This is a genomic window from Shewanella sp. SM69, from assembly GCF_025653985.1.
Taxonomy (GTDB): domain Bacteria; phylum Pseudomonadota; class Gammaproteobacteria; order Enterobacterales; family Shewanellaceae; genus Shewanella; species Shewanella oncorhynchi.
The window spans coordinates 1-115,343 of sequence record NZ_JAKKRV010000010.1; the positions used below are offsets into that span (position 1 = coordinate 1).

A 115,343-nucleotide genomic window follows, 5' to 3' on the forward strand; every position below is an offset into this window, starting at 1 on the left:
GCGTCTAAGCATTTTCTTTTTGATTAACTTGCCCGCTTTATCGACGCCAACAGCATGAAAAACAGACTTTGCGATATCTAAACCGATTGTAGTAATCTTCATAGGTGGACCCGTCCTCTTTCTGATGAGTTTTAGCGACTACATCGTGGCCCATTGCGAGGCCGATTTAAAGTGGATGGGTCCATTCCATTATCCATGGCGAGACTCACGCAATTTGTCTATTCGCCCTGCGGCAACTCCGAGGGGATGCGTATTCCGTCGATTTTGAGTTGTCTGATTGGTCACTTAAAGCATTAAAGAGTTGTTGATGTTCTGTTTCACCCCTCAATAAACTCTCATAAGCTCGACATTTATCGATTTTCATTTGAGGTTGTTCATTTTTATCTATTTATTATCCAACCATGCTCCACTAACCCAATCCACATGATCCGGTATCATATTGATTTCAGATGAGGCGTTAAGTACTTTATGTGCTGCTCGCTCGACCAATTGAAACCACTGTTCATTTACGTCTCTGGTGGGGATAACGTTGCTAGTCTCAGCTTCTTCTAAAAACCAGTCACCTAGGATTTTAGGATTCTGATAAACTCGCCCACCCTGAATAAAGAAGGCTGCAAAATCTTGTTTCATGCGTCTTCCATAAACATCTTGCCATCTCAAATTTGCGGTAATAAACGATTCACCACTTAAATTGCGAGCACAAACGGATGCTGTCTTACCTCCGAAGCTAAAACTACATGCTGTTCGAACAAATAGCTGCATTAAAGACGCGTTCATATCCATCATTACCGTGCTCTTGCGACTTCTTGCCATATCGCGGTATACAGTAATATCGAGGGCACTGGATCGAGTTCCTAACTCATTCATGACGCTATCTGGTAACCTCAATTGGAGTACCTTGTCATCATGTATCCGCTTAACTATTTCGATATTTAACTGCTTGCACATTCCTTCAATAAACGACAGTTGATGAGCTGTTGTTATTATTAATTCGTTTGCTAAATCTTCAGGGTTATAGCGCGAAACGTATTTAAATAGATCACGCTGTAAATTTGTCGCATTTTTCGCACGTTCAAGTGCTTCTTTAATCCTTTCCTCAGTGCGTTCAATTCCACCAGCAGAAGCTTGCTCAAGAATTTCCTCTAGGTCCAAAAGATTAGAGACTTCACCGAGAATGTCGTCTTTTAACGCATCATTAAATTCATCACCTTGCACTGCAGCCATGTCACTAACAACCTGTTCAATACGCTGATACATTAAAGCGATAATTTGTTCATCAACAGTTCCCGGTGAGTTTACGTTAAGCACAACGACTTTCTTCTGCTGACCATATCGATACAAACGGCCTATTCGTTGAACAAGTCGCATTGGGTTCCATGGCAAATCATAGTTGACCATGGTGTGACAATGTTGCTGCAGGTTAATACCTTCGCCACCCGCCTCAGTTGAGATTAAGAATTGCACTTCATTATCAAACTGCCAGATAACGTCTCGTCTTTCATCATGAGACATACCACCGTGCAATAGCACAACTTTATCGTCACCAAACTGACCTGTGATAGCTTCTTTGATGTATTCTTGGGTTGCTCTGTATTCTGAGAAAATTAGAATTTTTTCATTCGGATTATCTTTGAGAAGCTGCTTTAACAACGTATCCATAAAGCGCGATAGTTTGTCATCATGATTTATTAACTTTTCAACTCTAGTGATCAGTAATTTTAGAAGCTCAATCTCACCATCAAAGAACTCTTCACGACTATCTTGGTCAGAACTAACTGTAAACTCTTCTAATTCACCTTGAAAACGTTCATCTTCGACAAAATTAGACTGAATAATTTCATCTAAAACATCGTTTTCTAATCGGCTAAGTCGGCGATATAGTGCCCTTCGGATAGCTGCAACACTTGACGCTGCAAGCTTTCGATAAACCGTCATTACAAAGCCAATCGCATTCCCCGAATAGCCCTTATTTTTTCCCGCTTGATAGCCTTTGCGTAAGTAATCTTGCAGCGCCTGATCAAAATCAATAGATTGCTGATTGACTGGCACTTCTAAAGCAATGGTTGATTTGCCGTGGAATACGAAGTTTCCTTCAGCGTCAGTAACATCGGCCTTGTAGTTCCGTATTACCATGTCCTGAAGCAATACAGGTTTTAATGAAAGCAAAGCAAATTCGTTCTTTCTATCTGGTCTTAACAACTCAAGTAAAGAAATGAACTTATCCTGCATGCCTTGGTGAGGTGTTGCTGTTAGCAGTAGTATCGAGCGAGCCTTTTTTGATCTTCTCAAACTATGCGCCAAATTAAAACGTTCAGAAGTGTCATAGTGAAGACCATATTGCCGACGAGAAAGCCGATGCGCCTCATCAAACACCACCAGATCCCAAGCGTCCGCTTGTAGGAGCAATTCCAAGTGTGACTCTTGTTTCAACTTATCAATGGATGCAATTACATGGTCGTGCATTTTCCATTCACGAGGCTCATGAATATGGAAACTATGACCATATATTTGAAAATCTCCCAATCCAAACTTATCGTGCATCTCCTCCTGCCACTGACGAGTAAGACCAGCAGGAGTAATAAGCAAAATTCTTTTGGCTTGTCCTCGCTGTTGTAATGCATACAGCAACATACCTGTTTCAATTGTCTTCCCTAAGCCAACATCATCAGCAATTAGCCAGTCCAAACTTCCTGAATTCAAGATGCGATGCACTAAATGAATTTGATGCGGCAACGGATCAATATCTAAACTAGAAAGTGCACCAGTGTTTTCATTCCAATTGCGCAACGCATGGGCCAAAGTTTTCAACCGAAAACGTTCTGCTACATTTCCTTCTGATTGAGAACCAACGACATATGCATGTTTTACCCCTTTGATTTGTCTCAAGGCAAAATAGGGAAGCCAGCGCCTCTCGTTGCTTTCTGGAAACTCAACCAAATGCTGTGTAGTACCATTAGCACTTCGACTTTGAATAATAACCCCTTCACCAAACGAATAGAGGTCATCAATTGCCAACATCACGTCTGTACCCAGTCTAAAACCCGAATTAACTTCCGCAGGTCGAACAAACGTTCTTTTATGTTCAGGCAACCATAGTACCTTCAATGTAATAAGCTCACCATCAACGGTCTGCTTTTCTACAATGCCAGTTCGAATAGTGCCATTAGGTAATTTTTGACTAACCCAACACCCTGGAGATGGAGCGCAACTGTTCATATTCTGTGTTCCCTGTCAGCTATATCATCAGTCTAATTTCGATTTAGCTGATAATATTCATCATCATAAATAACATCTTGGCAAAAACGCATATTTCTGAATTCACTACGTTCAATTGAATAGCCGTATAATTCCAATTCTCGGATCAATTCTTGGTCATTAAAATCAATATCACCAATGTCAGAAAAATCTAACTCACGCGCAGTACACATTGAGCCAAAACCAGCCTCATACTCATATAAAACATCATCTTTTTCTAACTGATCGAGCGTGGCATTAAGATATTTTGCAAATGCGCGGTAAGAACGCCTCAGTGATTGACTATTGAACCAACGGTCATAAATACTATCCAGATTCTCTAAAAACACATCATCATCAGATAAGCCGTTTTGACATTGTGAAACAATTGTCACAAAGCGCAAACTTTGTGCCCAACTGAAATTGCTGTAATTGGCGTCACTTTCCCCATTACGATAAAAATTAATCCAATATTTGGAAAGCTGCTGCCAAGTATCTCGCAAAAACTTCGCAGATCTTAATACCTCCGGTTGCATCCCTGCATCAGCATAGAAGTTAAGAAATTTCACAACCGCACCATAAGATTTCACCGAGAAGATATCAGTGAGTAAATCCAGTGTTGAATGGGGCCAGTTATGACGAGCAATAAACGCCGCGGCTAGCTGAACAGCGCGTTGCTCTATCGTGATATGGTCTTCAGCGTAAAAGTCAGCTGATTCAGCTTCGCTTTCAATTAAATCATCTGGGTCAATAAAATAGTTGTCATTTACCCCAATAACCAAATCTAATAACAACTCTGCGGCAGGATCTGTAGCAACATCATAAATATCCGAATATCGATCTGCGTCGCTGCACATGTCGATAGTGATTACATCATCCACCGCACTACCAGCGTCGATTTCGGCGCAATCATTAAAAGTGACTTCGTCATTTACTTCGAACGTTACTGTAGAAATTTCATCCTTAATATCATCTTCAACAGGCTGCTCACCGAAGTGTAGTGATACTGCATCCGAAGTGTTTGCTTCCTGAGGAATTGATCCGTTATTAACGTAAATTGACGATGTATGTGGCTGTTCATTAACGAGGCTAGAATGTTCACTTGAAAAAATCGGAGCTACTTGCTCCTCCATACCGTAAACATATTGATCATGTGTATAGTTAAGTTGCTGATTATCAAGGTAATCGAGGTCAGCTGCATGAATGTATTCATCAACAGTTGGTTCGAAAACGAAGTCATCACGCCGTAATTCATCACGACGTAGAAATGCGTCTCTCGCTTTATCCAGTTTTCCAAGCTTTTTTAAAATGTTTCCGTAAAACTCCCAGATTCGAGGAGTTCCAGTTTCTTCATACAAGTAATACTCTAATACCTTCCTAGCACGCTTAAAATCATGGCCAGCGATAGCACTTTTGACTTGTCGGATTAACATCTCGTCCTTGGGGTTACCGCTCTCCATTGCGTTATATCCTTAATCCTAGTCCCGACCAGACTCTTTTTGAACAGGATTAGCTTTATCAGCTTTTATTTGTGTGAGCACCGCGATATGCCGCATTATTATTCACCTAGCTTGAGTAAAGCTTTTATAAGAGTGCATGTTTCGTTTGATGGACAAGATAAACAAACAAGTGATCATACTCTTCGAGAAAACCAAAAATTTAGAACTCTCTGAGTGATGCCACCAGCTCTAATCCTTAGTTTCAGCAAATTAAGTTCATCTTTAAGTTGTCGAGCTCAATCCAACATATTGACTTTATTTTAATCGTTTCACAGTATCAGATTGATTCAGATAGGCAAAGGTGGATCTAATATTTTGAGATGGTGATAACAAATTTTTAACTGATAGATTAGTTATCAGAAAATTTGAATTGATGAATCAAGCTAATCACCAAAAGGTTACTAAAGCGCTTACTCCCGAATTTAACTTCGAAGTGCGACACTCGGCAATTAAGCCTCTTACCACCGCTTAAGCTTAAGATTTAAACACTTTTTGGCCGGAAGATAACTATATTGTTAGTAAATTCAAATAATTACTAGCTTGCCTCAAATTAAACCCTTTTTTACATGCTGCCGGAGTTATCCATTAGCGTTTTCATTCGCCCCACGTTCAGAACGATAAGAGTATACAAAACACACCTGTGTATCTAGCGTCTTTACTAGCTGGCAGAGTTACGCAAAGGTTAATAGGATTAAGCACTATCATGGAGGTGACCGTTGGCGGCATGGATGCCGTCGTCGAGCCCTCAGGGATGAGTTAATGGCGAGTCACTGGAATGACAGTGCTTAATCAATTTAGTCATTACAACTTAAGTGCAAATCAAGGTGTGGCTCTTGTCTTGTGGATCAAACGCGCAGGCGGGTTTTCTTCTGTTATAATGCCTCCTCGATTTTTTGGAGGCGAGAATGGACGTATCTTCTTTACTAGACGGCCTGAATGATAAGCAGCGCGAGGCTGTCGCGGCACCGCAATCTAGCATGTTAGTGTTGGCGGGCGCGGGCAGTGGTAAAACTCGGGTGTTGACCCACCGCATTGCGTGGCTGATGCAGGTTGAACAGCAGAGTCCTTACTCGATTCTTGCGGTGACGTTTACCAATAAAGCTGCGGCTGAGATGCGCGAGCGAGTTGAAAAAGTCGCTGGCACCAATATGGGCCGCATGTGGATTGGGACTTTCCACGGCTTGGCGCATCGCTTGTTACGCACTCACTTCCAAGATGCGGGTTTACCGCAAAGCTTCCAAATCCTCGATTCTGACGATCAAGTGCGCTTGATCAAACGTATTCTTAAAAGCCTGAATTTGGATGAGAAACAATATCCTCCACGCCAAGCTCAGGGTTATATCAATGGTAAAAAAGACCAAGGATTACGCCCTAAACATATCGATGCGGGCGGTTTTCCGCTTGAGCAAAATCTGCTAAAAATCTATCAGGTTTACCAAGAGTCTTGTGACCGCGCGGGTTTAGTCGACTTTGCCGAAATCCTATTACGTGCCCATGAGTTATGGCTCAATAAACCGCACTTATTGGCCCATTATCAAGACAGATTCAAGCATATTTTGGTGGATGAGTTCCAAGATACCAACGCGATCCAATATGCGTGGATCCGCGTGCTTGCCGGTCAAACCGCCAATGTGATGATAGTCGGTGATGACGACCAATCGATTTACGGTTGGCGCGGTGCTCAGGTTGAAAACCTACATAGATTCTTAAAAGATTTCCCGACGGCGACCACGATTCGCCTCGAGCAAAACTATCGCTCGAAGGGCAATATTCTTAAAGCGTCCAACGCCTTGATCGCCAACAACCCAGAGCGTATGGGGAAAGAGTTATGGACGGATGAAGCCGATGGCGATCCGATTTCGCTCTATTGCGCCTTTAATGAAATGGACGAGGCGCGCTTTATCGTCGGTCGAATTAATGATTGGCACGAAAAGGGCGGCAACCTTAGTGATTGTGCGATTTTATATCGTTCTAACGCTCAATCGCGGGTATTGGAAGAAGCCTTGTTACACAAAGGCTTAGCCTATCGCATTTACGGCGGTTTACGCTTCTTCGAACGCCAAGAAATTAAAGATGCTATGGGTTACCTGCGGCTGATTAATAACAAAGACGACGATGCAGCGTTTGAGCGTGTAGTGAATACGCCGCCCCGTGGCATTGGCGATCGCACTTTAGATATTTTGCGCTCCACCGCGCGCCAGCATGAGTTAACCCTGTGGCAGGCGAGTGTGCGTTTACTCGACGAGAAAGTGCTCGCGGGCCGCGCAGCAAATTCTGTGCGTGGTTTCATGGACTTAATCATGACGATGCGTGAAGACACCCAAGATATGGTGCTGTATCGCATGGCCGATACTGTGATCCAAGCTTCGGGTCTTAAGGCCATGTATGAGGCCGAAAAGGGTGAAAAAGCCCACGCTAGAATCGAAAACTTAGAAGAACTCGTCACAGCGGCACGTACCTTCGAAATGCCAGAAGAGCTAGAGGACATGGGCGAACTTAACGGTTTCCTCTCCCACGCGGCGCTCGAAGCGGGCGAAGGCCAAGCCGATGCCTTTACCGATGCGGTGCAGCTAATGACACTGCATTCTGCCAAAGGGTTAGAGTTCACTATGGTGTTCATGGCGGGGGTCGAAGAAGGGATCTTCCCGAGTAAAATGGCGCTCGAAGAGGGCGATAGACTCGATGAAGAACGCCGTCTCTGCTATGTGGGCATGACCCGCGCCATGGAAAAACTCTACATTACCTATGCGGAATCGCGGCGCATTTATGGCCGCGAAGATTACGCTCGGCCGTCGCGTTTTATCAAAGAGATCCCGCCGCAATATGTGGATGAAATTCGTCTTAAGGCGCAGGTTTCAACGCCGATGGCGAATAATCGTTTTAGCGCCCCAAAATCGGCTGCGACAAACGATACCGGTTTTAACGTCGGCCAACGAGTCAATCACCCTAAATTTGGTGAAGGTAAAGTGACCAACTTTGAGGGCAGCGGTGCCCAAGGGCGAGTACAAGTGAGCTTTACTGACTTTGGCAGCAAGTGGTTAGTGGTGGCTTACGCTCGGTTAGAGGCGCTTTAATACCAGCCCTGAACGTGATGAATGTCAGCTTTTTATGACACGCTTTTAGGGCGTAAATTCGCATCGGGAGAAGCATGGGTATATGATGCTAATCCTGAAACCGAGTGGAAACTTGAGGGTATTGGGAGTACCTAGTTAATGAATTTAAAGCAGAAGTGGGATGTCTATTCCCGTCTTACTCGAATCGACCGTCCCATAGGTACGCTATTGTTGATGTGGCCATGCTTGATGGCGCTGATGTTAGCGGCGGGTGGTATGCCCGATTTTAAGGTATTGATCATCTTTATTATTGGCGTGGTGATCATGCGTGCCTGTGGCTGCATTATTAACGACTATGCCGATCGCGACCTCGACTCTTTTGTGGAACGCACTAAATCTCGGCCGCTGGCCAGTGGCGAAATCAGCACGAAAGAAGCCTTGATACTGTTCGTCGTTTTAGGTTTATCTGCTTTTGGTTTAGTCCTATTACTCAATGGATTAGTGGTTAAATTATCCGTTGTTGGTATTATCCTCACGATCATTTATCCCTTCACTAAACGCATCACCAATATGCCGCAGATGTTTCTAGGCGTGGTGTGGAGTTGGTCTATCCCTATGGCTTACGCCGCGCAGACGGGTGAAGTGCCCATCGAGGCTTGGTGGTTATTTGCGGCCAATTGGTTTTGGACTGTCGCCTACGATACCATGTATGCCATGGTCGATAGGGATGATGATTTAAAGGTGGGCATTAAATCCACTGCAATTTTGTTCGGTAAATATGACCGCCAAATCATAGGTTTATTTCAGCTTGCTGCGCTGGCTTGTTTTATCGCCGCCGGTTGGAGTGCCGATCGTGGTTTACTCTATGGCCTAGGTTTACTGACTTTTGTCGGCTTTAGTACTTACCAGCAAATGCTGATCTTTGATCGCGAACGAGCCCCTTGTTTTAAAGCGTTTCTCAATAACAATTGGGCTGGACTCGCATTATTTGTTGGGCTGGGCGCCGATTATTTAGTTTAGTGAGCATCATTTTTGTTGTGGAAGATCCTGATGGATCATCCACTGATTCTGTGGCGCTAATATTTGTTCTAAATCAATCTGGTGGATGTTGTCTTGGGAGATAACCTTGATAACTGGGCTCACTTTGTGGGGATAAGGCGCACCTTCGAGTGCGCGTATTGCGAGATCGATGGCAATCCGAGCCTGCAATACTGGTGAGTCGCTGACCGTCGCGAGTAACTGTTTTTTCTGCACTAATTCTATGGTCTGTGCATTCGAGTAGAACGCGATGACTTTTCCCGTTTTATTCCTACGCCCGTCTAAATAGCGCGCCGCGAAAGTGGCGGCAACTGCATTGGCGATCACATAATCTACGCTTTGTTTTGCAAGTACTTTTCGCACTAAATCCGCTTGAACAAATAACTCAGTCGTGCCGTAACCGCCTTCAATTGTGTCGAACTCTTGTTTAGCTGCCGCCCGCCTAAATCCTTGTTCCGCCGCCATAACCCAAGAGGCGTCCTTAGGCCCTGGAAACCAGGCAACTTTAAGTTTCGCAGGCGCTTTATCGACAGGGTCTCGTTGCTGCGATGCAATATACTCAATCGCTGCCGCAGACATATCTTCAAAGCTGACTAAGGAGCGACTCGTGAGTTTGTCGGTCGCGATACCATTCACTAAATCAATAACAGGAATGCCCGCAGCAGAGAGTTGTTCGATATCCGCAATCAGTCCATCAGCCGTATTCGCAGCAATAATATAGGCTTGAGCTTTGAGGGCTTGGCAATCATAGAGTTGTTGTTTTTGTTGCTCAATATTGTCATATCCTCCAGCATCATAAATGCCGAGAGTTACACCTTGGCGTTCGGCTTCCTGCGATAACCCAAAGGCGACGCCCCACCAATATTGGTCTTTACCATGGGGAAGTAAGGCGCAGATCCGCCATGGTTTATTAGCTTGAGTGAGTGGTGTGTATGCCGTTTTTTTGCCATCAGCAATCACATCGGCGGGATACCAAGTTGCCTGCACTGCAAAGGCGAAACTATAGAGGATTAAGGTGAGGCAAATCCTGAGGGAGTAAGCGAAGAATGCAGTAAAGTGCATAGGATCATCATGTTAAGTTAACAATAGATTAAGCATAGATGAATGATCCATAGTTGCTAAGTCGATGCTAAATAAAGCTGATTTATTCTTAATAACCAGTGCCATGAAGTGTTATGGTACTTTTATGATGGGCTGCAGAGTGGTTGAAATTGTAGGGTCGTCTTACATTAGCAGGCTTTACGCTTTGACTTGTTCACTGAATGCTTAAGTTTACATTTCACGCTTAAGGCTTAATTGCCACAGCTGGTTTTTGCCATAGTGCTTAGTCTATAGTCATTGGCTTATAGTGGTTTTTTATGATCAATTTCATGCTTAGGTAACAAGGAATCGTTATGTTTATTCCGTCAGGATTTGCACGGGTTAGCCCGTATATGATGATCGCTGATGCCGATAGTTTAGTGGTTTTTTTACAGCAAGCCTTTGATGCTAAAGCGCTACATATTTCCCGTCGGGCTGATGGCAAAATAGCTAATGCACAGATGCAAATCGGCGACTGTTTATTTATGTTGAGTGAGGCGAGCGAAGCTTTTACGCCTATGCCCGCATCCTATTATTTATATGTGGAAAATGCTGATAAAACGGTGGCTCAGGCACTCGCCTCTGCGGGTGAATTAGTGATGGAAGTGGCGAATATGCCCTATGGCGATCGCCAAGGTGGAGTGCGGGATCCCGTGGGCAATCTGTGGTGGATCTCCCACCGTTTAGCCGCGGGGCCATATCAGGATTGAGCATCAAGTGATAACAAGTCAAAGGAGGTGATGTATGCCGTGCCAGTTAACCCGATTATTTGGAATCGAATTGCCAATTATTCAAGCGCCGATGGCGGGTGTTCAGGGCAGTGCCTTAGCGATAGCAGTGTCGCAAGCGGGGGCGTTGGGATCTTTGCCCTGCGCCATGTTATCCCTCGAAGCCTTAGATACCGCCTTGACACATATTCGCACCCAGACGACTAAGCCCATCAATGTAAACTTCTTTTGTCATCACGAACCTGAACCGCAAGCAGCGAAACAAGCCGCATGGCTTAATCAACTCGCGCCTTATTTTTCTGAGTTGGGTGTCAATCCTGATAGCCAAACCGTGGGGGCGCAACGCGCGCCATATACCAGCACCCAGGCTGCAGTGTTAGCTAAATTTAAACCTGAGGTGGTGAGTTTTCATTTTGGCTTACCGAATGAAGATTTGTTGCTGGAGATAAAGTCTTGGGGTTCAAAAATCATTTCGACAGCGACAACTGTAGAAGAAGCCCTATGGCTTGAAGCGCGTGGTGCGGATGCCATTATTGCGCAGGGTTTAGAGGCCGGAGGTCACAGGGGGCATTTTTTATCCGATGATTTAACCGAGCAATTAGGCACTTTTAGTCTATTGCCGCAAATCATTACCGCCGTTGATATTCCTGTTATTGCAGCGGGTGGCATAGTCGACGCCAAGACAGTGCGCGCCGCTATGGCGATGGGCGCTTCGGCGGTGCAAGTGGGGACGGCATATTTACTCTGTCCCGAATGTACCACCAGTGATATTCACCGCGCCGCCCTGCAAAGTGAGGCAGCGCAGCATACGGCTCTGACTAACTTATTTACTGGTCGACCCGCCCGTGGAATTATGAATCGTTTTATGGCAGAACTTGGCCCCATCAATAATGCCGCACCGGATTTCCCGCTCGCCTCAAGCGCCGTCGCAGTATTGCGAAGCGCCGCTGAACAACAAGGATTTGGTGATTTTAGCCCACTTTGGTGTGGCCAAAATGCAACCGGCTGTCAGGCGATTCCCGCCGCAGAACTGACGAGGCAATTGGCGTTAGGTTTGATGGTCTAAGATATTGTTGGATAGGTTATTAATACTCATTTTTATGCTCATCAAGGCTTACATTTAATATAGCTAAATTAGCGGCTTGTTAGTTTATACTCGTCGTTTAAAGGTTGGTTGTTGGTGAGATTGCCGCTTCTTTTTAATTATGTTTTTTCTGTACAAATGGCTGCAAATCACTCGCCCCATAGTCGTGGGTGCGAGTGTTCTATAGATTTAAGGAAAACACTATGTTGTTACGTCAAATCATTGTTATGTGCCTTGCCGTTATGAGTTTTGCTACGTTTGCTGGCAATAAAGCCTATCAAGATATCGCACTTAAAACCTATCCAGATCAGCAGCAAGTGACTTTAGCCAGTGTTGCGGGTGACAAGCCGATATACCTAAAGTTTTGGGCGACCTGGTGCCAACCTTGTATGGAGCAAATGCCGCATTTTGAAGCCCTGCAGAAGAAATATCAGGACAAGATTAATATCGTCGCACTGAATATCAATATTAATGAAGAGCAGCCTAAGATTGCTGATGTTATCGCACGTTTCGGGCTCACTATGCCCGTGTGGTTGGATAATGAAGGCGAGCTGGGTGTGGCTTTAGGTTTGGTCGGCACACCCTATAGTGTATTAATCAATCGTGCTGGTGATGTGGTTTACACTAGCCATGAGTCTGATGCCAATTTAGATAAATTTATCGATATGTTGGCGAATGGCCAAGAGTTGACTGCGCAGACAACGGAGGCACCCAGTGCCGAACAAACAGCTAAGTTACTGAAACCTTGGGAACAAGGTGAGCATTTACTTTTTTTTACCGCAACATGGTGTGATTGGTATTTGGCTGATAGCCGCCCAGAAATGTCTAAAGAGTGTATTACCGTTCAAAAAGGTTTAAATAATCTCGCGCAAAAAGTGCCTAATAAAGCGTGGCACGGTGTGGTCAATCATTTGTGGACAGACAATAAAGCGCTCGAAGATTTTAAGCAGCTTTATCAAACTCAAGTCGATTTTAGTATTGATGAATTAGGTGTGTTATTTAATCATTTTAAAATCCGCAATATTCCTACTTTACTGTGGGTTAAGGATGGTAAAGTTATTCAGCGTATTACCGATTTTAGCCAGCCAGAGAAAGTAGTTGAGCAGCTTTCGGCTCAATAAGCTCATTCCAAATGTTAGGCCTTTGATAGATATCCAAAGGCCTTTTGTCTTCAAAGATTGAATAGATACACAGCTCAATATTCGGTGTTAAAGTCATTGCCCATGGGAAGCACTGCGCAATAAACTGATTCGTAGAACGAGTTGGTTAAGCGTTAACCTTGTTTGGTGTAATGCAGAGTGTTTTCCATTTTACCGTTGAATTTTATTGTGGGGGGTTTTAGCACTATGACGCCGATTTTCAGTAATGCCGCTATTGGTCGTAGTTTGTTGGTTTTGCTCTTGTGTGCTGGCGTATTCTTTTTTATCGATTTTTTAGTGCCCGCCTTAGCTGCATTGATTGTGTGTTTTTCAAGTTGGCCTCTCTATCAAAAACTATTGGCAAAATGCGGTGGTCGCTCGGCGTTGGCGGCAACCATTGCCCTGTGTTGTATTGTGCTCGGGCTGATTATTCCGCTGGTGTTTGTATTTTCCTATGCGTTACAAGAGATTAGAACTTGGGTTGATTGGTTGGTGTTTACTAACCAACATGGTTCGCCCGTGCCCTTGTGGATCAAAGACTTGCCTTGGATGGGCGAATGGTTAACCCTGCAATGGCAGCAGTTTATTGGTGAACCCCATGAATTAGGCCAAATTATCAGTGCCATTAGTGGCCAGAATTTGAGTGGCATTTCCCGTTGGGTGCTGCAATTGGGTTGGAATACTTTAGGGTTGTTATTGACCTTACTTTTTATGCTGATCACTTTGTTTTTCCTCTATAAAGATGGTCCGCAAGTGGCTAAACAGTTGGATATCGTGGGTGAGCGAGTGCTGCCTGCTCGCTGGCATAGTTTTTCCCGTGTGGTGCCTGCAACAGTCAGTTCTACCGTGATAGGTATGACGCTTATCGCAATTGGTGAAGGTATAGTGCTGGGGATTGCCTATTGGATTGCGGGAGTACCTTCGGCCGTGGCTTTTGGAGTGTTAACCGCCTTTATGGCCTTGGTTCCCGGCGGCGCGCCAACCATGTTTACCTTGATTTCACTCTATCTTGTCGGCACTGGCGATATGACGGCGGGTGTCGGCTTGTTTCTTTGGGGCAGCATAGAGCTGTTTATTGTCGATAAAACCTTAAGGCCTAATCTTGTCGGTGGGCCGATTAAATTGCCTTTCTTACCGACTTTTTTCGGTCTGATCGGCGGCGTAAAAACCATGGGTTTTGTCGGTTTGTTTGTTGGTCCAGTATTGATGGCCCTGCTGGTGGCCATTTGGCGTGAGTGGTTAAGGGAAGAGCCCGAAACGATACCATTGGATAAACAGGCGGATAGATAGTCGCTAAAGCATCATTTCTCTAAGGTATTTTTGCGCTCATCGGTGTAAAACCACCAAGGTTTAGGATCTTCACCTGCCATAAAACGGGTGATGGAGATAAACACATCGAGCATACAGGGGTCGTGTCTTTTGCCCGTTTTGTCGCACAGCGTTTGATACAGCTCGTAGGGGTTTCTATCTAACAACTGCTCAGGCTTATCTATGCCAAGCAAACGTAAATCCGCCGCACAGGCTTTGCCAATATTTGGTAAATCAGTCAATTGCTTAACCTCAGCACGCACGACTTTTGCTGGATTCATACGGATTGCCTCGTTAAAACACACGCTGAAAAGTCATTACTGCTGGATAATCGCTTAGGCGAGATAATTGCCTTGGCGAAATAAGAGCCTGCAAATAACAGGCTCTTAAAAAAGCTATAAAATCTAGGCTTTAACCAGTGTTGTCAGATCCGCTGGGCGATAGTAAACCGATTTTAGTACCTTGCCTTGGCGAACCACTTTACCTGCCATTTCCACATCTTTAGCGCATTTGGCTATGATGAAATCACCTTGCTGACTACCGACAATTTCAACACCTTGCTTGGCATAGAAGGCAATGGTCTCGGCCAGTTCTTGCTCGTTACGGCACACTTTACTCATATTGCTCGAGTGGACTTCATCCCAGCAGCTAATAAAGTCGATTTCACGGTTTTGAGCCACGCAAAGCAACAAGTCAATCAGGTAACTGATTTCGAGTCTGTCCGTCATTGCTTGCGCGCCTAAGTGCACTAGACGGCCCATTAATACGTATACAGAATCGACTATGGCATCGGCCTGTTCGATACGGCTATCGGCTTCGGCAAGTTCAGTTAACTCCTCAATAATCAGTGAAGTATGTAAGGTATCGGCCTTGTCATCTAAAGAATCAACATCATTAACGGGCAAGTCGAAGGTGCTACGAAACTCACTGATATCACGATATAAGTGGTCATAAATAGGTTGAGTTAAGCGGGTGAGTTTCATCTGATTTGCCTTGAAATAAAGAGTTTGGCGGCAATTTTAAAGAAATGCGTCGCAGAATACAAAGATGGGGCAGAGATAAAAATACCCGCAGCCAAATAGGCGGCAGCGGGTTTCGGTAAATTTTGGCGGATGACCGAATGGAGAAATATATTGTGAGTCTGTGTTACTTGGTGATTATTGGCCGTATTTTGCAATCAGTTGATCAAGATAAGGGCCAACGTCTTTATCAGCCCAATCGAGATATCCCCGCACAAAACCGACAAGATTACCTTTAGCATCAAAAATATAACTGGCGGGTACGACATTCGCGGGAATGATTTGTTCTATGTTTTGCTCCGGGTCAAGCCAAGTGGCATAGCCGCTAAAGCCATGTTGGTTAAGAAAAGGGCGTACATCTTTAGATTCTTCATCGATAGAGATTGGAATGATGGCGATATTCTTCCCTTGATACTGCTGCTTAAGTTTTTGGAGTTCTGGAATTTCCCTTAAACAGGGGGCGCACCAGGTTGCCCAAAGATTGACTAAAACCAATTTTCCTTGGTGCTGTTTTAGGGTTTGAGTTTGTCCTGATTCATCAATAAAGGGAACTTCTGGTACGCCGCGTGCGTGCTGCATTTCTATAAAACCAGTCATCACAAGGGGCTTAGGAAGGGGCTCTCCTGTACTGTAGAGTTTATTGTCTAGTGAGTGGGCTGAGCTGCTATTAGAAAACAGACCCAAACACACGAGTAGAACAAAGGGAAAATAGTGTAATTTCATCTGGTTATCCTTTACTTTTAAATAGTCGTTTGTGTTTTTCTACGGGTTACCAATGCGAGACACAACCCAACACCAAGCACTAATAACAGCAGTGGCCCAAACCAAAGTGCGAAGGTGGAGGCCTTAAATTCAGGTTGATAACGGATTTTTTGACCATAGCGTTGCACCATAAAATCGATAATCTCATCTTGGCTTTGCCCCTGTTCCAGCATCGAGAATATTTGTGCTTTGAGCTCGTGGGCGATTGGCGCCTGTGATTCAAATAGGCTTTGATTCGTCGCCATAGGGCAACGCAGCACTTTACTGATATCTATTGCCTGTTGCTGGTAGGAAAGGCTTGATATGGGCTGAGCTTGCGCGACGGATAAGCATGGGATCCCTATCCCACATAAGGTGATAGGGAGCAGTAAGACTAAAAAGCGCAATATTGGATTCATTAGGCAAGCGTCTCCTGTGGTTTGTGATGGGATAGGTTACCTAAGGTTGTTAAATCAGCTTGGTAGCTAAAATGGCGAGTAGGCCAAGCGGCAATCGCCCCACCTAGCATCATTAATAGCGCACCAAGCCAGATCCAACTCGCAAGGGGTTTATAGCTGATACGGATAAGGTATTCGCTGTCACTTAATTGCAGCCCCATAGACACATAAATATCCCGCCAGAATCCATGATCGATACCCGCGTGGGACATTTCCATCCCATTGCTTTTAAAGGTTTGCCGTTGTGGTGTGATATAGCTTAAAACCCGTTCATCATTCGCACCATCGCGAATACTGATATTGGCCTGAATGGCGGTAAAGCTACTCGTTTCAACATTCTCAGTGCTTTCATAAACTAAGACATAACTCGCTAAAGGCTTACCTTGACCAGGCCCCATTCTGAGGAGGGCTTCCTGTTCAAAAAAGGAGACGGATGTTGCTCCAATAATAGTGATAGCCACCCCCAAGTGGGCGAATAGCATGGCTATAAACCCTTGTTTTGATGATTTAACGGGAGGATTTAAGCCGTGCTCGCTGCGGTTTTGGGTTAATTGACGGGCATATATTCGTCTACCCAATCCCGAGGCTGCCAATATCGTGAGCAATAAACACACTAGCAACCAAAGTGCTGCGGCTGTGCCAAGGAGTAAAAATAAGCTACTGCCCGAGGCGGCCTGTAAGCTTACCCAGCCAGCGACGGCTAATATCACTAGGCTAGGAATGAGCAGGAAAGTAATACGAGTCTTTGAGGCATTTTGCCATTGCACTATTTGCCATTGCACTAAGGGCGCAATGCCCATTAACAGGACAAGCAAGAAAGTGAGGGGGACAAATATAGCGTTGAAATAAGGGGCCCCCACTGAAAGTGTACCTAAATCGAGTAGCTCATAGATCAAAGGGTAAAATGTACCGAGCAATACGGAAAACCCTGCTACGACTAAGATAACGATCCCGAGCAGTAACAGTGTTTCCTTACTGAAAAGCGCGAAAGTCACATCCTGTTTTAAATGGTGGGCTTTGAGTGCAAAAATGAGTAACGCAGCCCCAACAAAAATCACTAATAAGCAGAGGATTGACATGCCACGGGTCGGATCGGCGGCAAAGGCATGTACCGATTGCACTATGCCGGAACGCACCAAAAAGCTGCCGAGTAAACTGAGTGAGAATGCCAATAAGCACAGCAGTAAAGTCGTGAGTTTAAAGCCATGAGTACGTTGAGTGAGAATGAGGGAATGCACTAATGCTGTTGCCACAAGCCAAGGAATAAAGGAGGCATTTTCTACCGGATCCCAAAACCACCAACCACCCCAACCCAGTTCGTTATAGGCCCACCAAGATCCAAAGGCATTGCCGCCTGTTAGAAACACCCACGCTAATAATACCCAAGGTCGTAAATAGTTAATTTGACGAGTATTAAAACCACCACCGAGCAGTGATGCTAACGCTGCGGCAAAGCAAACAGTGAGGCCAACATAACCAAGAAAGAGCATGGGCGGATGCAGTATGAGTCCTATGTCTTGCAAAATGGGGTTAAGATCTCGCCCTTCAATCGGAATGTTAGGTAATAAGCGGGCAAAGGGATTAGAGGTAAAGAGTAAAAATAAGTTAAAACCAAGGATCACTAATGCCAAAATAGCCAACAGCCTCGCAAAATATAGGGCGTCTTGGTATATATCGCTGGCCTTATCTTGAGTGCAATCCGCCATCTTTATGCGATAACTGATGATCGTGCCCCAAAGGGCAATCGCAAATATCCAAAACAGCATTGACCCTTCGTGGCTGCCCCAAACTGCGGCCACTTTATAACCCAAGGCTAATTGGCTATTCGAGTGGTTTGCGACATAAGCAACAGAAAAATCATCAGTCATAAAGCAATAAATTAAGCAAAGAAGTGAAGTAAATACTGAGGTAAATATGGCTCTAAAGAGTGTCGGGCTTAATCCCACCAGATAGGCATTATTCTGCTTAACACCAATTAAGGTCAGTGTTGCAGAAAATAATGCCAATACGCTACTGATGATCAGTAATATATGTCCAATTTCTGGAAGCATAGTTGTCATTTATTATGCCTTAGAATAATGTGGTCGCGGTAATGTAGTGTTTACAGTTGGCTATTTTACCCGTGTGATTTTCACATGCTGATTTTTATTAAGTTCGCTCATCAACTTGAGTTGTTTTCTTGTAATTTTAAATTTACATATAAGACCTTGTTGGAAAAAGTCAGTTTAATCACGAGGTTTAATCACTGTTGATTTTAAGATTAGTCGAGTTTTGCATTTAATAATGTGATCTTATCCGTTATTAAATCATTCCTTTTTACGCTTGATATTTTTTTGAAAAATCAAATGCATTTTTAGTTTTTTTTATAACTGAAATGTGCTTTTTAACTTCTAAAAAATAAATGACATTAAATTTGTAAGTTATTGTATTTAATTTATTTTAATTGATTTTATTCATCTTGATTTATCAGCGGGAATTTAGTGTGCTCTAGCTCTGATTTTTAATGGTTTTTTGCCTCCACCATGCTGTAACTGGTCAATTGTTTATGTCGTTCAGTGAGCAGTTAGGTTCAGTAGAAAATAAAAAACTAATGATAATTAGGAGTGAATGATGAAACGATGGAAATCCAAAATAGCACTCAGCGTGCTGTTTTGTTTAGGTACTATCGTCAGTGTGGCCGGAATAGCATCCGATGCTAAACCGGGCGAGGTAAAGCCTGGCTATGGTAATAAACAAATGAGTGCGGAAGCTCAGGGAATTATGGCTAATCCCGATCTAACACTAGAATCCCGTGGTGTAAGAACACTGCAGGATTATATTGTTCAGGAAAAAGAGTTGTTTGATTTTCTTTTTGAAAATCATCCGGTATTTAAATATGCCGAGCAAGGTCGTTTAAAAGGAACCTATAAGGTCAGTGACCGTGGTGAAGAATACTTACACGGTGGTGATAGCCAAAAATATAGCCAACATCAAGAGGGCAATCGCCCTATGGCATTGCAATATCGCCTCGGTGCCAAGTCGATTTTGGATTTCCCAAATAAGTTTGTTGGTCCTGAAAAATGTGGTGAGTGCCACGGTCCACAATATGAAAAGTGGAAACGTTCACGTCATTCAAAAACCTTACGTTTTCCGGGGAGTCATCCCGAAGTCGATAACGATTTAAACAAAACCATGTATGGCACTAAGGATACTTCTATCCTGCCAGACGGCATTACCCCTGATGCAATTTATGCGACGGTGGGAACACCAAGAACCAAATACGGCTTTATCGATAGCTACTTAGTACGCGGTACTTTCCATGTGAAAGACGGTTTACTCAAAGATGGTACTGGCACTATGGTCGCCGGTGGTAACCAATTCTCCCGTGGTTGGGCTGAATGGTTAACCCCTGAAATGGCGAAGAAAATTCAGAAAGTTATTCCTGAATTTCCAACTAAAATGGAAGATTTTGGCGCGAGTGGTTCACACCAATGGGGTATGAGCTCCTATGGTGCTAAATACGAGAAGGAATTCTTATTCCAACCTGCGAGTTCCTATTGCGAAATGTGCCACACCTTTAAGTTTGATTTTAAAACTAAAGATGAGTTTTTTGCAGCCCTTGGTAATCCTAAAGAGCTCCAAAAACATACAGTGTCACTCGGTATTACCTGTGAAGAGTGTCATGGCGCAGGTGGTCATTTAGACGGCGGTATCGGTGGTGGTATGCCTTCTAACTGTGAGCGTTGTCACCAGCGTTTTAACTTCGTAGAAGAACTTGCGCAAACCCCACAGGGTAAAGAAAAACTGGAATATGCCTTTAACGTGAAGATGAAATCTTCGTGCCCATCTTGTGGTACAGAAGGTTCGCAAATGTTTGCCTCGTCTCACTACGATAAGGGTATGCGTTGTTCTACCTGTCATGATCCACACGAAGTGACTGATGGTGATTGGAAATCCGGTATTACTAAACCAAAACTCATCAAAGAATGTACCGATTGCCATACGGCACAGGCTGAAATTGCGAGTAATACCAAAACCCACAGTAAACAAACTTGTCAAAGCTGTCATATGCCAAACATGGGTAGTTGTGAAAACTTCACCGCGATCCAGTTCCCTGATATGGCCGGTTTCGACAACGTTCGTAAGTCGCACATGTGGAAAATCGATGTTGATCCATTGCGTAAGACACTTAACCCACCTGAAGGTAAGTCTCGCGACTCATCCACTAAGGGCTGGACTGTGGCGAAGGACGAAAATGGCCATAACTACCTCGATCTCATGTGGACCTGTGCTCGTACTTCCGCTTCTGATCACGATGTAGTGGATAACAAAGGTTGCCATAGCCAATTCCAATCTAAGTTGGGTGAGGGTCTGCACTTTAAAGATCAACAGCAAATCTACGGCAAAGTTCAGAAGTGGCAAAAACCAGTGAAAGAAACCTATGCCAAAGTAGAAAAAGCCCTTATTAGCATCGATAAGTCGCCCAATATGGCGAAGTTATCGGTAGAAGATAAGACGCAAGTGCTGTTGTTGACCGATAAAGCTCAAGATGTCCTCAAGCTGATTAAAGCCGATGGTTCATGGGGTGTTCATGGTGCGCGTTACTCACAAAAACGCTTAGATGCCGCCTTGACCTATGTGACCCAAGCCCAAGCAATCATTGATGGTAATGCGCTGAGTGCGAAGAAAATATAGTTTAACTTGAGTCCTAGTTATCCCCGACACCTTTGGGTGTCGGGGAATATGAGAGCCTAATTATGCATAACATGCTTCGTCAAAGTGTAAGCCGAATATTGATGGTGTTGGCCTTAGGCGTGACTGCGATGCCAGTCATCGCCGGTGGTGGTTCAGAAATGTCTGAAGTGCCCTATAACGAAATCCAATTAAATCCCATTTCGATGATGGAAGCGGAAACCTTAGTCGGCAAACAAGGCGTTTATTTTTTCGACGTAAATACACTGGAGATATGGGCAGAAGGTTTTATCCCCGGAGCAGTTTTTTTCAATGTTCAGAATTGGAGAGAGTTACTTCCAAAGAATAAAGATGCAGTCATGGTGTTTTACTGCGCTAACCGCCTTTGCACCAGCAGCAATATGGCGGCGAGAGAAACCATGAAGCTAGGTTACACAGGTGTGCGTCATATGGCCGATGGTATTTATGGCTGGCGTATGTCAGGTCGAGTAACAGAAAAACCTTAGTAACACACAGGACCGATGTTTTATCGGTTTGGTTTGCAGGGCCAAAAGGCGAAACCCACAGGGTTAACATTGTAGAGAACATAAAATGAAAACACGTATGCCAACTTCTTTTATCCCCAAAAGCATCACAGTGGCGACCTGCGCCGCATTATTTGTTTCGGTAGCCAGTTTTGCCGGCACAAGTCTGAAAACCGATGCAGATAAAACCTCTTACAGCATTGGCGCTTCTATTGGTAATTACATTTCTGGTCAAGTCTACAACCAAGTTGAATTAGGCTCAGAGGTGAATGTCGACTTAGTCGTGCAAGGTTTTGTGGATGCGCTTAAAGATAAACAGCAATTAACCGACGAAGAAGTGCTGACCTACCTGAACCAAAGAGCAGAACAACTCAATGCCGCAAGAACTGTCGTTGCTGAAAAACAAATGGCAGAAACTAAAAAGGCAAGTGCGGCATATCTTGCTGAAAATCAAAAAAAGTCTGGCGTTAAAGTTACCGCCTCTGGTCTTCAATACGAAGTCTTAACCCAAGGTAAAGGTCATAAACCCAATCCAGAAGATGTGGTCACAGTGGAATATGTTGGCACTCTTATCGATGGGACTGAGTTTGAAAATACGGTTGGACGTAAAGAGCCCACTCGGTTTGCATTAATGTCGGTGATCCCCGCTTGGGAAGAGGGATTAAAGTTGATGCCTGTGGGGTCTAAATACCGTTTTGTGGTACCAGCAAGCCTTGCCTATGGCACTGAAGCCGTAGGTATTATCCCTCCTGAATCAGCACTTATCTTTGAAATTGAACTGAAAAATATTGAGAAACCCAGCGAAATGAAAGAGATGAAAAATAAAAAGATGATGCCTGCACACGGTTAATCTGGCTCCTAAAACGAGTTGTTTGGAGAGTGAAATGGAGACTGGAATGGTGAGCTTAGGACTAGGCACTGGCATCAGTTTACTGTTGTTTGTTGCTTATATTTACTGGCAGCACATGCGTCTAAACCTAGTAATGGGAATCGCACAGTTGCCAAACATGTCGAGCAAGGTGCCCTTTGCGATGGGAATCGTCCTAGTGCTGCTTACCCTTGCTATCTACAGTCAAACAGGCCGTTTTAGGGATTGGGATCAAGGTCGGCTTGATGAAAATATTGATTATTTAGTGGCGGCCGAGATCACCAAAGCCAGTCGTTGGGCTCAGAGTGAGCCGCAAAACACCTTGGCACTTATGTCATTAGCTCAGGCTTACAATGCGGGAGGTTTGTACTCAGATGCGGTGCTGACCTTAGATAAATTACTCGAAATAGGGGGAGAAGATGCCGAAGTGTTAGGGGCAAAAGCTAACGCGCTTTATTACCGTGAGCTTCGGCAAATGACACCTGAAACCCAAGAGGTGATTGCCAAAGCATTAGCACTCTCTCCCTTTGAGCCTCAAACCCATATGTTACTCGCGGCAGATGCTTACTTGCATGCTCGTAACCAAGAGGCCATTGACCATTGGCAGCTCCTGCTCAAACACAATGGCGACAGTATCAACCGTGAAGCAATCGATAATGCGATTGCAAAAGCACAAAGCAAAATGAATGAAAGATGAAACCCGTTTCTATCAACCCTCGCCGTAAAGATCTGTCCCTGCAAGGAATCTGGCGAGGCGTTGATATTTTTAATAAAAGGATAAATAGGATGAAGAAATACTATGCATTGTTGCTGTTAGTGCCTTTGCTATTTGGCTGTAATAAAAGCGAGGCCACAGACCATGTTCATAAGGCCGAGATGATCCACGAGCATGACCGTTGCCATTTATGCGGCATGGTGATCACTAAATATCCCGGACCTAAAGGGCAAGTGCAGCTCAAGGCTGAGAAAACGGTACCTAAGTTTTGTTCGGCTCGCGATATGTTTAACTTTGCATTACAGCCTGAAAATAAAAGACAAATTGATTACATGATGGTGCATGACGCGGGCACGACCGATTGGGATCAACCTGACGATGGCGCCTTTATTGATGCTCAAAATGCCTTCTATGTTTACGGTACGACTAAGAAAGCTGTGATGGGACCTGCCGTTGCCCCTTTTAGTACCAAAGCTGCCGCCGAAGCCTTTGTTAAGGAATACGGTGGTCGAGTACTGAGATTTGATGACATCACCTTAGAACTGCTCGCGGGTGATAAATAAGGTTGTGATGAAGCTGCGTCTCGTCCTTATCTGGCTGCTGTGCTTTGCCTCTTTCGGTACTTGGGCTGCACTCCTTCGGGTAACAGATACAGATTCACTCACCCTTGCCCTTAACAAAGCTCAAGCAGGTGACACCTTAGTGCTAGCCACTGGGGTGTATGAAGGCTCCTTTAAGGTGACGCAATCCATTTCGCTAAAGGGGGAAATAGGCGCGACATTAGATGCACTGCGCCAAGGCAGTGCATTGGTCATTGAGGCACCTCAGGTAAGTATTGAAGGGCTAAATATCCGCCACTGGGGACGGGATCTGTATTACCGTGATGCCGCCATTTTACTCAAAAAAGGGGCGGATCATGTGCAGATTAAGGGAAACCGCTTGGTGGGTGATGGTTTTGGTATTTATGGCGAACAGCTAAACTCACCCACCATCACGGACAATAGCATTAGTGGTAACGGTGCCATTCATGTGCTTGATCGGGGTGATGGCATTTATCTCAAGCATGTTAATTCGCCACAAATTGACCGAAATCAGCTGATTTTTGTCCGTGATGGTGTGTATTTAGAGTCCGTTACCCACAGCCGCATTTATGAAAATCAATTCACTAAGCTGCAATATGGCATTCACTACATGTATACCCAAGCCGACGAAGCGTGGCAAAACCAAGCGATTGCCGTCGATGGCGGTTATGCCCTAATGAATTCAACCAATATTTACCTGCACCACAACCGTGTGACTCAGGCGCGGGACTTTGGCATTTTGCTCAACATTACTGAGGCATCCCATGTGCAAGCCAATGTCGCGAGTCAAATCCATAACCCTAAGGGCACTGTGGAGCTTGGCAATGAAGGGAAAGGTATTTTTATTTACGCCGCTCAACATAACCGTATTCAAGATAACGAGTTTAGCCACAGCGATACTGGGATCAGTATGGCCATGGGCGGAGAGGAAAATCGCCTTTGGCATAATCGTATTATGGCCAATCAAACCCAAGTTAAATATGTCGGTGAAAGCCAACTTGAATGGAGTTATCAGGGGCAGGGGAATTACTGGTCGGAATATCAAGGTTGGGATCTGAATGGCGATGGATTCGGGGATATTGTCCATAGGCCGAATGACAGTTTAGATAAACTGTTTTGGCTTTATCCTGAAGCCAAACTGTTGATGGAAAGCCCCGTTGTGTTGTTACTGCGCTGGGTGGAACGCCAATTTAAGCCCCAAGTGACGAGCGGTATAAGTGATAGTTTTCCCCTAATGCAAAGTGGCGCGCATGTACTGATTGATGGAGGTTCGCGATGAATCATCAAACTTTGACCTGCTCAGCGAATAAGCCTGTAACGAGTGCTGATGTGGTTGTTAAAGCGACAAATATCAGTAAATGCTATGGCAAGTTTAAGGCACTGGATGATGTGAGTTTTGAGGTGCTAGCGGGTCAAGTGATCGCACTCCTTGGGCATAATGGTGCGGGTAAATCTACGTTACTCAAGCTTATTTTGGGATTACTTACCCCCACAAGTGGCTTGCTCCAAGTTCAAGGTCATAGTGTCGGAAGTATGAATGCCAGACAGAGTTTGTCCTTAGGCTATTTGCCTGAAAATGTGAGTTTTTATGACAATATGACCGCCAATGAGCTGCTGCGATATTTTGCTAAGCTTAAGGGCGTTGCCTTGCCTAAAGTGCATGAATTACTTGCTGAATTTGGTTTAGAGGCCGCTAAAGATAAGCGTTTGAGTACTTTTTCTAAGGGGATGCGGCAACGTCTTGGGCTCGCGCAGGCGATATTGGCTGAGCCTAAGGTACTGTTACTCGATGAACCGACAGTTGGCTTAGATCCCTTGGCATCGGCTTTCCTGTATCAAAAAATCGCTCAGCTCAGGGCGCAGGGCTGCGCCATTATTATCAGTACCCATGAGTTGGGATTAGTGCAAGATCAGATGGATCGCGCTTTGATCTTAGGTCGAGGGCGAATGTTGGCTTCGGGAAGCTTAACCTCCCTGAGGGCGGCGACTCAGTTGCCAAATCATATCTTGTTGCATTTTCTATCTAATACTCAAAGGCAAGCATTGCTAGCGGATCCCATTTTAGCGGCATGTGTTAAGGCAAATGCGGGGCAGGGACTCACACTAGCCGTGCCACAGGAGCAAAAGTCAGCCGTGTTAAATCACTTATTACAAAAAGTGCTCGCTGGGGATTTTTCTATTGAACCTCCTAGTTTGCAGAGTGTGTTTCATCATTACATGGAAAGTCTTTGCCCCCTTCAGTCGTCAAAAATGCCCACAAAGACTATTAACATAACAGATATAAATCAGGCGATTAATTTGGAATCAGTCCTATGAACCGTTCCGAGGTTTTGCACCATCGTTTAAGTGCTCTGAGCATAGTGAGCACCATAGCCGCCAAAGAGTTTAAGGATAATTTACGTAATCGTTGGTTATGGATGATGGCGGGAATCTTGTTGCTGCTATCTCTGTGTGTGAGTTTTATGGGCAGCGCAGTGTCCGGCAACTTAGTGGTATTTGAGCCTGCCCAAATCCTTTCTGGGTTAGTCACTTTATCGGTATTTATGCTCCCTTTAGGTGCGATTTTGTTGAGTTATGACAGCTTTGTTGGTGAAAAAGAATCCGGCACTCTGTTGTTACTGCTGACCTATCCATTAGCACGTTGGCATCTGGTGTGCGGCAAGTTTTTAGGCCATGCCTGCGTGATGACCATTGCCTGCATTTTGGGCTTTGGTTTAACAGGATTAATACTGATATCACTGGGCGATACTCAGGCCCAGTTATCTATAGCGATCGGGTTTAGCCATTTGATTATGAGCAGTATTTTGCTGTCATTAGTGTTCGTGCTCTTGGGTTATTGGATTAGTTTGTGTGTGCGAGAAAAAGCTAAGGCACTGGGGATATTACTCATTTTATGGTTTGTGCTTGTGCTGGTTTATGATCTGATTTTACTCAGTGCTGTGGTTGGAATGAGTGAGATGTTTAATCGTACTGTATTCAATCTACTGATTTTGTTGAACCCCACTGATCTGTTCCGTGCTTTAAATTTACTCGCGACTCCCTCGGATACACTCGCGGCTAAAAGTAGTCTCACTCTGCTTGCTCAAACTGGGCTTGGCTTACCCTTAATGTATGGTTTGCTGGGTGGCTGGATTGGTGCATTACTTTTGTGTTGTTCTTGGATCTTTAAATACCAAGAAATCTAGTTTAGCGACCTCTGTATTAGTCTAACTTTGTACTTATTAAACAATGACTAAACTGAGTATAGAGTCACACTCTTATATGTTGTTAAAAGGTAAAATTAACCATCTTGACTTGGTGATTGCATATCATCGTTTTCTTGGAAAGAAACAATGTCACATTATGATTGCATGTTGTTAGTGTAATCAAACTTTATCAGTATTGGCTGATCTTTCAGGCGTTTAACATGCATAAAATCACATCTTATTTAATGTTAGATGAACAGGCTAAGGAATTAGTCGATCATGTGAATGGGACAACCATCAGCCTGACTTTTTCCGAAACGGCCTTATTAGTGCTGCTGTTATCATCCACGAATGCCATTTTTACTAAGGAAGAATTGCTGCAGGTCGGCTGGCCTGAAAGGGTGGTTGCTCCTACCTCTTTAACGCAATGCATCAGTACCTTACGTAAAAAGCTCGAACCCTATACCGAAGTGCAGCTTAAAACCGTGGCACGCCGCGGGTATCAATTGCATATCTCTGAACAATCCCATGTAAAGATGCTGGCGATCAATGATGCGAATGCAATTCGTGATGCCTTAGTGGGGGTGTCGGTTTGGACTAAAGTTGCTGGTATTGCCCTCTTGTGCGCTATCTTGGCAATCGTTTGGTATGTGAGCGACCACCATGCGGTGGTTAAACAGGTGGCTAAATGGCATGCCGATAAATATATCAGCCTCAATATTGGTGGCACGCTGGGGACGGCGCGAACCTTCTATATTGGTGATGAGGATCGTTTACATCCTTCATGGTGGCAAAAACATTTAGCGCCAGAGGGAAATCACATCAATAACCTTAATTACTTCAGTGCATTTACCTCAACGGATGGCAAAAATTATTCGATGGCGATTTGCCCTGAGCTGGACGCCGATGCCTGCAGTGGTCACGGCATCATCAATATCACGGCGATAGATGCAAAACCCGCAGGATTAAATATGGCGGAGTTTATTCCGCTGAGCCAAATAATGGAGCAGCGCATTCGCTATAACCGTATTGTCCTCCCTGCGGATGATAAAGGAATGGGTGAGCTACTTGAGCATAATTACCATGCGGATATTTATTTTCCCGTCGCGGGCGAACTCTTAGTTCGTAACGATCTCAGTATGTCTCTGGTCTATGAAGGGCAAAATAAGGGTAAGTTTTATTCGACCTCCTGTATTACAGATCAAGATTGTTTAACGACGCCGATTAAATACACTATCCGCGGTGAGTTTGAGCAGTACCAGACCACAATTGATGACCTTAAAGTCGATGTTTTTCACGTTAAAGTGTTACAAAAAGAACTGACAAAACCGGATGAAGTCAGCCATTCTGCTATGCAGTTCTACCGTGAAATTCGTAAGCATGATATCCGTGATGAAGATTTATTTTATTATCGTGTTTATCAAAATGAGCACACGGCAGTATGGATCATTCCTCAGATGGGACAAGTGCTTGCGTGGACTCAGTACACTCAGATCAAATTATAGAGTAGTCATTAGCCAAACTTGATTAAGCCGACATAGCGTCGGCTTTTTTGTGCCTGCAGTTGAGCGCGGTCGTGATGATGCTAAGCTGCGTATTTCAGCGTCTGGCTCAAATTGTTTGCATTAACTTTCTATCATAAAAATTGGCTTTGTTTTACTTCTTCATTCAGTGCCAGTTACACTGCCAAACATAGCAATCACACTATAAATACAATAATAAAAAAAAGAGGAGTCATTCATGTCGGACCGTCTTATTCCCGTGCTATTACTGTCAACTTCAGTACTGGCTGGGCTCACTGCTTGCAGTGATAACACCACAGAAAACACAGTTAAAACCAGCGAAAACGCGCCAAAAAGTCAAGACGTTGCGGCTCAAATGCCGATTGGCATTAATGTCGCGGCTATGACGCCAACGGTAAAACCAGGGGATGATTTTTATACCTACGCCAATGGCGAATGGATGAAAACGACGATGATCCCTGCCGATCGCTCCAGCACTGGCGCTTTCCTCGTTGCCTTTGAAGCAACCGAAAAGCATAAAACCAGTTTGATTGCCGATCTGGTGAAAGCGCAACATGCGGTGGGGAGCGACGAAGCGCGTATCGCCGATTTCTACAAGGCTTACACAGATACCGCCGCTATTGATGCCGCAGGAATGAAGCCTGCCGAGGCAGATATTGCCCGTTATGAGGCTATTGCGAGCAAGCAGGATTTATCTGCGGCGTTAGGCGGAAATCTGCGCGCCGATGTCGATCCTCTCAACGCGACCGATTTTTATACCGAAAACCTATTTGGGATCTTCGTCACCCAAGGTTTAGCAACGCCGGGCGAAGTCTTACCTTACTTTTTACAGGGCGGTTTAGGCTTACCTGAGCGCGAATATTACCTGTCTGCCGATCCTAAAATGGTCGACATTCGCACCGCTTACCGCGCTTACATTGAAACCTTGCTTAAAGATGCGGGTGTGAGCGATGCCGCTGTCCGTGCCGATCGTATTTTTGCCCTTGAAAACAAGATTGCCGCGGCCCACGCCAGCCGTGAAGCAAGCGAAGATTTTACTCAGTCTTCGGGTGTATGGAGCCGTGCTGACTTTGATGCCAAAGCTCCGGGCATCGATTGGACTGCCTTTCTAGCGGCGGCGCAACTGGGCAATCAGCCTAAATTTGCGGCCTACCATGCAACGGCGATTACGGGACTTTCTGCGCTTGTGGCCTCTGAGCCTTTAGAAGCATGGAAAGATTGGCTCGTGTTCCACCATATCAACAGCCATGCTGATGTGTTGCCATCGGCTATCGACAACGCTTCGTTTGCCTTTAATGGCACTAAGCTTTCTGGCACGCCAGAGCAGCGCAGCCGCGATAAACGTGCCTTAGCAGCACTCGACCAATATTTAGGTGATGCCGTAGGCCATGCCTATGCCGAGCAATATTTCCCCGCTTCGGCCAAAGCAGAAGTCAGCACTATGGTGGATAACATAGTGGCCGCCTTCGGTCAGCGAGTGGAAAAACTCGATTGGATGGACCCTTCAACCAAGAAAGAAGCCCTAGCAAAAGTGGCCACTATGGCAGTGGGCGTGGGTTATCCCGACAAATGGCGCAATTACGACAGCTATGCAGTGACTGCGACCAATGCCTACGCCAATGCCATCAATGGCGAAAAAGTGGAGTACAGCCACCAGTTAGCCAAGATTGGCAAACCAATGGATAAAGGCGAGTGGTGGATGACGCCGCAAGTGGTGAATGCGGTGAATTTGCCCGTGCAGAATGCGCTTAACTTCCCTGCGGGTATTTTGCAACCGCCATTCTTCGATGCTAAGGCCGATGCCGCTTACAACTATGGCACGATTGGCGCTGTGATTGGTCATGAAATCAGCCATAGTTTTGATAACAATGGCGCGGCATTCGACTCGACTGGCGCTATGCGTAACTGGTGGACGCCCGCTGACTTTGCTCAATTTGATAAGCAAGGAGATGCGTTAGCGCAGCAGTTTGATGTTTATGCGCCTTTCCCTGATTTACACGTCAATGGCAAGTTGACCTTAGGTGAAAACATTGCCGACGTAGCAGGTTTAGCCGCCGCTTATGATGCTTACCATGCCTCGCTTAAAGACAAAGATGCCCCAGTGATTGGAGGCTTTACGGGTGATCAACGCTTCTTTATCGGCTTTGCGCAAACCTGGGCCACTAAGATGCGTGACGAAGCCCTGCGTGCTCGGGTGGTAACCGATGGACATGCCCCCGGCATGTACCGCGCGCTGACCGTGCGTAACTTAGATGCTTGGTATACTGCATTCGATGTTAAGCCTGGCGATAAGCTGTATTTAGCCCCTGAAGATCGCGTTAAGATCTGGTAAGTTTACTGCGTTGATTTGAAAGGAAGGGGAACACTAACGTTCCCCTTTTTATTAACGATTTTGCAGTCGGTTGTAATCCAGCCACCCACTTTCTATCGGGTGATTGTCGAAAAAGATCTGATTGAGTTTGTCACTAAAGGCCCAAAACTTCGGATCGGTACGGCGTACACCCACCATATCTAACAGTGCTTCATAGTCTTTTTCAGTTTGCATTTTCTCTACTGTCGCCACGACGTTAGGCAAGTCCTGTTCTTTCACTTGCCAAAATGCCTCAGGATAACTGCCCAATAAGCCATGCACTAAAGTGACGTCATCTTTAGCGGGTTCGCGGTTACTCGCCTCATTAAACAGGCTCGAAATATTCCGATGAGCGCTATTGCGAACTAAGGTAAATATCTCAGCTTTACCCGCTTTTTCAGGTTCCACCATGATCATGGTTAGTTCAGGTAACAGGGTCGCTTGTGTGCCTTTTAATCGATCTAATGTGTGTAAAAGTGCTTTGCTATGTATTTGCAAGCTACTATTTTCTATGTGATATCGATTGGGTTGAACCTTAGCAACCTTCTGCCCGAGTTTTTGATACAGCTCGCCCTTTAGATCGTCACTAAAGTAGAGTACGCCCGTAGGCTGATGAAAGGTGTTGATATCCCCTGCGATAAAGGCCGTGAGTTGAGTTCCAGCCCCTTGATACCAATCACTCAACTGCTTGCGCCTTTCCTCCTGTGGCAACAGGGTCAGGAAATTCGATTCCCCCTCCATACGTAAAAAATCCATGTATAAGCGAGTTAATAGCTGGTGGCCGTAGTTACCATAAACATCGAAACCCGCGACCAATAAATAGTGGATACGCTCCAGCAAGGCATAATCGATAATCCAAGCCGTTTTTGGGGGCTCGCCGACTAAGCCTTTGACCACTGTGGCATTGTCGAAGTGGCGCAGCACTGTCAGGCTGGCATTATCATTGTTGTCGTCGCCATCCCAGAGTCCGTCTATGGTGAGGTGCTGGCCGTTTTTGAATTTCTCGTTCAAGAACTGATTACGCGCCCGCATATATTTTCCTTGCTTGGCGGCATATTTCACCCAAGTTACTGCTAATGCAGTGCTTTCTTCCTCTGCAGGCATACGTAGGTTTTCAAGTTGGGAATGGTAAAAAGCGCTAAAGTCAGTGTCGTCCATATAATCTGGAGTCACAAAGTACACCCAGAATCTATCGTTAATGACATTGAGCGCCACCTGACCACGGCACACTGGACCTTTGATAAAGCCCATAATGGTATCTTGGGCGCGGGTCAGCATAAATCGATAGCGCGCACTGGCAGGAATTTGAATAAAAGCTTCAAAGGGATTGGCTGCAACGCTCGGCTTGTAGCTCGGCAGTTGAGTGACTGAGTAATCCGCATCGATAAACCATTGTTGCCAGTTATCCAGCAAGCCGGTATTCAAAGCGTAGGGGATATGGGTTTTATCGACTATGGTTGCCCGATAAGGCCGAAAGCGGTAATAGACTCGCTCCACCTTAGGATCATCGAAGGGACGACGGGAGGCGATAATATCCAGCGCTTGCCCCGGCGGCGTCCGAGAACGCACTAACTCGAAGAATAAAGGCTGGGCGTTTGGCTGATTTAAAGATTCAAAATATAAATGGAAGGCAAACAAATGCTCATAAATGTAACGTGCACTTAATTGGCTTTTTAAACTGTCGCCGTTTAAAAACTCCTCCCAGTGGGTTATTTCTGCAATAAATTCAGGTGTAAGTGCCTGTGCAAATGGCAGTGGTGCACCTTGCTCGAGCCAGTGCATCAACACTTGATGCTCATTAGCATTCAGTGCTGGCAAGCCATAAGGCATACCTGCAAGGGGCTGGCTTTGCTCGTATTTGTCCATTTCCTCTATGCTGGCGCACTGCTGAACTCTGTCTAGCCTGAAATCAAAACGCTTATCTAAAATCTTGTCTTCGGGCAGGGGATGCATTTGCTTAAGCGTGAGCATTCTGGCTAATACCGAGGCTTGGGTATTGGCTTCTGGGGTTTGATCGCGCTCGTTTAGCATGGGGTAAAACCCGCGTTGACGCCAAGCTTCTGGGGTAAAGGCATCGACAAGTAAACGATTAGGTGTGGCAGCGACTAAGCGTGTGCCTTGGTAAACCTTTTCCTTACTCGCCCCACGCTCTATACCTTCGCTCGAGGTCATTTTTAACTGGCAGGGGGCATCGTAACAGGCATGACATACCACGCAGCGGCTATTGAGAATAGGCTCAACTTGTGTGTGCACAAACTCGGCCTGTTGAATAAATTGGTCGTTCAGCTGTGCATTTTCGACGCGTTTTTGTGGTGAGCTAGTGCCAAACAGGCTATTGAAATCGATTTGCGCTACGCTGGCACAACCTGTCGCTAACAGCACTGCGACCAACAACAACCTCTTCCATCCCCCTTTTATCGCGTCCATTCACCGCTCCTTCATTTGTCACATGCTATTTAGCAGAGTTAGGCTTTTTAGCCCACTGATAAGTATCACTTTAGCAGAAGAGTGTGTTGGATTTGAAATTTGCAGCCAGATGTTGTTCAAGGAGTTTACTTAAGTTGCCCTACAGACTTTTGGTCGCTGCTCGAAACTTGGGTAAGATAGCGGCTATGAAAGCGTACCTGTGATGGCTGTATTAATTGCTCCAGTATTGTTGTGGCAATAACAAAAGGATGAAGTATGACTGCTGATAACCGCTATTTTTACGAACCGAGCAAAGGCCATGGCCTTGCACACGATCCTTTAAATGCGATTGTGGGGCCTCGACCAATCGGCTGGATTTCATCGCGGAATACTCAGGGGCAACGCAATCTTGCACCTTACAGCTTTTTTAATTGTTTCAACTACAAACCGCCCATCATCGGCTTTGCCAGCACAGGCTGGAAAGACAGTGTTGCTAATATCTTCGAGACAGGGGAGTTTGTGTGGAACCTCACCACCCGCGGCTTAGCCGAGCAGATGAATCAAACCTCCGCCATGCTGCCACGCGGTCAAGATGAGTTTAGCTTTGCCGGACTCACGGCTAAAGCTGGCACCATTGTTAAGGCCGATTTAGTGGCTGAAAGCCCAGTAAACTTCGAATGCAAATTGTCCCAATGTATCCAGTTAACCGCCGCCAATGGCGACAAGATCGATACTTGGTTAGTGTTAGGTGAAGTGGTGGCCGTGCATATTGCTAAGCATTTACTCAATGCCGAGGGGATTTATCAAACTGCCCTTGCCGAGCCCGTATTACGTGCCGGCGGCCCATCGGCTTATTATGGGATCTCCGAAGATCTGCGTTTCGATCTACATAGACCACAAGTGTAAGGGGCTGCTCAGTCGCCGCAGGGCTGTGGGTTTTCAAACTTCGTTTGAGTTTTGGGCATTAGTTTAACTGTTAACTTTTTAAATCAAAATCTAAGTCAACGTCGTGGGGCTTCACCCCACACCCGACCAAGGAGGACTGCTCGTCCTATCCTCCTTGGATTCTCCATGACGCCCCTAGCGAAGTTACATGCATTAGTTACCAGTCTCATACTCCAATAAAAATCGCCTAACGGCTCAGATGGCACATCCATGTGCCCCCGAGCCTGCGCCATCATCCATGATGTCGCCACGGCATTTTTATCTGCGTATTTCGACAACTTCGCAGGGGGAGGTGAACTCCTGCTATTTTGGGGTTAGCTGCTTATCTCAAAAGAGTTTTGCCTGTTCCATCTTTTAATATATGCCCCCTAGCTTTTAGCTAGAGGTGTAGGTAATTTAGGATAATGAAAAACCATCATTTATAAAATTAAATAATTTATCAGACCACACCTTATATATTATCTTATTAGGGCTCCCTGATAATTCCTTTTTGAATTCTGTAGAATACTTAATCGTGGAAAAGTACGTGATGGAACGCTCAGACGGAGGAAGGGCTGCACCAATAGTATAAGTTGTCCCATTAGGGTGATATTTTAAGTCCCATGCATGATTTATATCGACATTAAACTCAACTTTTATTAAGACATGAGAGTTTTCAAATATCACTCCATTTTCCGATTTTTTTACCTTTGTTCCTTTGGGTAACTTAATCCACTTAGCTATATTACAATCGCCTAACATCTCCTCGCTGACATTTACCCCCGAACACCGGATTATATCTCGATGAGATACATATTCATGTTTATTATCCACATCGTTGGATATGAAAAAAAAAGCTGTTCCTCGGACGTTATTTTTAGGATTCTCCTCCCAATCATGGAAGTCATTTGCAAGAGAACCTATGAAACATGACCTCATATATTCGACTAATTTTTTATTGAGTTCTATTCTCTCATTAATATCACTATACAGTACAACTTCTTCCGAAAGAGGAATTTTAGATGAACTATAAATTAACCTATTATTTTTTGAAACAAAGAATGGAATATGCTTAGCATCGTCGTGCTTATAAAAACAGATAAGATCACCTTTGTGGTATATGTGTGAGTGTATATATTTCACTTCACTTTCACTACGCATTGAAAAATAAACATTCAATAAAAATAGACACATTGCTGCAAATAATGCAGTGTAAGAAAATACCATATCTTTGTGATTTATATTTTTGACTACGATGTAATATCCACACCAGACAACGATAACTATCAATGTGGCTAGCGTCAGCCAGAAACCTATATTTATATCCTTCATCTCATATGTCCATGCTTATATAGGGGAAAATTATTTAATTAAGTTGAAATTTTAATTTTAGTAATCATATCATGTAAATTTAAATGAGCCATCCATTGTTAAATATTCAGGAAGATAGTAGTAAAAAGAAGACTTTCAGGTTACTGGGAGCAAAGAGAGGAAGTACGGATAGGCATACATTTGATGCTAAAGGTTACACCGATCCCCCGCGAAGTTGCCGCGGGGCGTTGGAATAAATTGCGTGAGTCCGGTCATGGATGACCGGCTAGCTTCCGTAGGTACAGGGACGTTGCCTTCGGAAGCGATAGCAATTTATTCATAAGACCAAGGCTAGTCTCTAATGCATGTAACTTCGCTAGGGGCGGCAAGGGAGTTCCAAGAGGGGATTGCTGTTGATCCCCTCTTGGTCGGGTGAAGCCCCACGACGTTGATTTTGGCTTTGATTAAAGTTAAACCTTTAAGTTGCTAAGAGCTAAGGAGAGATAAGTGCCTTTTGATTTATCGGAAGAACAACTAGTCCTAACTGAACAAGAGTTGGGTGCAACATTGCCACACGAATATCGTGAAGCAATGAAATTGGATAATGGTGGCGAGGCTGCTACGGCAGATGATGATTGGGAGTTGTACCCGATTAAAGATACTTCCGATAGAAAACGAATTTCCCGCACTTGTCATCACATCCTTTATGAAACTAGTTCCTGCAAAGGGTTCGGTCATTTCCCTGAGAATGCCATCACCATTGCGGGCAATGGGTTAGGTGACCAAATGGTTTTTATCAAAGAGTCAGGCAGGTTTTTGGACACGGTTTATTTGTGGCTTCATGAAACTGGCGAGCTTCAACAATTAGCCGCTTCTTTTAATGGAATTAAAAATCTATAAATAGTGATAACAGTATGATTAAAATTAAATTTTTAACTCGTTAGCTACAGATAATACCTATCACCTGCGAAGTTGCTGAAGGGGTTGAAGAAAATCGCGTGAGCGATTTTCGAATAAGCACGAAGCCAGTCACTAATGCATGTAACTTCGCTAGGGAGAATGCTGCGCAGCAGCGTTATGAACGAGAGTCATGGATGACGAACTGGCAGTTAGATATGGAAGTTGTTCGTCTTGGAGAATCCAAGGGCGAAGGCCTACGGCCGCTTTGAGCGCGAGATATGGATATCGAGCTGGCTATTTAACATGGACGTTTTTGATAGGACGAGCAGTCCTCCTTGGTCGACTCTTTATTAAAAAATCAGGGGTGAAGCCCCACGACTTTAATCCAAACGAAGTTTGGGTAAACTCAATTGACCGCCATCTGCAAGATAGAAAAACAAAACCCCAGTAAAAACTAGGGTTTATTATTTGCAGCTCAACTGGCAAAGGTTAGCCAGCCAAGCTAACAAATTATCGCATTATTTGATAAACGCGAACGCATCACCGTAGAGATGTGCTTCTTCTACACCAATCTCACGGAAGATTTCCCGTGCTGCACCCACCATGTCGAAACGGCCGGCGATGTAGATGTCGTAGCCATTTAAGCTGACAAAATCTTGCTTGATTTGCGCTAACAGATTGGCGGTTTTACCTTGCCAATTGGCTGGGGCTTCTTCGATCACTGGGACGAAGTTCAACCAAGGGTGAGCGTCGTGCCATTGGCGGGCGATGGCTTCAAAATACATGGCATCTTGGGTGCGACAACCCCAATACAGGGTAGTTTTAACCTGTTGACCAATGGCGATTTGGTGCTCGACGATACTTTTAATGTAAGAGAAACCTGTGCCGCCGGCGATTAATAGGCGAGGGCGTTGGCTTTCGTGGCGCAGGTGGGCGTCGCCGCCTGGGGCTTCGATGTCGATAGTGCTGCCGTCAATGGCGCAGGCTTTCAGGCGCTCGACCACTTGCATTGGGTAGCTTTCACTTACAGCGGCGCCAATGTGTAATTCGATCAGCTCGGCGTTTGGCGCTGACGCGATAGAGAAGGGACGTTTATCTTTTTCACCCATGACAACACATAAGTATTGCCCCGCTTGGAAATCGAAGGCGGTTTCTGGTCTTAACAATACTTGATATACGGCATCGTTAAATGGGCTAACTTTCTCTATCTTACAACGTATGGTTTTCATCAAACTTCCTTTGCACCTTTCTTCAACAGTATGTGTCTAGGTGTCGCTTTAGCGGCCTGTTATTGGCCTATTCTCTTGGCTTAAGCCGATATTTGAGTAACGGCTTAAGCTGAATTATAGGGTTGGGCTGTCGTCTATGCCTAACTCATCCCAGATTGAGTCGATCTTTTGTTTTACTTTTGGATCCATCACGATTGGCGTGCCCCATTCGCGGTTAGTTTCACCTTCCCACTTATTAGTGGCATCGAGTCCCATTTTTGAGCCTAAGCCCGCAACGGGTGAAGCAAAATCGAGGTAGTCGATCGGGGTGTTTTCGATCATCACAGTATCGCGTTTAGGGTCCATTCGGGTGGTGATCGCCCAGATCACATCCTGCCAGTCACGGCAGTTCACATCTTCATCCACTATGACAATAAACTTTGTGTACATAAATTGACGCAGGAAAGACCAAGCGCCCATCATCACTCGTTTGGCATGTCCCGGATATTGTTTGCGAATGGAGATCACTGCCATGCGGTACGAACAGCCCTCAGGTGGCAGATAAAAATCAACGATCTCAGGATATTGCTTACGCAAAATCGGCACAAACACTTCGTTTAATGCAACCCCCAGCATGGCGGGCTCATCCGGTGGACGGCCAGTGTAAGTGCTGTGGTAGATGGCATCTTTACGCTGAGTGATGTGGGTAACGGTAAATACTGGAAACTTATCGGTTTCGTTGTAGTAACCCGTGTGATCGCCGTAGGGGCCTTCTTCCGCCAGTTCCTCAGGATCGATATAACCTTCGAGGATGATTTCACTGGTGGCGGGCACTTCTAAATCGCAGCTTAATGCCTTACAGACTTCGGTACGTTCACCGCGCAGTAAACCGGCAAAAGCGTATTCGCTCATGGAATCGGGGACTGGGGTGACGGCGCCTAAAATGGTCACAGGATCGGCGCCGAGTGCGACCACAACCGGATAACGCTCACCGGGGAATTGTTGTTTAAAATCAGCAAAATCTAACGCGCCACCACGGTGGGATAACCAGCGCATAATCAGCTTGTTTTTACCCAGTAATTGTTGGCGATAAATGCCTAAATTCTGACGACTCTTGCGCGGGCCTTTGGTGATGGTTAAGCCCCAGGTCACCAGTGGCGCGACATCGCCCGGCCAGCAATGCTGAATAGGCAATTTAGTTAAATCGACCTCATCGCCGGTTTTGACAACCTGTTGGCAAGGGGGATTGCGCACTGTTTTTGGCGGCATATTCAAGGCTTGCTTGAACATAGGGATCTTAGCGATCGCGTCTTTAAAGCCCCGTGGTGGTTCGGGTTCTTTTAAAAAGGCTAACAGTTCGCCCACTTCTCGCAACGCTAAGGGATCGTCTTTACCGAGCGCCATGGCCACACGTTTTGGCGTACCGAACAGGTTTACCAACACGGGCATGTGATGATCTTTGGGATTTTCAAATAATAGCGCAGGGCCCTTAGCGCGTAATACGCGATCGGCGATCTCTGTCATTTCTAAATGAGGATCAACTGGGTAGCTAATGCGTTTGAGTTCGCCATTGGCTTCCAGATGATCAATAAAGCTGCGTAAATCCTTAAAACTCATGTGGAAATAGCCTCTGCAATGAAAATCCGTGTGGCGCGCACTATAGCATTTTTCTGTTTTAGGGTTAACCAATTCAGTGATCTTCAAGCTTAGGAAGCGTAAAATGGACGCCAGTAAGTCACGATTGATCTCGCTTACGCCCTTTATTTCGAGGTTTATATGAATATCCCAGTAAAGTTTACTCAAGGAAAGTGTGTTCAAAGTCAATCACATGGCGTGCTTAAGCGGCCGCTAAAGTGTTTGGTTTTGTCGCTGGCTGTGGGGATATCGCTCTTGGGCGCGCTCAGTGTGTCGACTGCGGCGGTTGCCGGAAATCGGGACCATTCGGAGCAAGGCGAGCGCCAAGGTCATCGTGATAGCCACAGCCGTGGAGAAAGTCATTACAACAATCGTCATGACAATTATTACGACAACCGCCATGTGCGCAACAATAATCGCCATTATCGTCCCTATTACCGACCTTATTACCCTTGGGGTTTAGGACTGGGTTTAGGGCTTGCAACAGGTTGGGGTTCTGGCTGGAATGTCGGTTATGGTGTGAACAGCCAATGGAATAATGATTGGGGCTGGAATACTTCGCGTGACGCTTACGCTCGAAATTACTGGAACTCGCCCTATTCGGGCATAGGCCTGTCGATTCCTATGCGCTACGATGATGAACCAGTGGCTATTTCTGCGCCTGTACGGGTCACAACCAGCATGCAATATTCTGCAAGTGAAGGCCGTATGGTATCGAGTATACCTGTAAATATGGCCGGACAATCGACTGGGCAACTGGTGTCGCAAGCTAGCAATGCCGCAAGCAAGACGGCTGCGACTCCCCGTCGACGGGCGGCGCACAGTGTGTCTAGCTTGCCGAGCAATGCCAGAATTGTGCAGCAAGATGGCCGTACACTTTACGAGTGGCAAGGCACGCTTTACGCCTACGACTGGAACAGTCAAACCTATCAAGAACAGTTAGTCAGATAGATTTACATTAGGTAAATGACTGAGAAATTGGAGCCCCTTAGTGGGCTCCAATTTATTTATCATCTTTTATTATCTTTTTATTAGTGAGTTATACCAATCACATTAAATATCTAATCAGTTCAGAGCCTCACAGGCATCTCAATCCAAGGCGCATTGACGCAGAAATGGTATTCCCTTTTAAGTCAATGCAACACGGGAGTGGGATGCCTGTGTGGCTCCCGAAGGGCGGGTTTCAACGCGCTTTATACTGCGTTTAAGGCTTTCGACAGAGCACCACTATGCCTTCAAGCCTTCGCCTTGTCTAAAGCGCGTTGAACTCCCGCTGAATGAACAGATATTTGATTCGATTGGTATTAGCTAGTTGTCGTTTTATAGCATAGCGGAGAAGAGGTTTGAATACTGTTAGAAATCAGGCTGCCCAAAACCAGCAAAAGGGCGCCAGTACATTATGGGTGTTACTTGCCTTAGCACTCGGAACATTCGCTTTAGGCACCACAGAATTTGCTTCCATGACCTTAGTGCCTTATATCGCGAGCGATTTAGGGGTAGAGGTTGCCCATGTGAGTTATGCCATCAGTGCCTATGCGCTGGGGGTTGTGGTCGGTTCGCCAATTATCATGGTGCTGGCCGTTAGGGTCAGACGGCGAACACTCTTGATTGCTTTAGCCGGGTTAATGGCGGTGGCCAATGGCTTAAGTGCGTTAGCGCCATCATTGAATTGGTTAATCTTTTTTCGTTTTCTCAGCGGCTTGCCCCACGGCGCTTATTTCGGCGTGGCTATGTTGCTCGCCGCCTCTTTAGTGCCGCCAGAAATGAAGGCCCGCGCCGTATCGCGGGTGATTATTGGCCTTACGCTGGCGACGATTATCGGTGTGCCGTTTGCGACTTGGATGGGGCAAACCGTGGGCTGGCGCTCGGGCATTGGTATAGTGGCGATTCTGGCGACCATTACCGCGATAATGGTGTATTTTTTAGCGCCCAATCAAGCCGTGCCCGCTGATGCGAGTCCCCAAAAAGAGCTACAAACCCTGAAGAATCGTGAAGTCTGGCTGACGCTCGGTATCGCGGCCATTGGCTTTGGCGGTATCTTCTGCGTGTATACCTATCTGGCTGAAACCTTAATCCAAGTGACACAAGTCGAGCCGTTTAAGATCCCAATCATGATGGCAGTATTTGGTATTGGCGCAACATTGGGCACCTTAGTTTGCGGCTGGGCGGCGGATAAGTCGGCCTTAGCGGCGGCGTTTTGGTCGTTAGTGTTAAGCACTGTGGTGTTGGCTATTTACCCGAGTTTGACCGGACATTACTGGGCGCTGATGCCCGTGGTATTTTTTGTCGGTTGTGGGTTAGGGCTTGCCACTATTGTGCAAGCCAGATTGATGGATGTGGCACCCGATGGGCAAGCCATGACAGGCGCTTTAGTGCAATGCGCCTTTAATCTTGCCAATGCAATTGGGCCTTGGGTGGGCAGTTTAGTGATACTGTCTGGACAAGGCATTGCCGCGACAGGTTATGCGGCATCTTTGTTGTCATTGGGTGGACTGCTGATGTGGTGGCTGACCCACAGAGAAAGCCGTCGCGTCGTTACCCTAAACACAGCGAACTGCGCCGACTAGTGAGTGCTAAGGAAGAGACGCAGTGGTCATATTCTGCGTCTCGAATCCGCACATTTAGCCCCTTTGTATGGTGATATCGGCGATATAACCATGCTCTGTGGCAACCAAGGCTTGTTTGAGCATGCTAGCCGCTTCATCGGCGGACATAAAGCTTGAGGTATCTAAAGCCTTACCGCTACTGGGCCAAAAGCCTGTGTCCATGCCGCCGGGATACACGGCAATCAACTTCATTGGGCTTTGTTTAAGCTCTAATCGCACCGACTCGATAAATCCCCGCACCGCCCATTTTGCCGCGCAGTAAGTGGATTCTCCCGCCTTGGCGGCCAGTGCTGCGGTGGACATGACCACAACCACAGTGACTGCTTGATCTTTATAGCGTTTCACTAATTCCCGCACTAACAAAATCGTCGAGGTGACATTGTTATTGAGTAGGTTTTGGATATCGCTCGCCCCTTGGGTTTCAATTGCACCAAAGTAGCCGCTGCCCGCACAGTGGATCACGGTTTTAGGGGCTTGCGTTAGGCCATCGAACAGGGCTTCGAGACTCGATTCACTGGCGAGATCGGCGGTGATAGCAGCGATAGTTTTGTTGGAGAAGGGCGTTAATGCATTGGCGACGGTTTGCAGGCGCTCGGCATGGCGACCTGTGAGTGTCAGTGCTTCATTCTCTTTGGCGTAGAGCGATGCGAGTGCCGCACCTAAACCACTGCTGGCGCCGGTAATTAATATCATAGTGACCTCGGTTAATGCTGTCTTGGTTTGAAAACCGCATCTTAAATCTAAGTGCGCTTCAATTCATGGGAAGGCGAGCGGTTAGATTAAGGTAAATAGTGGCTGATCGAATGCCACTTCATCGCCGTCTTTGGCCCAAATAGCGCTGACCACGCCATCGTGCTCGGCTTGGATGGGATTCATCATTCTCATCGCTTCGATAATGCAGATCACTTCACCTTGGCTCACTCGTTGACCGACTTTAACCAGCGGCACCTCATCGAGTTCTGCCGCCGCGTAAAAAGTGCCGACCATAGGTGAGACTTGTACAAAACCTTCTGTACTTGGCGAAATGCCTGTTTGCTTTGCCTGTTCACTCAAAGGCGCCACAGGTGCTCTGGGGATCGCTTGCTGTGATTGCATATTGGCTGGCATAGGGCTGTAGCGGGTGATGCGAATTGATTCTTCACCTTCTGTGATCGCCAGTTCTGCTATGTCAGATTCTTGTACTAACTCAATGAGTTTTTTAATTTTACGAAGATCCATTGCCATTTATCTGCCCTTGCAAAGCACGCTATTGAATGGGATTACTGTGGCTGGTTGAGCCGCTTAATGGCCGCCGCCAGTGCAAACTCATAACCCTGTGAACCAAAACCGCAAATCACGCCTATCGCCTTATCGGAAAAATAGGAATGGTGGCGAAAGGCTTCACGGGCGTGCACATTGGATAAATGCACTTCAAAGAACGGAATTGCCACGCCAAGCAGGGCATCACGCAGGGCGACGCTGGTATGGGTAAAGGCGGCGGGATTGATAATAATCATCTGGGCATCGGTTGCATGAATCGCATTGATTAGCTCAAATTCGGCGTTGGACTGAATATGTTCGAGCTCAACTCCCGCCAATTTTGCCTGCTGGTTTAACTCCGCCACTATGTCGGCTAAGGTTTGATGACCGTAAACGCTGGGCTCGCGGCGGCCTAAGAGGTTGAGATTGGGGCCATTGACGAGCAAAATTTTGTGACTCATTGCGCTTTCCTTTACGACATGCCTTGGGATTAATGCTGGGATTAAAGTTGGAAAAATTTATTTCAGTTTTCTACATAGGCCACTAACTTAACCTGTTCAAATCGATTTTGCATTATCCATTAGTCGATTGTGTGCGAGCTGATCATGTGCGAGCCGACTATGCCATTGAAATTCTGCGCCATTGTTGGCCAGTTTCAACTGCGGCCTAATGCTGATTAACGCTAATAATCAGTCTTTTGCTGACGCATGGCTTTAGTGGCGCCTTTTTGTTTCTTGGACTCTAATCGCCGCGTTTGGCTGCCTTTGGTGGCGCGGGTAGGAATGCGTTTTTTCTGCACTTCACCGACGCTGGCGACTAAGGCGATAAATTGCTCCAACGCCGTTTGGCGGTTGGCATCTTGGCTGCGGCTCGCTTGGCATTTAATGATGATTTTGCCGCTTTTAGTGATGCGGTGATCGGCCTTGTTGAGCAAGCGTTCTTGGTAATACTCGGGTAATGATGAGCTTTTAATATCGAAAATTAGCTGCGCAGCGGTGGACACTTTATTTAAGTGCTGACCGCCTGCGCCACTCGAACGGATAAATTGCCACTCGATTTCATTTTCCTGAAGTTCCACACGGTTTGAGATTTTTATCATGGCAAACTTAGGCATTTTTCAGCATGGATTGAGAAGCTATCAATAATCACTTATGGCTTTTCAATAGATTTGTTATCATCGGGCGTATTCTTTGCCATTGCATTGGCCAAGGCCATTGCTTGCAAAAGTGTTCTCGATTCGGAGTGCCTCTATGTTATGCCAAATCCCCGATATTGCTAAGGGTGTTATCAGTCTTTTTGCCAGTGGCCGACTATCCTCCACCGATTATCGGACCCGTTTACAGCCGGCGATTAAGAGTTATCGTAAGGATTGGGGCCAAGTTTGCCTGTATATTGAGGCAGATGTGTTACTCGAGGGCTGGGAATTTGAGTCGCTGACCGGTAGTGGTGAAGTCCAATTGCCTAATTTTGAAGCCTTAGTATTTGTGGGCGGACCTGATTGGGTGGGAAATGCGGTGCGCTTACTTGGTCCTTTTATGCAGGGCGAAGTGGCTTGGTTTCCACTCGAACAGAAAGCCAAAGCGATTGCTTGGATCACTAAGCGTTCAAATATTTAATGGTCTAATTTAGGCCATATTTACAAGGAATTAAGTATGTCATTATTGAAATCGCGCTCTTTTTCTTCACTGACAGTTTCTAAGGTCAGTGCGATTGCGTTAGTGTTGGCATTTACCGCTGGACTGAGTGCCTGCGCGCCAGAAGTGGGCAGTGATGCTTGGTGTAAACAGATGAAAAATAAGCCGTCTGGCGATTGGACTGCTAACGAAGCCGCTGATTACGCTAAGCACTGTGTATTTAAATAAGCACTGTGTATTTAAATAAGCACTGGGTATTTAAATAAGTGTTGCGTGTTTAAATAAGCACAGGGTGTTTAAGTCAGCGTTAGCCTTTAGAGATCACAGCTTGAAAGACTTTGCTTGCGAGCTGTGAACTTATGTTTATCATACGGGTCAGATGTTCCGTTATCCGTTATCCGTTATCCGTTATCCGTTATTTGCTATAGGTGATATTTGAATTCTACCGCTAAGCCATTTTTTACTCGAATGGTGACCTTACTGATAGCCATTATCGTGCTGCAATTTGCTGGCGCGAATTTGGGTGCGCATCAGTTACATGCGGGCAATGGCGCGGAAGAAGCCGACAATCATCCCCATCTGCAATTTAGCGCCCAAGTGACCACTTTGGCCCAATGTGTCGATTGCGTTTGTCCAAGCGAGCAAGCGCTAGGCTTTGCGGACTCCACGGGTGTCACCAGTAATCACGCGGGTGAAAACCAAAGCAACGGATTTCATTCCCACTTAGTGAAAACCACTGAAATACAAGATTTTGACCTATGCCTCGACTGCCAATGCCATGGCGGTCATGTGGCGTTGTTATCTCAGGTAGTGAGTCAGCCTGTACAGGCGTTAGAAAGCGTCTATCTGCCTACCGATGTATCCTATTTTCCGCCTGAAAATTTACCTAAATACCGCCCTCCTATCGCTTAATTCTCTAATATTCGGCTTATTTCTCGGTCTAGGACGATTGATTCATCTGATTGGATCTCATTCTATTTTGCCGCGTGATAAGCCCGTTATGTTCATCCCCCAAAAGATACGCTTGAACTGATGCTCGCAGCGTTAACTGTTGGAGCCGTCATTGGCTTTTTAGCCGTTACTGTATTGCTTGGCGGGATGATTCGATCGGCGCTTATTTGCCATGCCCAGAACGATATGATTGCTTTGCATTGAGCTATTTAAATGAAGCTCACATCTAGCCGTTTCGCTTTGGGCGCAAAAGTCAGCCGATCCACATTCGATATTGTTAGGATTTGCGATGAAAAAAACGATTCTCGCCCGTACGTTAGTTTGTCTGTTTAGATCGAGCTTGTTTAGCTGCGGATTAGTATTGGCCGCCGGATTGGTAGCCTTTGCCCTCGCGGCAGAAAATGACTCTCTTGAAGTCAATGTCCTTGAAGTCAAGGTCCTTGAAACCAAAGCCTCTGAAGCTAATGCCCCTGAAATCAAAGCCGCTGAAGTTGAGGCATTTAAGGCGCAATCACTGGGCTTACCCGCCAAAGAAACCGACACGGCACATGTCAACTTTGGCCTATGGTTGCCTGAGTTACTCACACAGTTCAATCAGTTACCTGAAGTTCAGGCACAGCTTGTAAGGCAGCAACAGGCCAAACTGGCCATTCAGGCGGCAGATCGCGCTGTGTATAACCCAGAACTTGGGCTTAATTATCAAAATGCTGATACAGATGCTTATAGCTTAGGGCTGAGTCAAACCCTCGATTGGGGTGACAAGCGCGGCGTGGCGACACAGCGTGCCGAGCTTGAAGCGCAAATCCTTTTAGCGGACATAGGGTTAGAGCGTAGCCAAATGTTGGCCGAACGCTTACTGGCGTTGGCAGAACAGGCGCAAAGCCGTAAGGCGCTGACCTTTGCCGAGCAGCAATTAAGGTTCACCAAGGCGCAGCTCAATATTGCTGAGCAGCGATTGGCGGCGGGGGATTTGTCCAACGTCGAGCTGCAATTGATACAACTCGAAGTCGCCTCTAATACTGCCGACTACGCCTTAGCCGAGCAGGTGGCCTTAGTGGCCGATGGCAAAGTAATTGAATTACTTGGGGATAATAATTTCGCTTTTAGTGAGTTTATCAAGGAGATCCATTTCTTTGTGACTCAGGCTAAGCAAGCGCCAGCGGCCGAGTTGGGCACCTCTAAATCAGCCTTGCCAGCACTGGCGAGTGCTTATCAGCAAGTGCTGCTCGCCAGAGTTAATGTCATGCAAGTCAAAGTGGAAGCTTCAGCTGACCCGACTATTAGCCTAGGCGCTGAAAAGGAGGGCACGGACAATAAGCTCGGTGTCGGCGTGTCGATTCCTCTACAAGTTCGCAATAACTACAGTGAGTTACAAGCAGTGGCCGATAAGGGCATCGCGATCGCGGAGCAAGGCTATCTTGCCCGTGAGCGAGTACTTACCGCCAAGCAGAAACACGTCCTCTACGCGTTACCGCGTTTACTTGAGCGTTACCAAGACTGGCGTGAGTTAGTGCAAGTGTCAGGTGCTAAAGCGGCTAAATCCTTAAGCCAACAATGGCAGGCGGGGGATGTGAGTACTAGCGAGTACTTACAGAGTCGTCGGCAGTTAGCCGCCAGTTATTTGGTGGGCTTAAACCTAGAAACGGCTATCTATCAGAGTTGGTTAACTTGGATGGGCGAAAGCGGCCAGCTTATGCCTTTTATCGAAAAGCTCAACTCAGTCCCTTCGATAACATCTAATGCCGCCGCACGCACAGTAAACCCATGAGGTCACAATAATGAATTCAAATACTCACCACGAAAATATCCTTCAACTGGATGCTGTAACGACGTCTGAAAAGCGTCGGTTTAACCTATCAAACATCGTGCTCGCATTATTCGTGCTGAGCACGCTGGCATTTCTCGCTCAGCCTGTATTGGCTGGCGGTGATCACGCCCCCGTCGCTAAGGAAAGCGGCGATTCGGTAACGCAAACGGCGTCGACGGATGAACACGGCGAACAAGCGCTGAAATTGACCGAAACGCAGCAAGCCTTGGCGGGGATTAGCTTATTACCTTTGTCGAGCGATAGCTTGAACCTCGCCAATTTGAATCTCGATATTAGGGCGACGGCGACCTTAGTGGTGGATCGCGATCGAACCGCGACCCTTGCGCCGCAGCTCGATGTGCGTGTGTTGGCGCGCCATGTGGTGCCGGGACAAGAAGTGAAAAAAGGTGAGCCTTTACTTACCTTGGGTGGCGCAGCCGTTGCGCAGGCACAGGCGGACTACATTAATGCCGCTGCCGAATGGAGTCGAGTCAAACGCATGAGTGAAGGTGCAGTTAGCGTCAGTCGGCGGATGCAGGCGCAGGTGGATGCCGAACTTAAACGGGCGATTTTAGAGGCCATTAAGATGACGCCCGCGCAAATTCGTGCACTGGAATCGACGCCTGAAGCCATAGGCAGTTATCAACTCTTAGCGCCAATTGACGGCCGAGTGCAGCAGGATATCGCCATGCTAGGTCAAGTTTTTAGCGCGGGCACACCCTTAATGCAACTGACCGATGAATCCTATTTATGGGTTGAGGCGCAGTTAACCCCAACTCAAACTACGCATATCCAGGTTGGCAGTTCAGCTTTAGTGCAAGTAGGGGATAAGACGTTGGCAGGTAAGATAATCGGTCGCTCCCATGAACTCGACAGCGTAACGCGCACCGAGCAAGTGCTGGTGAGTATGCCCAATCCTGATCATGTGTTGCATTCGGGGCAATTTGCTGAATTGTACTTTGCTGGCTCTACTACCGATCCAAACGGCAGTGGCATAGTGCTGCCCGATGCAGCGTTGACCCGTGGCGGCGATGGCGATTGGCAGATTTTTATTCAAGATGAGGATGGCTTCGAGTCCATTGAGGTAGAAGTGGTGCAGCGTCAACGTGGTCTGAGTCTAGTGCGTGGACCTGAGCTTGAAAAAGCCCAACAGGCACAGCTCAAGGTTGTGGTGGCTGGCGCGTTCTTCTTGGCATCCGAGCAGGCGAAAGCGGGCTTTGATATTCACGCCCACTAATATGAGCGCCCTTATTTTGGAGATTTTCTATGTTGCAAAAGTTAATCGAAGCCGCGATTAAAAATCGGCTGTTAGTGGTATTGGCTCTGCTCGCCGTGATTGTGGGCTGTGTGGCCATGTTACCTAAGTTGAATCTCGATGCCTTTCCTGATGTGACTAACGTGCAAGTGACCATCAATACAGCGGCCGAAGGCTTAGCTGCAGAAGAGGTGGAAAAACTTATCAGTTATCCGGTGGAATCGGCCATGTACGCCTTGCCAGCCGTGACTGAGGTGCGCTCGTTATCGCGCACTGGCTTGTCGATTGTGACTGTGGTATTTGCCGAGGGGACGGATATTTACTTCGCCCGTCAGCAAGTGTTTGAACAGTTGCAGGCGGCGCGGGAGATGATCCCAAGCGGCGTCGGAGTGCCTGAAATCGGCCCGAATACCTCGGGATTAGGGCAGATTTATCAGTATATTCTGCGCGCAGAACCTAACTCTGGTATTAATGCCGCCGAGCTGCGTAGCTTAAATGATTATCTGGTGAAGTTGATATTGATGCCCGTGGGCGGCGTGACTGAAGTCTTGTCTTTTGGTGGCGATGTGCGCCAATACCAAGTGCAGGTCGACCCGAATAAACTGCGTGCCTATGGCTTGTCGATGGCGCAGGTGACCGAAGCGCTAGAGAGCAATAACCGCAATGCTGGCGGTTGGTTTATGGACCAAGGCCAAGAGCAACTTGTGGTGCGCGGCTATGGCATGTTGCCCGCAGGAGACGCGGGATTGGCGGCGATCGCGCAGATCCCTCTGACCGAAGCCAGCGGCACGCCAGTGCGTATTGGCGATATCGCTCAGGTGGATTTCGGCAGCGAGATCCGTGTCGGGGCTGTGACTATGACGCGCCGCGATGAATCAGGCCAAGTGCAAAATCTCGGTGAAGTGGTGGCTGGTGTCGTGCTCAAACGCATGGGGGCAAACACTAAGGCGACGATTGACGATATTGGTGCACGGGTGAGCCTTATCGAGCAGGCATTGCCCGATGGCGTGTCCTTTGAGGTGTTTTACGACCAAGCGGATCTGGTCGATAAGGCTGTGACCACAGTGCGCGATGCGCTGCTAATGGCCTTTGTGTTTATCGTGGTGATCTTGGCGTTGTTCCTCGTCAATATCCGCGCGACCTTGTTGGTGTTGCTGTCGATTCCAGTGTCTATCGGGCTCGCGCTTATGGTGATGTCCTATTATGGTCTGTCGGCAAACCTGATGTCGCTCGGCGGTTTAGCTGTGGCGATTGGTATGTTAGTCGATGGCTCTGTGGTGATGGTGGAGAATATTTTCAAACACTTAACCCAACCGGATCGCCGCCATTTACCTGAGGCGAGGGCGCGTGCCGATGGTGAGGACGATCCCTATCACAGTGAGGAGGATGGCGCTAAAGTCAGTGGTGATGTCAGCGAATCGAATATGGTTATTCGGATAATGCTCGCGGCAAAAGAGGTGTGTAGTCCAATCTTCTTCGCCACCGCCATTATTATCGTCGTATTTGCGCCGCTGTTTGCACTCGAAGGCGTTGAAGGCAAGCTGTTCCAGCCGATGGCGGTCAGTATTATTTTGGCTATGATGTCGGCGTTGCTGGTGGCGCTGATTGCCGTGCCAGCCCTTGCCGTGTATCTGTTTAAGCGCGGTGTGATGCTTAAACAAAGTGTGATTTTAGCGCCACTGGATGCCGCTTATCGCAAGTTACTGACGGCAACGCTTGCTAGGCCAAAGGTGGTGATGCTCAGCGCTTTGGTGATGTTCGGCTTGAGTCTATTATTGCTACCAAGGCTGGGTACCGAATTTGTGCCTGAACTGGAGGAAGGCACGATCAACTTGAGGGTGACGCTGGCACCGACGGCGAGTTTAGGGACTTCGCTCCAAGTCGCACCTAAGCTTGAGGCTATTTTGCTAGCATTTCCCGAGGTGGAATATGCCCTGAGCCGCATTGGTGCGCCTGAGCTTGGCGGCGATCCTGAGCCTGTGAGTAATATCGAGGTTTATATTGGACTTAAGCCAATATCTGAATGGCAATCGGCAAGTTCGCGCTTAGAGCTGCAACGCCTGATGGAGGAAAAGCTCAGTGTGTTCCCTGGACTCTTGTTGACCTTTTCGCAGCCGATCGCAACTCGGGTAGATGAATTACTCTCGGGGGTAAAAGCCCAGTTAGCGATCAAAATTTTCGGCCCTGATTTAGCAGTATTGTCACAGAAAGGCCAAGCGCTCACCGATCTTGTCGCGAAAATCCCCGGTGCCGTGGATGTGTCATTAGAGCAAGTGAGCGGCGAGGCGCAATTGGTTGTGCGGCCAAAGCGCGAGTTATTGGCGCGCTACGGCATTAGTGTCGATCAAGTGATGAGCCTTGTCAGCCAAGGCATTGGCGGCGCAAGTGCAGGTCAAGTAATTGATGGCAACGCCAGATACGACATCAATGTGCGTCTCGCGGCCGAGTTTCGCACTAGCCCAGATGCGATTAAGGACTTGTTACTCAGCGGCACGAATGGCGCCACTGTGCGCTTAGGGGAAGTCGCCAGCGTTGAAGTGGAAATGGCGCCGCCGAATATTCGCCGTGACGATGTGCAGCGCCGAGTGGTAGTACAGGCCAACGTGGCGGGGCGCGATATGGGCTCGGTTGTAAAAGACATTTATGCTTTAGTGCCACAGGCGGATTTACCCGCGGGATATACAGTGATCATTGGCGGACAATATGAGAATCAGCAGCGAGCGCAGCAAAAGCTGATGCTAGTGGTGCCGATTTCTATCGCCTTGATTGCCTTGCTGTTGTACTTCTCCTTTGGTTCATTCAAGCAAGTGTTGCTCATCATGGCGAACGTGCCCTTAGCTTTAATTGGCGGCATAGTGGCCCTGTATGTCAGTGGTACTTATTTATCTGTGCCTAGCTCTATTGGCTTTATCACGCTATTTGGGGTGGCGGTGCTCAACGGTGTAGTGCTGGTGGATTCGATTAATCAGCGCAGGCAAAGCGGCGAAGCACTCTATGATTGTGTTTATGAGGGCACAGTTGGGCGTTTGCGACCCGTATTGATGACGGCACTGACCTCGGCCTTAGGCTTGATCCCGATTTTATTATCATCGGGGGTTGGCAGTGAGATCCAAAAGCCCTTGGCAGTGGTGATTATCGGTGGCTTGTTTAGCTCGACGGCGCTGACCTTACTCGTCTTGCCGACCTTGTATCGCTGGCTGTATCAAAATAGTCATACGGAAGATAAGAGTTAGATAAAAATAATAGATAACGAAAATGTAGTCTTACAGTCAAAGGCTACATTTTAAAATTGATATTTAATTAAATTTAATATCGTATTTTGACTTGATTATTTAATTTATTGCACTTAATTAAGAAATATTCTTCCTATGAAAAAATATACTGTTACAATAGTTAACCCAAACAGCGCTCCCCCAATGTTTGATAAGTAACCCTTTGTTTTACTATCAAGTAAATGTACTTTAAATCTGGCAGCATCAAGTAAAGGGCGCTTTATTGGCGTATGACTTTTCGCAAAGACAGTATGGATTTTTTTCAATAGTTCATTACATGCTCTGTGTGAATCTATTACTTTATCTCTTCTGAATGACTCATATAGTTCGTCATCATTCAATGTTTCGATATCAGGCGAAAGAGTCAGAACTTTTTTCATATTAATAATTTCAGTATTATTTAGAATTTCTAGCCCGTAATCCATTAAAATTTCATTGTATGATTTAATTCTATCGATAGCTAAAATGTTTATTTTATAGAAAATTTCTTCTTTGTTTTTATCAGTTTCATCAACAGATAGCCAATACTCTATAGTTACTTTAAGACGTTCTTCAATTATTTTCGATAATTCTGCCAATATACTTCTTGCCTCATTTCTCGAGGCGATATATTTAGTGCCATTAAAAACTACAATCCAACCAATAAAAACTAGTAACCATGATGAGAAAATAGTAAATAAAGTTCCATAAGATGCTAAGAAATCCTTCATTAATCAAGACCTCAACATTTTTTCATGTTTCTCTCTATTAGCTTCTAATAGATAATAATCTATTTCGTCTAGCAACCCAGAGTTTTTAGAGATAAAAAATATTTTATTTTTTATCTCTGAGTAGTCTATATTTTCTTTTCTAATTAAATTGGCAAAAGCTTCAACTAAAAATGATGAACCATACTCATCATTTACACCATCTAGCAATATTGATATTTTTTTTCCAGATCTTATTGCTGGAATGATATAGTTTTTACGGAATGTTTCACCGTTACCATCACCATCACTAACGTAGCGGCCGAAAGGCTCTAGTGAATAGTCTGAAACTTTTAAATAAATCATATCATCATTCATAAAAGCATCCTTCTCAATAGTAGAGAATCCACTCGATCATCGTACCATTCAATGCGTAATCTAGCATACCTGTGTCAACTTTATCATTTCCATCAATAAACTCATAGCTATACTTACCTTTCAAGCTTATAACAAAAAGTTGATCTTTTGTTGATATATTATTGAATTTTATTGGGTTTTTCATGTCGACAGAACCTTTTCCTCTCCCAAGCTCTTTTGTTGATGTGACTGACTCTATCATTGCATAGCTTATGCACTCATCATCAAAGTTATTTCTTTGATAAGGAAATGCACGCCTAATTCTTGAGGGAATACCTTCTCCTCTATCAAAAATCACTGCGGATAAATATTTACCTGATTCATCATCACCTAAATGAAAATAACACCACCATGTGATAGTTTCATTACTCATATCTTTATTGTAAGCATGATGATTGATATTTAACAGTGTCTCTCTTATCGCTGCAGTTAATTTTTTAGGTAGGTTAGACATATTGCTTCGTTGTTTAATTACAGTTAGAAGCTTCGATACATCCTGATTGTTTCCGCAAATAAAACTAGAATCATCCCATAAGTTCTCTATTTTTTTTATTCCTCCAGCTCGGATGGCTCTTGCAAAACCAGCGTTAATGAAAAGTCTTTTCATCTCAGGGTTTTTTGGCAAATTAAACTTTAGGATGTTGTTATTTTTTTCAATTTGAAAGTATGTGAAAAATGAGAACATATAGTTAGCAGCCGCCGCTGTTAATTTTATTAATTGACTGAAGTCAATGCACACCTTAATTGTATCTTTTTTGTTTGTTATGTTACTGATATTGTTGAAGAAAAATATTGTATGATTGACGTGGGCACTATCGTATAGACAGAGGTGAGTTGGCGCAGGGATGACATACTTATTCATTATTTTTTTATATAGTAAATTTAATATTATTGTACGTTTTCAAAAAAATAAAGTAAATGCTTGTTTTATGCTTCAGTTTATTCATGAGTAAATCTGTTATTTTTATATTTCTATATTTTGTAGTGTAGGCTAATCTTAAAGTCGACATTAAGGACATTCATTTCTGGAGAACATTATGATTGCGGTAATTTTTGAAGTCATCCCGACAAAGGAAGGGAAGGAAGAGTATCTGCACGTGGCGGCTGAAATGCGCCAATATTTAGAAGGCCGCAAGGGATTGATTTCGATCGAACGTTTTCAGAGCTTAACCGACGATGGCAAAGTACTGAGCCTGTCGTTCTGGGAGGATCAAGCTTCTATCACCCAATGGCGCAATCAGATGGCCCACAGCATTGCTGAGCAAACGGGTATCGTGCCCTGTTTGTTTAACTCTTATCGCATTCGGGTGGCAGAAGTAGTGCAAGATTACAGTGAAACTGTGCATGTTGAAGCTGAGTAATCACTTATCTCGCTGATGTAAAAAACAAAACCCATCTCTAGAGATGGGTTTTTTATGCGTGACACTTAAGTTTGAGATTATTTTTCTTGTTGAGCTTTCAATAGATCGCGGATTTCAGACAGCAATTCTTCTTCTTTGGTCGGTGCTGGTGGCGCTTTAGGCGCATCTTCTTCCTTGCGTTTTAGGGTGTTAATGGCTTTTAAACCCATAAAAATGGCGAAGGCGATAATCGTAAAGTCGATAATAGTTTGAATGAATTTGCCATAGGCAATGACCACAGAAGGCGCATCGCCTTGAGCTGCCTGTAGCACTATGCTCAAATCACTAAAATTCACACCACCTAGGATGATACCTATCGGTGGCATGATGACATCAGCCACGAAGGACGAGACGATTTTGCCGAATGCGGCACCTATAATAATACCAACGGCCATGTCGATCACATTGCCACGGGACGCAAAAGCCTTGAACTCTTTAATTAAGCTCATTAGGTTTCCTCCAAAATTGAGATTAAATGTTAAATTTTATTATGCAAACTGTATCAGGAAAACCTAAGGTCTTTTGCTGCCTGTTACCCTGCCAAGCTTATAGGGGCTTATGGATTAAGGCAATTCTGACATAGAGGATTTATCCTCAAGGCAATGATTTACACTTTACAAAGTAACAATTGTTACTGTTTGGGGTATTCGATTTATTCATCTAGATCGGCATGGCCGATAAAATCAGGGACTTCTAAGACTTGCGATCCCCAACGTTTAAATAGGGAGCTATAGATGAATTCGATAAAGACGCGGTATTTTCGCGGTAGATACGCCCGCTGTGGATAGCTAAGCACTACCTTAGTTTGCACCATTGGATAGTCATCTAGTAGCGGGATTAAATCGCCTTTTTCTAATGCGACTTGGGCTATGATGGACGGCACCGCTGTGATCCCAAGCCCCGCAATGGCGGCCTCGCGAGCGAGGGTGACATTGTTTACCGTCAGTTGAGTCTTGGGCTCGGCGACAATCCAAGTTTTACCATCGAATAATTTCCACGCACCTTCGATATGCGCCGACTGCAAGCGAATCGCTTTATGTTTGGCTAAGTCCTGTGGCACCTTGGGTGTTCCATGGGCAGCTAAATAAGCTGGGCTTGCCATGAGCGATTTATGGGCGTTGACTAAGGCATAGCTTTGTAAGCGAGTGTCGCCAGAATCGGCAATTTGAAATAACAGATCTATGCCTTCTTCTATCACATCAACCTTTCGATTGGTGAGTTCAGCCTCTATGGTGATTTCGGGATAAAGCGTTAAAAACTGCGCGAAAATTGGCCCTAAAAACAATTGGCCTAATTCAATTGGGCAGACAATTTTTAGATTGCCTTTAATCAATTGCTGTTGGGCGCTGAGCTGATTTTCTGCGCTCTGCAGATCGGTGAGGATCTTATTGATCCTATTGTAATAACTTGATCCTGCTTCGGTGAGTTTTAGGGCTCTGGTGGTGCGAAAAAGCAGTTGTGTGCCGGTATCGGCTTCGAGCTCGGCTATCTTGCGACTGACGGTTGCCTTAGTGAGCCCAAGGGCTTTAGCTGCGCCAGTAAAGCTACCTTGCTCGACCACTTGAGCGAAAATTTGCACGCGATTGAGATCCATCATTGTTACACCTGTGAAACAGTGGGTTGATTTTTTACTGACTAATAAACTTAGTGAGACAGTAGTACACTAGATATCACTAATCAAGGAGTCATTCATGTCCAAAAGTAAACTCATTATCGCCGTTCCACTGTTACTCGCTGCGGTTGCGGGAGGCGGTTATTACTGGTGGACACAGGTACGTTTTATCGAAACCACTGATAACGCTTATGTTGAGGCCGATATTTCCCATATCAGCGTTAAAGTGCCGGGCTACGTCGTGTTAAGCGATGTGACTGATAACCAGCATGTACAAAAGGGTGAGCTATTAGCTCAGCTGGAAGATAACCAATTTAGCGCCAAAGTGAGCCAAGCTGAAGCCTCATTGGCAAGTTCGAAGGCGGATTTGCAAACCTTAGCCGCTAAGGTGGAGTTACAACGGGCGTTAATCACCCAAGCCAGTGCCGGTGTGGTGGCAGCGGAGTCCGATAAAATACGTGCACAGCAACAATTGAGTCGCTCGAAAAAGCTTAAAGTCAGTAATTACAGCTCCCAAGATGATGTCGATCAACTGCAAGCCGGATTCGATTCTGCCGCCGCCCGTCTCGATGAAGCCAAAGCCGTGTTAGTGGCAAAGCAACGCGAGTTAGCGGTTTTTAATGCCCAATTAGATCAGGCAGGTTCAGTAGTAGAGCAGGCCGATGCGACCTTAGAATTGGCGAAAATTCAATTAAATGATACCCGTGTGACCGCACCTTTTTCTGGGGTGATTGGTAAACGTGGTGCTATGGTGGGGCAGTATGTGCAACCCGGCCAAGCACTCTACAGTTTGGTTCCGGATGGGGCAGTGTGGATCACGGCGAACTTTAAAGAGACCCAGATCCAACATATGCAACCAGGACAGTCGGTGCAGGTCAGTCTCGATGCGTTTCCCGACAAAACCTTTATAGGTGTTATCGATAGTCTGTCACCGGCGTCCGGAGCCAAATTCAGTTTACTACCTGCGGAAAATGCTACAGGTAACTTTACAAAAATCGTCCAACGTATTCCCGTGCGTATTCGTTTAGATTTGTCTGAGGAAGAAGCACACATGCTACCGGGCTTAAGTGCGGTTGTGAAAGTGGATACGGCGTCGGGTCCTACAATATCGGCAATCGCTGCAAATACAGGTCGTTAGTATGAGCGCAACCGACTCTATCACTGCGTCTGCCGATATGGAGGCGCAGGGCATCAGTGTACCTAGAAAGCCTACCGATTATGAGCGTGGCAGTCGCCGTTCATGGATTGCGGTATTTGGTGGTTTGATCGGCGCCTTTATGGCGATCCTCGATATTCAAATCACCAACGCATCGATGAAGGAGATTCAAGGCAGTCTTGGGGCAACGCTCGAAGAAGGCAGTTGGATTTCAACTGCGTATCTGGTTGCTGAGATGATCGCGATCCCGCTCTCTGGCTGGCTCAGCACAGGATTGTCGGTCAGGCGTTATCTGTTATGGACCACGGCTGCTTTTATCTTTGCTTCTGTGCTTTGTTCAATCGCGTGGAACTTAGAGGCCATGATCGCCTTTCGGGCGCTACAGGGCTTTTTTGGTGGTGCGCTTATTCCGTTAGCCTTTAGGCTTATTCTTGAGTTTTTACCCGATAACAAACGTGCCGTCGGCATGGCGTTATTTGGCGTGACGGCGACTTTTGCGCCTTCAATCGGCCCGACCTTAGGCGGTTGGTTGACCGAGCAATTTAGCTGGCATTATCTGTTTTATATCAATGTGCCACCGGGTTTGTTGGTGATGGCCATGTTGGCCTACGGTTTAGAGAAGCAGTCGGTCGTTTGGGATAAGCTGAAGAATGTCGATCTGGCGGGCATAGTCACTATGGCGCTGGGGATGGGTTGCCTTGAAGTGGTGCTCGAAGAAGGTAACCGCAAGGACTGGTTTGGTTCAGAACTCATTCGTAATCTGGCCATTATTGCCGTCGTGAATCTGGTGTTGTTTGTTTGGATCCAGCTAAGGCGTAAAGAGCCGTTAGTGAATTTGCGCCTGCTCGGTAAGCGTGATTTTGTGCTCTCTACTGTGGCGTACTTTTTACTGGGCATGGCATTATTCGGCGCTATTTATTTGATCCCACTTTATCTATCACAAGTCCATGATTACACACCGTTAGAGATTGGTGGCGTGATTATGTGGATGGGATTTCCGCAGCTATTGGTCTTGCCCTTAGTGCCGAAATTGATGGAGCGCTTCGATAGTCGTTATCTCGCTGCTTTTGGCTTTTTAATGTTCGCCATTAGCTATTACATGAATAGCCAGATGACCGCAGATTATGCCGGACCGCAGATGATCGCCTCGCAAGTGGTGCGGGCATTAGGTCAGCCTTTTATTCTGGTGCCAATTGGAATGCTTGCGACCATGCATTTAAAACCTCATGAAAATGCCTCGGCATCGACGGTATTAAACGTGATGCGTAATTTAGGTGGTGCTTTTGGTATCGCGCTGGTGGCGACCCTGACTGATACTTTGTCGCGCGGGCATTTGGCTCATATTAAGGAATCTTTACCCGCAGTGAGCACGCAAGCACAGGATTATTTAACCCAAAGCACAAGTCTGTTGCAGGCAGGAGGTTCAGATCCCTATACCGCGGCCGCGCAGGCGAAAGTTTTACTTGGCAAAACCATGAGTCAGCAAGCTTATATTCAGGCCTATAACGATGTGTTTTACATCATGGGCGCTCTGCTACTCATCGCCGTATTCGCTGTGCTGCTGATCCGTAAACCGACAGGGCCTGTGGCCCACGATGCCATGGTCGAGTAATAACGTTTTTCGTTATCCTGTTGTCGCCATAGATTTCCCCAGATCTATTGGTTTGCGCAACAGCTTTGCGCCTTAGTCCTCGCGGATTAAGGCGCTTTTTTATGGTCTTTATGCTGTGGTAGACTCAAAGTTCTTTTTCGATGATTTGCAGAGGGATATCGTTTGCAGTGGCAAAATCTTACATTTAATCAATTAAATGCCAATAGGCTATATGACATATTGAAGCTAAGAGTCGATGTGTTTGTGGTAGAGCAGGCCTGTGCGTATCCAGAGCTTGACGATAAGGATAGGCATCCAGAAACCCAGCATTTGATCGGTTTATCGCCAGACGGGGAACTGCTTGCCTACGCGCGTATTTTGCCGCCGGGGTTGAGTTATCTAGAGGCGAGTATCGGCCGTGTGGTGGTATCGCCAGCGGGTCGAGGCAAAGGGCTAGCCATGCCTTTAATGCAGCACGCCATTGAATCAGCACTGACGACTTGGCCCGATGCGGGGATCCAAATTGGCGCCCAAGATTACCTCAAAGCTTTCTATCAAAAACTCGGCTTTGTCGCCTGCTCTGAGATGTACTTAGAAGATGGTATTCCCCATTTGGATATGCGCTATCAATCAGCATAAGCGGCTATCAATATGAGTTATCTACATCAATTATCAACATAAGCGATCAACAAAAGCTTGGCATATAAACATTCAACATTAAGCCAATAAGGAACTGAGATGTCGACTTCAACGGACTATAGAATCAATCAACAGCAAATTGCCTGCGTGGCGAGTTTTCTGGCTAAAGAGGGCAAAACCGAAGCACTAATAGCTGCGCTCGCGAGCCTTATTCCTGATACGCGCCGCGAAGCGGGTTGTATTCGTTACGAACTCAATGTGTGCCGTGATGAACCACGCCGCGTGACGTTTGTAGAAAAGTTTGTCGATATTGCCGCCTTTGATGAGCACTGCGCTAAAGATGCAATTCAACACTATTTCCACCAAGTGATGCCCGAATTAGTCGAGTCATACCATGTGGAAACCTATCATCAAGTGATTGTTTAGCCATGAGATAAACGATTAGGAGCTTGCAGTGTTGATTAATGCTATCGAGCCAGTATTTAGATCTCTATCCGAATGGATCTCATTGATACTGCAAGTGACTAATGGCCGCAGCTGGAACCATTGCACTTTAACTCTTTAGTGCTAAAAGGCGTATTAGGTAAGGATAAGGCAAAGTTGCTGGCTTAAGTTGCATTTGTCATCAATGTACCGAGTAGTTATCTACGACAAGAATGACAACCTAGACTTTGATTGTATGACTTCACTGGGATTAATAAAGCTGCCTTGCTACTTTGCTTAATTGAACCCATTCGAATTTCATCGCAGAGTGAGTTTTATATCCATTCCAATCTAAAAAGCCGAGTGGTTTATCACTCGGCTTTTAATATATCTTAGATATCGCTTTATTTAGTGAAAAACACTAATGTCCAAGGGACTACGTATGCTTGGAGTACTGTGATCACGCCAATGAAAGTACAGAAAAATAGACTGTGCTTTAGCGTAAAGCGGAAAAGATCTGATTCTTTACCCGCCAATCCCGTTGCAGCGCAAGCAACGGCAATAGATTGTGGCGAAATCATTTTGCCCGTTACTCCTCCCGTAGTGTTTGCGGCGACTAATAACTCAGGTGTTACACCTATTTGGTTTGCTGTATTGGCTTGCAGCGCGCCAAATAGGGCATTTGATGAGGTGTCTGAACCTGTTAAAAACACACCTAACCAACCTAAGAATGGTGAGAAGAAGGGGAATGCTACGCCAGTGCCAGCGAGCACGAGTGCTAAGGTTGAAGATAGACCTGAATAGTTTGCGACAAAGGCAAATGCTAATACTAATCCAATCGACAATATCGGGAATTTTAATTCAATTAAAGTGTCTTTAAAGGATGTCAGTGCATTACTTACTGACATTTTAAGGACCACAATTGAGATCATTGCTGCGATTAAAATGGCTGTTCCAACAGCGCCTAATAAATTAAGTTTATATATTGCTGCATAAGGGGTTTCCTTAGCAACAATAGGTGCACTTTTGATAACGAGATTATGTAAGTAAGGTACTTCAATACTGATAGTGGCAAAACTTAATGCCAGTTGTACATCTTTAAGACTCCACAGGGTTACAATCGCTGTGAGAATAATAAAGGGAGACCATGCTTTAAATATCTGGCTATTAGAAAAAGTAGATTTAGGGGTAGTAACTCTTTGTTTCATTCCTGAGAAAGTGAATATTTCTTTTGGTTGCCAGACTTTTAAAAATAACGTTAAACAAATTAGACTGACTAACGCTGAAGTAATATCGGGTAATTCGGGGCCGATAAAGTTTGAGGTTAAAAATTGGGTAATCGCAAATGAAACGCCTGCTACTAATGTTGCGGGCCAAGTTTGACGTATTCCCCTGATGCCATCCATCATTGCGATGAGCCAGAAGGGGACAATAATCGATAAAATTGGCAACTGACGGCCAGCGAGTTGTCCAATATGGAATGGGTCTAGTGATGAAACCTGACCTGCTACGATAATTGGGATACCCATAGCTCCAAAGGCGACGGGTGCCGTGTTTGCGATTAAACAAAGTCCTGCTGCATACAATGGATTGAATCCAAGCCCGACAAGTAACGCAGCTGTAATAGCAACAGGTGCACCAAAACCAGCAGCACCTTCGAGGAAGGCTCCAAATGAAAAGCCAACCAATAGCATTTGTAATCGTTGATCTTCCGTGACTGAGATGACTGACGAGCGAATAACCTCAAATTGACCTGTTTTAACGGTGATTTTATATAAAAATACTGCGGTAATAATAATCCAAGCAATTGGCCATAGCCCATAACTAAAACCATATATAGCAGAAGCAAGCGCGATACTAATAGGCATTTTGTAGGCGAGTATCGCGACTGCTAAGGCAATTAATAAGGTTAATGCCCCAGCGATATAGCCTTTAAGTTTTAACACAGTTAAGGCTAGGAAGAAAAACACAATAGGCAGTAAAGCAACCATTGCGGTTAGCCACAAGCTACCGAGTGGCGTGTATGTTTGGGTCCAGGTCATAGGGAGGTTTCCGTATTGTTATAATATGTTGATAAATCGTGTCGCAGCCGCAACATAGCAGATACTAGTGTTTAGTGATGTAGGATCAATCTTAAATGTTGTAATAAGTGATATGCGTCACGAGATGTGTGGATAAATGATGACGGGGAAATACCTAAATAATAATCAAGTAAAATATTGATTGTTTTAGCTATATTCACCAAACATCTAATTTAGGTTGTATTAATATTTGTTGTGTTATCAAGATTATTTTTTGTGAGTTGTGAAATTAACTAAAGTATTGTGATTTTATGAAAAACTAGGCTGTACTTTTTTAGTTTTTTGGTAGTGTTTATAACAGATGGTTTATAAATATTTGTTTATATTTATATATAGAAATTAATAGCAATCAATGCAATGCAACTAATAATGCAGTTATATTATTGTGGCCTGAATTGAGCTATAGATGTTGCCATACTCTTGTCTATGAGTTTGCTTGGCTGGAAATTTACCTTGCTATATGTGGCTGCGAGTATGACAGTAGGTTGAAATTTTTAATTTTGCAGCACAGTTCGTTAAGGAAGTAACATGAAACAAGTCAAAGTCTTAGGCAGTGGTTGCGCTAAATGTAGCAAAACCGCTGAGATGATTGCGGACATATCAGAAGAAATGGGTGTGGATGTTATTGTAAAAAAGGACACAGATCCTCAAAGCCTATTGAAATTTAAAGTGATGAAAACCCCAGCGGTAGTGATCGATGGTGAGCTCATACATAGCGGCTCAGTACCGACGCGCGATGAAGTTGAGGGGTGGTTAAGGGACTAGAGCTCGCTGAATAGTTGCACGGATTATGCTCGTTAGAAAGCGCTTAAGCTAAAAATGCACACCATTGTCATCCTGAATCCTTGGCAATGGTGGTGTAATATCATCAGTATACGATTAATGATATTAAATATAATGTTTTTAAAAACAATGTATTGATGCTTTGTGTAGTAATTTTATTATGGGGTTTTATTGGCAACGGTTTAGTCGGCATTGCATTATCTGGGCGAGTTTATTGAGTCTATGTTGTATCAGGTTGTTTGCAGATTTCGACTTCTTTTATCAGTATCACTGCTATGATTTTGATTCAGTAACCTCGTCAAGTTGCGGGATGAGTGCCAATGCAAAAGTGGCTTAGGGTATTAACACGTTTCTACAGTTGGTTATTTTTTACTGCACGTCTGTTTCGTTTAGGGCTTTTTCTAACGCTAAGTTTATTAGCTTTACCTTTATTTGCTGCTCAAACATCTCCCGGATTAACCCAAGTATTAACGCCCACTACGGATTGGAAAAACTCCGCTTATATCACCCAAGCATTTAGTGAAGTCGCCCTAAAAAATGAGTATGACCTTGCTAAACATAGCGTGCGTAAGTGGCGCATACCGGTACGAGTGTTTATTGAGCATCAAGTGGGTGATAAGGCGCTGCACACTCAATTAGTGTTGATGCACTTAACACACTTAGGCCAGATCACCGGCCTCGATATTCAACGGGTGGATACGCTCTCTGAGGCGAATCTGCACTTAGTGTTTACCCGTCAATCCCTATGGGCAGGTGAGGTGATGCGCTTAATGGGACCGAGCTCGGCGAAAAATGTCCATGGCTCTGTGTGTATGGCAAAGTTTGCTCTCAATTCACGGCAAGAGATTGAACGTGCTTGGATTATTATTCCTGTAGATCAAGCCAAAATGCACGGTAAGTTAGTGGCTTGCGTAGTGGAAGAGATTACTCAAGTGCTTGGTTTACCCAATGATTCAGAGAAAGTATTTCCCTCCATCTTTAACGACAAAACCCCGCAGGACTTACTTACCGGACTCGATTTCATTTTGCTTAAATTACTCTATAGCCCAAGTATTAGCGCTGGAATGACGGCCGCAGAGGTCAAGCAGCCTTTGCAGATCTTGCTCGAACAATGGCTGCGCGATGGCACTATTGCTAACGCTGGCAAAACGGTACGTCAAGGTCAGTTGTACCCATTGTTAGGTTATTGATGACTAAGCATTACAGCTAAAGTTGACATTGCTCGCACGTGACTAATTAATCCTTTTTGTTTTAGGAATAAGGGCATAGTCTATCTTTATATGAGATAAACACCTTGGAGGGACACCATGCGAATGACATTGCAGTTTTTAGGGGCGACAGAGGAAGTGACGGGTTCGTGTCATTTGCTCTCGGTTGATCATGAACACTTATTGCTCGACTGTGGTTTGATCCAAGGCGGTAAATCTGATGAGTTGCGTAATCATGATCCCTTCGCATTTGATCCTGAGTCTATTTCTGCTGTCGTGCTTAGCCATGCCCATATCGATCACTCTGGGCGTTTACCACTTTTAGTCAAAGCGGGTTTTGATGGGCCTATCTACACCCATAAAGCCACGGCAGAGCTGTGCGCCATCATGCTCAAAGATGCGGCTATGCTGCAGACCCGCGATACCGAAAGAGTCAATAAAAAGCGTGCTAAACATGATCTTGAACCCCTAGAACCGCTATTCACCGTTGAAGATGCTGAACTCGCGATAACCCAATTTGTACCATTGGAATATGGTCAAGTGACTCGCGTTATTCCCCATGTGGATATTTGCCTCTCAGATGCAGGGCATATTTTAGGTTCCGCCTTAGTCGAGTTGTGGTTAGGTGAGGGCAAATCCCAGAAGAAAATAGTCTTCAGTGGCGATCTTGGCCGTGCAGGTATGCCGATTTTACGTAATCCTACCTTAGTGGATTCGGCAGATTTAGTCTTAATGGAAAGCACCTATGGCAATCGTTTTCACCGCAGTTGGACGGATACCTTAGCCGAATTGAAAGCCATTTTTGCTAAGACAGTCAACGAGAGCCAAGGCAATATATTGCTGCCCGCTTTTTCGGTTGGACGAGCACAGGAGTTATTATATCTATTTCATTTATATGCTAAAGAATGGGATCTCGGCCGTTGGAAAATCTGCCTAGACAGTCCGATGGCAATTGAGGCGACCCGCGTTTACGTTAATAATTATCCGCTGATGGATGAGGACTTTAAACGCTTTACCCGCCAACATCCTGGGCAGCATCCGCTGTTGTCAAATGTCGAATTTATCCAAACGACCGAAGAGTCGATAGCGCTGAACGACGTGCATAAGGGATTGATCATTATTGCGGGGAGTGGCATGTGTAACGGTGGTCGTATTCGTAGCCACTTAGAGCATAATCTATGGCGTCCAGAATGTGATGTGATTATTTGTGGTTATCAAGCGCTTGGAACACCAGGGCGCGCCCTCGTCGATGGCGCTGAAGAACTGTCTATTCATGGTAACAGCATTAAAGTCGCGGCTAAGTTACACACAGTGGGTGGACTTTCAGCCCATGCGGATCAAGCAGAGTTATTACGTTGGTATCACCATTTTGAAGGCCAGCCGCCGTTAATTTTAGTCCATGGAGAACCCGAGGCGCAGCATGGATTAGTCGATGTGATTAACCAAGATCCTCAGACTAAACCAAAGGCTATAGCAATTGCGACCCAGGGTGACCGATTGGATTTAAATGCGCTGCCGCAGTTAGTGTGGAAGCCTTAAAAGATTTGAAAGTGCAAGTTCAAAAGTTGGGTGGAAATGCCATTATCTTCTACACGTGTGGCAAAGCGAGCTCGCGATGAGTTGTATTTTGAATGTAATGGTGAAGGTTTTTCTATCGAAGATTAGCGTTTAGTTTTATAAAAAAGCTCACATAGTTGTGAGCTTTTTTATTTTAAATCAAGCAGGTTACTGTATTAGTCAGAGTTGTTGTCAAATTCAGTATCATCGAGTAACTCAAAGGTCGGGACGACATTCGGTACGTCTTTAAATAAGCGAGTGAAATGGCGCTGTACACCTTTCAAATCGATTCCTGCTAAACCTGATGCAAAACCAAACCAAGCATAAAGGCCACTAAAGTTATCAAACATAGGCGGTAGATATTTAGGCGTAGTCAGAATGCCCTCTTGGCAAGCTTGGTATAACACGGGGATATCTTCGATCGCCAATTTACCGAGGAATAGCATAGGGATGAGTTCAGGAAGGCCTGAGGTGATGGCGCTGCGGATAAAGTTAATGTTTTCCACATAACCACGCACATAGGAAATATCCTTAGTGAAGAAACTGCCGCCTTCCACCATGCCCCCACGGAAAACCCTTTGAGTGACACGGTAACTGTCTGTCGCACTTAGATTCAATCCTCTGAAATAATTGAATACCTCTATAAAGTCAGCACCATTTTCAGCCATATCGACCGCGGCAACACGGTCACTAATTCGCCGAGCCCGTCCTGGATTTGAGCTTAGCGTCAGCATTTCCAGTAAAACGGCTAGACCTTCTTGGGTTGCTGCTACGCGCGGAGAACCGACACTGAGCCAAGTGGCGTGGGGTTGAGCTCGGCCGTTTAGCGTCGTGCCGACATGCACCCAACCTTCGTGAACTTCATATACATTAAGATCCGATTCGCTGAACATTGCTTTGCTATTAAGCTTAACGGTATCGCCACCGACTGCAGCGTCAGAGACGATACCGTCACTAAGGCGTACACGCATATCATCGCTATGGAAGTACTTTTCTAAACGTTGGCTGAGCACGTTAACCGCTTCTGGCGCGCTAATAATTTTAGGGTGATGTTTATTCATGTGCCTCGCCGCGGGCAGCGAGAAAATGTAGCTGAGTTTATCGCCTAACTGGCGCAAGGTATGGCGATCGCCATGCAGTTTATGGCTAGCACTGCCGTACAATTCTTGGCTGAGCTTACCAAAGGTTGGCGTACCTCTGTTCCCCAACATATCGATGACAAGGCGATACTGATCGACGTTTGCCACTAATATTTTGCCGAGTTTGTCTCGTTTACCCAAACGTCTATGGATGTCCTGCTTTAGGGAGGCTAGCTCTGCTTGGGTTTTAGCAGGATCAAAAGGTAAAGCAATGTTTTGATAGAACTCTTGCTTGATAGCCGGCAGTACTGTGCCCTTATTGGAGAGAAAACGCTCCTCCATTTCCCGCGGCCATTTAATGGCATCTAAGATTTTTATTGGCGTTTGAATGCGAATTAATTCATCGGAAAAACGGCGTAGATCTTGTTGATATTGGGCTAACGACTCAGACATTCCCGTATATCCTGCAGGTAATTTCAGCGAGAGAGATGTGGCTAATCATAGCCTTAAACCTCATTTATTCATATTGATTCGCAGGCTAGCTGAGAAAATATACCGATTAAATAAATTAGCTGTTATCGATTTTGTGAATCATTTTGGTGCACTTGTTATAATTCTAGCGCTATGTCTATGGGACATAAATAAGTAACCATCTGTTTAATAATATTTTATTGATATGACATTAAAGCTGCTTTGTTCTTGATATAGAAATAGATTGATTGGAGCAAAACATGACAGCGATGAGTTATTTGGTGTGCTAAGGCTGAATGCTTGTTAATCAAAACTCAAGCTGACAAGAGTGGTAAAAATGACAGTGATGACGCGATATTAAATCTGGAGGTTAGTGAGCTAGAGCAGAATCACACCCAGCACTGTTGGCTGGGTGAGATATTCGATTTTAGTGGGCCAAAACTCAGTGAGTTCGAAACAAATGATCACCGACTGAGATCATCATCCCATCATTTTGACCACTAGATAGCGAGATAGAATTGGCTAGAAAAAATCGTCATCTCCTAATGCACGTTTTAACTCCGCCCGCTCGAGGTAGTCTTCTAAACGCTTTTTGACTTCGCGTCTATGCTGCATTGCCTCGGCAGCTTTGCTGTTTCTTGGTGTGGTCATTGCCTCAAGTTCAGTATCGTTGGGCACGACTTCAGTAATATGAGCCATAACGAATTCCTCTTGTTGTTCCTAACGACTTTCTAACTAAAAAGAGTATGGTAGAAAAGCAAATAATTTTGTGAGTTAGGGTGAAAATTTCTTCCCGTGAGTCGGATGATTCAGCTTACCGCTGTTTGGCGTAGGCACTAGACTGCAATTGAATATTTGATTAATTTAGTTTTTGCTTATTTTGTGATTAAGAGCACGGTATCGTCATAGATATATTCGCGTTAATTCCGAGTTAAATAGTAGGATAAACTTGAATTTAGTCATAATTACAACAACACTTGTACCAGTGTTTGTTGTTAATCGTTTGCTAGGGAATTGGCTTACATGGACAAGGATCAGTTTTCTAAATCACTCCCCCCATCTAATAATATCTACTTTAGCGTGCTGAGCTCTAGCTGGCTGACGATAGTGGCTGCCTTACTTTTCATGGGGATCTCTTGGTATGTGCTTGAGCAATATCTTAGGGATAGAGGTGAAGAGCGTTTCGAAAATAGCGTTCAAGAATTAACAGAAGCCGTGAATCGCAGAATGCTTGCCTATGAGCAAGTCTTACGTGGTGGCGTTGGCTTATTATTATCGTCGAGTAATGTGACACGTCAGGAATGGCAAACTTATGTCATCAATGCTCATTTATCTGAGTATTACCCAGGTTTTCAAGGTTTTGGCTATGCTCAGTTACTTCAACCTGAAGCATTAAGTGCACACATCCAACAAGTTCAAGCTGAAGGTTTTAAAGACTATAAAGTTTACCCAGAAGGAACGCGTGATCAGTATTGCGTGATTGTGTACTTAGAACCCTTTGATTGGCGTAATCAAAGAGCCTTGGGTTATGACATGTGCTCCGAGTCTAATCGATATAAAGCCATCACTCGCGCTATTACCACTGGACTGCCGACAGTTTCTGGCAAAGTCGTATTAGTTCAAGATACTTCTGATGATGCTAAAGCGGGCTTTTTAATGTATTTACCGCTTTATCAAGGCACCACAACAACAGAGGCTGAGCGTAAACAGCACGTGTTTGGACTTGTGTATGCAGCGTTTAGGATGGATGACCTCATGCAAGGGATTATGGGGGAGCGATTCTCAGGCTTGAAACTTGCCATTTATGAAAGTCCGCAGGCAAGCGCTGACAGTTTAATGTTTACCAGCAGCAAAGTGGCCCCGAATGAGCAGGATGTGTTTTATCACTCACAGACTGACTTAGTTGGAGGGCAGTTGTGGCGCTTAGACATTTCATCACAATCGCGTTTTATCTCGAGAGCGGAACAGACCCAAGGTATGTGGCTCCAATTTATCGGTTGTGGTTTTATTTTGGCATTGTTTTACTCAGTGTTAATTATGGCGCGTAATCGATATAAGGAGTCTTTACTGACTTCAGAGTTAATTGCTAACGAAAAACGCTTTAGATTAGTAATTGAAGCCTCTCCAAGTGCGCTATTTATGGTGGATAAATCTGGATTTATTACTTTAGTGAATACCCATGCTGAACGTTTGTTCGGCTATACCAGAGACGAGTTACTCGGTCGTTCCATCAATATGTTATTGCCCGAAACCCTAAGGGATGCTCATCAGCAGCACATGAGTAACTATTTAGTGCAGCCTATTGCGAAAAATATGTCGATGCGGGATGACCTGTTTGGCTGTTGTAAAGATGGCAGTCGACTCGCAATTGAAGTGGGGTTGACGCCTATTCATTTTAGTAATGGCATTTCTATTCTCGCGACAATTAACAATGTCTCTGAACGTAAGCGCATTGAAGTTCAGCGTGCAGAACATATGCTTGAGCTTGAGCGTATTAATCAAGAATTAGACAGGTTTGCCTATATTGCTTCCCATGATTTGAAATCCCCCTTACGTGGTATCGAGCAGCTAACCTCTTGGTTATCTGAGGATTTAGTCGATAACACTAATGAAAATGTACAGAAATACCTAGGGCTTATCCAAAGTCGTATTCATCGAATGGTGTTATTACTCGATGGACTATTGATGTTTTCTCGGATTGGTCGTGTCGATACAGAAACCACTGAAGTGAAAAGTCGGCAACTGGTTGAAGACATGTTCGCGCTCGTCGCGCCGCCACAGGGATTTGAATTAGTACTAAAAGGTGAATTTCCGAATTTTTATACCGTAAGACCATTGTTGGAATTAGTTATACGAAATTTAATCAGTAACGCCATAAAACACCATGACTTAGGTACAGGTGTGATTACGGTTTCATGTGATGCGGTTGATCAGCAGTATCGATTCAGTGTGATAGATGATGGTCCGGGGATATCAAGCTCATATCATGAAAAAGTCTTCGAGATGTTTCAAACACTTAAACCAAGGGATGAAGTTGAAGGCAGTGGTTTAGGCTTATCACTTGTGAGGAAAACGGTTGAAAGTTTAGGTGGAGAGATTCAGCTCAAATCGCAGGGCCGAGGTTGTTGTTTTTGCTTTAGTTGGCCTAAGAAAATAGTGAAAAAGGAGCTTCTATGAGCGCAGCAAATCACTATCAACAGGTCACCATTTTATTGGTTGATGATGATGACGTGGATTACATGGCCGTGCAGCGGGCGATGAGACAATTGAGGTTACTCAATCCCTTAGTGCGTGCTCGGGATGGGATCGAAGCATTAACTATTCTAACGAGTTTAGACACGATCAAAGGTCCGTATCTTATTTTGCTGGATCTTAATATGCCAAGAATGAATGGGTTTGAGTTCCTTGAGCGAATACGTTCAGATCCTTCTCTTTCTTCGTCTGTCGTTTTTATGCTCACCACGTCGAGTACCGATGAAGATAGGATGAAAGCCTATAGCCATCATGTGGCTGGTTACATGGTTAAAACTGATATGAAAGACGGTTTTAACAATATTTTTAATATGCTTGAAGGTTATTGGCGAATAGTGGAGCTCCCATCCGCATAAGGTGAGTATATGGATTTACTACTGATCGATGATGATGAAGTTGATAGAACTGCGATCATCCGAGCACTCAGACAGTCAAAGTTGACTTTTAATGTGGTCGAAGCAAATTGTGCATTTGATGGTTTAAATCTCGCATTAGAACGTCATTTTGACGGTATTCTATTGGATTATTTATTACCCGATGCTAATGGCTTAGAAGTGTTGATCAAGCTTAATGCCATGACGCAAGACCAGACCGTAGTCGTTATGCTGAGTCGCTATGAAGATGAGAAACTGGCTCAGCGCTGTATTGAACTAGGGGCACAGGACTTCTTGCTTAAAGATGAGGTCAACTCGCGGATACTAACCCGTGCAATTCGTTATGCGAAACAAAGATCTTCAATGGCGTTGGCGTTACGTAATAGTCACCAAAAACTAAAAGAGCTAGCTGAACACGATTCGTTGACTAAGTTGGTTAATCGCTATGGTTTTGAACTTTGTCTTAATCGAGCGATAGCAAGGGCCAAACGTTGTCACGACTATTTAGCCGTTATCTTGCTCGATTTAGATGATTTTAAAGCGATCAATGACACTCTAGGCCATCAGACGGGGGATATTCTTTTAGTTAAAGTAGCCGCTCGATTAAGTGAAGTACTACGAGATGGCGACATTATTGCCCGTTTAGGTGGGGACGAATTTGTCGTGCTAGTCACTGATAATGATTATAAATATTTCCCTATGATTGTGGCTAATCGATTGCTCAAAGTGTTTGAGGACGTATTTTGTCTCGGTGATAACGATGTGCTTATTGGTGCCAGTATCGGTGTGGCTTTTTATAATGAAGCGGCTTCGAATAGTTCTGAGCTGATGAAATGTGCCGATATTGCCATGTATCGCGCTAAAAAAATGGGCCGAAACCAGATTCAGTTCTACTCAGAAGCTTTAGATAAAGAGGTACGTTACCGTAATCATATCGAGTCGAGTTTGCGTACTGCCTTAAAAAGAAATGAATTTAAGGTTCATTATCAAGCGCAAGTGAATGCGAAAACCCATCAGCTGGTGGGGATGGAAGCCCTCGTCCGTTGGCAGCATCCTGTGGATGATATTATCGCCCCAGATCAGTTTTTACCCATAGCCGAAGAGATCGGATTAATGGAGGACATTGATGACTGGGTACTTGAGCAAGCCTGTACACAGGCATTGAGTTGGCTAACCCAATTACAGCCAACAGGGAAAGAATTCACCATTGCCGTTAACCTGTCTGCATCGCAAATTGGAAATGAGAACCTGTTTGATAAAATAGCGAGTACGCTGACTAAGACAGGACTTCCTGCTGTAGCATTAGAGCTTGAAATTACTGAAAATTGCCTTATTGAAGATCCCCATGAACATGCCAAAATGCTCGATAGAATCGCCGAGTTAGGGGTGCGTTTTGCCCTCGATGATTTTGGGACGGGTTTTTCGTCCTTAGAACATATCAAATTGTTTCCCATTAGCGTGCTGAAAATCGATAAAAGCTTTGTCGCTTCCTATGATAAGGATGAGAAAGACACTCGTTTACTCGCTGCATTACTTAACTTCGCCCATGGGTTTAATGTCATATCAGTAGCTGAGGGCGTTGAAACAATTGAGCAGGCTGAGTTTTGTACTTCTCGCCATTGTACTGTATTACAAGGTTATTTATTTTCTCGTCCCTTAGATGCAACGGAGTTTGAGGCTAAGTATATTTTGCCGCTGTTAATTTAAACGAGTTCCGAATGTGATAGGTCTTGAAGTATTTCATTAGCATAATGATTTCGTCTGGTGAGGAATATTTTCTTGCTTTACACTGAGCAATAGACAAATATCAGCCCCTTTTTCTGTCGCTGTGCTTTTGGTGCCGCAGAACGGTTTATTCACTCATGCTTAAGTTGGTCACTCAGCAATGAAAATAGGTATTTTATCCCAATTCCCCCAGTTGTATTCAACACAACGCTTAGTCGCGGCTTGCCAAAGTCGTGGACATGAAGCGGTCGTGATCAATACGCTGAATTGCTACATGAATATTAATTCTATTAAACCTAGCATTCATTATGAAGGTACTGAATTAGTTGGGTTTGATGCCATCATTCCGCGTATTCATGCTAGCGTGACTTTTTATGGTTGTGCCGTTGTACGTCAGTTTGAAATGATGGGTGTATATGCCGCGAATGATTCAATCTCCATTGCGCGTTCGCGGGACAAATTGCGGGCACTGCAACTACTTTCCCGCAAAGGGATTGGCATGCCAGTGACGGGTTTTGCCAATAAGCCAAATGATATCCCAGATCTCATCAATATGGTGGGCGGCGCTCCGTTAGTCATTAAATTACTCGAAGGCACTCAAGGGATTGGTGTCGTACTCGCTGAAACTAAAACGGCTGCTGAGAGCGTGATTGAAGCATTCTTGGGGCTCAAAGCGAATATCTTAGTACAGGAATACATTAAAGAATCCAATGGTAGTGATATTCGTTGTTTTGTTGTCGGTGACAAGGTTGTTGCTTCGATGAAGCGTCAAGGTCCCGAGGGCGATTTCCGCTCTAATCTGCATTTAGGTGGTTGTGGTGAGGTGGTAAAAATCACCTCTGTTGAGCGTAAAATGGCTATTGCCGCTGTGAAGGCGATGGGATTGGTTGTCGCGGGAGTAGATATTTTACGTTCTAACCGTGGTCCACTGATCCTTGAGGTTAATTCGGCGCCTGGCATTGAAGGGATTGAGCAAACAACAGGGATTTCAGTGACTGAGCCCATTGTTGAGTATATCGAGAAAATGGTTGCGGCCCGTAAAACGAACAGGTCAATTATTGCCTAGTAGGTGATTGTGATAAAACGACGCCACTTTTTAAGGTGGCGTTTTGTTATGCTTAGAGCCTATAGATCAAAACTGTAGGAATATCCGAGTACTAGTTTGGCATCATCATCGGTGAGATCGGTATCTGAGACCATAAATGACACTGTGCCTATGCTGGTATCTGCACTGAGAGTCACGTTATAGTCGGCATAATTATCTTCGCCAAACCAGGATTGGACGACATCACCGTTTGAGTAACCATAGTGCACTGATAAACTCAGCTTTTCAGTGAGAGGAACGGATACCGTCGCGGCAAGATAACTGAGATCTTTATTATCTAAAGGATCGGCGGCCAGATCGTCACCGGCATTGATGACTTGGGAGTAAGCAAGTTCGAGCCATTTCCACGTGACAGCAGCATGGAGCTCACCAAAATCAATACTGCCTGGTGCGTCTGGATAGGCGTAGTAGAGATAGCCAAAGTCGTAGCTGATGTCTTCGGTAATACTGCCGCCATAACCTGCATATAGATCAAGCTCGTAGCTAGTATCATCACCAAAATCCACATTCGATGCCCAAGTTCCCGCATAAAATCCAGAATCGTGGCTGTAGTCAAGGCCACCTTGGATTGCGACCGCATCTTTAGTTTGGGTCGCACCGCGCCATAGATAATTAGAGGTACCGCCAATGTTGCCTGATACGGCTGCAAAGGCGTTGCCTGCCAGTAACATTCCCGTCGATAAGGCCAAAACGCTGTACAGTGATTTCTTCATGCTCATCCCCTCGATTGACTTATTTATCGATTCACCATTGGCACACTCAAAGTCAGCTGTGTCCATTAGTGCATCTTGGTTTTTTCTAAGGAAGGATTTGCTAATCACATGCCACTATTACAATGTCATGTAAAACAAGGTGTTATAACTCGCAATGTTAATGAAATGTTTTTATTTGCCAGTTTGTGGGGCAGAGGCGCACTTTTGTTGTGCAAAAAATATTCAGTGCTTCACTGGGATTGGGCAAAAAAAAACGCCTCACAATGGAGGCGTTGTATTGAATTTTATAACTTAGTTTACGCTGTCACGTAGGGTTTTACCCGCTTTAAACTTAGGCACTGTCGCTTCAGCAATTTGAATTTCTTTACCCGTTTGTGGGTTACGGCCAGTGCGAGCGGCACGAGTCGCTGTTTCAAAAGAACCGAAACCTACGATGGAGATTTTGTCACCATTTTTCATTGATTCGGTAATAGCTGCTTCAAAAGACTTCAATGCGCGTGCTGCTTCTACTTTCGTTAGATCGGCATTTTCTGCAATTTTGGCGATTAGTTCAGTTTTGTTCATTTTTATTGTCTCTTCTTTCCGTAGATTTATTTGAAATAAGCGTGCCTAACATGCCATAAGGTTTAACACTTGGAAAGCCTTTTGCGTCTAGCGTGCAGCAGGATGTTCAGTAAAGCGCAGAATATTTACTCAGTTCGTGACTTAAGTTTTATTCTTCTAACAGTTGATAGAGTAATTTTTTAACAAGTTTGGGTTCAAAGGGTTTGTCACATAAGGCATTTACACCCGCTTGGGACACATTGCTGAGGTGGGTATCGTTGGCTTCGGAAGACACCATCAAGATGGGAATGTGTGATTGTTGGCTTTCATTGCGGATAAATTGTGTCAAAGCTAGCCCATCTACACTCGGCATATTGTAATCAGTGATCACTAAGTCGAACATATTGTGTTTCATTAACGCTATGGCTTGCGCGCCATCCTCGGCCTCGGTAATTAGCTTCATCCCTAAGTTACCAATCGTACGTTTAATGACGTTTCTTGCCATACGGCTATCATCGACCACTAATACACGTACATCTTGTACATCGAAATTACTCAGGTCGAGTTCATCGTGGCTGAGTAAATCAATCGTGGCATTCAATGCTGTACCTAAATGGTCGGCACTGAAGGGTTTAGGTAGAATCGCTACTACACCCGATTGGCGGAATATTTCAAGTTGCTCACGGCGGCACTCACTCGAGACCAGCATAAATTGGATATCTTTGCAGTCAGCGTTGGCCCTTAAGTAGCCCAAGAGATCGATGGCAGTGCCATCATCGAAATGCATGGCGCTCGCAATAAGGTCAGGTTTATGGCGAGCAATAATATCTTTAGCCGCTTCTATGTTTTCTGCGGTTTGAATGCTGAGAATGCCTTCTTGTTGTAAGCGCTGAATAATAATTCGACGCTGTGTCTCTGAAGGTTCTACTAAAAGAATGGAAAGTTCGCTGGGCGATAAATGGCTCATAGTCTACTTCAAGTTAAGAGTCGTAAGTATTTTACTGGGTCGCTAAGCTACGCTATTGATAACAGCTTAGCAACAAAGTCCATTACTGAGTTTGGCGGGTCAAATAGTGTCTCGTGACCTTAGAAAATGCGATCCAATACTGCACGAGTAAAATAACAATAATGCTCACTGTGAGTGGCAACATAGGAATGTTGTGGCCAGAAACAACCACTTTTACATCCTCAGGGGTAATGCGATAGGCAATAATTGCTGTAATCCCCAGTGCCGAGAATCCTAAGGTTTGCATGCCAATATAAATTTTCAACACTAAGCTAGACCACGGCGCGCGTATGAGTATGCCAACGAGCACGGGGAGGACACCTAGGGTGAATACATCAAGGGATTGAGTCATCACAGTACGCCAAAGTGCAGCAATGCTGAAGAGGCAATATAACGTGATCAGTAGTATAAGACGTTTAGGCATAAATGTATGTGTAGACAGGTAGCGTAGAAGATGAGCAAGTGTAGGAAATGCCCTAATCCGAGTCCAGTATAACCGTAATATCGTGTAGAATATGCCTTTTTGCTAGAGGCTCTAATAGGTGACGTTTATGACAGAAGTTGAGTTTTGGGGGTTAGTCACGCGAACGGAAGCTGCGCAATCACAGGAGTCTTTGACTCAAGCACTGAAGCAGAAACTTGCCGAATTGAGTAATGAAGAGTTAAAAGCTTTCGATAAAATCTTTGGTCAGCAGATGCGCCGTAGTTATTTGTGGTCTGTTTGGGGGGCGGCTTACATTATTACGGGCTGTGATTCTGAATATGCTTTTGCCGAGTTTAGGTGTTTTTTGATTTCACTTGGTAAAGAAATTTTCGAAGGTGTGGTTAATCAGCCTGACACCCTAGCACGTTTAGTCGCTTGGCCAGAGCGAGATGCCTATGCTTACCCTTTTGTAGATGAATACGACCTTATCGCAGGGCAATTATACGAAGATAGAACTGGTGAGGAACTGCCCTTTATGCCATCGGGCAAGGCGACGCCCGTGGGGAAAAAATTTAGCACTAAGCCCAAGGATTTAAAGCGGCAATACCCTGAGCTGAGTGCCCGTTTTCCATTTTAGTCTTGGCAATACCTTATGAGCGTAAGCAAGCGTTGGTAGTGACATCGAAGGTCATGCCGTATTTAGGGCAGATGTCGCTCATAAACTCATGTTCTTGCGCGGTTAATTGTTGACTAAAATCTTGCTTAAGCTGCTCTGTCATTTGATGTTCAGCCGCATTTTGCATCTGAGCCAATTTGCTCAAATGAGTGTTAACTGCCTGTTGCTGGCTGATGGTCAATGGCGCAGCTTGGCTTGAAATACTTACGCTAGTTCCGATTGTCAGCAGTGCCAATAAAGCGAGTTTTCGTGAATATGGGTTGAATAGATAAGCCGTTTTTAGGTTCATAGGTAAGCTCCAAGTTAAAAATTACGTTTAACACGTTAGTTCTAAATCGTGCATCCTTAGACGGTAAAGAAAACGAGTTGTACTGTGAGGAGCGGAGTTTATTGTATAAATATTGAACCTATGCTGAATGGTTAGTTAGTGCTCATTCTTCATTTCTTCGCATTGAAATCCTTGCTTACGAGTATCGAACTGGCACATAGATCCACATTCCCAAGGCACATTGTCGTAGAAGGCAGATTGTTCGCGTGCAAAATCGCGGCAAGTATTATAGCTGTCAAAGTTATCGGTTTTTTTATACTTTCCTGAATCATAGCCATGGTTGTAGATAAAGGCTGACCAAGTTTTAGGGCCAGTATTTTTGTCACTCGGGGAGATAAACCAAATCGCACTTACGACGCAGGTAAACAGGATAAGAATGAACACAGGTACAACAGGGAATTTCATTTTTTATTAAGTGGGCAATGTAAACAATAGCGGAAGGATAACGCTTTTTTTGTCGTTATGCGCGTGAAATGTTCACAAATTGATAACTATGCACTTACTTGGTGCAATTCCGATACAAAAAGATACGTATTGGTTGTGGTGGTTAAATAATATTTACTTAATTATACAAAAGCTTACGGCACATTTGCTGTACTTATATCAGTTTTGCGTTAAGCTCTAGTTCAGGTTAGATTTTGTACTGTAGTTCTCAAGAAAGTTATTTAGGCCTTGGAGGCAAACATGAAAATTCAGTCCCTTTTACTCGCAGGTGTATTAAGTTGCAGTGCGGCTTGGGCGGCCGATGAAGCGCCTGTGGATCCCGTCACCGAAGATGGTGTGGTTAAAATTGTTTGGCAAAGTCCTAAAGATTATCGCGATATAAAATCATCAGGGGAGCTCCAATCCCGTTATGAGAAGCGCTTATTTGAGACCTTAACTGAAAACATCAATAAAGAAGCCGCGAAGATTTTAAAGCCAAATCAAAAGCTTGAAATGACCATTACCGATGTTGATCTTGCGGGTGATATGCGTCCAACATTTGGTGCGACCGCCAATGATTTACGCATTATCAAAGACATTTATCCGCCGCGTATGACTTTTTCTTATCAAGTCATGGAAAACGATAAAGTGATTATCGCGGGCGATGAAAAACTGTCGAATATGGGGTTCATGGATGGGATCCAATCTTTAAATGATAAACCTTTTATGTATGAAACCAAAATGTTAACCGAGTGGTTAAAGAAGACGATTGCCCCACAACTTTAATGACTCATATCGGTTGCTAATGCTGAGGATTTAAGTTGTTTAGCTATGCCGTTAGTGCCTGAGTGCCGATAATTAGATGATTTTCTAACAGGTAAAATCCGTTATTTGCGGATTTTGCCTGTTTTTTTGCCCTAGCGCTTAAGGTAGATAGACTATGTTCATGGGCGTTAAAGGTGAGTGCTGGTGGTAAAATGCCTACACACAGACTGATCAATTGATGGTAACAGGCTTCACCTTTTCTATCGTCGGCGAGCATTTCTTGGGCCTGCCAGTGCTCGGCGCTATAAAACAAATGCTTATGGGTTTCAAAATCCGCTAGAATTCGCTGGCAACGGCTGATCATATGCTCACAGGTGCTGATAATTACAAAGTCATCGCCGCCGACATGGCCAACAAAGCAATTGTCGCTTTTATACTTCAGTAACAGATTCGCCACTTCACAAATCACTTCATCGCCACGGCAAAATCCATAAATATCGTTATAGGGCTTAAAGTTACACAGATCAAAATAGGCTAGATAAAAATGTTTCTTTTGGATCTTAAGGCGTTTTAATTCCTCTTGAATGGGCACATTACCCGGCAAGTCTGTAAGAGGATTCGCATGGCGCGCCATCTTAATTCTGTGCTCTGTGATCCTTTGTAGCAAATCCTTGGTATGGCCTATGCCGAGTAGTTTACCACGGCGAAGGATAATGAACTGTTGCGCTACCGTATTAGCACTCTCTGAGGTCAGTAATTGACTTACGGTGGATAACGGTTCGTTGGCCTCAATCTGGATGACTTGCGGGTCCATTACTTCACTCACAGCATGATTTTCATGTAAGGCGCGACCATAGGGTGTGCTGAAGAGTTCAAGTAAGGTCGCGCGGCTGATAATACCGAGTGGCAACTGGTTATCGACCACTACAACCGCCTGTAATGCAGGTTGCGAGATAAAGGTGTCACTTAAAAATTTGAGTTTAAGTGTGGGCACTACGGTTATGGCGCTCGTGCACAGGCTCTCGGCCGATTCGCTGTATCTAGGTTGAATTTGAGTATTGCTTGGCACTAAGGTCGCTTTCATCGCGCGGCAGGGGAGCACTTCTGGACGACCGAGTAAGTAGCCTTGGCAATAGACGATACCCAGTTGTTTGAGTACGGCTAATTCCTCTTGCGTTTCAATTCCTTCGGCTATCACTTTGCAGGTTAAGCTTTGGCATAACTCCACAATCGAGCGGACAAATTCCTGTTTGACGGGAGTCGAATCAATCTGATGGATAAAGTGACGGTCGATTTTGACATAGTCGGGTGACAATTCTGACCAGAGTCTCAGACCCGAATAACCTGCACCTAAGTCATCGATCGCTGTTAAAAAACCTTGGCTACGATAGTGATTCAAGCAGGATTTGAGTAAATCGATATCATCGGCGGGATATTGCTCTGAAAGTTCAATCACAACCTGTGATGGCGCTATGCCGAGTTGTTGTAGCAGTTGTAAGGTCATGCCCTTAGGGTGGGCAGGATCTAATAATGCCTTGGGCGAGATATTGATAAACAGCTTGCCTTGAAACTGACGCAACTTAAATTGCTCGAGTGAAATACGGCGACAAAGGGTTTCTAGCTCGCTTAATTTACCTTGATGTTCGGCGGTCTGAAATAGCGGGACTGGGGAGTATAACGGGCTGTGTTCTGGGCCACGGCTTAACGCCTCAAAACCATGAATTTTATGTTCTAATATATTGAAAATTGGCTGAAATAAGGGACTGATTGCCGCTTTAGAGATTATTTTATCGAGCTCTTTAGCCAGATCTAAACTTGTCATTACGTCAGCCCCTTCGTCTATGTGAGCGGAGTCTATGACTTAGAAATGACAAAATGATGACAGTTTTGGGGAAGCTTAGTGCTATCTATCTGTGTTGGTGGGCTTGATTAGATATGCTATGGAAAGAGCTGAAATCTAAGATGAGTTTCAGCCCCTAATCTCGGTTTAGCTTTGCTTCTTAAAGGCCTGCAATGTTTGCAGTAATGCGCCTAACTGACGCACATAGGTTTCGAGTTCTTTAGGATCGAGCGTTTGATGTTCTTCCATGCGAGTTAAGTCATCGACCAACTCTTGCACATAGGGCAGAAAGCGATTACTCGAAGCGATAAAACCTTGTTCTGCCGTGAATATGCTGGTGAAGTTTCCATGGCCAGCTTTCTTTAGCTCATCTAACTTAGCGTCGGCGTCTATGGCTTGGCGATAGGCGATTTGAAGATTTTCTTTCAGTTGCTCTATAACCTTGGTATGTGGCATAACAGCGTCTCATTGCAAAATTTGCAGGAATTATAAGGGGCAAAGGATATGGCAACAAGCCAATGGCGACTAATTGCATCAATCTGTTTTATGGCGTTAGCGGGTTTGAGCACAAAAGTGGCGGGTGCAGAAACTGATAAACCACCATTTTATCAAGTGCAATGGCAAGGCAAGAGTGCGTATTTACTGGGTTCGATTCATATTGGACGTGCCGATTTTTATCCTTTACCCACCCAAATTGAAACCGCGTTGGGTAAAGCTAAGGGCTTAGTCGTAGAAGTCGATATCAATAAAGTCGATAGCACAGCCTTACTGCAACAATACGGTCGCGCCGATAAAACTAAGGGTTTAGATTGGCAGAGCCGAGATAAGCAAACGGTCGAGAGCATGACGCCCTATTGCGCGGCCACGGCAAATGTTTGCCAGTCGATTCAATCTTTCGCCCCTTGGCTGCAGGCTACTCAAGTTAACTTATTGCGTTATAACGACTTAGGTTACAGCACGGATTATGGCGTTGATATGCAGTTGATGGCTCGATATGCGACTTTGCCTGTGTATCCGTTGGAAACCGCCGAGTCACAATTTCAATTGTTAGCGTCTTTTAATAGTCAAGAGCAGTGGTCTATGGTGCGTGAGGTGATTAGCGCATCGGATGCGGAGCTTTTATCGTTAATAACGGCTTGGCGTTCAGGTAATGAAACTGAGCTTGATGCCATAATGCAGGAGCAAATGGGCGGCGAGGGCGACACTAAAATGCTAGAGAAAATCCTCTGGCAGCGAAACCATGTGATGGCCGATGGCATTATAAAATTAATGGGCTCGACTGACGTGACTTCACCTTTGTTTGTGGTGGTTGGTGCTGGCCATGTGGTGGGGGATAAAAGCGTGGTGCAATTGCTAGAACAAGCAGGCGCCAAAGTTAGCGCCTGCTGGAAACAGACTTGTCAGTAATCGTTTAGGCAGCGCGTTTGTAACGACGCGCGCTCACACTGCAGAGCTTTGCCCTAAAAAGTGCACATATCGGCCGAGGGAAATATAGGGTTCGCGTTGCGAGTACTCCAGCTCCATTTGTAGCAGCTTGTGATAGTCGAAATCCGCGGGCTGACTCTTTTTCAAATAGTCGTGGATTACACGCACGCCAGACTGGCTGATGAGCGACATTCGCCACTCGCTAAACCAATCTTTAACTTCTTGAATATAAAGCGGATGAGTGGGAGTTAGTCGCACTTTCTTCTTCACTTTTAAATCAGCTGCGACGTAATCGAAATTGCCCGACACTAAAGCATGAAAGCGCATGGCTTCTTTGTTGTAAAACATCAAAGAGAATAATCCGCCGAGTTTTAGCATAGTAAGTAAACCCGCTACAGTTGGCTTAGCATCCGTTAACCATTCAACGACCGCATGACACAGTATGATATCGAAATAACCATGGTTATCGACCGATAATGCTTGGATAGGCGCATGGATAAGCTGGATAGCTAATGGTTCATGGGAGGCATCAATTTGTTCTTTGGCTTGAGCCAGCATCTCAGCAGAGATATCGCAGAGTACAACTTCGTGGCCGAGGCGCGCTAATCTTTGGCTAAAATAACCAAAACCACCGCCCGCATCTAATACTCTGAGTTTTTTATCCCCCAGTTTTGCCAGCGCGGGGACGAGGTCGCGCCATAGCACTGCGGCACGAATTTCGCCCTTGGGCGTACCATAGATGTTTTTCGCAAATTTTTGCGCGAGCTTATCAAAATTCTTATCTTGCACGTGATAACTAGGTTAAAGAGAGTGGAACGATAGTGTGGCACAGTCGTAAATTTTTCGCACTCTGGAGATGTTATTGCCGAGTTGAGGTGGATAAATTTGCATCGTTAATTTTTAATATATTGATTTTATTAGTAGTAATTATTCCTACTAAACTTAGGGATACACAGAACTCAGTGCTCTGGGTTATAATCACGCCGTTTTCGCCAAACCTGACTCTATATACCCAAGCGACCTGAAGATACGAGTTTCAGAGCGCCTAGGTTGCTTCAATTCAAGGCGTATCAATGACAGAATGTCGGCCACCTTTTGAATTGATGCAACACGGAAGTGAAGTGCCCTAGGCACTCCGTCCCGGCGGGTTTTAACGCACTTTATGCTGTGTTGGTTATTTTGAACTTAGTCCACTAGGTCCGCAAATAACCGCAATCGCCATGGATGGCGTGAATGCCATTTATGCAGGAGCAATAAAGGGCCTTGCCTAAAGTGCGTTAAATTCCCGCTGAATCCTGCATTTTCAGGTTGTTTGGGTATAGTTGTCCATTCGGAGAGTCAGCATCAGCCCTTATTAAGACGCAGCACTGCCTGTTTTACACTCGTTATCAACTTGATTGAGCAGACCTTACTCGTCTGTACGGGGTAATTTATGGCAATGTATTTATGTGCCAAGGGATAGTTAATTAAAAGGTACTCAGACTTGAATAATGCATATTGTGTTGAATTGAACGCGATGCCGTCGCTGTTTTCTCTTTATCGCAAGATCTTCTTTGGCCGTAAGCCGGGTTGGGATCAGCAACCGCTGCCCCATATTAAGGTGACCGCGCCACATGTGACTGTGTCTGAAACTAAAGTAAGCCAATACGCGCAGGTGTGTGGTTTTCAATTTGACGGTAAAGTGCTGCCGCCAACCTATCTCTATGTGATGGCATTTCGCCTGCATGCGGTGATTTTTACCCACGATGGCATCACTTTCCCGCTGCTTGGGATGATCCACCTTAAGAACCGCATTCAAGTGTATCGCCCAGTGACGGTTGACGAGACTTTCTCCCTCGAGTGCGCTTTGACTACGAGCCGTGAGACTGATTCCGGCTTAGAGTTTGAATTTGTGTCTAAGGCGTTTGTGGGTGAAGAACTCGTTTGGGAATCGCTATCCACCTATTTATATCGTATCGATGTTGCTGGACGCCGGGTTCGTCCACCTAAAGCCATTGATATGGCGTGGGAAACGCCGCAAAGCTGGCGCTTGAGTGAAGATTTAGGCCGTCGTTATGCTAAGGCGTCTGGTGACTATAACCTGATCCACTTGCATCCTGTGCTCTCAAAGCGTTTTGGTTTTGATCGCGTGCTCGCCCATGGTATGTGGTCTAAGGCCCGTTGTTTGGCGGAGTTGATGCCAAGCATTGGCGATCGTCCATTTACCGTGGATGTGACTTTTAAATTGCCACTGCTAATGCCTGCCGATGTCGGGTTTGGCTATGAGCAGAACACCGATAATATGGTATTTGAATTACGTGATAGCAAAGGCCGTCGCCCGCATTTAAGTGGCGATGTGCAGTTTTAAATCGCACTCAATAATGCATACAACAACGGCGCCTTCTGGTGCCGTTGTTGTTTATGGCTGTTGCTTTTGAGAAACAAAAATCAAGGTACGCTGTGACCCATAGATGCCTACCAGATACTGAACCATTGCTGGCGTCGAGCTTGATCTCATTTGAGGCAACGGCACTCTTTATCCGCTCGGACGCAGGGCCGATTATTTGATGCAGATTAAGGAATTGCTCATTAACCCTTTCGATGGCTATATAACTTTAAGCCAATCGCCTAATATCCGGCCCTATTCAATGAGTGTTGTTAGTTGAACTCTCATTCTAAACCAGAGCGTATCTGAAAGGGAGAAACCGACGCATGCTGACAGATATGGATATTTCGAATCGCGCTAGCCTAAAAGACATTAATGAACTGGGCGCCGACTTAGGTCTATTACCCGAAGAGATGATGCAATTTGGTCACACTAAAGCCAAGGTCGAGCTCAGTGTGTTGCAGCGTTTGGCTGGGCAGCGCAAAGGCAAATTGATTATCGTCACCGCAGTCACGCCTACGCCACACGGTGAAGGTAAAACGGTGACTAGCATTGGCTTAACGCAATCGTTAAATGCCATAGGCAAAAAGGCCTGTGCCTGTATTCGCCAGCCCAGCATGGGGCCTGTATTTGGGGTGAAAGGTGGCGCTGCGGGTGGCGGTTATGCGCAAGTGGTGCCCATGCAGGAGATGAATTTGCATCTCACGGGTGATATTCATGCCGTGAGCAGTGCCCACAATTTAGGGGCTGCGGCGATTGCGGCGCGGCTATTTCATGAAGCGCGCTTAGGTAAGGCGGAATTTGAGGCGCAATCTGGGCAAGCGTTTTTGAATATCGATCCTAGAGAGATCCGTTGGCACCGAGTGGTCGATCACAACGATCGCTGTCTTAGGCAAATCCAGGTGGGCTTAGGCGATAATAATGGCCCAGAGTACGCCTCCAGTTTTGATATCACCGCCGCCTCTGAGTTAATGGCGATTTTAGCCTTAAGTCATAATTTGGCGGATATGCGGGTACGGATCGGTCGTCTAGTGCTGGCGTTAAATACTCAAGGGCAAGTGATCACAGCCGAAGACTTAGGTGTCGCTGGCGCGATGACGGCCATCATGGCGGATGCGATAAAGCCGACGTTAATGCAGACCTTAAATGGTTCACCTTGCCTGATCCATGCGGGACCCTTTGCCAATATTGCCCACGGTAATTCATCCATTATTGCCGATGACATCGCCCTCAGACTGGCGGATTTTGTGGTGACTGAAGCTGGTTTTGGCTCAGATATGGGCTTTGAAAAGTTCTGTAATATCAAGGTGCGTCAATCGGGTCAGGTGCCCGCTGCCGCTGTGCTGGTCACTACTTTAAAAGCGCTGAAGGCCAATAGTGGTTTAGTGTCTGAGTCAGATATCAATCTACCAGATCAGGCTCGACTCGAAGCAGGCTTTGCAAATTTAAACTGGCATATCAATAATGTGGCTCGCTATGGTATTCCTGTGGTGGTTGCCATTAACCGTTTCGCCACTGACACTGATGCCGAGTTGCAATGGCTAACTGAAGCCGTCAACGCGAGCAGCGCCTTTGGCTGTGAGGTCAGCGATGCTTTTAGCCAGGGGGAGGCTGGCGCTGTCGCCTTAGCGCAGACTGTGGTTCGCGCCGCTGAAACCGAGAGTCAGTTCAAGCTGTTATATTCAGATGAAGCCTCATTGGAGGCTAAGTTATCCACTTTAGCCGAGGTGGGGTATGGCGCAGCGGGCGTTAGCCTTTCTATCGAGGCCAAACAACAGGCGCAGCAGCTGACCGTATTAGGTTATGGACATTTGCCCCTGTGTATGGCCAAAACGCCGTTATCAATTAGTCACGATCCTAGCTTAAAGGGCGTTCCTCAGGACTTTGAGATCCCAGTGCGGGGTTTCGTCTTGCATGCTGGTGCGGGGTTTATCACCGCCTTGGTGGGGAATGTGATGACTATGCCAGGACTTGGGCTGAAACCGGGTTACTTAAAAATTGATATTGATGCGCAAGGTGAGATAGTCGGCTTAGGCTAACACTTGATGCAGAGATTTATAGGCCAGAGATAAAAATAAGGGCGAGCTCATTGCAACGCCCTTCTTCTCTCGTTTAACGCTGGTTTAAAGCGGTGATTTCGTGGTTTGATAGATATGCACATCACGCTGTGGGAAGGGAATACTGATCCCTTCGGCGTCAAAGCGCATTTTCACTTCGCGGGTAATGTCCCAATACACTTCCCAGTAATCTTCCGGTTTTGCCCAAGGGCGGACAATAAAGTCGACCGAAGATTCGCTCAATAGATGTAGTTTAATCGTCGGTTCTGGCAATGGTTGTACCTTAGGATGCGCTTCGACGATGGACTTGAGAATCGCTTCAGCCTGTTCGATGCTGTCGCTATAACTGATCCCAAAGGTCATATCGACTCGACGTTGATGCTCAGCTGTGATGTTGTTAATTGTGTCACCCCAAATCTTATTATTAGGAATAATAAGACGTTGGTTATCCATGGTTTTAATCGTGGTGGAGACAAGGCTCATGTGACTGACGCGTCCGGTGACGCCAGCGGCGTTGATCAAATCGCCCACATCATAGGGGCGGTAAATTAAGATCATCATGCCTGAGGCGAAATTCGACAGGGTATCTTGCAGGGCAAAACCAATAATAACACCCGCGATACCAAAGCCTGCGAGCAAGGGACCAAGTTCGATCCCAAGCTGTGAAAGGGCGATTAACAGCCCGATAGTAAAGACGGCTTTACCTGATAGCGAGGTGAAGAAGTCTTGTAATAACTTACTTAAATTCAACTTAGAATTGCTAACGGTATTTTTCACTATCTGTTTGGCTAACTTGCCGGCGAGACCCGCAATAAACAAGATCAAACAGAAAACAAATAACTTAAACACGACGGTTGGGCCGTGATTAATCGCTTGTTCTTGTGCCGTATTTAGCCACTGCTCAACGAGACTTGATGCCACATCAAAGTTCAACACATCTTGAGTGATATCACCTGAAACACTAAAGAGTGTCTTTTTCAGCGCGGCGGTATCATGGCCTAAGGCGTCGAGTAGGCTGATGTCGATATTTAAGCTCTGACTATTTTGTGCTAAGCGTTCCTTTAGCATCATTACGTGGCTGGTTTGCGCCGAAGTGACATCTTTACCTGCATTGGTTGCGGTATCGATTGCTGCTTGTAGTTGCTGCTGGGTATAAGTCACTAAACTTTCTAGCGTATCGGCACGAGCTACTAAAATTTGCATCAGTGATTTTTGTGCTTCGCTAATATCTTGGCCAACTTGTTCGAGCCAAGTGAGCGTCTCGAGTTGTTGCTTGTAATAGGTGTCTTTTTCTAATTCGCGCTTTGATATTTCCAGCAGAGTCGCATCATCTGTGCTCGAACCTAATTGCTGTTCTAATTTACTAATGTTGTCATCGATATAAGCATCAATTTGTTGGATGTAGTTAAGTTGTCCTTGGATTAATGGCTGCAGAAAAGCTTTGTCGATTGGTGTTGCTTCGAGCAGATCTTTAATCTTATTACGTAACTGTAAGGTTTTGTTTTGAATTCGATATTCAACAATTGTCTTCAATTCGCCTTTGGCATTTTTTAGTTTACGTATATCCGTATCGATAGCCTGTTGCAGCATTGCCAGTTCTGCCTTGAGCGTTACAGGAGTGCTGGATGGGCTTTCGGTTGCAGCGACAGGTTCAGTTTGCGCTTGGGATGAAAGGCTCAGTAGTGGTATTAGCAGGGCAAACACGAGAGCGAGGTAGCGGTGCATAGGAGTGATCTTAAGTAGAAATATGTCTGAGTATGATAGATGTTGCCGGATTTACTGTAAAATATCTGCGAGTGAAATAGCCCTTAGAATTAAACTTTTTGGGAAGGGTTGATTTGAGCTTAACCTTGAGTGCGGTGCTTTATCTGCTTTTTCCGACATTTGGGGTATTTACAGGCCGAACTCTAGTCGGTATCTGGTAAACTTGCGCATCGTTATTTAGGAATCGTGTTTTCATGTTGTGTTCCCATTGTAATCAGTACATCAAGGTTAGTGACATTAGCCAGCAAAGAGGCAAAGGTTTCGACGCTCAAGTGCGTTGCCCCCATTGTGCGGCTTGGTTAGGCCGCAGTCCAACATTGGCTAAACTCAAGTTATTAGGATTTTATTTGAGTGTGTTTACGGCGGGATACAGTTACTTTGATGCCTCTGTGCGGTATTTTGCGATCCCTGTAATGATTTTTTCGTTGATGTTGTTGTTTGTGAGCCATTTTATGGATCAAGTCATCACCATTGAAGCGCCTGAGCAAGTCGATGATAGCGATCAAAGACAGAAGTATCGTTAGGCTAATAAGTGGATTCGTCATGGATCGGAAAATCAGCGATATAATTTTCCAGAGACGAACATCATTTGAGCGCCTTTAGCAGGCGCTCAAAATGCAACTAAAAGGATTTAAAGGGCGAACTGCAGCCGCGTCTTTATTTACTGCACGACTTGTTCTTGGCTCGTTAAGGAGTGCTCAACGTAATAAATACCACCAAATATCACCGCGCTGAAGATGACTATCCCTAAGATAAGCCCTAAGTTTTCACGAAAAAATGCTAGCATAATAGTTGCCTTTAGGTGGATAAAACGGAGCCATATCGAGCTTGATTTCGTCATTGTGCTCGCAGACATAAAAACTAAATACACTATAGTTACACTCACTTAAGCTAATCTTAAATGCGTTTTTTTACCTGAGTTCTCGCAAGATCCTACCGCTATTGATACAAGGAGTTATTGGTAAGACTGGGTACCTCAAATATCTTGTAACCTTTTGCAAAGCGATTACCTTATTGCAACTTGCTATGGCACTGACATAGACTTATGCAACTTTTTAACTATGGGGACGACTGAGTGAGACTTAAAAGTCACATTAGACGCACAATTTCGATATGGCTTGCTGCCGTACTGATATTGCTGTCTCTTGCAGCCTCAGCCCATAGTGTGACCCATCTTGATGATGGCGCTAAGACTCACTGTACCCTGTGCTTCCATCAGCACCAACTCAACAAGATTTTATTGACCCATCCGCTGACGCTGAATTTAGCTATACAGCATTTCGATGTGGTCGAATTTATTTTACCTTCCTCTATTTTTGAACACGTCAGTGTTTATCGCAGTCGTGCGCCTCCCTTCGCTCTCTAAATCAACTTAAAATTTTAACTTATTGTATTTCTTGATGACTTTATATCAGTCGTCGAGTGCTAGTTGTATTTTGGAGATATCATGACTGTTTTAAATACCCGAATTTCTTTGGTGGCTTTGGCGTGTGCGCTCGTTTCGCCTAGCTTATTTGCAGAAGACTCGAGCTTGACCAACCCTAATATCAGTGGTGTGCTAAATGGATATTATCAGACGGGAGAGCGCCCATTAGCCGAGAGTCCAGATGGCTTTGGTTTAGGTGAAACTGAACTGGCGATGAGTGCCAATATCGATGATATGTTTTACGGTAAAATCACCGCAGTAGTTGAAATGCATGACGGTGAGACTGAACTGAATCTGGAAGAAGCCTTTATTCAAACCATGGCGATGCCAGCGGGATTTTCTATCCGTGGTGGCCGTTTCTTATCGGACATTGGTTACCTCAATAACCAACATTTACATACTGATTCCTTCACCGACCGTCCTGTGGTTTACCGTGCATTCTTAGGGGGACATTATTTTGATGACGGTATACGTTTTAACTACGTAGCGCCGACGGACTTGTATTGGACCATGGGCGTTGAAGCCTTTAAAGGCGATAGTTTACGTGCTGCCGATGAGCATGGTGAGCGTGAGTTTAAGAAGGTCGGCGTTTATACCTTGTACTCAAAAATTGGTGGCGACATAGGTGATAACAGCTCATGGCAAGCGGGGTTGAGTTACTTGCGCAACGAAAATGGCCAAGTGACTGCCCATGAAGAAGGGGAACATGAAGATGAGCATGCCCATGGTGATGAGCACGAAGGTCATAGCCATGCCGCATCTTACACAGGTAAAAATACCTATGGTGCTGATTTTGTTTATAAGTGGGCGCCTAACGGTAACTACAAATATCAAAATCTCACAGTGAGCGGTGAGTACTATCGCGTGAGCGATTTTACACCTATCGATTTACATCCTGAGGATGCACCGAGCCAAGATTACCACCAAGGTTGGTATCTGAGCAGTGTGTACCAATTCACGCCGAGCTGGTCAGCAGGGGTGCGTTATGGTGAAGCTGATACGCAAGAGCTCCATGGCGATCATTTTCATGGGCAAAAGTTGAAGGAATCTGAGGTGAGTTTGGCTTGGCATTCTAGCCACTTCTCGACGGTTCGTTTCCAGTATACCAATCAAAAGGGTACTAACTTCGATGGAATAGAAGACGATAACATCTTCACTATTCAATATATTATGTCTCTGGGGGCTCACGGTGCGCATCAATTCTAATTTAGCTAAATTGGCCGCAGTGGCCTTATCTGTCACTTACACTGGTTTGGCCCATGCCGAGCTGAATGTGTTTGCCTGTGAACCTGAATATGCGGCATTGACCAAGGAGCTTGCTCCAACGGCTAGCATCTATTCGGCAACGACGGCATTACAAGACCCTCACCAAGTGCAGGCGCGTCCGAGTTTGATCGCTAAAATGCGTCAGGCGGATCTTGTGGTGTGCGCAGGTGCCGATCTTGAAGTGGGTTGGTTGCCTATGCTGCAGATGAAGTCGGCAAACGCAAAAGTGCGCTCGACTGAGCAAGGCTTATTTTTCGCAGCCGATCAAATCGAGACCTTAGATAAGCTGGCCAGTGTCGATCGCAGCATGGGGGATGTGCATGCTCAAGGCAATCCACATATTCATTTTGACCCGACGCGACTGTTAAAAGTCGCCACGGCACTGAGTGCTAAGCTGACTCAGTTAGATCCTGCTGGCGCGGCAGATTATCAACAGTCACTGGCAGATTTTACCACTCGCTGGCAAGCCGCAGTCCCGCGTTGGGAAGCGCAAGCTAAGGGATTACAAGGTAAAAAAGTGATCGCTTACCACTCTAGCTTTAGATACTTATTCAACTGGATTGGTATCGAGCAAGTGGCAGACTTAGAGCCAAAACCGGGTTTAGCTCCCACTAGCGGCCACTTAGCGAGTCTGCTGACGCGCGCCGAGCAGGGGGATATTCTGGCCGTAGTTGTGGCATCTTATCAGGATGAGCGCGGTGCAAAATGGCTGGGTGAAAAAGCGAACTTGCCCGTGGTAATGCTGCCTATGTCTGTGGGGGGGAATGATAAGAGCCAAGATTTATTTAGCCTGTATGACAGCGTGATTTCCCTCTTAAATGGAGTGAAATAAACCTATGTTTGATCTTGAGCTGATGTCGATTCTGTTGCCTGCATTGGCTGCGGGGATCTTAGTGTTGTCGACGCATATTGTACTTGGGAGACAAGTACTTAAGCGTGGCATCATCTTTATCGATTTAGCGATAGCGCAAGTTGCCGCCTTAGGTGCCATCGTCGCTCACATGGATCACAGATTAGAAGATATCCCTTTTTCTAATGTGTGGATGCCCGCTGTATTTGCCCTTGCTGGCGCAGGTTTTATCGCTTGGTTAGCTAAGCGGATGGCGGGTGAGTTAGAGGCTATGATTGGCTGCTTTTATGTCTTGTCTGCGGTAGCCGCAATGCTGTTGCTGGCAAACGACCCACATGGCGCCGAGTTGTTAAAGCAATTGATGTCAGGTCAGATCCTGTGGGTGAGTTGGTCACAACTGATTTTGCCGGCCGTAGTGTATTCACTGGTGTTATTAGCGATATTCCTGCGCCCCCAGATGTTGGACGGGGCAGGATTTTATCTGCTATTTGCGCTAGTGATTACCTTATCGGTGGAATTAGTAGGCGTTTATCTGGTGTTCAGTACCCTGATATTGCCAGCTTTAGCGTTGAACAAGTACCGTGGTAAAGGTCGGCTATTTTACGCTTACCTCGTCGGTTTACTGGGCTATGTTTTGGGTTTAGTTCTGTCGGCGACCTTAGATCTCCCTAGTGGCGCGGCAATTGTCGCGACTTTGGCCGTGAGTGCCTTAGTTATCCGCTTTGTGTTAAGTAAAGTCTCACCTCAGGCAACTGAGTCTGAAATCCTACCCAAGCACCACGCTTAGTTCGATATTAATCTTAAAGCCCATCGATACACTGGAGGTTCAGTATATCGATGGGCTTTTTTTGCTTGCTTGTTAGCAAGTCAGCTTACAGATGTAAACAATATATTGAGTCCCAAAGCCATGGTGGCTATACTGTCGCCACTTTTACAGTCGGAGTAAATCGTGCTTTTAATCGTCAGATCAATGTTGTTGGCGGTATCTTTGTTGCTTGCCTTTATTTTTGGTGGCTTAGTGTGTTTATTAAGGCCTCGCCATCGCGACAATGTACATATGTTCGCCAAGATCTTCTCATCGGTTGCGCCAATCCTTGGGATTAAAGTGATTGTTCGCCGGCACGAAGATGTGCAGGACGGCCCGTATATTTTCTTAGCAAATCATCAGAATAACTTTGATCTCTTTACTCACACGACAGCAGTTCCTAAAGGTACAGTGAGTTTAGGCAAGAAGAGTTTGGCGTGGATGCCGCTATTCGGTCAAATCTATTGGTTGTCAGGAAATATTCTTATCGACCGTAAAAACCGTCACAGTGCCTTTGATACTATGGCTAAAACGGTTGAAAAAATTAAGCAGAAGAATCTATCCGTATGGATTTTTCCTGAAGGTACACGTTCGCGTGGTCGTGGTCTGTTACCTTTTAAAGCGGGAGCTTTCCATACTGCAATCGCGGCGGGAGTGCCAGTGGTGCCAGTGGTTGCTTCGTGTCAGAGCCATATTAAGTTAAATCGCTGGAATAACGGTGTCGTCATCATCGATATGATGGCACCTGTGCCGACCGCAGGTTTAGATAAAGCCGATGTGAAAAACTTCTCTGCGCAAATCCATGCCAGCATGTCGGCGAGATTTGCTGAGATAAATCAAGAAGCGGCAGCACTTATGGGTAAAACTCTCGCGAGTGATGACGTATAATGCCAATTTGAGCCAGATTTACCTTAACGGAGACAAATCCATGTCTATTGAAAGTCAGTTAAAAGCCCAACTTGCAGAGAATCGTGACATAGTGCAAGCCCTGCTTGACGATGGCTCAGAGCCTGATGCGGAATATGTTATTGAGCATCACTTTTCATCGACCAATTTCGACCGTCTTGAAAAAGCGGCTGTGGATGCCTTCAAATTAGGTTTTGAGGTGAATGATGCCGAAGAAATGGAACTGGAGGATGGTTCAATTATCTTCTGTTTCGATGCTGTCGCACACCACAAACTGGATGTTGAATTACTGGACAAAGCGGCCGAGCAATTGCTGCAATTAGCGGTAAAGCAGAAAGTGGAATATGACGGTTGGGGTACCTATTTCGTCGGCGATGAAATGGATGACGAAGAAGATGAAGACGAAGAAGATGATGGTTTTCCTCATTAATTCGTTAGCGGATCTCGAGTTTAATCTTCACTTGTTTTAAATAAAAATGCCCATCATTGATGGGCATTTTTATTGGGTATACTTAGGATTTACTTGTTTTACTCGTATGTAAAACACTGCAGTTACGGCCTTTTTGTTTCGCTTCGTACAGGGCTTTATCGGAGCAGGAGATCCAGCTAGAACTGCTGGTAATATGGGAGCCAATTTCACATACGCCTAAACTTACCGTCACAGTAATCTTAAGGCTTTCATACACTATGACGGATGCGGCTATTTTCTCTCTGAGTCGCTCGGTAAAGTTCATCGCATCTGCGCCGCTGGTTTTAGGCAATACAACCGCAAATTCTTCGCCGCCATAACGCCCTGCACAGTCGGTATCACGTAAGGATTGGCTGAGTAAGTGTGCGATATGCTGAATGACTTTATCACCCGCTACATGGCCATAGCTGTCGTTGATATGTTTAAAGTTATCGATATCTATCATGACTAAACTTGCCATACCTGAGTAGCGGGCATACAAGTCGTACTCGTGGTCTAAACACTCTTGCCAATGACGACGATTATGCAACTGAGTTAGACCATCGGTTTGGCTAAGGCGTTCGAGTTGTTCATTGGCAGCTTTAAGTTGCAATTTGTTGATGGCGATATCTGTCACGTCATAAATAATCACACTGATATGGGTCACTTGTCCCGTGAGCGATGCCAGCGGCAGCAGGGTCACGTTCTGGTACATATAGTCTGCACGGCCTGTAATCGGGCGATAGTTTTTAAATTGGAAAACGTACGGACGTTGTTCCCAGCTGATAAAAGCACGGTTTTTAAGCATGAAAACCGATTCCATTTTCTGCTTTAACCAAGTGGCAGGCAGATCGGGGAAGCGGGTAAATAGGTTTTGACCTTTGATCGAATTAGGGGAAACACCGCTGTGATTCTCCATAAAACCGTTCCACAGCTGGATATTGTAATGGCGATCTAATACCACTAATCCCACCTCTATGGTTTGTACCATATCGATGAGCCAGTGTAGTTCGTTCATTGCGCTTTGGTCATTTGACATAGGATAAAATCCAACTGGTTAATCGAGTAAATAGCCGAGTTTATAGCTAAGTGTGGGGATAGAATCCTCGGTGAAGAGCAGTAGCAAATCGCATTGAATATTATGATCTTCAATCCGATAGTTGATCTCCATTGCCAAAGTTCGGTGCCATTTCTCTGAATTATCATGGATCAGATCGTTAACCGTGCAGTGCCGTCCCAACACGACAGGGTGAGCCTGACTAAATTTCATATCGAGCTGTTCAGAAATGCCGTTAAGGAAAGCGCCTATCAGCACGTTTCCAGTATCGATCAGGACTTCTATCTCAGTATTTTTGTCTTCTGGATTAGCTAATCCCATCAGCTTGGCCATGTCTTTAAAGCTGGAATCATGGAACAAGAGCAGGGCCTCTCCCGCAATACCCGCACCGATAAAACCTTGACAGAGCGCGGATACGGTTGAGCTTTCTTCCGTGGCTTTGAGCGCCATGGTTAACTCACTGACTTCAAGCACGTTCACATTAGGGATAGGTAGTAACACGAATACATCGAGTAATTTAGCTAACAGATCGGCGGCGCGTCCCATGGCAACGTTGGCTATTTCTTGGCAAGCGTCGCGCATGTCGACTTTGATCATCGGGACTTCGTCGGTGAGATCTTTCTGCGTCAGCGTTAAGATGCCGTAATCTTGTAAAATGTTGCTGATGGCATCGGCGCTCACCGGTTTTTGAATAAAATCTAACGCACCCAAGGCTTTAACCCGCTCGTGAGCTTTGATTTGAATATCACCGGATACCACAATAATCAGCGCGGGTAAGTCCTGTTGCTGCACTGTTTGCAGTACTTCATAACCGTCCATTACAGGCATGTTGAGATCGAGAAACACCACTTCGCCTTTTCCAGCGCGGATGGCATCAAGGCCTTCGGCACCATTGGTCGCATAAGTTATTTCCACATCCCACTCTTTGGGGAGTGTGCGGGCCATTTGCTTACGTGCCATGGCGGAATCGTCACAGATGAGTACAGATATTGACATGCTGACTAGTGATCCTTATTTGCCCATTTATTGAAGATAACACTTATTTTTTAGGTCTGACTGACGAATTGCGTTCTTCGGGCAAGTCTGATTAATATCTTTTATATGTAACTTATAGATATCATTGATAAATTTATATTTTCTGATGGCATTAAAATTTGAATCATTGTTGAATCAAATCATGCAGAATCTTAAATCGAACTAGCTAATGTTGAGTAAATAACAAGGATATAGTGACTAAAAAAGGACTATAGAATCCATATATTGCTGCCCAATCATCCTTCGCTGCAGGTAGCATTGCGATACTGGTGTCGATTATTAGTAGTTAAATAGCTAGCGGTTAAATACGCTTAATTATTGAGCTTGCTAAGGCTATCTAATCGAAAAATACATTAGGATTACTGCACGTAGTGATGACAGCCTAACATAAGTTGCCTTCAATCCATGATGGAATTGGCAATATTTTGACTTAAGTCAAAAAACAGGCTCATGTTATATCTTTTAGTGAATTATGCCAAACGTGTTAACATTTATTCTGGACTGACCAGTAACGGAATATTTCATGAGTGGCCAAAGTGTGCAAGTTAAAATCGATGATGGCATCGCCTACGTGTTGCTTAATCGTCCTGAAAAAATGAATGCTATTAACTATTTAATGTTTAGTGAGCTTGACTGTGCGATTAAAAGTATTAAATCCAATCGTGCGGTGCGAGCCGTGATCCTCTCTGGAGCGGGTGGGCATTTTAGCTCAGGGCTTGATGTTAAAAGCGTCATGTCGGCACCGATGCAGGCAGTTAAGTTACTGTTTAAGGGTTTACCGGGGAATGCGAATTTGGCACAGCGGGTGTCACTAGGTTGGCAAACCTTGCCTGTGCCAGTGATTGCCGTGCTTGAGGGCTGTTGCTATGGCGGCGGTATGCAGATCGCTTTAGGCGCAGATGTGCGTATTGCTAGCCACGACAGTAAGTTATCTATCATGGAAGCGAAATGGGGACTTGTGCCAGATATGGCGGGTTTAGTCGCATTAAGGCAAATTATGCCTAAGGATCAAGCCATGTTACTTAGCCTGACGGCAAAAGTGCTTGAGAGTCATGAAGCGCTGGCCTTAGGACTCGTGACACAAGTGAGTGAGACGCCCATGGAAGCTGCTGAGCAATTGGCGCGGCAACTGATACAAACCTCTCCGGATGCGGCTGCGGCCATCAAACTTAGCATTAATCGCAGTTGGACTGCTTCTATTCGTAGCCTGCTGTGCTGCGAGTCTATTAGTCAGATTCGGTTATTGTTAGGCAAAAATAGCAAGATAGCGGCGACGCGTCAGTTGAAAGATCCGCAGAAACCCTATCGGGATCGCCAATCGGGTTGGTAATACTATTTTGTCTGAATTAGCTTGAATCGCCGTTTTTACTGCGCGCCGCTCATTCGGGCAGAAAAGCCTTTAATCGCATTTAAGCAATTCTGCCATGCGCTCTCGTTATCTAAATTGAGCGCTAGGGTAGTTTGGCGATAGTTAGGGCTTTCTAAGGTCACCGCGAGTTTTTTGCGATTGTCGGCCGTCTCCAATGAGGCTGGGTGACCGTCTGGCGATTGAATATCTAAAATGGGCAGCGTAAGTTTTGCCAGTTGCTCCGCGAGTGCTTGATTACGCTGTTCGTCTTCTCGATAGGGATTGATGACAATCAGCACATCGGGATCGGCAATCTTCTTCTGGCTTAATAGGCTAATCAATAATCCTGCACTTTGGTCGGCGGTGATCAAAATACGTTTTCCCGCATAATCTGCACCGACGGTATCTAACTGCGACATGCTTTTGACGAGAAAATCTTCCTGCTCTTGCTGGTGCTTGCTGTTATCTTCGGGCTTGATTTTAGGGCTTGGTTTGTTGGACGGTGAGCTTAATTGCGCGGCGCCAGGCGAGGTCACTTCAGTAGCGGCGGTAGCAAAGTTAGCTGTGGGCATTTCAGTTGGCGGAGTTAAACTTAAGCTAGCCCAACCGGCAGGATTGATATTGCGGCGTACAAACGCCATCAATCCAGGCGCGTCTGCGGTACCATTGGTGGCGGGCAGGATTATCGCCGCACCAAGTTTCTTTTTACCTTCCCATGGTCGCACTAACAAATCGTAGGGCTGATTATCAATCGTGATTTGTTTAATTTCATTTGTGGGTAGATAGCTGTGATTCGACTTTTTGGCACTGATTTCGGCTGGCGCGGATGTTGGCGGAGTTGTTGTCGTGTCTGCCGCGTAGGTAGCGATGGTTGTGATGCCGAGAATGAGGCAAAAGAGGAGTGAAAGAATGCGCGGCATAGAATTGATAACCACCTGTGTAGTCTCATAAATTCATCAGTGTTTGAGTATAACCTGAACAATTACCAAAAAGTGAATTTTCCTCGCCAAAGAATTGCACCTGTCATTTAGTATAAAAAGTCACTTGTAATAAAAGGCCACTTTGAATCGAAAGCCACAGGGCATAAAAAAGCCCAACGCTGAGGCTGGGCTAATTGATGGAAACCTGCTGTTCCGCTTGGATCTATACGTGGCTGACGAGCACCATGCGGATCGCATCGAGTTGTAACTGGCTGGCATCCAGATAAGTGTTTAACTCTTGCATCTGATTGCGCAGGTACTCCAATTCTTCCTCACGGATATTGGGGTTCACCGCCTTAAGTGACTCTAAACGATCAAGCTCTGTGCTCAGTTGTTGAGTCATTTTCTCTCTGGCTTGGGCAACCATTTCATCCACAACCACTTGAGCATATTCCTCACCCTTAGCAAATAACGGATGCAGAATTGGCTGAGATGCGGTGACTAACTTGCCGCCAATATGACGATTCACCGCGCTCAGTTGTTTATCGAAACTGGCGTAATCCACTTTAGCCGACAGATCGTTCCCGTTTTTATCCAGCAACACGCGGATCGGTGTTGGTGGTAAATAACGGTACAACTGGCTCGACTTAGGTGCAGAAGCATCGGCCATGTAGATGAGTTCTAAGAATAAGGTGCCAGCTGGCAGGGCTTTATTCTTCAGAATGGCAACGCTGGTGGTGCCGGTTTCAGAACCTGTGATCAGATCTAGCCCCGTTTGCACCAGTGGATGTTCTTGAGTGATCAGCGCAATATCATCGCGTGATAACGCTGTGTCACGATCAAAGGTTACCGTCACGCCATCTTCAGGCAAGCCAGGGTAAGTTGGGTACATCATGTGCTCACTCGGGCGTAGAATAATCGAGTTTTCACCTTTATCTTCTTGATCGACGCCGATAATATCCCACAGACGGATCACTGAACCGATCAAATGGGTATCACCATCATTCTGGGCGAGGCGTTGTACGATAGCCTGTGCCTTCTCGCCGCCGTGTGAGTTGATTTCCAGCAGCTTGTCGCGGCCTTGTTCCATGGCGTGCTTGAGTTCTTTATAACGGCTCTGGGTGTGGTTGAGCAGGTTTGTCAGCTCATCGCTGTCATCACCCACAAGCACGTTTAGCAGATCTTCGGCAAATTCACTGTAAAGCACATGGCCACTCGGGCAAGTGAGTTCAAAGGCATTTAGCCCTTGGTGATACCACTGCATCAAACGTTCTTGGGCGGTATCTTCAAGGTATGGCAAGTGAATTTGGATATCATTTTTCTGGCCGATACGGTCTAAACGACCGATTCGCTGTTCCAATAGATCGGGGTTTAGTGGCAGATCAAACAGCACTAAGTGGCTGGCAAACTGGAAGTTACGGCCTTCAGAACCAATTTCAGAGCAGATCAGCGCCTGTGCGCCGCCTTCCTCTTGGGCAAAGTAAGCGCCGGCTTTATCGCGCTCGATAATCGACATGCCTTCGTGGAATACCGTTGCTTGAATCCCTTCGCGGGTGCGCAGGGCTTCTTCTAAGCTCAGGGCCGTTTCCGCTTGGCTGGCGATGATCAGCACTTTTTTGCTACGGTGGGATTTTAAGAACTCGATTAACCAATCCACACGGGGATCGAACTTCCACCAACTGGCGCTGTTATCTTCAAATTCTTGATACAGTTTTTCAGGGCTTAGGGCTTGCGCCGCTTTCGCCTCTAATGACTTGTGTCCGCCCATCATGCCGCTGACGCGTGCGGCAGTTTGATATTGATCTGGCATGGCATGGGGATAAGCGTTAAAGAAACGCTTTGGAAAGCCTTTTACCGAGGCGCGGCTGTTTCGGTATAACACGCGGCCAGTACCGTGACGGTCAAGTAATTCTTGCAGTAATTCGCTACGGGCGGCCTGTTGTACTTCGGCATCAATACCGTCGGCTTGGATTAAACGAATACTTGGGCTGATATCTTTCTCGCTCAGTAATTCGGTCAAGCTGTTGATGGCGGCATCGGGTAATTTAGCGTTGCCAGCTAAGGCTTCGGCGGCAATGGCGACGTCTTTATAACTGTCTTCTTCAGCTAAGAAAGCATCGTAATCGTAGAAACGATCCGGATCGAGCAGACGCAAACGGGCGAAGTGACTTTCATGGCCAAGTTGATCCGGCGTTGCGGTTAACAGCAAAACGCCTGGGATGACTTCGCTTAATGCTTCAACCACTTGATAGGCGCGGCTTGGCGCTTCTTCGGTCCATTCTAAGTGGTGCGCTTCGTCAACGACTAACAGATCCCAATCGGCATCTAGGGCTTGATCAAGACGTTTTTTCTTACGCAGTAATTCGAGTGAACAAATCACTAACTGTTCTGTGTAGAAAGGATTGTCGTGATCGGCATAGGCTTCTACACAACGGTCTTCATCGAATACCGAAAAGCGCAGATTAAAGCGGCGCAGCATTTCCACTAACCACTGATGGCGCAGAGTATCGGGCACGATAATCAGAATGCGTTCGGCGCGGCCGGTCAGCAGTTGTTGGTGAATAATCAGACCCGCTTCAATGGTTTTACCTAAACCCACTTCATCGGCTAACAGTACACGCGGCGCATAGCGACGGCCGACTTCATGGGCAATCCACATTTGATGTGGAATAAGTCCAACACGTGGACCTTGCAGACCAAGCAAATCCGATGAGGCCAGTTTGTGGCGCAACATTTGGCATTGATAACGCACACCAAAACGGTCGAGGCGATCGATTTGGCCAGCAAATAAACGGTCTTGGGGTTTGTTGAAACGAATATTGTGGTTCAGCAGGGTTTCACGCAGGGTAGCTTGCTCGCCTGTCTCACTGTGAATGCCGTGATAGATCACTATCCCGTCTTTCTCGGTCAATTCACTGACCGCAAGGCTCCAGCCTTCATGGCTTTCAACCGAATCGCCGGGATTGTATATAACGCGTGTCAGAGGGGCTTCTGCTCGGGAGAACATGCGGTTCTCACCCGTGGCAGGGAATAATACAGTGACCATACGGCCTTCTACTTGAACCACAGTTCCTAAACCAAGCTCTGACTCGGTATCACTTATCCAACGTTGACCTAAGGCGAACGGCATCTTAAATTCTCATTTCTAGGCGGACTCTAACAAAGGGCGCGTATGTTATACCAATACTCGTGATATTTAAATCGCCCTCTCACCCGTTAGAGCCTAATTCCCAGAGTGCTAGATTACAAATTGTACAAGTGACAAAATTGTCGAGCCAGTACATGAAATTGTCACGCTAATGTCACATCCGCGGTTATACACTGCCTCGAGTCTGTAAGGTAAACAATGGTTGCTGTATTGTTATCTCGTGAGTTTGGTGCCAATATCAACTTAAGGTTTAAGTGCGAGTAAAGTGCTATCAACTTGAACCTTATGATCATTCTTTGCCATATGCTTAGCCAGTAATAGGAGCCGTGTAACTTTTATTGAGACTCAAAAGTGTGTTTAAACTTTAATGAAGCACTCTGGAGGCGCCATGGAACAAGACGACAGAAAGTTGTTTGTACTGGATACCAATGTGTTACTACATGAACCTTTGGCGATCTATTCGTTTAAAGAGCACGATGTGGTCATTCCGATGACAGTGCTAGAAGAGTTGGACCAGATTAAAGATCGAAAGAGTGATGTGAGTCGTGATGCTCGGGTTGCTATCAGGGCATTGGAAGATACCCTAGGCGGTGAAACTACCCCTGAGCAGATTATCAATGGCGTCCCTTTACCCAGCCGAGAGGGTCATGCTGATGCCGTCGGTTCGCTCTCAATTTTCCCTGATCACCTTGTCGATTTTACCTTAGGCGCACTGCCTGGAGATGGAAACGACAATCGCATTATCAATACCGCGCTACATCTACAAAACCTACATCATCCCCGTACCGTTGTCTTAGTCACCAAAGATATCAATATGCGCCTTAAAGCCAAAGGTGCAGGTATTCAATTGGTTGAGGATTATCGAACTGACCAGTTGATTGATGATATCCGCTTCCTCAGTAAAGGCTTTTACCAGTTTGAAGGTAATTTTTGGGAGCACTTGAACAAGGTCTCCACCGAGCGCCACGGTAGACATACAGTGCATGAAGTACCGCTCAAAGACCTCGAAAATGATAATTTTTATATCAACCAATATCTTATCGACACAGAGTCTGATTTTTGCGGTCGTGTTATCGAGCGCACAGACACCCATTTACATATTTTAGATTTAGGCCGTGAGCGGGTGAAAAACCTCGAGGCATGGGGTGTTAAACCTAAAAACGTCTATCAAGGCATGGCATTGCAGGCGCTGCTCGATCCCGATATCGATCTGGTTATCTTAACCGGCCCTGCGGGTTGCGGTAAAACCTTGCTCGCCATGGCGGCGGCGTTGGAACTGGTGGTCGAGCGTAATCGCTACGACAAAGTGATTGTCACCCGAAACACCCCTGAAATCGCCGAATCTATCGGCTTCTTGCCCGGCACGGAAGAGGAGAAGATGATGCCGTGGCTGGCCGCGATTACCGATACGCTCGAAGTACTGCATAAGAATGATGTGAATCCCACGGGCAGCATGAACTACATCATGGAGAAGGCTAACATTCAGTTTAAGTCGATAAACTTTATGCGCGGGCGGTCGATCCAAAACTCCATAGTGCTATTAGATGAATGCCAAAACCTCACTGCCTCGCAGATCAAAACCATGATCACCCGTATGGGCGAAGGCACAAAACTGATTTGTTGCGGTAACTTAGCGCAAATCGACTCTAATTACTTAACTGCTGTTACCTCAGGTTTAACCTATATTGTCGAACGTTTTAAGGACTTTGAAGGCAGTGCCAACGTGTATCTGAATGGTGTGGTGCGTTCACGCTTAGCGGAATACGCTGAAGAGCATCTGTAAAGCAGGTCGGTTTAATTTAGGGTAATGACTAAGGCCTCAGATATGGAGGCCTTAATTTTATGGAGTAGTAGATTTTTAATCGACTTATCAGTGGTATGAGTAGGCTTTATCTGACAATTATTTTATGTGATTGGCAGTTCCTTCCTGCTACTATATGGAGCTCATAGTTTTTGCCGCCGTAGGCTGAAATTAAGCGCTGCAATCAAGGGTAGTGGATGAAATCGAGTGAGCCGGATCTCCAACTAAAATCGCCGATCCAGAAGAACTACAACCGTGCCGTTTTTTATACGTACATCGGCGTTATCGTCATGTCTTTGTTGACCGCATGGATGTTCTTCGACCGCCAAAAAGCACAGCAGATGGAGCAGCGTGAAGAGCAGGTTCAGCGCCATGTATTGCAAATCGATTTGCTACTTGAGTCGAGCATTAGAGCGGTAAAAAGCTTACGCAACGTTGCTGTGGATCATTTACGTTTGGGCGAACTCGTGCGTAAAGAACGCTTACCCCAATACGGTAAATTCAACGAAAGCGGCCAGTATTTTACCTTAGAACCTAGCTACGCCCAGAGCGGTGAGCCTTTTACCAACATGGGGAGGATTACTGGTGCGGGTTCTCTCGACGGCCGCGATGACAAGTTCTATCAAGAGCTTGAGATGTTGTTTGAGCTGTCACTGTCATTCCCCGTCGCCAAAGAAGCCGCCCCGAAAGCCTCGGCGATTTATTACCTGTCGAAACGTAGGATCATGTCCTATTTCCCTTGGTCGAATGACGATCAACGTTTTAGGGACGAATTACTCAACAAGAAACAGTTCCAATACGCCACCCCAGCAATGAACCCGCAGCGCAGTGTATTTTGGAGTGAAGCCTATGTTGACTCCACGGGCAAAGGCTTATTGACCACTTTAGGTGTGCCCATTTATTTGGATGATGAGTTCATTGGCTCAATCAACTTAGACATGACGCTTGCCTCGTTAGCGCGGCAAATTCGGGTTTACTTTAAGATGCCGGGCACAGTGATTTTGCTCGACCAACAGAACAATATTTTATCCCACAGCGATTTTGATAGCTCAGATATCAATCGGGTCTATCACATCAGCCAACGTATTCCCTCTGAGCTGCATTCTTTACCTGAGTCGGAATTGTTCGATGCCCACGACGGTATCATACGTAACGGCTATTACATCCATTCGGTTGCCCTGCATAACGCGCCTTGGCGTTTACTGTATTTGCAGGATGAAGACGACCTATTCCAAGACTCGTGGGAAAAACTGCAGCTGACCTTTATTTTAGTGGTTATCGCCCTGTCGGTGTTGGTGACCATAGTGCATTGGCAGACGCGTCGATCTTTTGTGAGTCCAGCCTCGCGATTACTGTCGCACCTTGAAGGTTGCTCACAAGAGCCACGTAAACCACCGGAGAAAATCACCCGTGGCTGGGAGCCTTGGTTCTTGTTGGTCAGTCGGATCTTTGAGGAAAACAAACAATATACCCACCATCTGGCTGAGCAGAATAAGCGGCTCGATAAGCTAGTGGCGCGGCGTACTGAACGCTTAAAAGACACCACAGAGCGGCGTGAGCGCGAATATGCGCTACTGCGATCCCTGCTTGACTCGATTCCTGAAGCGATTGTCTTTAAAGATAAAGAAGGCAACTATTTAGGTTGTAACAAGGCGGCTGAACGCATGCTGGGTTACACAGAGAGCGAGATGATAGGTTTATCATCTGAGGATCTGACCTCGCCTGAAATGGGCATACGTATCCGCGCCGAAGACGAACAAGTCTTAAAAGATCGCACGCCGCTGCGCTACCAAGAAAAGGTCGAGCTTGCGGGTAAACCTGTGCTGCTTGATACCCTCAAACTGCCTTTCTACAATCGCCGCGGCGAACTGCAGGGATTGATTGCCGTGTGGCGTGATGTGACGCGGGAATACGAATCCGCCGAACAATTACGCCTGTCCGAAGAGCGTTATCACTTAGCCATGGATGCGGTGGAAGATGGCCTGTGGGACTGGTATTTAGACTCTGAACAGATTATTTGTAACCCAGCCTATTATTCTATGTTGGGTTATAAAACCAATGAATTCCCAGCTTTAGTATCAACGATTGATGAATTATCCCACCCCGACGATCGTATTCGCGTCGAGGAATACCGTGCTCAGTATCTTGCTGATCCCGTCGGTGCTTTCGAAATTGAATTCCGTATGTTAGGTAAAAATGGCGGCTATCACTGGGTGTTATCCCGTGGTCGTGTGGTGGAGTTCACCGCCGAAGGTCAGCCCAAACGTATGCTTGGTACCCATAAGGATATTACCCGCCATAAGAGTAACGAAGTGGCGCTTTTGGAAGCCAAGCAAGACGCCGAACTCGCTAACCTCTACAAGAGTGAATTCTTGGCCAACATGAGCCATGAGATCCGCACGCCGATGAACGCCATTATCGGTATGTTGCAGTTGGCACAGCGCACCTCGTTAACGGCGCAGCAGAAAGATTACCTCGAAAAAGCTGGTTTCTCGGCACAATCGCTGCTGAGGATCATCAACGATATTCTCGACTTCTCTAAAATTGAGGCGGGTAAGTTGGAGCTTGAGCGGGTGCCATTCCCGCTGGATAAAGTGCTCGATCACGCTCTGGATCTCAATGCGCTTAAGGCACAGGAACAAGGCGTCGAGTTACTCTTATATGCCCCTGTGACGGCGGGACTCATTCTTAAGGGCGATCCGCTACGTTTAGGCCAAGTGCTGATTAACCTGTTATCGAATGCGGTGAAATTTACCCAATCTGGCGAGATTGAGCTCGGCTGTGAAGATGTCGGCGAGCGGGATCATCGGATTACCTTGAAGTTCTGGGTGCGCGATACGGGGATCGGCATAGGTAAAGATCAACAGGATAAGTTATTCGATGCCTTCGCCCAAGCCGACGGTTCGACCACCCGTAAATACGGCGGCACTGGCTTAGGTTTGTCGATCAGTAAGCATCTGGTGTCTATGATGGGCGGCAAGATGCAAGTGCAGAGTGAGCTTGGGGTCGGTAGTACCTTTAGCTTCACCATCAGTTTTGAAATTGCCGAAGCCGCTAAGATTGAGCCTTTGGTCGTGCCGGAAAAACTCAATAGTCTACGCACCTTAGTCGTTGACGATAACCCGACGGCACTGCAAATTTATTCGACCTTGATGCGAGATTTCCACTTCGACGTCGATACTGCCGCCAGCGGCGCCGAAGCGCTTTACAAACTGTCGCGGGCACCAATCGATCTGTTATTGCTCGACTGGATGATGCCAGAAATGGACGGTAGCGATGTGGTCAGCGCCATAGATACTATGGTCGCCGAAGGCCGTTTAGCGAAACGACCAGTGATTATCATGATGACGGCCTATGCAGCAGAGCCCTTACAGCATGAAGTCGATAGTGCCAATGTGTTTGCTGTACTGCAAAAACCGTTTAAGGCATCGAGTCTGTTCGATGAGATCATTGCCGCCTTTGCCGATGAACCGAGATTGAATGTGGTTCAGCCTATGGTTGAAGTTCAAGTTGAGGAAGGGGAGCACACAGGTTTAGTGCTGCTGGTGGAGGATAACTTTATCAACCAGCAAGTGGCCACCGAACTCCTTAAGAGCGCTGGCTACGAAGTGGTGCTGGCCGACAACGGTCAAGTAGCGCTGGATACTATCGACTCGCGGCCGTTTGATGCTGTGTTGATGGATATTCAAATGCCAGTGATGGACGGGTTAACGGCCGCAAGGGCATTGCGTGAGCGTTTTAGTGCCGATGAACTGCCTATCATTGCCATGACAGCCCATGCAATGTCGGGCGACAGGGAAAAGAGTTTAGCGGCGGGGATGAATGCCCACATCACTAAACCCATAGTGCTCAACGAATTATTTGAAACATTAAATCACTGGATCAAACACAAGAACCAGCATCAGAATCGTTAATTTATTTGCTCGGGGCCAGTGATGGCCTCGCATTATTTACTTTAAATCAATCGCTTGAGATAAGCAGTCATCAAAGATGCTTATGACATAAATGACTTAATAAGGTAAATAACGCAGCCAGCCGAATCAGGAGGAAAGATGAAACCCCAAAGTGTAGCCTTAGCCTTATTTATAGCGCTGTTAGGATTTCCCACCGTTACGGTCGCGGCTGCCGCGCCTAGCGCCAAGATCATTAAGCAGGGCCAAGAGGCGAAAGGGTTTCTTAATCTCTATTACGAGGAGTCTGAGGGAGAGTTATATCTTGAGGTCAATCGTTTAAATCAACCTTTTATCTTAGTTACTAGCCTGCCACAGGGCGTAGGCTCAAACGACATTGGCCTCGATCGCGGCCAACTGGGTCAGACCCGTATGGTGCAGTTTGAGCGCCAAGGTCCCTATGTTTTACTTAAGCAACTTAATACTCAATATCGTGCGAATACCTCTGATGCCGCCGAGCAAAGAGCGGTTGAAGAAGCCTTTGCCGATTCTGTGTTATGGCAAGGCAAAGTGATTGAGGGCAAGCCAGATTTGGTAGCGATCAACGATCTGGTGCTCAATGATTTACACGGGGTGTCTTCCGTATTGCAACAAACAGAGCAGGGCAATTATCAGCTCGATTTGAGCCGTTCTGTCATCTTACCCAAAGGGATTAAATCCTTTGAGAAAAACGCCGATGTGGATGTGCAACTGACGTTCAAAGGCGATGTTGCTGGCGCGCAGGTCGCACAGGTAACACCCGATGGCACCTTAATGTCGGTGCGGATGCGTTATTCCTTTGTTGAGCTTCCCGATGCGGATTACCAGCCGCGGGCTTATCATCCTATGAGCGGTTATTTGTCCGATGAGTATCGCGATTATGCCACGCCCTTTAACCAACCTTTAGTGCAGCGTTTTATCCTGCGCCACCGTTTACAGAAAGTGCATCCAGGCCCAGCGCCAAGCGAAGTCGTTAAACCTATTACTTATTATCTTGATCCCGGTGTGCCAGAGCCGATACGGTCGGCGTTGCTCGATGGCGCGCGCTGGTGGGAGACGGCTTTTACTCGCGCCGGATTTATCAACGGCTTTAAAGTTGAGTTATTGCCTGTAGATGCCGATCCGCAGGATATTCGCTACAACATGATCCAATGGGTGCACAGGGCGACGCGGGGTTGGTCCTATGGCGCCGCACTGACCGATCCTCGCACCGGAGAAATCATCAAGGGTCAAGTCACGCTCGGCAGTTTGCGTGTGCGTCAGGATTACTTGATTGTTAAAGGCTTAACCGCAGGCTGGCAGGATAGAGTGGCGGCCGAGAAAGCGGCGACAGCCTTGTCGCTCGCGCGTATTCGCCAACTGGCCGCCCATGAAGTCGGCCATACCTTAGGGTTAGATCATAACTTTGCCGCTTCGACTAATCAGGATTCCTCTGTGATGGATTATCCCCATCCGAAAATCCAGCTAAAGGGCAATGATATTGATATTTCAGCACCTTACACTACAGGTGTTGGCCCTTGGGATGATTTTACTATCGCCTATGGTTATAGCGATCAAGGTGATGCCCGTACCCAACAAGCACTGCAAGTCGACTTGCTGGCCGATGTGGCGAAACGTGGCTTACGCTATATTGGTGAGGCCGATTCTCGCCAAAAGGATGGGAGTCAGGCCTATGCCAGTTTGTGGGATAGTGGTGACGATCCGATCGATCAGCTGGGTAAGTTAAATAAAATTCGCACTAAGGCGATTGCGGATTTCTCCAGTGCGGCCTTGTTACCCAATGAGCCATTGGGCGAGCTAGCCGATGCCTTTGCGCCAATTTATTTACTGACGCGTTATCAAATCGATGCGGTCGCGAAGTTTATTGGTGGCACTGACTATAACTATCAATCTATCGGTGAAGGCAGCCGCTGGAGCTATATTGCGCCGCAGTTGCAGTTAACGGGCTTAGACGCGCTACTTAACACGCTCGATGCGGCGAGTTTAACTGTGCCGCAATCCTTGCTCGACAGTTTAGTGCCAAAGGCGGGGAATTATCATGCTACGCGGGAATCCTTCGACTCAGGTCTAGGTGCAATTAACGATCCTCTCGGTATGGCTGAAGTGTTTAGCCGTCATACTGTTAGCTTGTTATTGATGCCTAAACGCTTGAATCGTATCAGCCAAGCATCCATGGCAGATAGTGAGCAGTTATCGGTGACGACATTACTGGATAAGTTATTTGCGGCGACCTTGTATCAAGAGGATAAGCTCGCGCTGGTCGAAGGCGTATGGATGCGAGTGAACGCTGTGGTGATTGATGAAGTGCTGGCAACGCTGCACGATCCTCAAACCTCACCAGAAGTGAGGGCAGCGATCAACGATCGCGCTCAGTTTGTGATTAAGCAATTGAAAGCGAAGTCGAATCGAGCGAATGTGAGTCTTGCGGCGCACTATACTTGGTTGCAACAGGGTCTTGCTGCAGGTTTGACCGATGCTAAGGTTAAGCTTATTCCTAAGCCGTTAACCTTACCGCCTGGATCACCGATTTAACCCGATGAACATAGGTGCCATTAGGCGCCTATTTCTTTTGGATTTTTCGGATAAAAGTGATCAGCTTTACGCTCTAGATGAGTAAAGCGGCGGGTGTTTTTGTAGGGCAGTTTCATAAAGCCCGATACGCCGTGACCTTGGATTTTTCCGACATGATGCAAGATGCGATCGAGACTTGCGCGAAACGCCGCTTGCTTACGCGGATTGAGCAGCTTCAAGTAACTGTGAATTTTTAAGTGATTCGGCAGCGCCTCAAAAATGATGCAGCCTGTGTGGTGAATTTGGTTGATGCGGGCTAATTCCTCCATGATCTCCACCGGCAATTCGAGGTTCTCATCGGGATCTTTACCGTCTTCAAAATAAGAATGTAACCGCGACTTATCTTCTAAGGTGGGTACGTCACCGACTTCGAAGGGCAACTGCAGTGCGGCACTGGCGACAAAAGGCTCGCTGGTGTCAGCTCGTTCGATATGCAGTGTGTCTTTGGCGTTAAAGAAACAGGCCTTAAACACCCCTATACGTTTAATTCCCCGCGCGAGATCCACCATATTGTTGACTGCAATGATTAACGCACTTTTTTGTTTTGCATCGTAAATCGCAAGATTGGAGTCGATAAACACGCCGGTTTCCTGCCAATGAATAGCCAGACCACCCACGATCGGATATTGCGCTAAACGACCCACTGCGGCGATAAAGCCTTTTTCGGTATCACCCATGCCCGCGAGGAAGTTGCGGTAATATTTTTCGAGCTGAATATCATCCATCTTAGCGATGGGATCTTGGGCGTTGTGTTCCTTTAAAAAGGATTTACGCGAACTGTAGCTGACGGTTTCAACATCTTTGTCGCGGGATTGTACCCAAACAGGAATTTCACCCTGTAAATCAGCTTTGGGCAGTTCAGGTAAGTGCAGTCTGTGGCTGTGGCGCATACTTTTTAAAAAATAATCGCCGGCGATATTACGCTGCTCAGGATCTGTGCTGAGCATGCCCTCTAAGGTACGGGCTAATTCTATCGGTAAGCCAATGCTGGTGGGCGAGATCACCTGTGCACCGAAGCGGCTTGCTTGCCCAGAGGCGAGGGCATACAGAGTCGCGGCAACTCCTTGCTCGTCAAAGCGCGGGCTGGAGAGTGCTCCATTGAGTTGCTCTTCGCCGATAAAGTACACATCACCCATGCGGGCGTTGGTATGTTGTTGATCGCTAGACATTAACGCCATCACATTGTCTTCGACGGGTTTGTTATGTTCATCCCGCTGCGCAAATACCGCTGAGCCCCAATCGATTAACGATAAGTGTTGTTGTTCAATATCGTAAACCAGATTTGAAGGTTTGATATCGCCGTGCACTAAAGGCTTGCCCGTGCGCAGGTAATACAAGATATCGGCGAGTTGGCGGGCGATGCTCATGACCATAGCGGTCGGTAGGGCGCCCATGCGGCGGCAAAGTTGGTCGAGATCTTCCCCTTTTGCTCGTTCCATCACGAGTATGCCTTGTTTACCTACTCGCTCAAATTTGATCGCCCCCGGCACATTGGGATGCTTGAGTAAGGAGAGCATAAAGGCTTCTTCTTCGAGCCGATCTTGAATGTGTTGTGGCAGATTAATCCGTGAAAACTTAAACACATGGGCATCGCCAGCTTGATTGATACCCGCAAACACGAAACCGTAGGCGCCTTTGCCGACCAATTCGATATCGGTATAACCTAATTTGCTCAGCTGTTGTTTACAGAGGCGGATCCACGCCTTGTGTTTACGGGCATCATTGGCTTTGAGCAAGTAAATGGATTGCTCTTCAGAAATATAAAAATGCTGCAGCTGCGGTGTTTGCAAATTGTGCTCCTTGTTTTGTTCATTTAACCAGTAAGCGGGGGAGATAATCAAATAGCGGGTGGCTTTATTTTAGTATTTTGAATGGCATTGATGATCAGCGTCAGGCGCGGCTTACCTATACGATCATTTCGTCACTGACTTTGACTTACATCAAATTAAATCCTCGCGACTATAGGTAATCTTTGGAGCATTAGATGGAATCAATTTTTGTTAATTAACCCACAGACAAAGTGCAGCTAAGGAGGGCGTATGCCCACCCAATATAAAGCCTTGTTGATCGAACTTTTGGAATATCCGCGTAAGCGTATTTTACAGTCAATGGAAGTGACCCATTGCCCGCATGCGGTATTTTTTAATGATAGAGACGAGCAATGTTTAACGTGTCATCAGGGCATGGAATGTATCTGGATGAACCAGAATGACGAGCTGGTGGCCGTGAACGAAAAATCGATAGCCGAGTTAAAACAGCAGTTGTTGATCGCCGTGGACTTTATCGACTCATCTTTAAGCCCACATCATTTATCACGCCGTCAATGCCAATGCGATAACTGTGTTTGGCTGCGTAAAGTGCAAGCCACGTTAGATCAGTAAGTTAGTCTTTACATTGCTGAGTTTGCCGAATGGCAGGAGGCTTTGCATCCACTTTAAAATGTCATTAGAGTAAGGACAACATTAGCGAATAGAGATAAACCCATGGAACCCGGTTTTTGGCATGAAAAGTGGCAGCAGCAACAGATAGGTTTTCATCAGCAAGACATCAATCCTTTCCTCGTTAAGTATTGGCAGCAGCTTGCATTACCCGCAGATACCAAGGTTTTTGTGCCCTTATGTGGTAAGTCGCTAGACATGTGTTTCCTCGCAGAACAGGGGCATCAGGTCATAGGGTGTGAGTTGAATGAATTGGCTGTACAGCAATTTTTTAGCGATAACCAACTCGAGATGACGAAAACGGCCGTGGGTGAACACCAGCATCATCAAACCGAACAGATCAGCTTGTATCAAGGCGATATTTTCACCCTACCTAAGACTATCACCCAAGCGGTGACGGCTTTTTACGATCGCGCCGCGTTGATCGCTTGGCCAGAAAGTATGCGTGCACAATATGCCAAGCAGTTAGCGAGCTTATTACCTAGCGGTAGTGTAGGTTTATTAGTGACTTTAGATTATCCGCAAGAATCCCTTATCGGCCCGCCTTTTGCTGTATCCCCTACTTGGGTAGAGCTGCATCTGAGTGAGGATTTTGATATTGAAGTATTAGCGTCGCAAGATGTGTTGGCCGAGAATCCACGTTTTATTAAGAAAGCAGTGCCTTGGCTTAATGAAGCGGCCTATTTGTTGAAACGTAAGTAGGCTTGACTCGGAAGTTGGATCTGTAACCCTATTGAATTATTCGCGGCTTTCGAGCTTGGAGTTCAGTGGGGCTTGTCATTAAAACATCATATCTAAAGATTAGGCTGGCAAGGCTATTTAAAGGTGAATTGACAGATAGAAGACTTTGTTGCCGCTGGATTTTGGGACTAAGTTTGCTTGAGTCAGCGTGGTTTTAACTTGTCGGAAGTTTGTTCGTGAGTGAGATACCCTTTACCACGCTATTCGTGATGAATTCTATGCGACTTCGTAATAATTAGGCTCAAGTTCTAGTTGATTTTGAATGATCTGCACTGCCATTCTGGCGCATTTACCACATTGATCGGCAACACCTAAGCGCTTTTTTACGTCAGCAAGCGAGCTATCGCCCTGGCTTACTGCGTTTTTAATTTGCGTATCAGTGATCGCATGGCAAAGACAAACGTACATATATTAGTCTCCAATCGAATTGCGCTAATTCTAAATGAAAACGCTTATCAAATGCAATCATGTTTTTTGGGTGATTTTCATACTTTAACGCTTTTGTTACATGGCGCACGTTTTATCGTCTATGCTAGGTGTGTTTTAGCACTAAAAAGCTAGGCAGTTTTAGAAGTAGGTTTAGGAATACAGAGTCAGGGTGATGATGCCTCACGGATGGATAACTCATGGATGAATAACGAAGAATTAATCAAAGATCCATAAGGTTTCATGAGAACTAATCTACCAGTTACACAGCGAGAATATGATTATCCAGCGGATTGGATTTTATTGTCGACTACGGATACTCAAAGTCATATCACTTACGCCAATCAATCTTTCTGTACCGTTGCCGGTTACGACCTCGATGCCATGCTAGGCAAGCCCCACAACATGGTGCGTCATCCAGATATGCCTCCGCAAGCGTTTGAAGATCTGTGGCGATGTATCAAAAAAGGCGAGCCTTGGAAAGGGATAGTGAAAAACCGCTGCGCCAATGGCGATCACTATTGGGTCGATGCCTATGTCTCACCGATTTCAGTTAATGGCAAAGTCGTCGAGTTTCAATCAGTACGCACTAAACCCACACGCGATCAGGTTAAGCGTGCAGAAATAGCCTATGCGGAGTTGAACAAAAAGGGCAGCGTTAGTGCGTTAAAACGTACCTTGGATATGCCAGTTAAATTGCTGTTACTCGCATTGGTTGCCATGCTACCTATGCTTTACCTTGCTCTGCAAATTGGCTTAATGGGCTTTATTGCCCTAGCGATAAGTCTCCTAGTATTGCTGGTGGGCGGCATTCTGGTGCTGAGTCGCTATTACGCGATAGTGGCTAAGGCGAAGCATATCTACGATAATCCGCTGATGGCCCATATCTATAGTGGTAACTGTGACGATCTTGGCGCGATTGATTTAGCACTGCAAATGCAGAATTCAGAGCTTAAGTCGATTCTTGGGCGTGCATCGGATTCCTGTTATAACGTGTCAGAACAGGCCAAAATATCTGCCGCCAAGGGCAAACAAATCCAGAGTACCAGTCAGGCTCAACTGTCTGAAATAGAACAAGTTGCTACAGCTATGCAGGAAATGACCGCCACATTAGGCGATATGTCCTCCAATTGTGCCGATGCGGCGAGTGCCACGCAAATGGCATCCGCTGAAACTATCAATGGTGATAAAACGGTGTCGAGTACTATTCGCTCGATTCAAGCTATGGCGGAGCAACTGCAACAAACGTCAAAAGTGATTACTGAGTTAGAAGCCCACAGTAAAGATATTGGCACAGTGCTCGATGTGATTCAGAGTATTGCGGGGCAGACGAATTTACTGGCATTGAATGCGGCAATTGAAGCGGCTCGAGCGGGTGAGCAAGGTCGTGGCTTCGCTGTCGTTGCTGACGAAGTACGGGCACTGGCACAACGTACTCACGATGCCACCAAAGAAATCCACAGTATGATTAATCTGTTACAGCAGGGGACGAATAAAGCTGTTATCAGTATGCAGCAAGGAGTGGTTGCCGCTTCCGAATGTATTTCAACGGCGGATTTAGCGGGTACGGCATTACGTACGATTCGTGAGGCCATTTCGACCATTACCGATATGACGCACCATATTGCCAGCGCGGTAGAAGAGCAATCGAGTGTGGCAAATGAGATGAATCGCAGCGTGGTGAATGTGTCGCAATTTACCCATTCTAGCCATCAACTCGGCAGTGAAATGGTTGGCTTGAATGACGAAGTGACTCGCGAGATGGATTCTCACTCGGTATTAGTCGAGCAATTCTTAAAGCGCAGCTTTAGGATTTAACTGACTAAAATTTAAGATAAAAAAGGCAATAGTCTGACTATTGCCTTTTCTTTTACTGATTTCTAACTCAATTTCTTATCTTTGATCTAATAACCTTTACTAAAGTCGACTCGATTCTGCAGTGGCTCACCCATGATGTAGCGGCGATAGTTTTGGCTAAAGATATCGACGATTTGTGCAGGATGGCTTGGCGCCGAAATATGCGGCGTGATCACGACATTTTCCCGTTCCCAAATAGGATGGCTATTGGGCAAAGGTTCCTGAGCAAATACATCGAGGATCGCTTGCTGACTAGGATTAGCGATAAGCTGGGTATTTAGCACATCGAGATCGAGTGCATCACCGCGGCCAACATTAAACAGCACTGCATCAGCTTTTAACATAGCTAACATGTCAGCATTGAGAAGATTGTACGTTGCAGGAGTGCTTGGCAGTAGATTTGCAACCACATCGGCCTGTGTTAACACTTGGCCTAAATTGGCCATCGCTTCTATGGCATCAAAACCTTCTACGGTATTACCACTTCGATTGATCCCTGTGACATGCATGCCAAAGTGCTTTGCCGTCTTCGCGAGA

Annotated in this window: 99 protein-coding genes and 1 pseudogene (1 of these 100 running past the window's edge); 57 read left to right on the plus strand and 43 right to left on the minus strand. The window is 45.7% G+C overall.

Annotated elements, in window-relative coordinates; translation table 11 throughout:
- From L5M37_RS14070 to L5M37_RS14080, 3 genes and pseudogenes are all read right to left on the minus strand, one after another.
- Positions 1 to 102 (minus strand): annotated as a pseudogene (locus L5M37_RS14070) (IS110 family transposase); the annotation flags it as partial.
- A gap of 282 nt (positions 103 to 384) precedes the next feature.
- Positions 385 to 3,216 (minus strand): DEAD/DEAH box helicase, encoded by a 2,832-nt coding sequence (locus tag L5M37_RS14075; protein WP_263200891.1) that lies wholly within the window; start codon positions 3,214 to 3,216, stop codon positions 385 to 387.
- 32 nt (positions 3,217 to 3,248) lie between these two features.
- Positions 3,249 to 4,694 carry a hypothetical protein gene (locus tag L5M37_RS14080; RefSeq protein ID WP_263200893.1) on the minus strand — a complete coding sequence of 482 codons (1,446 nt, stop codon included), beginning with the start codon at positions 4,692 to 4,694 and terminating at the stop codon, positions 3,249 to 3,251.
- Between the two features lie 944 nt (positions 4,695 to 5,638).
- Here L5M37_RS14080 and uvrD point away from each other — a divergent pair.
- Together uvrD and ubiA are read left to right on the plus strand one after the other, a co-directional pair.
- Positions 5,639 to 7,807 (plus strand): DNA helicase II, encoded by a 2,169-nt coding sequence (gene uvrD, locus L5M37_RS14085; protein ID WP_263200894.1) that lies wholly within the window; start codon positions 5,639 to 5,641, stop codon positions 7,805 to 7,807.
- Positions 7,808 to 7,945: 138 nt separating this feature from the next.
- Positions 7,946 to 8,806 carry a 4-hydroxybenzoate octaprenyltransferase gene (gene ubiA / locus L5M37_RS14090; protein ID WP_263148572.1) on the plus strand — a complete coding sequence of 287 codons (861 nt, stop codon included), beginning with the start codon at positions 7,946 to 7,948 and terminating at the stop codon, positions 8,804 to 8,806.
- Positions 8,807 to 8,812: 6 nt separating this feature from the next.
- On the opposite strand, the gene torT is transcribed toward ubiA, so the two are convergent.
- Entirely contained in the window at positions 8,813 to 9,886 is a 1,074-nt protein-coding gene (gene torT, locus L5M37_RS14095; protein ID WP_263200897.1) for a TMAO reductase system periplasmic protein TorT, read from the minus strand.
- A gap of 332 nt (positions 9,887 to 10,218) precedes the next feature.
- On the opposite strand from torT, the gene L5M37_RS14100 reads away from it, so the two are divergent.
- The 4 genes from L5M37_RS14100 to L5M37_RS14115 all read left to right on the plus strand — a co-directional run bounded on the left by L5M37_RS14100 (position 10,219) and on the right by L5M37_RS14115 (position 14,145).
- Entirely contained in the window at positions 10,219 to 10,614 is a 396-nt protein-coding gene (locus tag L5M37_RS14100) for a VOC family protein (RefSeq protein WP_198572000.1), read from the plus strand.
- Between the two features lie 34 nt (positions 10,615 to 10,648).
- Positions 10,649 to 11,698 (plus strand): NAD(P)H-dependent flavin oxidoreductase, encoded by a 1,050-nt coding sequence (locus L5M37_RS14105; RefSeq protein ID WP_263200899.1) that lies wholly within the window; start codon positions 10,649 to 10,651, stop codon positions 11,696 to 11,698.
- A 221-nt stretch (positions 11,699 to 11,919) separates the two neighbouring features.
- Positions 11,920 to 12,837 carry a TlpA family protein disulfide reductase gene (locus L5M37_RS14110; protein ID WP_263200900.1) on the plus strand — a complete coding sequence of 306 codons (918 nt, stop codon included), beginning with the start codon at positions 11,920 to 11,922 and terminating at the stop codon, positions 12,835 to 12,837.
- Positions 12,838 to 13,062: 225 nt separating this feature from the next.
- Complete coding sequence (locus L5M37_RS14115) at positions 13,063 to 14,145, plus strand: AI-2E family transporter (protein ID WP_113939224.1); 1,083 nt, start codon at positions 13,063 to 13,065, stop codon at positions 14,143 to 14,145.
- A gap of 11 nt (positions 14,146 to 14,156) precedes the next feature.
- Here L5M37_RS14115 and L5M37_RS14120 read toward each other — a convergent pair whose 3' ends face one another.
- From L5M37_RS14120 to L5M37_RS14140, 5 genes are all read right to left on the minus strand, one after another.
- A complete protein-coding gene (locus L5M37_RS14120; protein ID WP_131524228.1) occupies positions 14,157 to 14,444 on the minus strand; it encodes a helix-hairpin-helix domain-containing protein in 288 nt (95 codons plus the stop codon).
- Between the two features lie 123 nt (positions 14,445 to 14,567).
- Complete coding sequence (locus tag L5M37_RS14125) at positions 14,568 to 15,146, minus strand: nucleoside triphosphate pyrophosphohydrolase family protein (RefSeq protein ID WP_105250355.1); 579 nt, start codon at positions 15,144 to 15,146, stop codon at positions 14,568 to 14,570.
- 174 nt (positions 15,147 to 15,320) lie between these two features.
- The gene (locus tag L5M37_RS14130) at positions 15,321 to 15,905 is read right to left on the minus strand and encodes a TlpA family protein disulfide reductase (RefSeq protein ID WP_105250354.1); all 585 of its coding nucleotides are present in this window, start codon (positions 15,903 to 15,905) and stop codon (positions 15,321 to 15,323) included.
- 17 nt (positions 15,906 to 15,922) lie between these two features.
- Entirely contained in the window at positions 15,923 to 16,342 is a 420-nt protein-coding gene (locus L5M37_RS14135) for a cytochrome c-type biogenesis protein CcmH (protein WP_105250353.1), read from the minus strand.
- Positions 16,342 to 18,441: a heme lyase CcmF/NrfE family subunit gene (locus L5M37_RS14140; protein ID WP_263200902.1), complete on the minus strand. Its 2,100-nt coding sequence runs from the start codon at positions 18,439 to 18,441 to the stop codon at positions 16,342 to 16,344. The genes L5M37_RS14135 and L5M37_RS14140 overlap by 1 nt, the downstream gene beginning before the upstream one ends.
- Before the next feature lie 550 nt (positions 18,442 to 18,991).
- Between L5M37_RS14140 and sirA the strand changes: the two genes are divergently transcribed.
- From sirA to L5M37_RS14190, 10 genes are all read left to right on the plus strand, one after another.
- On the plus strand, positions 18,992 to 21,055 hold the full coding sequence (sirA, locus tag L5M37_RS14145; RefSeq protein ID WP_113939219.1) for a dissimilatory sulfite reductase SirA: 2,064 nt from the start codon (positions 18,992 to 18,994) through the stop codon (positions 21,053 to 21,055).
- Positions 21,056 to 21,117: 62 nt separating this feature from the next.
- Complete coding sequence (locus L5M37_RS14150; protein ID WP_028761786.1) at positions 21,118 to 21,558, plus strand: rhodanese-like domain-containing protein; 441 nt, start codon at positions 21,118 to 21,120, stop codon at positions 21,556 to 21,558.
- Positions 21,559 to 21,643: 85 nt separating this feature from the next.
- A complete protein-coding gene (locus L5M37_RS14155) occupies positions 21,644 to 22,426 on the plus strand; it encodes an FKBP-type peptidyl-prolyl cis-trans isomerase (protein WP_105250349.1) in 783 nt (260 codons plus the stop codon).
- A gap of 34 nt (positions 22,427 to 22,460) precedes the next feature.
- Positions 22,461 to 23,141, plus strand: coding sequence for a nitrite reductase (locus tag L5M37_RS14160; protein ID WP_263200903.1), 681 nt, complete (start codon positions 22,461 to 22,463; stop codon positions 23,139 to 23,141).
- 89 nt (positions 23,142 to 23,230) lie between these two features.
- A complete protein-coding gene (locus L5M37_RS14165) occupies positions 23,231 to 23,722 on the plus strand; it encodes a nitrous oxide reductase accessory protein NosL (RefSeq protein ID WP_263200905.1) in 492 nt (163 codons plus the stop codon).
- A 7-nt stretch (positions 23,723 to 23,729) separates the two neighbouring features.
- On the plus strand, positions 23,730 to 25,019 hold the full coding sequence (nosD, locus tag L5M37_RS14170; protein WP_263200907.1) for a nitrous oxide reductase family maturation protein NosD: 1,290 nt from the start codon (positions 23,730 to 23,732) through the stop codon (positions 25,017 to 25,019).
- Entirely contained in the window at positions 25,016 to 26,056 is a 1,041-nt protein-coding gene (locus L5M37_RS14175; protein WP_263200909.1) for an ABC transporter ATP-binding protein, read from the plus strand. The genes nosD and L5M37_RS14175 overlap by 4 nt, the downstream gene beginning before the upstream one ends.
- Positions 26,053 to 26,925: an ABC transporter permease gene (locus L5M37_RS14180; RefSeq protein WP_263163707.1), complete on the plus strand. Its 873-nt coding sequence runs from the start codon at positions 26,053 to 26,055 to the stop codon at positions 26,923 to 26,925. The genes L5M37_RS14175 and L5M37_RS14180 overlap by 4 nt, the downstream gene beginning before the upstream one ends.
- A gap of 221 nt (positions 26,926 to 27,146) precedes the next feature.
- Entirely contained in the window at positions 27,147 to 28,430 is a 1,284-nt protein-coding gene (locus L5M37_RS14185) for a transcriptional regulator (RefSeq protein WP_173496241.1), read from the plus strand.
- 235 nt (positions 28,431 to 28,665) lie between these two features.
- The gene (locus L5M37_RS14190) at positions 28,666 to 30,780 is read left to right on the plus strand and encodes a M13 family metallopeptidase (RefSeq protein ID WP_263200910.1); all 2,115 of its coding nucleotides are present in this window, start codon (positions 28,666 to 28,668) and stop codon (positions 30,778 to 30,780) included.
- A gap of 51 nt (positions 30,781 to 30,831) precedes the next feature.
- Here the strand turns inward: L5M37_RS14190 and L5M37_RS14195 are convergent, their stop codons facing one another.
- Positions 30,832 to 33,225, minus strand: coding sequence for a fatty acid cis/trans isomerase (locus L5M37_RS14195; protein WP_263200911.1), 2,394 nt, complete (start codon positions 33,223 to 33,225; stop codon positions 30,832 to 30,834).
- Positions 33,226 to 33,480: 255 nt separating this feature from the next.
- Here L5M37_RS14195 and L5M37_RS14200 point away from each other — a divergent pair, with 255 nt between their 5' ends.
- Positions 33,481 to 34,110: a flavin reductase family protein gene (locus L5M37_RS14200; protein ID WP_263200913.1), complete on the plus strand. Its 630-nt coding sequence runs from the start codon at positions 33,481 to 33,483 to the stop codon at positions 34,108 to 34,110.
- A gap of 435 nt (positions 34,111 to 34,545) precedes the next feature.
- On the opposite strand, the gene L5M37_RS14205 is transcribed toward L5M37_RS14200, so the two are convergent.
- Positions 34,546 to 35,460, minus strand: a complete 915-nt coding sequence (locus L5M37_RS14205) for a hypothetical protein (RefSeq protein ID WP_263200915.1) — start codon at positions 35,458 to 35,460, stop codon at positions 34,546 to 34,548.
- Between the two features lie 486 nt (positions 35,461 to 35,946).
- Here L5M37_RS14205 and L5M37_RS14210 point away from each other — a divergent pair, with 486 nt between their 5' ends.
- Positions 35,947 to 36,339, plus strand: a complete 393-nt coding sequence (locus L5M37_RS14210) for an SMI1/KNR4 family protein (RefSeq protein ID WP_263200917.1) — start codon at positions 35,947 to 35,949, stop codon at positions 36,337 to 36,339.
- A 518-nt stretch (positions 36,340 to 36,857) separates the two neighbouring features.
- On the opposite strand, the gene fre is transcribed toward L5M37_RS14210, so the two are convergent.
- Complete coding sequence (gene fre, locus L5M37_RS14215) at positions 36,858 to 37,568, minus strand: NAD(P)H-flavin reductase (RefSeq protein ID WP_263200918.1); 711 nt, start codon at positions 37,566 to 37,568, stop codon at positions 36,858 to 36,860.
- Between the two features lie 114 nt (positions 37,569 to 37,682).
- Positions 37,683 to 39,164 (minus strand): 4-hydroxy-3-polyprenylbenzoate decarboxylase, encoded by a 1,482-nt coding sequence (gene ubiD, locus L5M37_RS14220; protein ID WP_263200920.1) that lies wholly within the window; start codon positions 39,162 to 39,164, stop codon positions 37,683 to 37,685.
- A gap of 159 nt (positions 39,165 to 39,323) precedes the next feature.
- Between ubiD and L5M37_RS14225 the strand changes: the two genes are divergently transcribed.
- Both L5M37_RS14225 and L5M37_RS14230 read left to right on the plus strand, forming a co-directional pair.
- Positions 39,324 to 40,133: a hypothetical protein gene (locus L5M37_RS14225; protein WP_263200922.1), complete on the plus strand. Its 810-nt coding sequence runs from the start codon at positions 39,324 to 39,326 to the stop codon at positions 40,131 to 40,133.
- A 392-nt stretch (positions 40,134 to 40,525) separates the two neighbouring features.
- Positions 40,526 to 41,749, plus strand: a complete 1,224-nt coding sequence (locus tag L5M37_RS14230) for an MFS transporter (RefSeq protein WP_263200924.1) — start codon at positions 40,526 to 40,528, stop codon at positions 41,747 to 41,749.
- 54 nt (positions 41,750 to 41,803) lie between these two features.
- Here L5M37_RS14230 and L5M37_RS14235 read toward each other — a convergent pair whose 3' ends face one another.
- The 4 genes from L5M37_RS14235 to arfB form a co-directional block, all read right to left on the minus strand.
- On the minus strand, positions 41,804 to 42,481 hold the full coding sequence (locus L5M37_RS14235; RefSeq protein WP_263200925.1) for an SDR family NAD(P)-dependent oxidoreductase: 678 nt from the start codon (positions 42,479 to 42,481) through the stop codon (positions 41,804 to 41,806).
- An 81-nt stretch (positions 42,482 to 42,562) separates the two neighbouring features.
- Positions 42,563 to 43,012 (minus strand): acetyl-CoA carboxylase biotin carboxyl carrier protein, encoded by a 450-nt coding sequence (gene accB / locus L5M37_RS14240; RefSeq protein WP_263200926.1) that lies wholly within the window; start codon positions 43,010 to 43,012, stop codon positions 42,563 to 42,565.
- A gap of 35 nt (positions 43,013 to 43,047) precedes the next feature.
- Positions 43,048 to 43,488 (minus strand): type II 3-dehydroquinate dehydratase, encoded by a 441-nt coding sequence (aroQ, locus tag L5M37_RS14245; protein WP_028759381.1) that lies wholly within the window; start codon positions 43,486 to 43,488, stop codon positions 43,048 to 43,050.
- A 221-nt stretch (positions 43,489 to 43,709) separates the two neighbouring features.
- On the minus strand, positions 43,710 to 44,141 hold the full coding sequence (arfB, locus tag L5M37_RS14250; RefSeq protein WP_220591225.1) for an alternative ribosome rescue aminoacyl-tRNA hydrolase ArfB: 432 nt from the start codon (positions 44,139 to 44,141) through the stop codon (positions 43,710 to 43,712).
- Between the two features lie 136 nt (positions 44,142 to 44,277).
- Here arfB and L5M37_RS14255 point away from each other — a divergent pair, with 136 nt between their 5' ends.
- The 6 genes from L5M37_RS14255 (at position 44,278) to L5M37_RS14280 (ending at position 51,907) form a co-directional block, all read left to right on the plus strand.
- On the plus strand, positions 44,278 to 44,643 hold the full coding sequence (locus L5M37_RS14255; protein ID WP_105250333.1) for an STAS/SEC14 domain-containing protein: 366 nt from the start codon (positions 44,278 to 44,280) through the stop codon (positions 44,641 to 44,643).
- 36 nt (positions 44,644 to 44,679) lie between these two features.
- Positions 44,680 to 44,889, plus strand: coding sequence for a DUF3012 domain-containing protein (locus tag L5M37_RS14260; protein WP_113939200.1), 210 nt, complete (start codon positions 44,680 to 44,682; stop codon positions 44,887 to 44,889).
- Positions 44,890 to 45,129: 240 nt separating this feature from the next.
- Positions 45,130 to 45,573, plus strand: coding sequence for a hypothetical protein (locus L5M37_RS14265; protein ID WP_263201007.1), 444 nt, complete (start codon positions 45,130 to 45,132; stop codon positions 45,571 to 45,573).
- 328 nt (positions 45,574 to 45,901) lie between these two features.
- Positions 45,902 to 47,380: a TolC family protein gene (locus L5M37_RS14270; RefSeq protein ID WP_263200927.1), complete on the plus strand. Its 1,479-nt coding sequence runs from the start codon at positions 45,902 to 45,904 to the stop codon at positions 47,378 to 47,380.
- Between the two features lie 10 nt (positions 47,381 to 47,390).
- Positions 47,391 to 48,656: an efflux RND transporter periplasmic adaptor subunit gene (locus L5M37_RS14275; protein ID WP_263200928.1), complete on the plus strand. Its 1,266-nt coding sequence runs from the start codon at positions 47,391 to 47,393 to the stop codon at positions 48,654 to 48,656.
- A 29-nt stretch (positions 48,657 to 48,685) separates the two neighbouring features.
- Entirely contained in the window at positions 48,686 to 51,907 is a 3,222-nt protein-coding gene (locus tag L5M37_RS14280) for an efflux RND transporter permease subunit (RefSeq protein WP_263200929.1), read from the plus strand.
- Positions 51,908 to 52,020: 113 nt separating this feature from the next.
- Here L5M37_RS14280 and L5M37_RS14285 read toward each other — a convergent pair whose 3' ends face one another.
- From L5M37_RS14285 to L5M37_RS14295, 3 genes are read right to left on the minus strand one after another with little or no spacing between them, the layout of a single operon-like run.
- Positions 52,021 to 52,656: a hypothetical protein gene (locus tag L5M37_RS14285; RefSeq protein WP_263200931.1), complete on the minus strand. Its 636-nt coding sequence runs from the start codon at positions 52,654 to 52,656 to the stop codon at positions 52,021 to 52,023.
- 3 nt (positions 52,657 to 52,659) lie between these two features.
- On the minus strand, positions 52,660 to 53,010 hold the full coding sequence (locus tag L5M37_RS14290) for an STAS-like domain-containing protein (protein WP_263200933.1): 351 nt from the start codon (positions 53,008 to 53,010) through the stop codon (positions 52,660 to 52,662).
- 13 nt (positions 53,011 to 53,023) lie between these two features.
- Entirely contained in the window at positions 53,024 to 53,911 is an 888-nt protein-coding gene (locus L5M37_RS14295; protein WP_263200934.1) for a hypothetical protein, read from the minus strand.
- A gap of 175 nt (positions 53,912 to 54,086) precedes the next feature.
- Here L5M37_RS14295 and L5M37_RS14300 point away from each other — a divergent pair, with 175 nt between their 5' ends.
- The gene (locus tag L5M37_RS14300) at positions 54,087 to 54,410 is read left to right on the plus strand and encodes an antibiotic biosynthesis monooxygenase family protein (protein WP_025008611.1); all 324 of its coding nucleotides are present in this window, start codon (positions 54,087 to 54,089) and stop codon (positions 54,408 to 54,410) included.
- Positions 54,411 to 54,487: 77 nt separating this feature from the next.
- On the opposite strand, the gene mscL is transcribed toward L5M37_RS14300, so the two are convergent.
- Together mscL and L5M37_RS14310 are read right to left on the minus strand one after the other, a co-directional pair.
- On the minus strand, positions 54,488 to 54,898 hold the full coding sequence (gene mscL, locus L5M37_RS14305) for a large-conductance mechanosensitive channel protein MscL (protein WP_105250328.1): 411 nt from the start codon (positions 54,896 to 54,898) through the stop codon (positions 54,488 to 54,490).
- 203 nt (positions 54,899 to 55,101) lie between these two features.
- Complete coding sequence (locus L5M37_RS14310; RefSeq protein ID WP_173496249.1) at positions 55,102 to 56,046, minus strand: LysR family transcriptional regulator; 945 nt, start codon at positions 56,044 to 56,046, stop codon at positions 55,102 to 55,104.
- Between the two features lie 94 nt (positions 56,047 to 56,140).
- Here L5M37_RS14310 and L5M37_RS14315 point away from each other — a divergent pair, with 94 nt between their 5' ends.
- The 4 genes from L5M37_RS14315 (at position 56,141) to L5M37_RS14330 (ending at position 59,873) form a co-directional block, all read left to right on the plus strand.
- Entirely contained in the window at positions 56,141 to 57,199 is a 1,059-nt protein-coding gene (locus L5M37_RS14315; protein WP_263200936.1) for an HlyD family secretion protein, read from the plus strand.
- Position 57,200: 1 nt separating this feature from the next.
- Positions 57,201 to 58,829 (plus strand): DHA2 family efflux MFS transporter permease subunit, encoded by a 1,629-nt coding sequence (locus L5M37_RS14320; RefSeq protein WP_263200937.1) that lies wholly within the window; start codon positions 57,201 to 57,203, stop codon positions 58,827 to 58,829.
- A gap of 162 nt (positions 58,830 to 58,991) precedes the next feature.
- On the plus strand, positions 58,992 to 59,447 hold the full coding sequence (locus L5M37_RS14325; protein ID WP_263163685.1) for a GNAT family N-acetyltransferase: 456 nt from the start codon (positions 58,992 to 58,994) through the stop codon (positions 59,445 to 59,447).
- Positions 59,448 to 59,546: 99 nt separating this feature from the next.
- Positions 59,547 to 59,873, plus strand: coding sequence for a putative quinol monooxygenase (locus L5M37_RS14330; protein WP_263169942.1), 327 nt, complete (start codon positions 59,547 to 59,549; stop codon positions 59,871 to 59,873).
- Between the two features lie 401 nt (positions 59,874 to 60,274).
- Here L5M37_RS14330 and L5M37_RS14340 read toward each other — a convergent pair whose 3' ends face one another.
- Positions 60,275 to 61,912 carry a lactate permease LctP family transporter gene (locus L5M37_RS14340; protein ID WP_113939189.1) on the minus strand — a complete coding sequence of 546 codons (1,638 nt, stop codon included), beginning with the start codon at positions 61,910 to 61,912 and terminating at the stop codon, positions 60,275 to 60,277.
- Positions 61,913 to 62,479: 567 nt separating this feature from the next.
- Between L5M37_RS14340 and L5M37_RS14345 the strand changes: the two genes are divergently transcribed.
- The 3 genes from L5M37_RS14345 to L5M37_RS14355 all read left to right on the plus strand — a co-directional run bounded on the left by L5M37_RS14345 (position 62,480) and on the right by L5M37_RS14355 (position 65,481).
- Positions 62,480 to 62,716 (plus strand): thioredoxin family protein, encoded by a 237-nt coding sequence (locus L5M37_RS14345; protein ID WP_028761824.1) that lies wholly within the window; start codon positions 62,480 to 62,482, stop codon positions 62,714 to 62,716.
- 338 nt (positions 62,717 to 63,054) lie between these two features.
- On the plus strand, positions 63,055 to 63,924 hold the full coding sequence (locus L5M37_RS14350) for a DUF2927 domain-containing protein (protein WP_198571979.1): 870 nt from the start codon (positions 63,055 to 63,057) through the stop codon (positions 63,922 to 63,924).
- A gap of 117 nt (positions 63,925 to 64,041) precedes the next feature.
- Positions 64,042 to 65,481 (plus strand): MBL fold metallo-hydrolase RNA specificity domain-containing protein, encoded by a 1,440-nt coding sequence (locus tag L5M37_RS14355; protein WP_173247626.1) that lies wholly within the window; start codon positions 64,042 to 64,044, stop codon positions 65,479 to 65,481.
- Positions 65,482 to 65,675: 194 nt separating this feature from the next.
- Here the strand turns inward: L5M37_RS14355 and L5M37_RS14360 are convergent, their stop codons facing one another.
- Entirely contained in the window at positions 65,676 to 67,031 is a 1,356-nt protein-coding gene (locus L5M37_RS14360) for a flavohemoglobin expression-modulating QEGLA motif protein (protein WP_113939185.1), read from the minus strand.
- Between the two features lie 540 nt (positions 67,032 to 67,571).
- The gene (locus L5M37_RS14365; protein ID WP_006079984.1) at positions 67,572 to 67,748 is read right to left on the minus strand and encodes a PA3496 family putative envelope integrity protein; all 177 of its coding nucleotides are present in this window, start codon (positions 67,746 to 67,748) and stop codon (positions 67,572 to 67,574) included.
- A gap of 324 nt (positions 67,749 to 68,072) precedes the next feature.
- Between L5M37_RS14365 and L5M37_RS14370 the strand changes: the two genes are divergently transcribed.
- From L5M37_RS14370 to rimK, 4 genes are all read left to right on the plus strand, one after another.
- Positions 68,073 to 70,226, plus strand: a complete 2,154-nt coding sequence (locus L5M37_RS14370; protein ID WP_263200940.1) for a CHASE domain-containing protein — start codon at positions 68,073 to 68,075, stop codon at positions 70,224 to 70,226.
- Positions 70,223 to 70,657 (plus strand): response regulator, encoded by a 435-nt coding sequence (locus L5M37_RS14375; protein ID WP_105250317.1) that lies wholly within the window; start codon positions 70,223 to 70,225, stop codon positions 70,655 to 70,657. The genes L5M37_RS14370 and L5M37_RS14375 overlap by 4 nt, the downstream gene beginning before the upstream one ends.
- 9 nt (positions 70,658 to 70,666) lie before the next feature.
- The gene (locus tag L5M37_RS14380) at positions 70,667 to 72,382 is read left to right on the plus strand and encodes a putative bifunctional diguanylate cyclase/phosphodiesterase (protein WP_263200942.1); all 1,716 of its coding nucleotides are present in this window, start codon (positions 70,667 to 70,669) and stop codon (positions 72,380 to 72,382) included.
- A gap of 178 nt (positions 72,383 to 72,560) precedes the next feature.
- Complete coding sequence (gene rimK / locus L5M37_RS14385; RefSeq protein WP_113939182.1) at positions 72,561 to 73,466, plus strand: 30S ribosomal protein S6--L-glutamate ligase; 906 nt, start codon at positions 72,561 to 72,563, stop codon at positions 73,464 to 73,466.
- Positions 73,467 to 73,525: 59 nt separating this feature from the next.
- Here rimK and L5M37_RS14390 read toward each other — a convergent pair whose 3' ends face one another.
- From L5M37_RS14390 to L5M37_RS14405, 4 genes are all read right to left on the minus strand, one after another.
- Complete coding sequence (locus L5M37_RS14390) at positions 73,526 to 74,218, minus strand: TorF family putative porin (RefSeq protein ID WP_105250314.1); 693 nt, start codon at positions 74,216 to 74,218, stop codon at positions 73,526 to 73,528.
- Positions 74,219 to 74,509: 291 nt separating this feature from the next.
- Positions 74,510 to 74,782 carry an HU family DNA-binding protein gene (locus L5M37_RS14395; RefSeq protein ID WP_006079990.1) on the minus strand — a complete coding sequence of 91 codons (273 nt, stop codon included), beginning with the start codon at positions 74,780 to 74,782 and terminating at the stop codon, positions 74,510 to 74,512.
- Between the two features lie 148 nt (positions 74,783 to 74,930).
- On the minus strand, positions 74,931 to 75,728 hold the full coding sequence (locus L5M37_RS14400) for a response regulator (protein ID WP_105250312.1): 798 nt from the start codon (positions 75,726 to 75,728) through the stop codon (positions 74,931 to 74,933).
- A gap of 82 nt (positions 75,729 to 75,810) precedes the next feature.
- Positions 75,811 to 76,191 carry a hypothetical protein gene (locus L5M37_RS14405; RefSeq protein WP_105250311.1) on the minus strand — a complete coding sequence of 127 codons (381 nt, stop codon included), beginning with the start codon at positions 76,189 to 76,191 and terminating at the stop codon, positions 75,811 to 75,813.
- A 127-nt stretch (positions 76,192 to 76,318) separates the two neighbouring features.
- Between L5M37_RS14405 and L5M37_RS14410 the strand changes: the two genes are divergently transcribed.
- On the plus strand, positions 76,319 to 76,828 hold the full coding sequence (locus tag L5M37_RS14410; RefSeq protein WP_173247618.1) for a DUF4240 domain-containing protein: 510 nt from the start codon (positions 76,319 to 76,321) through the stop codon (positions 76,826 to 76,828).
- A gap of 13 nt (positions 76,829 to 76,841) precedes the next feature.
- Here L5M37_RS14410 and L5M37_RS14415 read toward each other — a convergent pair whose 3' ends face one another.
- Together L5M37_RS14415 and L5M37_RS14420 are read right to left on the minus strand one after the other, a co-directional pair.
- Positions 76,842 to 77,156 carry a hypothetical protein gene (locus L5M37_RS14415; RefSeq protein ID WP_173247615.1) on the minus strand — a complete coding sequence of 105 codons (315 nt, stop codon included), beginning with the start codon at positions 77,154 to 77,156 and terminating at the stop codon, positions 76,842 to 76,844.
- 135 nt (positions 77,157 to 77,291) lie between these two features.
- Positions 77,292 to 77,600, minus strand: a complete 309-nt coding sequence (locus L5M37_RS14420; protein ID WP_105250308.1) for a hypothetical protein — start codon at positions 77,598 to 77,600, stop codon at positions 77,292 to 77,294.
- Between the two features lie 279 nt (positions 77,601 to 77,879).
- Between L5M37_RS14420 and L5M37_RS14425 the strand changes: the two genes are divergently transcribed.
- Entirely contained in the window at positions 77,880 to 78,404 is a 525-nt protein-coding gene (locus L5M37_RS14425; protein ID WP_131523944.1) for a DUF3016 domain-containing protein, read from the plus strand.
- Positions 78,405 to 78,447: 43 nt separating this feature from the next.
- Here the strand turns inward: L5M37_RS14425 and L5M37_RS14430 are convergent, their stop codons facing one another.
- On the minus strand, positions 78,448 to 80,205 hold the full coding sequence (locus L5M37_RS14430; RefSeq protein WP_263195920.1) for a GGDEF domain-containing protein: 1,758 nt from the start codon (positions 80,203 to 80,205) through the stop codon (positions 78,448 to 78,450).
- Positions 80,206 to 80,370: 165 nt separating this feature from the next.
- Positions 80,371 to 80,679, minus strand: coding sequence for a prephenate dehydrogenase (locus tag L5M37_RS14435; RefSeq protein WP_105250305.1), 309 nt, complete (start codon positions 80,677 to 80,679; stop codon positions 80,371 to 80,373).
- A gap of 48 nt (positions 80,680 to 80,727) precedes the next feature.
- Between L5M37_RS14435 and L5M37_RS14440 the strand changes: the two genes are divergently transcribed.
- A complete protein-coding gene (locus L5M37_RS14440) occupies positions 80,728 to 81,630 on the plus strand; it encodes a TraB/GumN family protein (protein ID WP_263200943.1) in 903 nt (300 codons plus the stop codon).
- Between the two features lie 33 nt (positions 81,631 to 81,663).
- Here L5M37_RS14440 and L5M37_RS14445 read toward each other — a convergent pair whose 3' ends face one another.
- A complete protein-coding gene (locus L5M37_RS14445; RefSeq protein ID WP_263200945.1) occupies positions 81,664 to 82,437 on the minus strand; it encodes a methyltransferase domain-containing protein in 774 nt (257 codons plus the stop codon).
- 727 nt (positions 82,438 to 83,164) lie between these two features.
- Here L5M37_RS14445 and L5M37_RS14450 point away from each other — a divergent pair.
- Positions 83,165 to 83,995: a MaoC/PaaZ C-terminal domain-containing protein gene (locus L5M37_RS14450; RefSeq protein ID WP_011845701.1), complete on the plus strand. Its 831-nt coding sequence runs from the start codon at positions 83,165 to 83,167 to the stop codon at positions 83,993 to 83,995.
- A 344-nt stretch (positions 83,996 to 84,339) separates the two neighbouring features.
- Complete coding sequence (locus L5M37_RS14455; RefSeq protein WP_263200947.1) at positions 84,340 to 86,052, plus strand: formate--tetrahydrofolate ligase; 1,713 nt, start codon at positions 84,340 to 84,342, stop codon at positions 86,050 to 86,052.
- An 84-nt stretch (positions 86,053 to 86,136) separates the two neighbouring features.
- Here the strand turns inward: L5M37_RS14455 and L5M37_RS14460 are convergent, their stop codons facing one another.
- Positions 86,137 to 87,795 (minus strand): mechanosensitive ion channel family protein, encoded by a 1,659-nt coding sequence (locus L5M37_RS14460; RefSeq protein WP_263145476.1) that lies wholly within the window; start codon positions 87,793 to 87,795, stop codon positions 86,137 to 86,139.
- Positions 87,796 to 88,028: 233 nt separating this feature from the next.
- Here L5M37_RS14460 and L5M37_RS14465 point away from each other — a divergent pair, with 233 nt between their 5' ends.
- Positions 88,029 to 88,358, plus strand: a complete 330-nt coding sequence (locus L5M37_RS14465; RefSeq protein WP_113939169.1) for a hypothetical protein — start codon at positions 88,029 to 88,031, stop codon at positions 88,356 to 88,358.
- Between the two features lie 137 nt (positions 88,359 to 88,495).
- Here L5M37_RS14465 and L5M37_RS14470 read toward each other — a convergent pair whose 3' ends face one another.
- Positions 88,496 to 88,621, minus strand: a complete 126-nt coding sequence (locus tag L5M37_RS14470; protein WP_105250299.1) for a hypothetical protein — start codon at positions 88,619 to 88,621, stop codon at positions 88,496 to 88,498.
- 288 nt (positions 88,622 to 88,909) lie between these two features.
- Between L5M37_RS14470 and L5M37_RS14475 the strand changes: the two genes are divergently transcribed.
- From L5M37_RS14475 to rraB, 6 genes are all read left to right on the plus strand, one after another.
- Complete coding sequence (locus L5M37_RS14475) at positions 88,910 to 89,200, plus strand: ABC-type zinc uptake system zinc chaperone (protein WP_168827349.1); 291 nt, start codon at positions 88,910 to 88,912, stop codon at positions 89,198 to 89,200.
- An 81-nt stretch (positions 89,201 to 89,281) separates the two neighbouring features.
- A complete protein-coding gene (locus L5M37_RS14480; RefSeq protein ID WP_105250297.1) occupies positions 89,282 to 90,466 on the plus strand; it encodes a hypothetical protein in 1,185 nt (394 codons plus the stop codon).
- Positions 90,450 to 91,358, plus strand: a complete 909-nt coding sequence (locus tag L5M37_RS14485; protein ID WP_173913152.1) for a metal ABC transporter solute-binding protein, Zn/Mn family — start codon at positions 90,450 to 90,452, stop codon at positions 91,356 to 91,358. Before L5M37_RS14480 ends, L5M37_RS14485 begins: the two co-directional genes overlap by 17 nt.
- A gap of 4 nt (positions 91,359 to 91,362) precedes the next feature.
- A complete protein-coding gene (locus L5M37_RS14490; protein ID WP_168827353.1) occupies positions 91,363 to 92,163 on the plus strand; it encodes a metal ABC transporter permease in 801 nt (266 codons plus the stop codon).
- A 162-nt stretch (positions 92,164 to 92,325) separates the two neighbouring features.
- Positions 92,326 to 93,069 (plus strand): 1-acylglycerol-3-phosphate O-acyltransferase, encoded by a 744-nt coding sequence (locus tag L5M37_RS14495; RefSeq protein WP_105250295.1) that lies wholly within the window; start codon positions 92,326 to 92,328, stop codon positions 93,067 to 93,069.
- 40 nt (positions 93,070 to 93,109) lie between these two features.
- Complete coding sequence (rraB, locus tag L5M37_RS14500) at positions 93,110 to 93,517, plus strand: ribonuclease E inhibitor RraB (protein WP_113939164.1); 408 nt, start codon at positions 93,110 to 93,112, stop codon at positions 93,515 to 93,517.
- 82 nt (positions 93,518 to 93,599) lie between these two features.
- On the opposite strand, the gene L5M37_RS14505 is transcribed toward rraB, so the two are convergent.
- Positions 93,600 to 94,574, minus strand: coding sequence for a sensor domain-containing diguanylate cyclase (locus L5M37_RS14505; RefSeq protein ID WP_113939163.1), 975 nt, complete (start codon positions 94,572 to 94,574; stop codon positions 93,600 to 93,602).
- Positions 94,575 to 94,592: 18 nt separating this feature from the next.
- Positions 94,593 to 95,588 carry a response regulator gene (locus L5M37_RS14510; RefSeq protein ID WP_028759518.1) on the minus strand — a complete coding sequence of 332 codons (996 nt, stop codon included), beginning with the start codon at positions 95,586 to 95,588 and terminating at the stop codon, positions 94,593 to 94,595.
- A gap of 562 nt (positions 95,589 to 96,150) precedes the next feature.
- Between L5M37_RS14510 and L5M37_RS14515 the strand changes: the two genes are divergently transcribed.
- A complete protein-coding gene (locus tag L5M37_RS14515; RefSeq protein WP_263200949.1) occupies positions 96,151 to 96,957 on the plus strand; it encodes a crotonase/enoyl-CoA hydratase family protein in 807 nt (268 codons plus the stop codon).
- Between the two features lie 35 nt (positions 96,958 to 96,992).
- Here the strand turns inward: L5M37_RS14515 and L5M37_RS14520 are convergent, their stop codons facing one another.
- Both L5M37_RS14520 and rapA read right to left on the minus strand, forming a co-directional pair.
- A complete protein-coding gene (locus tag L5M37_RS14520) occupies positions 96,993 to 97,895 on the minus strand; it encodes an alpha/beta hydrolase family protein (RefSeq protein ID WP_263201008.1) in 903 nt (300 codons plus the stop codon).
- A 223-nt stretch (positions 97,896 to 98,118) separates the two neighbouring features.
- On the minus strand, positions 98,119 to 101,025 hold the full coding sequence (rapA, locus tag L5M37_RS14525) for an RNA polymerase-associated protein RapA (protein ID WP_263200950.1): 2,907 nt from the start codon (positions 101,023 to 101,025) through the stop codon (positions 98,119 to 98,121).
- A gap of 406 nt (positions 101,026 to 101,431) precedes the next feature.
- Here rapA and L5M37_RS14530 point away from each other — a divergent pair, with 406 nt between their 5' ends.
- The 3 genes from L5M37_RS14530 to L5M37_RS14540 all read left to right on the plus strand — a co-directional run bounded on the left by L5M37_RS14530 (position 101,432) and on the right by L5M37_RS14540 (position 109,305).
- Complete coding sequence (locus L5M37_RS14530) at positions 101,432 to 102,826, plus strand: PhoH family protein (RefSeq protein ID WP_105250289.1); 1,395 nt, start codon at positions 101,432 to 101,434, stop codon at positions 102,824 to 102,826.
- A 215-nt stretch (positions 102,827 to 103,041) separates the two neighbouring features.
- A complete protein-coding gene (locus tag L5M37_RS14535) occupies positions 103,042 to 106,758 on the plus strand; it encodes a response regulator (protein WP_173496262.1) in 3,717 nt (1,238 codons plus the stop codon).
- A 138-nt stretch (positions 106,759 to 106,896) separates the two neighbouring features.
- Positions 106,897 to 109,305, plus strand: a complete 2,409-nt coding sequence (locus L5M37_RS14540) for a zinc-dependent metalloprotease (RefSeq protein ID WP_263200952.1) — start codon at positions 106,897 to 106,899, stop codon at positions 109,303 to 109,305.
- Between the two features lie 20 nt (positions 109,306 to 109,325).
- Here the strand turns inward: L5M37_RS14540 and L5M37_RS14545 are convergent, their stop codons facing one another.
- Complete coding sequence (locus L5M37_RS14545; RefSeq protein ID WP_263200954.1) at positions 109,326 to 111,134, minus strand: protein kinase domain-containing protein; 1,809 nt, start codon at positions 111,132 to 111,134, stop codon at positions 109,326 to 109,328.
- Positions 111,135 to 111,383: 249 nt separating this feature from the next.
- On the opposite strand from L5M37_RS14545, the gene L5M37_RS14550 reads away from it, so the two are divergent.
- Both L5M37_RS14550 and L5M37_RS14555 read left to right on the plus strand, forming a co-directional pair.
- The gene (locus L5M37_RS14550) at positions 111,384 to 111,725 is read left to right on the plus strand and encodes a hypothetical protein (protein WP_105250285.1); all 342 of its coding nucleotides are present in this window, start codon (positions 111,384 to 111,386) and stop codon (positions 111,723 to 111,725) included.
- A 102-nt stretch (positions 111,726 to 111,827) separates the two neighbouring features.
- Positions 111,828 to 112,484: a thiopurine S-methyltransferase gene (locus tag L5M37_RS14555; protein ID WP_263200956.1), complete on the plus strand. Its 657-nt coding sequence runs from the start codon at positions 111,828 to 111,830 to the stop codon at positions 112,482 to 112,484.
- A gap of 255 nt (positions 112,485 to 112,739) precedes the next feature.
- Here the strand turns inward: L5M37_RS14555 and L5M37_RS14560 are convergent, their stop codons facing one another.
- Positions 112,740 to 112,931 carry a bacterioferritin-associated ferredoxin gene (locus L5M37_RS14560; protein ID WP_076498521.1) on the minus strand — a complete coding sequence of 64 codons (192 nt, stop codon included), beginning with the start codon at positions 112,929 to 112,931 and terminating at the stop codon, positions 112,740 to 112,742.
- A 261-nt stretch (positions 112,932 to 113,192) separates the two neighbouring features.
- On the opposite strand from L5M37_RS14560, the gene L5M37_RS14565 reads away from it, so the two are divergent.
- Positions 113,193 to 114,767: a PAS domain-containing methyl-accepting chemotaxis protein gene (locus tag L5M37_RS14565; protein WP_263200958.1), complete on the plus strand. Its 1,575-nt coding sequence runs from the start codon at positions 113,193 to 113,195 to the stop codon at positions 114,765 to 114,767.
- A gap of 86 nt (positions 114,768 to 114,853) precedes the next feature.
- Here the strand turns inward: L5M37_RS14565 and L5M37_RS14570 are convergent, their stop codons facing one another.
- Positions 114,854 to 115,343 carry the 3' portion of a D-2-hydroxyacid dehydrogenase gene (locus L5M37_RS14570; RefSeq protein WP_131523964.1) on the minus strand. 446 nt of this gene lie beyond the right edge of the window, so only the last 490 of its 936 coding nucleotides appear in the window; the start codon falls outside the window, past its right edge — the gene reads right to left on this strand; the stop codon is at positions 114,854 to 114,856.

Coding starts and splice junctions, on each gene's coding strand:
- L5M37_RS14075 (WP_263200891.1), bottom strand. CDS start 3,216: ATGAACAGTTGCGCTCCATCTCCAGGGTGTTGGGTTAGTCAAAAATTA.
- L5M37_RS14080 (WP_263200893.1), bottom strand. CDS start 4,694: ATGGAGAGCGGTAACCCCAAGGACGAGATGTTAATCCGACAAGTCAAA.
- uvrD (WP_263200894.1), top strand. CDS start 5,639: ATGGACGTATCTTCTTTACTAGACGGCCTGAATGATAAGCAGCGCGAG.
- ubiA (WP_263148572.1), top strand. CDS start 7,946: ATGAATTTAAAGCAGAAGTGGGATGTCTATTCCCGTCTTACTCGAATC.
- torT (WP_263200897.1), bottom strand. CDS start 9,886: ATGCACTTTACTGCATTCTTCGCTTACTCCCTCAGGATTTGCCTCACC.
- L5M37_RS14100 (WP_198572000.1), top strand. CDS start 10,219: ATGTTTATTCCGTCAGGATTTGCACGGGTTAGCCCGTATATGATGATC.
- L5M37_RS14105 (WP_263200899.1), top strand. CDS start 10,649: ATGCCGTGCCAGTTAACCCGATTATTTGGAATCGAATTGCCAATTATT.
- L5M37_RS14110 (WP_263200900.1), top strand. CDS start 11,920: ATGTTGTTACGTCAAATCATTGTTATGTGCCTTGCCGTTATGAGTTTT.
- L5M37_RS14115 (WP_113939224.1), top strand. CDS start 13,063: ATGACGCCGATTTTCAGTAATGCCGCTATTGGTCGTAGTTTGTTGGTT.
- L5M37_RS14120 (WP_131524228.1), bottom strand. CDS start 14,444: ATGAATCCAGCAAAAGTCGTGCGTGCTGAGGTTAAGCAATTGACTGAT.
- L5M37_RS14125 (WP_105250355.1), bottom strand. CDS start 15,146: ATGAAACTCACCCGCTTAACTCAACCTATTTATGACCACTTATATCGT.
- L5M37_RS14130 (WP_105250354.1), bottom strand. CDS start 15,905: ATGAAATTACACTATTTTCCCTTTGTTCTACTCGTGTGTTTGGGTCTG.
- L5M37_RS14135 (WP_105250353.1), bottom strand. CDS start 16,342: ATGAATCCAATATTGCGCTTTTTAGTCTTACTGCTCCCTATCACCTTA.
- L5M37_RS14140 (WP_263200902.1), bottom strand. CDS start 18,441: ATGACAACTATGCTTCCAGAAATTGGACATATATTACTGATCATCAGT.
- sirA (WP_113939219.1), top strand. CDS start 18,992: ATGAAACGATGGAAATCCAAAATAGCACTCAGCGTGCTGTTTTGTTTA.
- L5M37_RS14150 (WP_028761786.1), top strand. CDS start 21,118: ATGCATAACATGCTTCGTCAAAGTGTAAGCCGAATATTGATGGTGTTG.
- L5M37_RS14155 (WP_105250349.1), top strand. CDS start 21,644: ATGAAAACACGTATGCCAACTTCTTTTATCCCCAAAAGCATCACAGTG.
- L5M37_RS14160 (WP_263200903.1), top strand. CDS start 22,461: ATGGAGACTGGAATGGTGAGCTTAGGACTAGGCACTGGCATCAGTTTA.
- L5M37_RS14165 (WP_263200905.1), top strand. CDS start 23,231: ATGAAGAAATACTATGCATTGTTGCTGTTAGTGCCTTTGCTATTTGGC.
- nosD (WP_263200907.1), top strand. CDS start 23,730: ATGAAGCTGCGTCTCGTCCTTATCTGGCTGCTGTGCTTTGCCTCTTTC.
- L5M37_RS14175 (WP_263200909.1), top strand. CDS start 25,016: ATGAATCATCAAACTTTGACCTGCTCAGCGAATAAGCCTGTAACGAGT.
- L5M37_RS14180 (WP_263163707.1), top strand. CDS start 26,053: ATGAACCGTTCCGAGGTTTTGCACCATCGTTTAAGTGCTCTGAGCATA.
- L5M37_RS14185 (WP_173496241.1), top strand. CDS start 27,147: ATGCATAAAATCACATCTTATTTAATGTTAGATGAACAGGCTAAGGAA.
- L5M37_RS14190 (WP_263200910.1), top strand. CDS start 28,666: ATGTCGGACCGTCTTATTCCCGTGCTATTACTGTCAACTTCAGTACTG.
- L5M37_RS14195 (WP_263200911.1), bottom strand. CDS start 33,225: ATGGACGCGATAAAAGGGGGATGGAAGAGGTTGTTGTTGGTCGCAGTG.
- L5M37_RS14200 (WP_263200913.1), top strand. CDS start 33,481: ATGACTGCTGATAACCGCTATTTTTACGAACCGAGCAAAGGCCATGGC.
- L5M37_RS14205 (WP_263200915.1), bottom strand. CDS start 35,460: ATGAAGGATATAAATATAGGTTTCTGGCTGACGCTAGCCACATTGATA.
- fre (WP_263200918.1), bottom strand. CDS start 37,568: ATGAAAACCATACGTTGTAAGATAGAGAAAGTTAGCCCATTTAACGAT.
- ubiD (WP_263200920.1), bottom strand. CDS start 39,164: ATGAGTTTTAAGGATTTACGCAGCTTTATTGATCATCTGGAAGCCAAT.
- L5M37_RS14225 (WP_263200922.1), top strand. CDS start 39,324: ATGAATATCCCAGTAAAGTTTACTCAAGGAAAGTGTGTTCAAAGTCAA.
- L5M37_RS14235 (WP_263200925.1), bottom strand. CDS start 42,481: ATGATATTAATTACCGGCGCCAGCAGTGGTTTAGGTGCGGCACTCGCA.
- accB (WP_263200926.1), bottom strand. CDS start 43,012: ATGGCAATGGATCTTCGTAAAATTAAAAAACTCATTGAGTTAGTACAA.
- aroQ (WP_028759381.1), bottom strand. CDS start 43,488: ATGAGTCACAAAATTTTGCTCGTCAATGGCCCCAATCTCAACCTCTTA.
- arfB (WP_220591225.1), bottom strand. CDS start 44,141: ATGCCTAAGTTTGCCATGATAAAAATCTCAAACCGTGTGGAACTTCAG.
- L5M37_RS14255 (WP_105250333.1), top strand. CDS start 44,278: ATGTTATGCCAAATCCCCGATATTGCTAAGGGTGTTATCAGTCTTTTT.
- L5M37_RS14260 (WP_113939200.1), top strand. CDS start 44,680: ATGTCATTATTGAAATCGCGCTCTTTTTCTTCACTGACAGTTTCTAAG.
- L5M37_RS14265 (WP_263201007.1), top strand. CDS start 45,130: ATGGTGACCTTACTGATAGCCATTATCGTGCTGCAATTTGCTGGCGCG.
- L5M37_RS14270 (WP_263200927.1), top strand. CDS start 45,902: ATGAAAAAAACGATTCTCGCCCGTACGTTAGTTTGTCTGTTTAGATCG.
- L5M37_RS14275 (WP_263200928.1), top strand. CDS start 47,391: ATGAATTCAAATACTCACCACGAAAATATCCTTCAACTGGATGCTGTA.
- L5M37_RS14280 (WP_263200929.1), top strand. CDS start 48,686: ATGTTGCAAAAGTTAATCGAAGCCGCGATTAAAAATCGGCTGTTAGTG.
- L5M37_RS14285 (WP_263200931.1), bottom strand. CDS start 52,656: ATGAAGGATTTCTTAGCATCTTATGGAACTTTATTTACTATTTTCTCA.
- L5M37_RS14290 (WP_263200933.1), bottom strand. CDS start 53,010: ATGAATGATGATATGATTTATTTAAAAGTTTCAGACTATTCACTAGAG.
- L5M37_RS14295 (WP_263200934.1), bottom strand. CDS start 53,911: ATGAATAAGTATGTCATCCCTGCGCCAACTCACCTCTGTCTATACGAT.
- L5M37_RS14300 (WP_025008611.1), top strand. CDS start 54,087: ATGATTGCGGTAATTTTTGAAGTCATCCCGACAAAGGAAGGGAAGGAA.
- mscL (WP_105250328.1), bottom strand. CDS start 54,898: ATGAGCTTAATTAAAGAGTTCAAGGCTTTTGCGTCCCGTGGCAATGTG.
- L5M37_RS14310 (WP_173496249.1), bottom strand. CDS start 56,046: ATGATGGATCTCAATCGCGTGCAAATTTTCGCTCAAGTGGTCGAGCAA.
- L5M37_RS14315 (WP_263200936.1), top strand. CDS start 56,141: ATGTCCAAAAGTAAACTCATTATCGCCGTTCCACTGTTACTCGCTGCG.
- L5M37_RS14320 (WP_263200937.1), top strand. CDS start 57,201: ATGAGCGCAACCGACTCTATCACTGCGTCTGCCGATATGGAGGCGCAG.
- L5M37_RS14330 (WP_263169942.1), top strand. CDS start 59,547: ATGTCGACTTCAACGGACTATAGAATCAATCAACAGCAAATTGCCTGC.
- L5M37_RS14340 (WP_113939189.1), bottom strand. CDS start 61,912: ATGACCTGGACCCAAACATACACGCCACTCGGTAGCTTGTGGCTAACC.
- L5M37_RS14345 (WP_028761824.1), top strand. CDS start 62,480: ATGAAACAAGTCAAAGTCTTAGGCAGTGGTTGCGCTAAATGTAGCAAA.
- L5M37_RS14350 (WP_198571979.1), top strand. CDS start 63,055: ATGCAAAAGTGGCTTAGGGTATTAACACGTTTCTACAGTTGGTTATTT.
- L5M37_RS14355 (WP_173247626.1), top strand. CDS start 64,042: ATGCGAATGACATTGCAGTTTTTAGGGGCGACAGAGGAAGTGACGGGT.
- L5M37_RS14360 (WP_113939185.1), bottom strand. CDS start 67,031: ATGTCTGAGTCGTTAGCCCAATATCAACAAGATCTACGCCGTTTTTCC.
- L5M37_RS14365 (WP_006079984.1), bottom strand. CDS start 67,748: ATGGCTCATATTACTGAAGTCGTGCCCAACGATACTGAACTTGAGGCA.
- L5M37_RS14370 (WP_263200940.1), top strand. CDS start 68,073: ATGGACAAGGATCAGTTTTCTAAATCACTCCCCCCATCTAATAATATC.
- L5M37_RS14375 (WP_105250317.1), top strand. CDS start 70,223: ATGAGCGCAGCAAATCACTATCAACAGGTCACCATTTTATTGGTTGAT.
- L5M37_RS14380 (WP_263200942.1), top strand. CDS start 70,667: ATGGATTTACTACTGATCGATGATGATGAAGTTGATAGAACTGCGATC.
- rimK (WP_113939182.1), top strand. CDS start 72,561: ATGAAAATAGGTATTTTATCCCAATTCCCCCAGTTGTATTCAACACAA.
- L5M37_RS14390 (WP_105250314.1), bottom strand. CDS start 74,218: ATGAAGAAATCACTGTACAGCGTTTTGGCCTTATCGACGGGAATGTTA.
- L5M37_RS14395 (WP_006079990.1), bottom strand. CDS start 74,782: ATGAACAAAACTGAACTAATCGCCAAAATTGCAGAAAATGCCGATCTA.
- L5M37_RS14400 (WP_105250312.1), bottom strand. CDS start 75,728: ATGAGCCATTTATCGCCCAGCGAACTTTCCATTCTTTTAGTAGAACCT.
- L5M37_RS14405 (WP_105250311.1), bottom strand. CDS start 76,191: ATGCCTAAACGTCTTATACTACTGATCACGTTATATTGCCTCTTCAGC.
- L5M37_RS14410 (WP_173247618.1), top strand. CDS start 76,319: ATGACAGAAGTTGAGTTTTGGGGGTTAGTCACGCGAACGGAAGCTGCG.
- L5M37_RS14415 (WP_173247615.1), bottom strand. CDS start 77,156: ATGAACCTAAAAACGGCTTATCTATTCAACCCATATTCACGAAAACTC.
- L5M37_RS14420 (WP_105250308.1), bottom strand. CDS start 77,600: ATGAAATTCCCTGTTGTACCTGTGTTCATTCTTATCCTGTTTACCTGC.
- L5M37_RS14425 (WP_131523944.1), top strand. CDS start 77,880: ATGAAAATTCAGTCCCTTTTACTCGCAGGTGTATTAAGTTGCAGTGCG.
- L5M37_RS14430 (WP_263195920.1), bottom strand. CDS start 80,205: ATGACAAGTTTAGATCTGGCTAAAGAGCTCGATAAAATAATCTCTAAA.
- L5M37_RS14435 (WP_105250305.1), bottom strand. CDS start 80,679: ATGCCACATACCAAGGTTATAGAGCAACTGAAAGAAAATCTTCAAATC.
- L5M37_RS14440 (WP_263200943.1), top strand. CDS start 80,728: ATGGCAACAAGCCAATGGCGACTAATTGCATCAATCTGTTTTATGGCG.
- L5M37_RS14450 (WP_011845701.1), top strand. CDS start 83,165: ATGCCGTCGCTGTTTTCTCTTTATCGCAAGATCTTCTTTGGCCGTAAG.
- L5M37_RS14455 (WP_263200947.1), top strand. CDS start 84,340: ATGCTGACAGATATGGATATTTCGAATCGCGCTAGCCTAAAAGACATT.
- L5M37_RS14460 (WP_263145476.1), bottom strand. CDS start 87,795: ATGCACCGCTACCTCGCTCTCGTGTTTGCCCTGCTAATACCACTACTG.
- L5M37_RS14465 (WP_113939169.1), top strand. CDS start 88,029: ATGTTGTGTTCCCATTGTAATCAGTACATCAAGGTTAGTGACATTAGC.
- L5M37_RS14470 (WP_105250299.1), bottom strand. CDS start 88,621: ATGCTAGCATTTTTTCGTGAAAACTTAGGGCTTATCTTAGGGATAGTC.
- L5M37_RS14480 (WP_105250297.1), top strand. CDS start 89,282: ATGACTGTTTTAAATACCCGAATTTCTTTGGTGGCTTTGGCGTGTGCG.
- L5M37_RS14490 (WP_168827353.1), top strand. CDS start 91,363: ATGTTTGATCTTGAGCTGATGTCGATTCTGTTGCCTGCATTGGCTGCG.
- rraB (WP_113939164.1), top strand. CDS start 93,110: ATGTCTATTGAAAGTCAGTTAAAAGCCCAACTTGCAGAGAATCGTGAC.
- L5M37_RS14505 (WP_113939163.1), bottom strand. CDS start 94,574: ATGTCAAATGACCAAAGCGCAATGAACGAACTACACTGGCTCATCGAT.
- L5M37_RS14510 (WP_028759518.1), bottom strand. CDS start 95,588: ATGTCAATATCTGTACTCATCTGTGACGATTCCGCCATGGCACGTAAG.
- L5M37_RS14515 (WP_263200949.1), top strand. CDS start 96,151: ATGAGTGGCCAAAGTGTGCAAGTTAAAATCGATGATGGCATCGCCTAC.
- L5M37_RS14520 (WP_263201008.1), bottom strand. CDS start 97,895: ATGCCGCGCATTCTTTCACTCCTCTTTTGCCTCATTCTCGGCATCACA.
- rapA (WP_263200950.1), bottom strand. CDS start 101,025: ATGCCGTTCGCCTTAGGTCAACGTTGGATAAGTGATACCGAGTCAGAG.
- L5M37_RS14530 (WP_105250289.1), top strand. CDS start 101,432: ATGGAACAAGACGACAGAAAGTTGTTTGTACTGGATACCAATGTGTTA.
- L5M37_RS14535 (WP_173496262.1), top strand. CDS start 103,042: ATGAAATCGAGTGAGCCGGATCTCCAACTAAAATCGCCGATCCAGAAG.
- L5M37_RS14540 (WP_263200952.1), top strand. CDS start 106,897: ATGAAACCCCAAAGTGTAGCCTTAGCCTTATTTATAGCGCTGTTAGGA.
- L5M37_RS14550 (WP_105250285.1), top strand. CDS start 111,384: ATGCCCACCCAATATAAAGCCTTGTTGATCGAACTTTTGGAATATCCG.
- L5M37_RS14555 (WP_263200956.1), top strand. CDS start 111,828: ATGGAACCCGGTTTTTGGCATGAAAAGTGGCAGCAGCAACAGATAGGT.
- L5M37_RS14560 (WP_076498521.1), bottom strand. CDS start 112,931: ATGTACGTTTGTCTTTGCCATGCGATCACTGATACGCAAATTAAAAAC.
- L5M37_RS14565 (WP_263200958.1), top strand. CDS start 113,193: ATGAGAACTAATCTACCAGTTACACAGCGAGAATATGATTATCCAGCG.